Raw genomic sequence first — 115,343 nt, 5'->3', positions numbered from 1 at the left:
CTGGCGAACGGGAGCAGCACATGTTCGGCGATGCGCGCGAACGGATCGTCGGCGCGCGCCAGGAAATCGGCCGGCGACGTACCGTGATGGAAGTACAGGCAGGCGCCGTGGTCGATGAGCCAGAGCCGCCGGTGCCACATCAGCAGATTGGCATTGCGCGCAGTGCGATCGACGTTGCTCGTCAACGCGTCGAACCAGACGATGCGCGAGGCCAGCACCGCGTCGACACGCTCGGCCACCGGATCGAAGGTCACCGATCCCGGCAGGTAGTCGAGCGCGAGGTTGAGCCCCGCGCTCGCGCGAATCAGCTCCTGGATTTCCGGATCCGGCTCGGTGCGCGCGAGGTCGGCGTCGAGTTCGACGAGCACGATCTCGGGCACGGGCAGGCCGATGGCGCGGGCGAGCTCGCCGGCCACGACTTCGGCGACGAGCGCCCGGGCGCCCTGCCCCGCGCCGCGGAACTTCAGGACGTAGAGCCCGTCATCGTCTGCCTCGACGATGGCGGGCAGCGAGCCGCCCTCGCGCAGCGGCGTGACGTACCGCGTGAGGTGGACGGTCCTGAGGGACATGGGAGAGGAAGGACTCGCGTGACGCGTACCGGCGGCACGCGTCACGCTGTGGTGCGGTGTTACTTCGATTCGGCTGATGCGCGATCGTTGAAGAGTACGGCGAAGAGCACGAGCACGACGAGCGCGAAGCCCGCCGGCACCATCCACACGCTCTTCCAGTCGTGCCCGCCCGCCACGACGTTGGCATCGAGCACCGGGCCGAACACGAGCGAGCCGATGAACATGCCGAGGCCGAGCGTCACGAACGCGATGAAACCCTGCGCCGCGCCGCGCAGGTGCGCCGGCGCCTTCTTGTCCACGTAGATCTGGCCCGTGACGAAGAAGAAGTCGTAGCAGATGCCGTGCAGCAGGATGCCGAGGAACAGCATCCAGAAACCGGGGCCGGCATCACCGAGCGCGAACAGGGTGTAGCGCAGCGTCCACGCGATCATGCCCACGATGAGCATCCACTTCACGCCGAGGCGCGCGAAGAGGACGGGCATGAGCAGCATGAAGCCCAGTTCGGACCACTGCCCGAACGGCATGATCGACTCGACGTTGGCCACGCCGATCTCGCTGAGGAACGTGCCCGCCAACCCGTAATAGAACTGTAACGGGATGCAGATCAGGAACGAACCGATCACGAAAATCGCAAACGACCGCTCCTTCAGCAGCGCCAGCGCGTCGAGCCCGAGAATGTCACGCATCGTCACGCTGCCACCGGTGCTGGTGGGCGGCGTGTGCGGTAGCGCCAGGCTGTAGACGCCGAGCACCGCCGACGACACGGCGGCGGTGAGGAACATGCCCGAGCTCTTCCCGAATCCGAGCAGCGTGATCGCGTAGCCGGCGATGATCCAGCCGATCGTCCCGAGCACGCGCACGCTCGGGAACTGCGTGCCGGGGTCGGTCATCTGCCTGAACGACAGCGAGTTGGCCAGCGCCAGCGTCGGCATGTAGCACAGCGTGTAGATGAGCAGGACCGGATAGAACGATCCGAAATCCCCGACCGTCGAGACGAAGAACAGCAGCACGGCGCCCGCCAGGTGCAGCACCGCCATGATCTTCTCGGTGGCGAAGAACCTGTCGGCGATCATGCCGACGAAGAACGGCGAGACGATGGCGGCCAGCGCCGTGGCGCCGTACGCGAGGCCGATCTGCGAGCCGTTGAACTTCAACGTCTCGTTCAGGTACGGCCCCATCGTCACGTACCACGTCCCCCAGATGAAGTACTGGAGGAACATCAGGATGGAGAGCTTGATACGGACGGCAGACGACATCAGTTCAGGTCCTTGATGCGGATGTTGCGGAACTCCACCAGGTCACCGTGATCCTGCAGCACGATGTGCCCGCGCGACGCCTTGCCGTAGATCGGCCACGCCTTGAACTTGCTGTCGGCCACGAGCGCCGTCCACTCCGGGCTGCCGAGCACGTATTCCACGACCTTCGTACCGTTCAGCCAGTGCTCCACGTGGTTGCCGTGGATGGCGATGCGCACGCTGTTCCACTCGCCGGCCGGCTTGCTCACCGCTGCCGACGGCGCGATGAGATCGTAGTTGGCGCCGGCGAGGCGGTCCGGACCGTTCTTCGCGTCGGGGTGCCGCTCGTTGTCGAGGATCTGGTATTCGGGTCCGCTCCAGTACGGCGCGTTCCCCTCGGTGATCACGCGGTACATGATTCCGCTGTTGCCGCCGGGGGCGATCTTGTACTCGAGCTCGAGCTCGAAGCTGCCGAACTCGCGCACGGTCATGATGTCGCCGCCCTTGCCGGTGCGCGAGAGCACGCCGTCGGCCGCGGTCCAGCCGTCAGGCGGCGTCTCGCTCTTGAACGATCGCCATCCCTCGAAACTCTTGCCGTCGAACAGGCTGGTCCACCCCGCGCCCGTTTGTGCAAACGCCGGGGTGGCCGTCGCCACCAGCGCGGCGAGCGCCATGCTTGCCATCCGCTTCATACGCATGAACTCCTTGTCAGTTGGTGCCCTGGCCCGGCATCGGGACGGGCGGCGTGGCAATCGGGCCGAGTTGCAGCGTCGTCGGGACGATGGCCTCGTCGGATGCCAGCGCCTCGTCCCACGTGATGGCCTTGCCCGAATACGCAGACATGCGACCCATGATCGCCGTGAGCGTGGACTCGGCCACCGTCTGCAGTTCGTTGATGCGCTGGCCGGCGCGGATGATCCGGATGAGGTCGATGTGCTCCTGTACGTAGGGACTGATCGGATCCTTCCCGCCCCGCCACGCGGACGCGCCGCTGATCTCGTACTTGTCGGCCTGGCACTGCCCCTTCGTGCCGACGAGCGCTTCGGACACGCTGTTGGCACAGTTGTCGATCTGCCGGCACATGCTCATCATGTGCGACCCGTCGGCGTACTCGTAGTCGATCGCGAAGTGGTCGAAGATGTGCCCGTACGCCTTGTCGGTACGCACCTGCCGTCCGCCCATCCCCGTCGCCTTGACCGGGTGTCCGCGCTTGGCCCAGTTGATCACGTCGATGTTGTGGATGTGTTGCTCCACGATGTGATCGCCGGAGAGCCAGGTGAAGTAGAGCCAGTTACGGAGCTGCCACTCCATGTCGGTCCACGCGGGCTGCCGATCGCGCTTCCAGAGGAAGCCCTGGTTCCAGTACGCGCGCGCCGACACGATGTCGCCGATGGCGCCGTCGTGCACGCGCTTCATCGTCTCCACGTAGCCGTGTTGATGCCGCCGCTGCGTCCCGGCAACGATGTTGAGGCCCCTGGCTTCGGCCTCCTTCGCAAGCGCCATCACCTTGCGGATCCCCGGCGCGTCGACGGCCACCGGCTTCTCCGTGAAGGTGTGCTTCCCTGCCTTGATGGCGGCTTCGAGGTGCGTGGGCCTGAAGCCCGGAGGCGACGCGAGGATGATGTAGTTGACCTCGGGCAGCGCCACCACCTTCTGGTAGCCGTCGAAGCCCGTGAACTGGTGCTCCGGCTTCACCGACACCTTGTCGCCGTGCGCCGTCGCGAGACGCTTGAGGCTCTGCTCCAGGCGATCAGCGAACATGTCGGCCACGGCGACCAGGCGCACGCCGCCTTGCTCGTGCCCCTTGAACACGTCGGCAACCGCGCCGCTGCCGCGCCCGCCGGCACCGATGAGGCCGATGCGGATCTCGTCGCTGCCCTGCGCATGCGCGCCCGGGATCGCCTGCCATCCGACAAGTCCGCTCCCCACGGCAGCCGCCGTCGTCGTCTTCAGGAAATCGCGTCGAGAGGATGGGGTCTGGTCTGACATGGGAACCTCGTGGCTGACGGTGGTGGCGTGTGGCTCAGACGTCAGCGATCAGGACTGTCCTTGATCACCGCGCTCTTGAACCCTCTCAGGTTCTGTTGTTCGTCGACGGCACGGGCCACGCGGAAGCCGACGTGGTCGGCGTCCGTGTGCCAGTAGATGCTTTGCGGGACCTGCGGATCGCGCTGGCTCCAGTCCTCGTGCGACGACTGGCGGTTGGCGTAGCGCAACCTGGCGGCAGGTTCGATGAACGATCCGCCGCGCGTGGCGTGCGGATAGCGCTTGTCTGTCGGCAGTGCGACAGGTTGCGTGGCCTTCGGCGCCCACTCGGCGTAGCGCGCGTCGGCATACATGTCGAACGTCCACTCGGCGACGTTGCCGAGCATGTCGTACAGGCCGAAGGCGTTGGGTGTCTTCGACGCGACCAGGTGCGGCGCCTCGTTGGAGTTGCCCATGTGCCAGGCCTGATCGTCGAGCGTGGCCGGTGCCGCGCCCGTGTCGCCGGCACGCGCCGCGTACTCCCACTCCGCTTCGGTCGGCAGGCGATACGCCTTGCCGGTGACCTGCGAGAGCCAGCGGCAGTACTCCATCGCCGCGTGCTGCGTCATCGCGAGCGCCGGCATCTTCCCCTTGCCGTAGCCCTTGGCCTCGTCGCCGTACGCACGCGACGGCTTGCTCACGGCATCGCTGTCTGCCGCCGCACCGCCGTCACCCGTGCGCGCGCCGGTGTTGCCGACGAACGCGAACTGGTCGTACTCGTCCCAGGTGACCTCGGTCCTGCCGATCCAGAAGGGTTTGATGGTCACTTCGACCTGGGGGCCCTCGTCGGCGTCGCGACCGGGTTCGCTCGCGGGACTGCCGAGCATGAACGTGCCGCCGGGCACCGCCACCATCGCGAACGTCACCTTCGTCCCTGGGATCGTCTCGGTGTAGACCGATGGCGGCTCCGTCTTCAGCGCCGGCTGCGAGATCGCCACGGCGGCGCCGATCGAACACAGCGCGACGGCCGTCAGTGCCCGAGAGCACGGCATGAGCGGACGATGAGGTCGCACGACATCGCGGAGTGTACTGCAAAACATCCGGGCACCGGGCACCGGGCGCCGGACGGCCGGGCACCGGACAGACGGCGACGGGCCGGGCGACCACAAGGGTCGCCCCTACGAGGTGGGGTTGGACGAGCCGCCCACGCGTTGCCCGGCGTTCGAGGAACCGAAGGCCGAGCCCCGTCATTCGTCATTCGTCATTCGTCATTCGGCATTCCACCACCCTGTCGGCCATGCGGGTCACGTCGTCCTGGTCGTGCGTGACCAGGACGATCGGGACGTCGAGGGTGCGGCGCACCTCGGCCAGTTCGGCGTGGAGAGCCAGACGAAGACGACGGTCGAGGGCGGCAAAGGGTTCGTCGAGCAGCAGCACCTGCGGGTTGCGCGCCAGGGCGCGAGCCAGGGCGAGGCGCTGGCGCTCGCCGCCAGACAGATCGGCAGGCCGGCGACCCAGCCTGTGCGACAGGTGTACCTGCTCCAGCACGTCGATCGCACGGGCGCGGCGCTCCGCGCGCGGCAGGTGCAGAAGCGCGATCGTCACGTTGTCGACGACGCCGAGGTGCGGAAACAGGGCCGCGTCCTGCGGCACGAAGCCGAGCCGGCGGAGGTGGACTGGCACATGGACGCCAGCCGTCGTGTCCGACCACACGTCGGTTCCGTAACGCACGAGCGTCGATGCCGGTGTGTACAACCCGGCGATCGACCGCAGGACCGTCGTCTTGCCGCTGCCCGACGGGCCGAACAACGCCAGCACCTCGCCCGGCTCCACGCCGAAGGCGACGTCGAGCGGGATCGGGCTGCGTTGCCGGAGCGCGACGGTGAGCGCGCGATCACCCACGACGGGCCACCCGCCGGCCGAGGAGATACGTCACCGCCAGCGTCACGATGACGAGCGCGAGGAGCGTCGCGGCCATGATGCCCGCGCCGGTGTCGTCGAAGGCCTGGAGGCGATCGTAGATGGCGATGCTGAGCGTGCGCGTCTCGCCCGGCAGGCTGCCGCCCACCATGAGCACGACGCCGAATTCGCCGAGCGTGTGCGCGAAGGCCAGGATCGCGGCGGTGAGGAGACCGGGCCACGCGAGCGGCATCTCCACGCGGAGGAAGCGCTGCCACGGCGAAAGGCCGCAACACGCGGCCACTTCCCTGACGTTGAGCGGGATGGCCTCGAAGGCGCGCTGCGCCGGCTGGACGACAAAGGGGATGTTGGCGATCACCGAGGCGAGCACGAGCCCTTCGAACGAGAACGCGAGCGCGTGGCCCACGAGGCGCTCGAACGCGGCGCCGAGCGGCGATCGCACGCTGAAGGCCTGGAGCAGGTAGTAGCCGAGCACCGTGGGCGGCAGCAGCAGCGGCACGGCGACGAGCGCTTCGACCAAGGCCTTGCCGCGCATCGGCCGCGTGGCCAGACGATGCCCGAGCCATGCGCCGAGGGGCAGCAGGAGCGCGACGGTCCACGCACCGAGCGACAACGAGACGCGAAGCGCAAGCCAGTCCATCGCTGCCGCGTCAGTCAGGGAGCGTGAAGCCGTAGCGCTCGAAGATGCGGCGCGCCGCCGGCGACTGGAGATAGGCGTAGAAGCGCCCTGCGGTCGGTCCTGCCTTCTTCATGAGCACCATGCGCTGACGCAGTGGCGGATGGAGATCGGCGGGGATCAGCGCGGACGTGCCGCGGGCACGCACTCCGGGCGCCAGGGCGATCGCGTGCGCGATGAGGCCGCCCACGGCGTCGCCGGTCGCCGCGAACTGCGCGGCCTGCGCCACGTTCTCGCCAAGGACGAGGCGCGGCTGGATGGCGTCCCAGAGTCGTCGTGCCCGGAGTGCCGCTTCCGCGGCGCGGCCGTACGGCGCATGTGCGGGGTTGGCAATGGCAAAGCGTGTGACACCGCCGTTGGCGAGCAGGCGCGCAAGTCCGTCGAGTCCCTCGTCGGGACGCAGCGGTGAGCCGTTCGGAGCAAACAGCGCAAGTCGTCCCACCGCGTACAGCACACCCTCGTCGCGCGTGAGGCCGCGGTTGGCAAGGTCAGCGACCAACGCCTCGTCGGCCGAGAGGAACAGCTCGAACGGCGCCCCGTCGCGAATCTGCCGCGTCAGCGTACCCGACGCGCCGAACACGAGCGTGACCGATTCGCCTGTATCTCTGGTGAACTGTCCTGCAACGTCTTCGAGCGCCACGCTCAGGTCAGCCGCCGCCGCCACGCGAGGCCCCTGCGCCGCCGCTGGCCACGCCGCGCACATGCACGCCAACGCGACAAGCAGACGGAGGCCGAAGGAAAGCCGCCTTGAGGTTTCCAATCGCCTGGAATGAGAAACGTTCACGGGCTCGGAAGGCGTACGACGTCGAGGCGCTGCAACTGCCTGACGCCGCGAGCGCCGCGGCGATCCTTCGGCGTGACGAGGCGGAAGGGACCCTGTGCTTCGGTGAGCGGCTTGCCGTCGGCCGTGTCGGCCACCAGCACGTCGGCCGCCGACATCGCAGGATCGAGTTCCGCGATCGCGAAGACGACGCGATAGCCGTCGGCCCCTGTGGCGACGACGTAGGTAGCGAGCGCGGCACCGCGCAGGTCGGGGCCGACAGTCGCGCCGGCGCGCTCGAGCAGCGTACCCACGAGCACGCCTTCATACCTGACGGTTCGTTCCTGGCTCGTGACCTCGACGGTCTGACGCGGATACGTCGCCAACTGTCGCGCGTCGATCGTGAGCGGCGTCCGCACGGCGCCGGTGATGGCCAACGAGGTGCCGGCGGGCTGCGCCGCCCCGAGCGCGGGGACGGCAAGACACGCCGCCGCGAGGAGGAAGGACCGGACGCGATTCATCCGGAAAGTGTACACAGGACCGGCAACCGGCAACCGGCAACCGGTATGTCGACCCTGTTCTTCGTAGGGGCCGGGCAAGCCCGGCCCCTTGTCCCCATGTGAGTGAGCCGGTTGCCCGTTGCCGGGTTGCCGGTTGCCGGAGAAGAGACCGGGCCCGAAGGCCCGGCCTCTTTTGCTTCTAGAACTGGAACCGCACGCTCAACTGGATGTCGCGACGGTTGCCGTCCTTGGACGTGATACGGCCGAAGTCGCCGCTGAGGGGGTTACTGTTGATGCCACCGAGGTTCGGGTGATTGAGGAAGTTGAACGCCTCGGCGCGGACCTGGAGGCGGCGGATGCCGCCCAGGTTGAAGTTCTTGAACAGCGCCAGGTCCCACTGCATCTCGCCCGCGTTGTAGTAGGCGTTGCGCGGCGAGTTGCCGAACGTGGAGTTGGCCGGACGTACGAACACGCTCCTGTCGAGCGACACCGATCCGGGCGTGCCGTCGTAGAGCTGGTGGTTGATGCTCGCGTTCCCGGTCTGGCTCCACGGCTGGCCGACGCTGACGTCGCCGATGCCGGCGATGTCCTGCGACGTCTGACCCACGGTGAACGGCGTGCCCGAGCGCATGAACGTCGCGCCCGAGATCTGCCAGCCACCGAGCAGGTTGCCCACGAGCGTGCTCTGGTCCCGGAAGAACGGCAGGTCGTAGATGTAATAGAAGTTGAACACGTGGCGTCTGTCGAAGTTCGACGGCCCGAAGTAGAGCGTGTCGTCGTACGTGTTCCAGAGTACGTTCCGCTTGTCGGAGCCATTGTCGGTCGACTTGCCCAGCGTGTACGCCGCACCCACCTTGAGACCGTTGGTGTACCGACGGTCGGCCGAGATCTGCAGGCTGTTGTACGTCGACGACCCGGCGTTCTCCGACAGACGGATGAGGCCGTAGCCGCGATACGGCCGCAGCGCCGCGATGTTGACGCCCGCGTTGGCCGGGTTGTTCAGCGTCCCGAGCGGCAACTGGTTGATGTTGCGCTCACGTTGCAGGTAGAGACCGCGCCGGCCGACGTAGGTGACGTCCACGATGAAGCCGAACGGCACTTCGCGCTGCACGCCCGTCGACCAGAGGTACGACGTCGGCGACTTGAACACGAGATCCTGCGCCGTGATGCCGATCGGCAGGTCGCCGGGGTTCACGCCGACGCCACCGGGGTTGTCCACGCTGCCGTTGGACACGGTGGCCTGCGGCTGGAACGGCGGGTTGCCGCCGAGCAGGGTCGAGTCGTTGAGCGGCAGGCGATTGTGGAAGACACCCGCCGCGCCACGCAGCACCGTCTTCTCGTTCCACTGGTAGCTGACGCCCAGGCGCGGTTCGAAGACGTTCTTGTGCGTCTGCGACAGGCCGCGCGGGTGACCGCCGAACAGCGCCAGCACCGCCGGGTCGCTGGCGACCACCGAGGAGGCGGCGTCGCCCGTGAAGCCGTCACCGGGAAGGATGACGCCGTTGTAGCGCACGCCGCCGGACAGACGCCCGTTGGCCGGGTTGACCGTCGGCGCGTTGGCCGGGTTGTACGCGGCTTCACTGAACGTGCCGATGTTGTTGGTCGTGGAGTGCCAGGGCGGCCAGTAGACGTAGCGCACGCCACCTTCGACGGTCAGCTTGGCGCTGGGACGCCATGAGTCCTGCACGAAGACGTCGGTCGCGAGCGCGCGCCACTTCGTGAAGTTGCGCTGGCCGAGTTCGGCGTAGTTGGTGAACCGCCCCATCGCCAGGTTCGCCATCGCCGTGCCCGTGCCGCCGGCGCGCGTGTCGGAGAACTCGAAGCGGCCGTTCTGGTTGTTCGTGCTCCCCGGAATCGCGGAGACGTTGATCTGGTCGAAGTCGTCTTCGCCCGAGTACTCGAACGCGACACCGGCCTTGAACGTGTGGCGTCCCTTGACCCATGTGGTCGTGTTGGTCACCGTCTTGATCGGCCCTGATGAGGACGCCGGATACGGCCCGCCATCGATGTCCTGGAAGCCCGTACCGGTGACCGTCGGAATCTTGTCGACGATCTCCTTCTCCGCGAAGATGTACGGATAGTTCACCCCGGTGCGGCTGCGCTGATACAGGCCGCTCTCGGTGTACACGTTGATGAACACGTCGTCACGGCCGGCCGTGAAGGTCAGTTCATTGACGATATTGGACCGCCACGTGCTCGTCCAACTCGCCGTCGTGGTGAAGTTGGGGCGATCCCAGTCGGTCCGCGCGTAGGGCAAGTTGCCGCGGAACGCATCGATCGCCGTGTAGCTGCTCTTCGAGAAGCGGTACGAGAGCTGGTGGTTCGACGAGGGACGCCAGTCGAAACGGATGTTGTCCTTGCGCTGCTGCTGCGGATTGTCGCTGGTGATGATCGCGTTGGCCGAGCCCTGGCGGAAGCCGGGTGTCGGATCCGGGTACAGGTTCATCAGCGCGATCCCGTTGGGCGACAGGCGATCGGCCGGAATGATGTTGCCCGGGAACGGCTGTCCCGTGAGGGGATCGTTGATCACGCGCGCGCCGCTGAAGAACCCGTTGCCGGGGTTCAACAACTCGCTGAAATCGCCGCGGCGCATCGCCGCCGTGGGCACCGTGATGATCGCGGTGGCCGTCGCGTCCTGCTTGGCCCATTCCTGTGCGCCGAAGAAGAACAACCGGTTCTTCAGCAACGGACCGCCAAAGGAGTAGCCGTACTGCTTGAAGTCGAAGGCCGCCGGCCCGCTGTTCTCGGCCGCGTTGGTGCTGCGGTTGCGTCCCCAGGTGTTGGCCTGGAGCTTGTCGTCGCGGTAGTAGTAGCCGGCGCTGCCCGAGAAGCGGTTGCTGCCGCTCTTGGTGATGATGCGCACCTGCCCGCCGCTCGCGCGCCCGTACTCGGGCATGTAGTTGCCGGTGAGGACCTGCACCTCCTGCACGGTGTCCACGTTCTGCACGCCGACGATGGCGCCGTTGGAACGGGTGCGCACGGCCGTCGCGCCGTCGACGGTGATGTTGTTCTCGTCGCCCCGGCTGCCGTTGATGTTCCAACCGCCATTGGACAGGCTGAACGTGCCGTAGTTGTTGAAGGACCCGCCGCTGACGCCGGCCTTGAGGCCCGCCACGCCGATCGGGTTGCGACCGTTGAAGGAGAGCTGCTCGATGTCCTTGGCTTCGACGGTCTTGCGGAGTGCCACGTCCGTCTGGAGCAGCTGGCCTTCGGCGGTGACGGTGACTTCCTCGGAGAGCTCACCGGTCTCGAGCGTGAAGTCCAGCGAAATCGAACCGGCGGCGTCGAGTTGCACCGTCGGACGGACCGCCTTCTTGAAGCCCTGAAGCTCCGCGCTGACCGAGTACTGTCCCGGCATCAGCGTCGCCAGCACATAGAAGCCCGCGTCGTCGGTGATGGTGGTATCCGCGCGGTTGGTGCCCAGGTTGGTGGCCGTCACGGTCACGCCCGGCATCACGCCGCCTTGTTGGTCCCTGACGGTACCGGCCACGCGGCTGCGCTCGAACTGCGCGAACGCCGGCGTTCCGGCGAGCAGCAGCACCGCGCACGCCGTCAGGCATTGCAGGCTCCTCCTCACGTGGAGCTTCCCCATGTCGATCATCCTTCCTCGATCCGTGCCGGAACCCGCGCTCCGACACCAGTCCAACCGGCACAACAGACAGTCGCCCCTGCACCGAAGTGGCGCAGGCCGGAGAGGACGACCGCGCCTGCGACGCTCACCGGGCGCCACAGGAAAGAGTTACGCATTCGCATCACAACCGCGTGACGAGTTGTCTCACCACTTCGACCCGCGAACGCGCCACCTCATCGACGCATGAAGTCACACGCACATGAATGACCGCCCACGAACCGCCGTCAAACGGCATGTATGCGAGCCCTTGCGTCGTTAGAAACCAGCAAGATGTAGCACACGCTCGAAGGTCCGTCAAGTACACGTGGACACCCACTGCATCGCCCTTGCACTGCCCCGTGGTCTGTAGTACTTCTGCGACGCACGACTCACGACCCCGTACGCGCGAAGTGGTTCGACCTCTCGTGCGCCCTCCCCGGAGGTATCAATGCCAGATCGTCGACAATTCCTCCAGGCGGCCGGTGCGACTGCCGCGGCTGCCAGCCTGCCGGCGCGCAGCTATGCCCGCATCGTCGGTGCCAACGACCGCGTCCGCGTCGGTATCGTCGGCTTCTCCGACAGGTGTCGAGGAAGCCTCATCCCCGCCCACCAGAAGCACGCCGCGGAGTTGAACTTCGAGATCGTCGCCGTGTCCGACATCTGGAGCCTCCGGCGCCAGGCCGGTGCAGCAGCGCTCCAGAAACTCGGACAGTCGTCGCCCATCGTCTGTCGCAACAACGACGAGCTTTATGCCCGCAACGACGTGGATGCCGTGCTCGTCGCCACGGCTGACTTCCAGCACGCCCTTCATGGCGTGGAGGCCGTACGCGCCGGGCGCGACGCCTACGTCGAGAAGCCGATGGCCAACACCATGGACGACGCGCGCGCGCTGCGCGCGGCGGTGAAGGACACGGGCAAGATCGTGCAGATCGGCACGCAGCGCCGCAGCGCGAAGAACTACCAGCAGGCGTACGAGTACCTGAAGTCGGGCAAGTTCGGCGACATCGTGGCCGTCGAGATGACGTGGAACGTCAACCAGCCCGGACGCTGGCGGCGCCCCTCCGTCGTCGGCACGCTGCGGGAAGAGGACACCGACTGGAACCGCTACCTGCTCAACCGGCCGAAGGAAGCCTTCGACCCGCGCAAGTATCTCGAGTTCAGACTGTTCTGGCCCTATTCGTCAGGGATCCCTGACCAATGGCTCGTCCACCAGATCGACACGGTGCACTGGTTCACCGGCTGTCCGCGGCCGCGCAGCGTGGTGGCCAACGGCGGCATCTATCTGTGGAAGGACGGCCGCCGCAACTGGGACACCTTCACGGCCGTCTTCGACTACGGTCCGCTGGACGATCCGGGCAAGGGCTTCCAGGTGATCTACAGCTCGCGCATGACCAACGCCGCGGGCGACGTGAAGGAGTACTACTACTCCAACGGCGGCATGCTCGATCTCGACAAGAACACCGTGTCCGACACCGGCGGCCTGCGCGAGAACTACGCCAGGTCGATGGGCATGAAAGCCAACATGCTGCCGTCGATGACGATTGCCGAAGCAGCGTCGCAGCAGACGGGAGCCGACACCGGCGCAGACGACGCGACGTCGGCCAACATGCGCAACTGGATGGAATGCGTGCGCAGCCGCAAGGCGCCGAACGCGAGCGTCGAGGCCGGCTACAGTCACTCGGTGGCCCTGTGCATGACGATTGCCGCCATCCAGACGGGTCAACGCGTCACGTTCAACGACGCCACGCAGGACGTGGTCGTCGGTGGTGAGGGAGTACCAAGTGCAGCACGACGTTAGCAGGAATTCAGCAACTCCAACGCAGGTGACCAGCCGTGTAGGGGCGACGCATGCGTCGCCCCTACGGTCGCGCGCGGCGATCGGTTCTCCTGGTAGGGCCGGCTCTCCGAGCCCGGCCCCACTCGCCGTCACGCTCGCGTGCGTGCTCGGGGGGCTTGTCGTGACGGCGCAGGCACCGAAGGTGGCGATCACCAGCAAGCCGGCGGACAAGGTGGTGGAGGTCACCGTGGACGGCAAGCCGTTCACGTCGTACGCGTGGCCCGACTCGCTCGAGAAGCCCGTGCTCTATCCGATCCGCACCGGCGCGGGTACCGTGATCACGCGCGGGTTCCCGCCGCTGGCCAACGAGCGGCAGGACCATCCGCACCACGTCGGCCTGTGGCTCAACTACGGCGACGTGGACGGCTTCGACTTCTGGAACAACTCCGACGCGATCAAACCGGACCAGAAGGCGAAGATGGGATCGGTCGAGCACCGCGCGATCGTCTCCGCCGAGAGCAAGGGCGACCACGCCGTGCTGAAGGTGACGGCCGACTGGGTGTCCGGCGACGGCAAGACCCGCCTGCAGGAGTCGACGACATACACGTTCAGGGCGTTGCCCAACGGCGTGCGCGCCATCGATCGCGTGACGACGCTTGCGGTCCCCGCCGGCGGGGGCACCGTGAGGCTACCCGACAACAAGGAAGGGATGCTCGGCCTGCGCGTGATCCGCGCGCTCGAGGATCCGGCCGAAAAGGGCGGTGAGTTCAAGGACGCCGCCGGCCGCGTGACGCGGATGGCCAACATGGACACCACGGGCGTCACGGGGAAGTACCTCACGAGCGAAGGCAAGGTCGGCAAGGACGTGTGGGGCACGCGCGGCACGTGGACGGCGCTCGCGGGGACCGTCGACGGCAAGCCGGTGACGGTGGCCATCCTCGACGCGCCCGGCAACCCGGGCTACCCCACCTACTGGCACGCGCGCGGCTACGGCCTGTTTGCCGCCAACCCGCTCGGCCAGGCGGCGCTCAGCGATGGGAAGGACACGCTGAACTTCTCCATCGCCGAAGGCACGCCCGCCACGTTCCGCTATCGCATCCTGCTCGTGGACGGCACGCCGTCCGCCGCGGACATGAACGGCTACGCCAGCGCGTGGGCGAAGGCGGCCAGCCAGGGCTCCTGATCGTCAATCTGGCAGGGACGGCTCACGCGGGCCGTCCCTGCTGTCACCGGGCTTGTCCGGAGCCATCAGCCGCCTGTACCCTGTGGCCCCGACACGCAAGTCGCGAACGAGGATGTACCGACGATGATCACGGGACGGACGATTGGCGCCGGGTTCCTGGCGATGGTGATGATGGCGGGCGCGGGCAGCACGATCACGCTCGCCCAGGCGAAGAAGAAGGCGGCGGCCAAGGCCGCCGCAGGCCCGGTCCCTACCGCGGCGGAGATCGAATCGGCCGAGGAGATCTTCAAGACCAAGTGCGCCGTCTGTCACACGCTGGACGGCAACTCGCCCATCCCGAACATGAACTTCGTCGATGGCGTGTGGCTCCACGGCTCGTCGGTCAAGGAGCTGATGAACACCATCACGAACGGCGTCTCCGGCACCGCGATGATGCCGTTCAAGGGCCAGTTCACCGAGGGCGAAGTGGCCGCCCTCGCCCGAAAAGTCCGAAGCTTCGATACGAAACTGAAGTAGGGCCGCACTCACGCGGCCTCTGCGCGCGGGTCCTGTCGCCGGACAGCCCCACCCGTCCTCCTCGCCAACAGCACTGGTACGGGAGAGGCTCGTCGACCCGGGCGGGGCGGCCCCGTCCGGCGCCACCCGCGCGCACTTCCCGCGCTCAGGCTGTTCCGATGGCCGATGGCCCTGGAACACCATCCCGTCAGACATCGCACAGTGTCACGGCTTCGCGCAGCGACGTCAGGGGATCGCGCGACGGGACGAACTCGTGGGCGAAGTAGCCCGTGTACCCCTTGTCGGCGACGAACTTCGCGATCGAGCGCCACTGCAGCTCCTGCGTGTCGTCGAGTTCGTGCCGGCCGGGCACGCCGCCCGTGTGCAGGTGCGCGATGTACTCCCAGTTGTCGCCCATCGTGCGCATGACATCGCCCTCCATGATCTGCATGTGGTAGATGTCGTAGAGCAGCTTCACGCGCGGTGACCCCACGCGCTTGCACACGTCGACGCCGTACGCCGTGTGGTCGCCGAGATAGTCCTTGTGATCGACCTTGCTGTTCAGCAGCTCGACGATCACCGTCACGCCCTCGGCCTCGGCGATCGGGGCGATGCGCTTCAGGCACGCCACGCTGTTCACCTTCGCCTCTTCGAGATCCTGCCCGCGGCGATTGCCGAAGAACGTGATCACGTTGGGCACGCCCGCCTTCGCGGCCTTCGGGATCATCTCCGTCAGCGACGCGACGATGCCGTCGTGGAACTTCGTGTTGTTGATGCCGTCGGGAATCGATCGCACCGACGGGAAGCCCGTCGAACATGTCAGCCCGAAGTCACGCCTGGCGATCGTCCACTCCTCTTCGGTGAGGAGATCGATCGCCGGCAGTCCCATCTCGGCGCACGCCTTGAAGAAGTCCGTCAACGGAATCTTGCTGTAGCACCAGCGACACACCGATTGCTTCAGCCGCCCGGCAAGAGCCTTGCGCGGCTGCGCGCCCGCCACCGCCGGCATCGCCGCCGCTCCGGCCGCCGTCAAGGCCGCTGCCCCAAGAAGTTCACGACGCGTCATCACGGTCTCCTTCGAATTTCGGAACTGCTCACCGTCGTCGCACGGGCTGAAGCCCGTGCGCTCCATTGCCAGTCGGGCAGCCGCCACCGGACTGGAGGCCAGGGGCTTCACCCCAGGCGCCATGAACGTTCTACCAGTCGTGCACCGTCCCGTCCATCCGCCTGTTGATGGGGAGGTACGCGGGGTCATAGGGATACTGCGCCGCGAGGCCCTCGTCGATGTCGACGCCAAGGCCTGGCGCGTCGCCCGGGTGCATCACGCCATCCTGATAGACGTACTCGTGCGGGAACACCGCATCGGTCTCGGGCGCGTGCGGCATGTGTTCCTGGATGCCGAAGTTGTGGACGCTGATGTCGAAGTGCAGCGCCGCGGCCATGCACACGGGACTCAGGTCGGTAGCGCCATGGCACCCGGTGCGCACGTGGTGCAGTTCGGCGAGCGCCGCGATCTTGCGCAGGTGCGACAGTCCGCCGGCGTGGACGACAGTGGCGCGGATGTAGTCGATGAGCTGCGCCTGGATCAGGTGCTGCGCGTCGAAGATGGCGTTGAACACTTCCCCCACGGCGATCGGCGTCGTCGTGTGCTGGCGGATCACCCGGAAGCCCTCCTGGTTCTCGGCGGGCGTCGGGTCTTCCATCCAGAACAGGTGATACGGCTCGAGCAGCTTCCCCGCCCGGGCGGCTTCGATCGGCGTGAGCCTGTGATGGACGTCGTGCAGGAGATCGATCTCGTCGCCGAACTCGGCGCGGATGCGTTCGAAGAGGCGCGGCAGGAAGTTCAGGTACGCCTCGCTGCTCCAGCGATGCTCCGGTGCGCCGCCCTTCTCCGCTGGTTCGTACCGCGTCCCGGGACGCGCCACGCCGTACGCGCTGTCGAGACCCGGAACCCCCGACTGCACGCGGATGGCCGTGTACCCGAGATCGAGCTGCTGCGCGACGGCCTTGACGGCGTGTTCGACGTCCTGCCCGTTGGCGTGCGCATACACCCGCACGCTCTCGCGCGAGGCACCGCCGAGCAGCTGATAGACGGGCAGGTTCGCCACCTTGCCCTTGATGTCCCACAGCGCCGTGTCGACGGCCGCGATTGCGCTCATCGTCACGGGCCCGCGCCGCCAGTACGCGCCCTTGTACAGGTACTGCCACGTATCCTCGATCGCACGCGCGTCGCGTCCGATCAGCAGCGGGACGACGTGATCGGCGAGATAGCTCGCCACCGCCAGCTCGCGTCCGTTGAGCGTGGCATCGCCAAGCCCGGACACGCCGTCTTCGGTCATGACCTTCAACGTGACGAAGTTGCGTCCCGGACACGTGACGATGACGCGGGCGTCGGAGATCAGCATGACGGTGGAGTGTCGGGGCTTGCGGCATGCCAGGGGCTTCAGCCCCTTCGTCCGCGCGCGTCCTATCGCTGGACGCGGCCGCTGCCGTCGCCTTTCACGAGGCGCTCGACCTCGTGGACGGACACGCGGTTGAAATCGCCCGGGATCGTCTGCTTCAACGCGCTGGCGGCAACGGCGAACCGCAGCGCGTCGATCGGCGAGCGGCCCGTGACGAGGCCGTAGATCAGCCCGCCGGCGAAGCTGTCGCCGCCGCCGATCCGATCCACGAGCCGCACGTCGTAGTGCTGACTCCGCTGGAAGCTGCCCGTGGCCTTCTCGTAGATCACCGCGCTCCAGCCGTTGTCGCTGGCCGAGTGGCTCTCGCGCAGCGTAATCGCGATGAGCGAACAGTCGAACGTGGCGGCGACTTCCGCGGCCGTCGCCTTGTACGCCTCGAGGTCGAGCTCGCCCGTCGTCACGTCGGTCCCGTGCACCTCGAAGCCGAGTACCGACTGGATGTCTTCTTCGTTGGCGATGACGACGTCCACCCACTCCATCAACGGCCGCATCACCGACTGCGCCTTCTTCGAGGACCACAGCTTCTTGCGAAAGTTGAGGTCCATGCTCACCGTCGCGCCGGCGGCCTTGGCGGCCTGCAGCGCTTCCTTCGCGCACGCCGCGCCGTTGTCGCCGAGCGCCGGCGTGATGCCGGTGCAGTGGAACCACTTCGCGCCATCGAACACGGTCTTCCAGTCGACGGTGCCCGGCGTCATCTCGGCGACAGCGGACCGCGCGCGATCGTAGATGACCTGCGACGCGCGCTGGCTCGCCGATGTCTCGGCGTAGTACACGCCGATGCGGTCGCCACTCCGCACGATGTGCCCGGTGTGAACGCCTTCGGCGCGGAGCGCCTTGATGGCCGCTTCGCCGATCGCGTTGTCGGGCAGCGCCGTCACGTAGTGGCTCTCGAGGCCGAACGCGGCAAGGCTGACGGCCACGTTGGCTTCGCCGCCACCGAACGTTGCGACGAACTGCGGGGTCTGGAGGAACCGCTCGAACCCCGGAGGGCTCAGGCGGAGCATGATTTCACCGAAGGAAACGACTTTCATGGCGACTCAGGGGCTCAGGGATTAGATGCGCGCCGATTTCACGCTGGCGACGACGGCGCGGGCGTTCTCGGCGATCTGGGCGAAATCGTTGGCGGCGAGGGCCTTGGCGTCGACCAGGTTACTGCCCACGCCGACGGCGCAGGCGCCGGCCTTGATCCAGTCGCCGGCGTTGGTGAGCGTGACGCCGCCTGTCGGCATCAACTTCACCTGCGGCAGCGGTGCCTTCACGTCCTTGATGTAACCGGGGCCCAGCGTCGTGGCCGGGAAGACCTTGACGATGTCGGCACCTGCCTGCCAGGCGGTGAGGATCTCGGTGGGAGTGTAGCAGCCGGGCATGACGGCCACATCGTACCTGTGCGCCAGTTCGATCGTGCGCAGGTCGAGGATGGGCGACACGAGGTACGACGCGCCGGCGAGGATCACCTGTCGCGCGGTCTCGGGATCGAGCACCGTGCCCGCGCCCAACTGGAAGCCGCCCGGCAGATCCTTCGAGAGCTGTTCGATGAGGCCGACGGCGCCAGGCACCGTCATCGTCACCTCCATCGCCGTGACGCCACCTTCAATCAGCGCGTCGACCACCGAGCGCAGCTTGCCGGCATCCTTGAGACGGATGACGGCAACCACACCACTGGCTTCGACCGCACGGACCACATCGGTCCGACTCATGCCCGTCCTCCCGACGCCACAGCGGACGTCTCGAGATTGGCCGGCGTCATCCTCGGGACCAGCAGGTGGATGACGGCCAGCGCAATGAGATACAGCGTGCCGGCCGCGACGAAGATCGGCACGTAGTTGTTGTTCGATGCGTCGAGCCAGACGCCCACGGCGATCTGCATGATCGCACCCCCGCAGGCCCCCATCATGCCGCCGAAGCCGATCACGCTGCCCACGGCGCGCCGCGGGAACATGTCGCTCACCAGAGTGTAGAGGTTGGCGCTCCACGCCTGGTGTCCCGAGGCGGCGATGCTCACGAGCGCGACGGCCATCCACAGGCTGTCGACCTGCGCCGCGAACACGATCGGCGTCACGCTCACGGCGAACACGCCCATCGTCAGCTTGCGCGCGGCGTTGACGCTGTAGCCGCGGTGCATCAGCTTCGAGCTCACGTACCCGCCGAGCACGCTGCCGACGTCGGCCACGAGGTAGATCGTGGCCAGCGGCAGCATCGCCCCGCGGATGTCCACGTGATGCGCCTTCACGAGGAAATCGGGTAGCCATGTGAGGTAGAGCCACCACACCGGATCGGTGAGGAACTTGCCCACCGCGTACGCCCACACCTGACGACGCGGGTTGAGCACGATCGCGGTGATGAGTCCCGTGGCGAAGAGCACGATGGCCATGAGGCGCGCTGCGAAGAACGTGACGGCCACCGTGCCGCTCACGAAGCACACGGCCGCGACGATGCCCGCCAGGACCAGTCCGGGGACCTTCACCGCCGCCCCATCCGGCGGATCGCTCTCGATCAGCGCGAGCTCGTCGGCGTTGACGTGCGGATGTTCGCGCGGTGTCCGGTACTGCCACCACCACACGACGAGCCACAGGAAACCGATCGCGCCCGTGCCGACGAACGCCCAGTACCAGCCATACCTGATCGCGATGATCGGGACGATGATGGGCGTCGCCAGCGCGCCGACGTTGGTGCCGGCGTTGAAGAGCCCCGTCGCGAGGGCACGCTCGCGCTGCGGGAACCATTCGGCGATCGTGCGCACGGACCCGGGGAAGATCGCCGCTTCGCCGACGCCGAGCAGCACGCGGCAGAGCGCGAAGCCTGCCACCGACGCCGACATCGTGAGCCCGAGCGCACCGAACGCGCCCTGCACGGCGTTACCGATGATGGGCGCTTCGGCGTGGAGCATGGCCGCCACGCTCCACAGGAAGATCGCGATGGCCAGGCCGCGTCGCGTGCCGATCTTGTCGATCAACCAGCCGGACGCCAGCATGCCGCACATGTAGGCGACCTGGAAGAAGAAGTTGATGTAGCCGAACTCCGTGTTCGACCACCCGAACTCTTCGGTCAGCGGCAGCTTGAGGACCGCAAGCACGTTGCGGTCGATGTAGTTGATCGTCGCGGCGAAGAACAGCAACGCACAGACGATCCAGCGCACGTTGGTGGGTTTGCCTGTGGCGGCCGGCCCGGCGGGGCCTCCGAGGGATGCGGCGTCTGCCTGGGCCATGGATTCTCCGGTGGACGACCGCTACTGGTTCACGCCGCTGGCAAGGAACCCGCCGTCGACGACGAGGACTTCGCCGGTGACGAAACTGGCGGCGGGCGACGCGAGGAACACGGCGGCGCCGGCGAGCTCGGCGATGCTGCCGAAACGCTGCATCGGCGTGCGGGTGAGGAACTCCCTGCCGCGCGCCGTGCCGTCGAGGAGCGCGGTGTTCAGGTCCGTCCTGAACACGCCTGGTGCGATGGCATTGACCGTGACGCCGTGCCGCGCCCACTCGATAGCGAGCGACTTGGTGAGCGAGGCGACGGCCGCCTTGCTCGCGGAGTACGCAGCGACTTCATAGAGCGCCACGAACGACGAGAGCGAGGCGATGTTGATGATGCGCCCCCACTGGCGTTCGATCATCGACGGCGCGAACACCTGACAGGCGCGCAGCGTGCCCGTGAGGTTGGTCTCGAGAATCGCTGACCAGTCGGCCTCGTCCACCTCGAGAGTGGGCGATCGCTTCGTGCGGCCGGCGCAGTTGACAAGGATGTCGCACGGCCCGAGTTGCGCCGCGACACCGTCGCGCAGCGCCACGAGCGACGCGCGATCCGCGACGTCGACCGTCAGCCGAGATGTGCGCCTCCCCGACGCCTCGATCTCACCGGCCACCTGGTCGACGAATGCCTGCCGTCGTCCCGTGGCCACGACATCGGCTCCCGCTTCAGCGAGCCCGTGCGCCAGTGCCTTGCCGATACCCGACGTGCCGCCTATCACCACGGCGACGCGACCACTCAGATCGAATCCTTGGAACATGTCGAGGGTGGCAATCCTATATCAGGACGATTTCACGATTTCACGATTCGAGAATCACTTCCCCGCCGCTGCTCTGACGCGGACGACCTCGAAGGTCTGCAATTCTGACATTCCGGCAATTCCCGCCATTCTCCCCGCCTCATCCTGCTGCCGCTCACGCGCGGCTGACAGGTGCGCGTCCATGGCCTGACGGGCTCGGTCGGCGTCGTGGCTGCGCAGGGCGTTGTAGATCGCGCGATGGTGTTCGGCGGCTTCCTTGAGATCGCTCGCCCTGTTGGCGGTACGGCGGCGTTGCTCGTAGAACAATTCCGACACCATCTCGACAAGGGAGGCCAGGATCGGATTGGCGGCAGCCGCGGCCACGGCGCGATGGAAGCGGATGTCGTGCAGGAGGAACTCCTGCGGGTCGTCCATCGACGCGTACATCTCCGTGATCTCTTCCGAGATCGATGCGAGCTGATCGCCCGTGGCACGTTCGGCCGCGAGTCCCGCCACGCCGACCTCGAGGATGCGCCGCGCCTCGAACATCTCGTCGCGCGAAAAACGGTGGAGTGCTGCCAGGAAGCTGAGCGGCTCGCTGCCGAGCGACGGCGGGCCGCCCCGAATGAAGGTGCCGGCACCGTGGCGCGACTGCACCACGCCCATGGCCGCGAGCGCGCGCAGCCCCGCCCGGACGCTCGGGCGGCTCACCCCGACCTGCAACGCCAGTTCACGCTCGGCGGGCAGTCTGTCGCCCGGGCCGATGTCGCCGCGGTCGATGCGATCCCTGACGTGCCGCACCACGAGCTCTGCCGCCGCAATGTCACACGGTTTCTTGGATTGGTCTTCGACGCATTTGGTCATACCAATTCAGTACCTTACTGGCAGGGTTGGATTGGCAGCGACCGTACCACCCGCACGCAGGCGTGTCAAATGTGGCGCGCATGAAGATGGAGATGCTCGGGCGGCGAGACCTTCGGGCCCCGCCGCCAGCGAGCGGCGACTCGTCGCCATCAGAGTCGCAAAATTGGTTTCTCCACTTCCGACGGATCCGACTTATCGGAGTCGTCAAACCAAGAAACCGATGCGGGCTAGACCCACCACGCCTCGGCGGGCTGCTCCTTCAGGATGAGCGGGCGCAGGAAGCGCACGGCGTTGGCCAGGCCTTCGTCGACCGACGCCAGGGCATCCTCATGTTCGATGCTGACGACGTGGTCGTAGCCGACCAGACGCAGCGCCGAGATGATCTCCGCCCAGTCGATGGCGCCGTGTCCCCAGCCCACCGTGCGGAAGAGCCACGACCGCTCGGTCATGCGGGTGTAGGACTTGGCGTCGATCACGCCGTTGATGCGGACGTTGTCGCGGTCGAGTGCAACGTCCTTGGCGTGGAAGTGGAAGATCGCGTCGCCCAGCGCGCGCACGGCGGCAGGGACGTCGACGCCCTGCCAGAACAGGTGGCTCGGATCGAAGTTCACGCCGATCTGCGTGCCGACGGCCGCGCGCAGCTTCTGCGCGGTCTCGACGTTGTAGACCACGAAACCGGGATGCGATTCGAGCGCCACGCGCACGCCGTGGTCCCTGGCGAACTTCGCCGCCTTCGTCCAGTAAGGAATGACCTTCTTTTCCCACTGCCAGTCGAGGACCGCGAGGTAGTCGGGCGGCCACGCGCACGTGACCCAGTTGGGCCCCTTGCTCGCGTCGCTGTCGCCCGGGCAGCCCGAGAACGTGTTCACCACGCCCACGCCGAGCGCCTCGGCCAGGCGAATCGTCTTGCGGAACACCTCGTCGTGCGACCTGGCGAACGCCTTGTCGGGATGCAGCGGGTTCCCGTGGCACGACAACGCCGAGATGACGAGCCCCGCGTCGCTCAGCTTCTGGCGATAGGCCTTCACCTTCGCCTTGCTGGCCAGCAGGCCATCGACGTCGATGTGCGCCGCGCCGGGATACGCCCCGGTGCCGATCTCCACGGCGTCGAGCCCCGCGGCCGTGACCTTCTCGATGACCTGATCCAGCGTCAGCCCCGCAAACAGGGCCGTGAACACACCGAGCTTCATGAGGGAACCTCCGTCCACACATTGCCGTTCCGATGACTGGTCAGCACGGCATCGATGATCGCGTTGGCGCGCCAGCCGTCACGGAAGGTGGCCATCATCGGCGACGCCTCGGACATCGGACGGCCTTCGGCGATGTGCTCGTACGCCGCGGCGAGGATGTTGCGGAACGCGTCGGGCCACGCCTCCTGATGACCGCCGGGCAGCTTCGCCATGCCGGCCACCGACGGATCCATCAGCGACGGATCCTTCTGGAGGATCACGTTGCCGGAACTGCGGTGCCCGATCCAGAGCTCGTTCTGCTGCTCCTGATGCCAGCGCAGCGACGCCGCGGCGCCGTTCACTTCGAGCATGAGGTCGTTCTTGTGGCCCGCGCAGATCTGGCCCACCGAGAACGCGCCTCTCACGCCGCCCTCGAACCGCACGAGCACGGAGCAGAGATCCTCGACCTTGATGTCCACGAGCTCGACCTGATCGTCGGCGCTCCCCCTGGCGAACGCGTTGCGCGATCCGAGCGGACGCTTGCGCACGGGAATCACCGTCGCGAGATCGGCGAGCACGTGCGTGATGCGCAGCCCCGAAACGTGCTGCGCCAGATCGCACCAGTGCGAGCCGATGTCGCCCATGGCCGACGACTCGCCGCCCTTCTCTGGTTCCAGCCGCCAGCTGTAGTCGGTGTCGTAGAGCAGCCAGTCCTGCAGGTAGCGACCGTGGATGAAACGCGGGACGCCGATCTCGCCCTTCTCCACCATCACGCGCGCCTGCTGCACGAGCGGGTTGCCGCGGTAGTTGAACGTCACCGCGTGCACCACGCCCGCCGCGGTCGCCGCGTCGAGCAGCTCGCGCGCCTGCGCCGAGGTCATCGCCAGCGGCTTGTCCGACACCACGTGCTTGCCCGCCTTGATGGCAGCCATCGTCACCGGATAGTGCAGCGCGTTGGGCGTCGTGTTGTGCACGACATGGATGTCAGGGTCGGCGACGAGCGCCTCATAGCTCGCGTACGCCTTCGGCACGCCGAGCGCATCGGCCTTCCTGCGCGCCGACGCCTCGCTCGAGTCGGCCACGCCCACCACGTCGACGAACCCCAGTCGTCGCACCGCTTCGAGGTGATGGGGTCCGATGAACCCCACCCCGACCAATCCCATCCCGATTCTCTTCACGAAGACTCCTGATGCTCGTGGCTTACAGATTCCCGGCCCGCATCTGTTCCTTCACGTAGTCCATCGTGCGCCAGCACATGGCGAGGATGGTCCACGTGGTGTTCTGCGTACCGCCCGAGACGTACGGCGCGGCGTCGGCGAGGAACACGTTGTCGATGCCGTGCGGACGGCACCAGGCGTCCGAGTACGAGGTCTTCGGGTCGGTGCCCATGCGCGCCGTGCCGATCTCGTGGATCGACCACCCGGTCGGCAGCGGCTCGCGACCGATGCGGATGTCCTCCGCGCCCGCGGCGCGGAACATCTCCTCGATCGAGTCGGCCATGTCGGCCACCATCTTCATCTCGTTGTCGCCGAAGCGGTAGTCGAACTTCAGGACGGGGATGCCCCACGCGTCGACCACCGTGTCGTCGAGCAGCACGCGATTCTCGTGGCGCGGCAGCACTTCGCCGAACCCGCCGAACGAGATGGGCGCCGGATAATACTTGCGCACCGCGCTCTTGAACGCCGACCCGAAACCCGGCGTGCCCTGCGCGTTGCTCGGATACTCGCCCGATCCGCCGCCGCCCTGGAAGTGATAGCCGCGGATGAAGTCCTTCCGCTTGTCGTCGCCGATGTTGCGGAAGCGTGGCACGTACGGGCCCACCGCGCGCGCATCGTCGATCGTGGGCGCCTTGCCGACGCGCTGCGGGATGATGCCGCTGCCCCGCACGCCCATGATGTGCTCGCTCAGATAGCGTCCGAGGATGTCGTTCGTGTTGGCCAGGCCGTTCGGATAGCGTCCGGTCTTCGAGTTGAGCAGGATGCGCGTGCTGTCGAGCGTGCCCGCGCCGAGCACCACCACGCGCGCGGTGAAGTCCATCACTTCCTTGGTCTGCGCGTCGATCACGCGGACACCGCGAGCCCTGTTCGTGGCCTCGTCGAGCAGCACTTCACGCACCACCGAATACGGGCGCAGCGTCATGTTGCCCGTGTCGCGTGCGGGGGCGATGAGGGCGGCCGGCGAGTGGAACGCCGCGTTGATCTCGCAGCCGCGCCCGCACCGCCCGCGGCGCATGCAGCGCAGGCGGTACTTGTTGTTGAGCAGACCGTCGGTGGTCACGCCGGCCCGGCCTGGAATCAGCTTGCGTCCGAGCTTCGCGATGCCGTTACGGAACACCGTCTCGGTGCAATTGAGCTTCGACGGCGTCTGGAACACACCGTCGGGCACCTGATCGAGGCCTTCGATGCTCCCCGAGCACCCGAGCAGTTCGTCGACCTTGTCATAGTACGGCTTGACGTCCTCGTAGCCGATCGGCCAGTCCACGTCGTAGCCGTCGAGGCTGGCGGCCTTGAACTCGTACGGCCCGTAGCGCAGCGCGCCGCGGCCCCAGAAGTTCGTCTTCCCGCCGAGGATGCGTGCGCGCACCCACGCGTACGGCGTCCCTGTGATCGGGTTGTCCTTCTCGTCGACCACCCAGTTGCGCGTGAAGGTGTTGCCCGCGTAGCTCGTGAGCTTGCGGTACTTCTCGAACTGCGGATGGTTGCCGTACGGACGATCGACGAAGTTGTATTCCGCAACGTTCAGGCCGTGCATGTCCGGCGGCATCCGATGACGACGGAGTGACTGATACGGCCACTCCATCGTGCGGTACTCCTTCTGGTAGTCGAGCATGCGGCCCGCTTCGAGCACGAGCACCTTGATGCCCGCCGTGGCCAGCTGGAACGCCGCCATGCCGCCTGCCGCACCCGATCCGACGACGATCACGTCCCACGGACCGGCGTCCGGCGTGATCTTCGTCGACAGATCGCGTGACTCGGCGAGCACCGCCGAGAGATCGATGTCGAGGGAGAGGTCGGGCTGCTGTGGGCGGGCGTTGGCTGACTGGCGTTGCATGAGTGTCCTGGTCTGTCGGATTGCTAGAGGTTGCCGCGCTTCATCTCGTCCTTCACGTAGTCCATGGCGCGCCAGCAGAGCGCCATGATCATCCACGTGGGATTCTGACAACTGGCCGAGACGAAGATGCTGCCGTCGACGACGAAGAGGTTCTTCACGTCGTGTGTCTGTCCGAACGTGTTGGTGACCGACGTCTTGGGATCCGCGCCCATCCGCGCCGTGCCCATCTCGTGGATGGACCAGCCTTCGGTGAGCACGTCGCGACGCACGCTGATGTCCGTGGCGCCGGCGGCCTTCAGCATCTCCTCGGCCGTATCCGCCATGTCGGCCGCCATCTTCCGTTCGTTGTCGCTGAAGGTGTAATCGAACTTCAGGACCGGCACGCCCCACGCGTCCCTGACCTCCGGGTCGAGGAAGACGCGGTTCTCACGGCGCGCGAGCACTTCACCGAAGCCCGTGTAGTTGATCGTGGCGGGATAGCTCCGGCGGACGGCCTGCTTGAATGACGCCCCGAAGCCAGGTGTCCCCGGCGCCAGCGCGGGGAACTCGGCCGAGCCGCTCGCGCCCTGGAACCCGTAGCCGCGAATGAAGTCGGGGTGCCGATCGGTGACGTTGCGGAAGCGCACGATGTACGTGCTCTGCGGACGTCCATCGTCGTTGGTCGCCGCGGTGTTCACGCGCGACGGCAGGATGCCGCTCGCACCGGGTCCCATCACGTGCTCGCAGAAGTAGCGGCCGACAACGCCCGAGGAATTCGCCGCGCCATCGGGCCGGCTCGCCGATCGGCTGTTGAGCAGCAGGCGCGTGGACTCGAGGCAGGATGCGGCAAGAATCACCAGTCGCGCCGAGAAGTCCATCGTGTCGTGCGTGCGCTGGTCGATCACGCGCACGCCCGTCGCCTTGCCGGTGCTGTCGTCGATCAACACCTCGGACACGACCGAGTCGGCGCGCACCGTGAGGTTGCCGCTGTCGCGCGCCGGGAAGATCAGCGACGCCGGTGAGTGGAACGCCGCGTTCAGGTCGCACCCGCGACCGCAGCGCCCACGGCCCATGCACCGCTGGCGATACTTGTTGTTCAGCACGCCATCGGTGGTGACACCCGCACGGCCGGGAATGAGGCGGCGTCCCATCTTCGCGATCGCGCGCTGCAACTGCACCTCACCGCAGTTCAACTTGAGCGGACGCTGGAAGATGCCATCCGGCAGGTGCGGAATGCCCTCCTTCGTCCCGGAGATCCCGAGCAGCGTGTCGACCTTGTCGTAGTACGGCGCGATATCGGCATAGCCGATCGGCCAGTCTTCGCCGAAGCCGTCGTGCGTCTTCGCCTTGAGATCGAGATCCGAGAAACGCAGCGAGACGCGGCCCCACAGGTTCGTCTTCCCCCCGAGCACACGCGCACGCACCCACGCGTACGGCGTGCCGGTGATCGGGTTCTCCTTCTCGTCGACAATCCAGTCGCGCGTGAAGCGATTACCCGAATAGGCCATCACCTTCTTGTAGCGCTGCATCTCCGGCGTGAGGCCGTACGGACGATCGAGCGTGCGGTATTCGGCGGCCGACAACGCGAACTCGCCGACAGGCAGACGATGGCGGCGCATGTCGACGTACGGCCACTCCATCGTCTTGTAGTCCTTCTGCGGGTCGAGCATGCGCCCGGCCTCGAGCAGGAGCACCTTCACGCCCGCCATCGCGAGCTGGAACGCCGCCATGCCTCCGGCCGCACCCGACCCGACGACGATGACGTCCCAGGGACCGGAGGCTGGTGTGATCGGAGGCGTGGGCTGGGCGTCCATCAGTCCGCAGCCTTGACCGGGGCCTTCTGTCCGCAGTGCGGGCAGTCCTTGCCGTCTTCGGTGAGGCAGCCCACGAACTCGGGCAGGAACTGGTTGCCCTTGTACTGCAGATCCTTGTGGATGCCGATCTCCGACGTGTAGTAGCCGCGAACCGTGGCGTCCTTGGCCGTACGGAAGAACTGCTCGACGGGCGTGGTCGGCTTGGCCTCGTTCGCGCTGATCTCGGTGAGCAGCGCCGTCGCCTGCGTGGCGCTGAGCTTGACGAAGGGCACCTTGAACTTCGCGACGGACGCCTCGTCGAGCGCGGCGACGCCAGCCACCCACCGCTCGCGCACCTGCGGATTGGCCTCCGAGAGCAGCAGGTCGATGTAGTCGGCCACGCGGGCGGCACGGGCCCCGGGCGAGTGCGCGTCGGTCGGGATGATCGCTTCGGCGATCGCGTCGACGGTGGCGTATTGCGCCTTGGTCAACGCCTTCAGCGCGGGTGCGGCGTTGGCGCGCTGCAGCGCCTCGTACGCCATGGCCCCTTCTTCGGAGATCAACGGCAGCAGCGCGATGGATCCGACGCTCGCGCCAAAGGCCTTGAGGGCGGTGCGCCGATTGATGCCGGCAGGTTCGACGTGTGACGTGTCGCTCATCTCTTCGTCTCCGGACCGCGGTGGCGCGTCTGCCGCCGGCGGCCCCAGGTTTCAGGCTGTCGCCACCTTCGTGGCAAGCCCCGTGCGGGCCGATTCGTAGAGCGCCTCGGCCAGGGCCACGCTGCGCCGCCCTTCGCGCCCGTCGCAGGCCGGCCGCTGGTGCGCGGCCAGCGCCGCCAGGAAATCCTCGACCACGCGCCGATGCGGTGTCGCATCAGAGACTACGGCAGTCGAGGCGCTCTTCGTTGCACTCGTGAGCGACGGCCCCGCTTCGGCGCCGCTCTTCAGGTCCCAGCTGAGGATGCGATCGTGCTCGATGATCAGCGTGCCTTCGGTGCCCGTCACTTCCACACGCCGCGGATACCCCGGATAGGCGGCGGTGGTCGCCTGGAGGGAACCGAGCGCCCCTGAGGCGAATGACAGCGACGCCACGAGCGTGTCTTCGACGGCGATGTCGTGCAGGAGCGCCGCGGCGCGCGCGTGGACCTCGGTGACGTCGCCGAGCAGGAACAGCAGGAGATCGACCGTGTGAATCCCCTGGTTCATGAGCGCGCCGCCGCCGTCGAGCGATGGCGTGCCGCGCCACGCGGCGGTCGTGTAGTACTCGGGCGCGCGATACCAGCGCACCCGCGCGTCGACGAGCAGGATCGGTCCGAGCCTGCCCGCCGCGATGCCGTCGCGCGCGGCGCGCAGCGCGGGCGTACAGCGATCCTGGAAGAAGATGCCGAGCGACACGCCGGCGCGCTCGACGGCCTCGATGGCTGTGTCCACGCGCTCGAGCGTGACATCGAGCGGCTTTTCCGCGAGGACGTGACAGCCGCGCGAGGCCGCCAGTGCGATCTCGTCGGCGTGCACGCCAGACGGCGACCCGATGCAGACCAGATCGAGCGACGTCGCGTCGAGCAGCTCGGCCAGCGACGCGGCCGCGACCAGGCCGTTGCGCGCCGCCAGCGCACCCACCTTGGCCGCGTTGGGCCCGCACACGCCGACAGGCTGCAGGCCCTCGACGCCCGTGACGGCCCTGATGTGCGTGTCGGTGATGTTGCCGCCCCCGGTGAACCCCACTCGCATGGTCACCGGCGGCCTCGTTCCTGTGTCGTCACTGTCCCGGCGAGCATATGACAGGGTGTCGATCACCGGCAACCGGCAACCGGCAGTGGGCAACCGGCCACCGGTCAGCACGCCAGGACACTGTGGGCTATCGATGAAGGCGGTCAGTCGACGGGCGGACGGTCGAACACGGCGCCTTGTCGCTTCAGCTTTGCCGACAGGGCGGCCGTGTCGATGGCCTGGACGGCGACGCCGGCGTCGATGACCATCTTCGCTGCCACGCCGGCCGCCTGGCCGATGCCTGACGCCATCCCGCCGATGTGATCGCGCGGTTCGAGCAGCGCCACGCGGGCGCCCTCGCGCGCGGCGGCGATGGCCGTGACCACGCCACCGGCGATGCCGCCGTATACCACCACGTCGAAGGCCCGCGGCGCGGTCTGTGCGGCAGCCATCGCCGGCAGCGTCGTCAGGAGCAGTGCGAGAAAGAGGCGTGCGCGCATGATGTCGCTACTTCACAGACACAGTGGTTTCGCGCGCGAAGCCGTGCTTGTGCAGCCACAGCCCGCCAAGAATCGGCCACGTGCCGATGGGGCCATCCTTGACCTCTCCGAGACCGAAGCCATGACGGCCGCCTTCGTAGAGGTGCAGTTCGAGTTCGACGCCGGCCTTCCGCATTGCCTCGACGAACAGGAGGCTGTTCTCGGGCGGCACGCCGGTATCGCCTGTCGTGTGGACGAGGAACACGGGAGGCGTGCGCGAAGTGACGCGGCGCTCGGACGACATCGCGGCCATCTGCTCCGGCGTGGCGGTTTCCCCGAGCAGGTTCGTGCGCGATCCCTTGTGGACGTACGCGTCCTCCGTAAAGGTGATCACGGGGTAGATCAGGATGGCGAGATCGGGACGGCTGCTCACGCGTTGGACGGGATCGGTGGCGCTCGCATCACCGTCGGTGAACTGCGTGGCGGCAGTGCTCGCGAGGTGGCCGCCCGCGGAGAACCCGAGGATGCCGACGCGACCGTCGAGGCCCCAGTCCGTCGCGTGTGCCCGCACGTACCTGATCGCCCGCAGCGCGTCTGAGAGCGGCGCGGGATGGCGGTAGGGCGACACGCGATAGCGCGCGACGAACGCCGTCACGCCGATCGAATTGAGCCAGCGCGCGATCGGCTCGCCTTCGTGCGCCGCGCGTCCGCGATACCCGCCTCCCGGCAGCACCACGAACGCCGCCCCCGTCGCCGTCCCCGGCGCGGGCTGATACACGGTGAGCGCCGGCGTGTCCTCGGCCCCGGTCCCGGTCGCCAACGGCGCATCACCCGACCACAGCCGGGTCTCGGTCCCCGTCGGTGGACGTTGCGCCGCAGCCGATGACGTCATGCCCAGGACTGTGAACAGAAACACGCACGAACGAAATGACATCGTGATCTCTCCGCGAAGATGGAGATGGAGATGGAGATGGAGCTGTCGCCTTCCGGCCGGGCCAGTGGCCGGTCGCCGACCTTCGATCCGGTTGCCCGTTGCCCGTTGCCGGTTGCCGGCCGTGGTTATAGCATGCGGCCCGGCGCCATGACCTATCTCCTCGGCATCGACGTGGGTACGGGCGGGACGCGCGCGCTGATTCTCGACGAGTCCGGAACGGTGATCGCGTCGGCGACGGCCGATCACGCGCCGTTCGCGGCGCCGCAGACGGGGTGGGCCGAGCAGGATCCCGACGACTGGTGGCGCGCATGCCGGCAGGCGGTGCCGCGCGCGCTCGAAGCCGCGGGCCTCGACCCGTCGGCCATCGCGGCCATCGGCCTCACGGGACAGATGCACGGCGCGACGCTGCTCGACGGGGCGGGCGCGGTGGTGCGTCCGGCGTTGATCTGGTGCGACCAGCGCACGCACGAGGAGTGCGCGCTGCTGACCGAGCGCATCGGCGCGGCTCGCCTCATCGAATGGACGAGTAACCCGGCGCTGACGGGTTTCACGCTGCCCAAGCTGCTGTGGGTGCGCCGTACCGAGCCCGACGCGTGGGCGCGCGTGCGCCACGTGCTGCTGCCGAAGGACTACATCCGCTATCGCCTCACGGGACGCTTCGCCACAGACGTGGCCGACGCATCCGGCACGCTGCTGTTCGACGTGGCGCGGCGCCGCTGGTCGCGAGAGATGTTCGGCGCCACGGGCATCGAAGCGACGATGATGCCGGAGGCGTTCGAGGGCCCCCAGATCACGGGATCGCTCACGACAGACGGCGCAACAGCCGTCGGCCTCCGTCCCGGCATCCCCGTCGTGGCCGGCGGCGGCGATCAGGCGGCAGGTGCGGTTGGCATGGGCATCGTGACACCCGGGGCCGTGTGCGCGACGATCGGCACCTCCGGCGTCGTCTTCGCGGCAACGGACAGACCGGCGCTCGATCCGCGGGGCCGCGTCCACACGTTCTGCCACGCCGTGCCTGGACGCTGGCATGTGATGGGCGTCACGCAGGCCGCCGGGCTGTCGCTGCGCTGGTTCCGCGACAGATTCGGATCGGGGCCGAGTGACGACCGCGACCCCTACGAGCGTCTCGCAGACGAGGCGCTCGCCGTGCCGCCCGGCGCCGACGGCGTGCTGTGGGCACCGTACCTGATGGGTGAGCGCACGCCGCACCTCGACGCGCATGCCCGCGCCGCGCTGGTCGGCCTTGCCGCGTCGCACACCCGAGCGCACGTGATTCGCGCCATCCTCGAGGGCGTCGCGTTCAGCCTGCAGGACAGCTTCACGATCCTTCGGGAGATGCAGGTGCCGGTCGAGGCCATCCGACTCGGTGGCGGCGGCGCCCGCGCCGCGCTGTGGCGGCAGATCCAGGCCGACGTGTACGGACACGACGTGCAGACTGTTGCGGCCGAGGAAGGCGCGGCCTACGGTGCGGGCATCCTCGCCGGCGTCGGCGTGGGCGTGTGGCCCGACGTCGACACGGCGTGCGATCGCGTGGTCCGCGTCACGGGCGAGGTTGCGCCGGGTGAAGGACGGGCCGTGCTCGCGCGTCAGTACCGGGCCTATCAGGCTCTCTACCCCGCGCTGCGTCAGGTGCGGGACGCGCTCGCATGAATCGCGCGCGTCGCCCCGTCAGGCGCATCGCTCGCGGTCTGGCCGATGCCGTTGCGTTCCTCCGGACTGCCATGACCAATACGCTCACGCCGCTACGCGAGACCGACGGATCGCTCTACGCCCTCACGGCGGACGCGCTCGACGGGTCGCCCGTTCCACTCTCCACGTTCGACGGTCGCGTCACGCTCGTGGTCAACACCGCCAGCGCATGCGGATTCACGCCGCAGTATGCGGGCTTGCAGCGCCTGCACGACACACTGGCCGATCGCGGCTTCGCCGTGCTCGGGTTCCCGAGCAACGACTTCGGCGCACAGGAACCCGGCACCGCCGACGAGATCGCCACGTTCTGCTCGGGGACGTACGACGTGCGCTTCCCGCTGTTTGCCAAGGTCGTGACGCGCGACGGGCCGGCGCAGTCATCCGTCTATCGCTTCCTTGGCTCCTGCGGCCGTTTGCCGAGCTGGAACTTCGGCAAGTACGTGGTCGGCCGCGACGGCAGGGTCAAGGCGTACTTCTCCAGTCGCGTCGCACCCGATGACGAGACGGTGCGCAACGCGATCGACGCCGCACTCGACGAGCCGCCGCCGCAACGGCAGCCCTGACGTACACTCCCCCGCGAGTCCCCTTCTTCGGAGATCGTTCCGTGCCAGACCCGTACAGCCCTGCCCCGTCGCACAAGTTCTCGTTCGGTCTCTGGACCGTCGGCAATCGCGGCCGCGATCCTTTCGGGGAACCCGTGCGGGAGGCGCTGCCTCCGGACGAGGCTGTCGCGATGCTCGCTGAGGTCGGTGCGTGGGGCGTCAACCTCCACGACAACGACCTCGTGCCCATCGACACCACGCCCACCGAGCGCGACGCCATCGTGCGCGCGTTCAAGGCCGCGATGCAGGCGCACGGCATCGTGTGCCCGATGGCCACCGTGAGCCTGTTCACCGATCCGATCTTCAAGGACGGCGCCTTCACCGCCAACGATCCGCAGGTGCGCGCCTACGCCATCCAGAAGACGATGGCGGCGATGGACATCGGCGCGGAACTCGGCGCGACAACGTTCGTCCTGTGGGGCGGACGCGAAGGCACCGAGACCGACGCGTGCCGGCGCCCCGACGAGGCCGTCAAGCGGCTCAGGGAAGCCGTCGATTACCTGTGCGCGTACAGCCTGTCGCAGCGTTACGGCTATCGGTTCGCGCTCGAAGCCAAGCCGAACGAACCGCGCGGCGACATCTACATGGCCACGACGGGCAACTATCTCGGCTTCATCCCTACGCTCGCGCATCCGGAGATGGTGGGTGTCAATCCCGAGGTCGCCCACGAGACGATGGCCGGGCTGAACGTGACGCACGCCGTGGCGCAGGCGTGGGAAGCCGGCAAGCTGTTCCACATCGACCTGAACGACCAGAATCCGGGCCGCTACGATCAGGACTACCGCTTCGGCGCCGCCAATCCGCGCGCGGCGTTTTTCCTCGTGAAGTTCCTGGAGGACGTCGGCTACGACGGGCCGCGCCACTTCGACGCGCACGCCTATCGCACCGAGGATCGCGAAGGCGTGAAGGCGTTCGCGCGCGGGTGCATGCGCACGTACCTGATCCTGAAGGAGAAGGCCGCGCAGTGGAATGCCGACGCGGAGATCCAGGCGATCCTGCGCGACGCGCACGGCGACGGCAGCAGCGTCGGGGCGTTCACGGCCGACGGCGCGCGCGCACTCGCCGGCCGCACGTTCGACAGGCACGCGATCGCCGCGCGAGGCCTCGCCTACGAGCGCCTCGACCAGCTCACGACGGACATCCTGCTGGGAGTTCGCTGACTTACAAGCCGTACGTAAGTCCACCCACGACGACGAACGTGGGACCGCGCTCTTCGGCGAGGCGGATTCCGCCGCGGAGCCAGACGAGGCGCGCGTCGCCGCGAAGGGCGAGACGGCTGGTCCATCCGCGAGGCGCACGCGACAGCCGCACACGCACGCCGCCACCCGCATACACCACGGAGCCGGTCTCGGCCGTCGTGCGGGGTTGGTCGAGCTGGCGCAGGTAGCCGCCGCCGGCCACCACGAACGGCGACACACGCCGGCCCGTCCATCGATGCTGCAGCGCGCCATCCGCCACCACCTGCGTGAGGCGCGACGTGGCCGTCACGTCAGGTGCCCCTTCCGTATCTGCGGACAGGCGCACGGCGAAGTCCGGCCGGGCGTACGAGAATCCACCCTCGGCCCACCATCCTCCGGCGATGCGCACGCCCACGCGCCCGTCCACGACTGGCGCATCGGAGATCGACGTCTTCGTGGTGAAGAGCGCCGCCTGTCCGCTCGACGGCACGTCGTTGGTCGACATGTTCGCCGGCACGCCACCGAGATCCGCGCCGCCGAACACGCCGCCGAGCACCGCCAGTTCGAACCGTCGCTCACCCGCCTGTCGCGACGATGCCGTCTGCTGCGCGAACGCCGGCGCAGCCGACAGCACGACGCCGACCAGCACCCACCATCCAGCCGCGCGCACGTTCACTTGGCCACGACCGTGATCACGACGTCGGGAATGTTGCCCGCGCGGGGCACGAACACCGCACGCGGGGAGAACGCCACCCGAAAGTTCACGTCCACGCGCGGCGAGTCGATGAAGCTCCTCACGTCGCCATCGTCAAGCGGCTCCACCCGCAGCACGACTGGGCCGGGCTCGAGGCCAGCAAGGATGAAGTTGCCTGCATCGTCCAGCGTCACGCCGCCCACGAGCTTCCCCGAGCGCAGGTGCATCGCCGCGACGTGCGCACCGAAGACGCCGATACCATCCTTGGTCACGCGGCCGGAGATGCTGCCGGTCTCACGACGGAACGTGCCGTCGGGATAGATGTCGGAGACGCCGGCGATGTCGTCGGCCTCGAGCACACGCCCGCTGACGTTGCCCGGTGAGAACGCGATCGGGAACATCACGGCCCCTGCCGACAGCACGCGACGGCCGGACCCGAGAACCTCGGTTTCGCCAAGCGCCGAATGCCCGAGACCGAGCAGGTGTCCGATCTCGTGCGTCGCGATCGACTCCAGATCGTAGCGACCGGGTTGCCCACTGCCTGCCACCGACCACGGGAACGCCGCGTTGAACAAGACGTCGGCTTCGAGCAGCGTCCCGCTGAGGAGATCGATCGTGTAGCTCGTGGCACCGAGCGTGCGATCGAGTTCGGGACGACTGTCGAATGCCAGCAGCGTGACGCCGTCGTTGTCGGACGGCACACGATCGGTCACACCGTCCTGCTGGAAGCGGATCGATGCGGTCGGCACCGATTCCCACGTCTGGAACGCGCGGGCGATGGCCTCGCGGAAGTCAGTCGCCGAGACACCGGCGACACCGCGCGATCCCACCGCGTAGCGAACGGGCTGCCCATCGGGCCACTTGAGCACGACGGACCGCCCGTCGATGGCGTAGCCGAACTTCAGATACGCCGACGTCGGCATCGTCGCCAGCAGCGCGAGCACGGCCACGAGCGCGAAATGTCGGGCATGCTTGCCGCGCCGTAGCGCCGCGGGCGCGAAGGCGGGCTGCGATGCCGGGAATGTCCTGCCGACAAGGCTCCGAGCCGAAGGTCGCGTCATCGCGCGGCTCCGGCAGCGGCAAGGGTGCGGACGTCGCGTGCGAGATCGGTCATCGTGCGCGGAAGCCGCGACACGGCGCCTCGTGCGTCGGCCGACGTCGACGGCGCCAGTACGCGCGCGACGCCGTCTGGCCCCATGGTCGCGCGCATCGCGCCCTGGTGGAGTCCGACCACGCTGTAGCCACCGCGCGGATGTGACGCGAGAAACCACACGCCCCTGTCTCCCGCGGCGACATCCGGTACGCCAGGCACGCGTGTTTCCGTGCGGCCGATGCGCCCACCCGCCAGGCGCACGTACACGACCGCGTCAGGCTCGCCCTTCCACGCCGACGCGACCCGTACGCGCACGATTCGCTCGATGCGTCCGCTGACCTCGACGTGCTGCACGTCTTGGACCGTGCCGTCGACGATGACATCCGCGGCACCCACCAGTTCGCTCAGCGCCAGCGGCACGACGGTGGAGGCTCGCGCGTCGGACGTCGGCCCGGCGCAGAGCCACGCCAGCACCACCACGCCCATCCATGCTCGTCTCGACCGTCGTTCGTGCACCGTCACGCCTCGACTTCCTCCAAGGTGTAGCTGCCGCCCCCCACTACTCAGATGAGCTGCCGGACTTTGTCCGGCAGTCAGCGATCTCCGTCCGCCGGATGAAATCCGGCGGCTACACCTCAGCTCCCGCAACATCCAGTACCGCCGCCGCTGCCCGATCCGACGCACCAGGACCGCCAAGAGCCCGCACGACCTCCCCCAACTGCCTGCGTACCTCATCGGCATACGCGGGGTCGGTCAGGAATCGGCGCGCTTCGGCGTGGAGACGCTCGGCGGTGAAATCGTCCTGGATCAACTCCGGCACGATGCGCGTCCCCGCGATCAGGTTGACCATGCCGAACGTGTCGACCTTCACGAACGGCCGGCCGAGTCTGTAGGTCAGCGGCGACAGCCGGTACACGATCACCATCGGCCTGCCGTGGAGAGCCGTCTGGACCGTGGCCGTCCCCGACGCCGTGAGCACGAGATCGCTCGCGGCCAGGACGGCGTCGGTATCGCCCTGATGGATCGCCAGAGGCAACCCGGCCGACTGCGCCACGGCCAAGTCGGCGTCAGCCAGACCCGGCGCACGCGCCACGACGAACTGCAAGTCCGGCGCGTCGTCACGCAGCCGCCGACACGCCTCGATCATCGTCGGCAGCGTACTGACCACCTCGTTGTGACGGCTGCCTGGAAGCAGCGCGATCGTGCGCGCGCCAGCCGACAAGCCATGACTCGCAAGGAGATCCTCACGTGAGATCCGGGCGTCGATCAGGTCGATGAGCGGGTGCCCGACGAACGTGACGGGGACGCCGGCCCGTTCGTAGAGCTCGCGCTCGAACGGGAAGATGACGAGCACGCGCGACGCGAACCGCTCGATCACCTTCATGCGCCCGGGGCGCCACGCCCAGAGTTGCGGGCCGATGTAGTACACGACGGGGATCCCGCGTGCGTGAAGAGCCTGACCCAGTCTGAAGTTGAAATCCGCGAAGTCGATCGCGACGAACACGTCGGGGCGACGACGCTCGGCTTCCGCGACGAGGTGCTTGTACATCCGCCACGTGCGCGGCAGCGTGCGCAACACTTCGGACAGACCCGTAACGGCCAGCCCCTCATAGGAGCCAAGCAACTCAGCACCGGCAGCGGCCAGGCGCGGCCCGCCGAAGCCGAACACCTCGACATCGGGCGCCTGGCGGCGCAGCGCCGAGGCAAGCGCGCCGGCGTACAGGTCGCCCGACGGCTCGCCGCACGAGATCATCACGCGCGACATGCGCGCCTCAGCGGCCTGGCACCAGCGACGGCAGGGGTCCCTTGCGGCGCAGCGACGGACTGGTCAGGTCGAGTTCCGAAAGCGGCAGCACCTCGACGTTGTCCACGCCCACCGCCTCGAGCTGCGGCAGCACGCGCGATGCGTCGCCGACCAGCACGATCGACAGCCGGTTCGGCTTGACGAACTGTTGCGCCACGCGCTGGATGTCGGCGCTCGTGACGGCGTTCACGCGATCGCGATACGTCTCCAGATCCTTCACGTCGAGGTCGAAGAACAGGAGGTTGAGCACCTGCAGCGCGATGTCGTCGGCCGTCTCGATGCTGAGCGGGAAGCTGCCGGAGAGATAGGCCTGGGCGCCCATCAGCTCCCGCTCGCCAACAGGCTCGCGCACGAGCCGCTGGAACTCGCCGATGGTCAGGCGCAGCGCTTCGCCGGTGGTGGACGTCTGCGTATCGGTCTCGGCGATGATCGAACCCGCGAGCTTGAACGCGTCCATGTCCGCCGAGGCCCCGTACGTGAGGCCCTTCTCCGATCGCAGGACGTTCTGCAGGCGATTGGCACCCTCGCCGCCGAGGATCTTCGTGGCGAGGTTCAGCGTCATGAAGTCGGGGTGCTTGCGGGCGATGGCGACGTGTCCGGCGCGGATCTCCGTCTGGACGGCGTTGGGCCGATCCACCAGCACGACACGGCGCGTCGGTTCCGGCAGTTCGGCATCGAGCGCCGCAGGGACGTCGTGCGGTTGCCAGGACCCGAACACCTGTGTCACCGCCGCGAACGCCGCCTCGACGTCCACGTCGCCGACCACGGCGAGAATGGCGTTGTTGGGCGCGAACCACGTGGAGTGAAACGTCACGAGGTCGTCGCGCGTGATCTCGGGCAGCGACTCCGGCGTGCCGTTGCGCGGCAGGCCGTACGGATGGAAGCCGTAGACGAGCCGGCCGATCACGGCGTCTGCCACGAAGTCGGGGTCCTGCATGTTGACGCTCATGGCCGAGAGCGCCTGATCGCGAACGCGATCGAGCTCGTCCTGCGGGAACGAGGGCGTACGCACGACCTCGGACATCAGGTCCAGCCCGAAGTCGAAGCTGTCCTTCAGGATGAGGATGTTGACAAACGACAGATCGGTAGCCGCGCCCGTGCCGAGCGCGCCGCCGATGTAGTCGATGGCATCCGAGATCGCCTCCGACGATCGCTTCGCCGTCCCCTGATCGAGCAGGGCGCCAACCATGCCCGCCAGGCCCGGCTTGTTCATCGGATCCTGCGCGGCGCCCGCCTTCACGATCAGCCGCAGGCTCACCGCCGGCTGCTCGTGCTGGGCGACCACCACGACGCGCAATCCGTTCTGCAGCGTCCGGATCTCGTAGGGCGGAATCTTGAGGTCTGGCGCGTCGAGCGGCCGCGGCGGGCGGTCCTGCGCGCACAGCGGCGACGAGGCGGCCACCAGGGCCGCGATGAGGAGCATCAAGGTGGCGCGCACGGGCAACCGCATCACTCGTCTCCCACCGGGCGCTGACCGCGCGGCATCACCGTCAGCACCATGAGGGTCTGCGGCGTGAAATAGGTCCGGGCCACCCGCTGCACGTCCTCGACCGTCATCTTCTGGAAGATGTCGAACTCGCCGTCGGCCGTGCCGACGTCGCCCTTGTGCAGCACGACCGCGTGCGCGAGCATCGACGCCTTTCCCTGCACGGTCTGTCGTCCGATCACGTAATCGCGCGCGAACTGGTTCTTGGCGCGCTGCAACTCCCGTGCGGTGATGGGGGCCGTTACCAGGCGATCCATCTCCTCGATCAACGCGTCGGCCGCCTTGGCCGGCGACTGTCCTGGCGCGACGACCGCGACGGCGTAGAACAGGTTCGGATCCTCGATCAGGTTCGCCTGCCCGAACGCCGAGAGCGCGAGGCGCTCCTTGTACACGAGGCGCTGATGGATGCGCGAACTGGCGCCGTCCGACAGCACCTTGGCGGCGACGTGAAGCGGGTACGAGTCGGGATTGCCGTCGTAGGTGATCGGATAGGCCACGACCACCGCCGGCAGCGGCCAGTCCTCCTCGATGGTCACGCGCAGCTCGGAGGTGCGCTTCGGCTCCTGCGGGATGTTGCGCGGCACGGTGCCCGTCGGCCTGGGCACCTTCGAGAACTCGCGCTCGACGAGCGAGCGCGCCACAGTCGGCTCGAAATCGCCCACGATCACGAGCGTGGCGTTGTCGGGCCTGTAGTACGTCCTGTGGAACTCGCGCACGTCCTCGATGCTCGCCGCTTCGAGATCCTGCATGCTGCCGATGACGGGATGCTTGTAAGGATGCGTGGTGAACGCCGTGTCGTAGATGATCTCCGACAGACGGCCGTAGGGCTGGTTCTCCACACGCTGGCGCCGCTCTTCCTTGACGACCTCGCGCTCCATCTTGAACGTCGAGTCCTCGACGCGCAGCGACGCCATCCTGTCGGCTTCGAGCCAGAGCGTGAGCGGCAGGTACTGCGCGGGCACCGTCTGCCAGAACACCGTCGTGTCCTCGTTGGTGTAGGCATTGCTCTGCCCGCCCACCGACGCGATGTAGGACGTGTGCGCCTCGGGCGCCACGTTGCGGCTGCCCTTGAACATCATGTGCTCGAAGAGGTGCGCGAAGCCGGTGCGTCCGCGCTTCTCGTCCTTCGAACCCACGTGGTCCCAGAGGGTCACGTGAACGATGGGCGTCGAGTGGTCCTCGAGCAACACCACGCGGAGGCCGTTGGGCAGCGTGAAGTCCTCGAACTTGAACGCCGGCGGTCTGACGCTCGTGGCCGACGCAGGCTGTTGGAGCCCGACGGCCACGATGCAGCCAGCCAGCGCGGCGGCCGCGGCGGGCCGAGCGAGCATGCGGATCATCGAGACCGATTATGGCAGGGCACCCGGCCTGCTCCAACGAAATGGGACGACGGGACGGCGATCGACGGGGTCGGCCCTACGCACCGCCGCGTTCGGCAGGGTCGCCCCTCCCGGCCCGGCCGTCCGGATCGGGCTCATCTGCCCCTGACGACTGCAGCGCCTCGAGGCGGCGTTCGAGCGCGGCCACGCGCTGGCGCAGCGCCGGGAGGGTCCGGAAGACCGCCGACGCCTTGAGCCAGTCGCGGTTGTCGATGGCCGGGTATCCGGAGACGAACGCCTTGTCGGGGAGCGAATTGGGGATGCCCGTCTGCGCCGTCGCGCGCACGCCCCTGCCGATCGTGAGGTGCCCGGCCACGCCCACCTGCCCGGCCAGCACGGTGCCCGCGCCGACGGTCGTGCTGCCGGCGATGCCCACCTGCGACACGAGGATCACCCGCTCGCCCAGTTCGACGCCGTGCGCGATCTGGACCAGGTTGTCGATCTTGGTGCCGGCGCCGATCACCGTTGCACCGATCGGCGGGCGGTCGATCGCCGTCAACGCGCCGACCTCCACATCGTCGCCCACCACGACGGTCCCCACCTGCGGGATCTTGAGCATCGCGCCTGTCGCGTCGGCCGCGAACCCGAACCCGTCGCTGCCGATCACGGCGTGATCCTGGACCACCACGCGGTGGCCGAGCGTGACCCGCTCACGGATGCTGACGTGCGGATGCAGGAGACAGTCGTCGCCGATCACCGCCCCGTCGCCGATGAACACGTGCGCGCGGACGGCGGTCCGGGCACCGATGACGGCGCGCGCGCCGACACACGCGTAAGGCCCCACCGATACATCGACGCCGAGCACCGCTGTCGCATCGACCACGGCCGTGGCGTGAACGCCCACAGGTGGAGCCGGCTGCGGGTGCAGGAGCGCCAGCGCGCGCGCGAACGCGACATACGGCTGTGTCGTGCGCAGCGCCGCGACGGGCACGGCCACGTCATCACTGGCAATCACCGCCGTCGCGCGCGTGGCGGCCAGCGCCCTGGCGTACTTCGGGTTCGAGAAGAAGGAGACGTCGCCGGGGCCCGCGCCCTCGAGCGCGGCCACGCGGGTGACGGTCTGGGCGCCGTCGCCCTCGAGGCGACAGTCGAGCAGGTCGGCCAGTTCACGGAGCGTCACGGCCTGCGGAGTGTACTCCGGCGCGGCGTTCTCCGCCACGCGCGAGACGTGCGTCAGGGCGTGGCGAGCCTGTCTGGCACCATGCGCGCCACAAACCGCGGCAGGTCCTCGAGGCGGAGCCGCAGGGCGATGTCATCGATGGCAGGACCACGGACGTCGCGCGAGAGCGCGAGCGCGTCGCGCAGTTCCGCCAGCGGCGGACTGGCCACCATCGTCCAGGCGATGGCCGTGAGTCCATGCCGGGCACCGCGCCACGAGAGGTAGCGGGCCACGACGAAGAAGCCGAGGAAGTACGCGACGACGTTCGGCCCCGGGACCAGGGCGAGCGCGCCCGACACGACGAACAGGACGGTCGTGACGACCAGCCACAGGAGGTGGCGATCGTTGTCGCGGCGCAGCGACGTCCGCATCGCTTTCAGCGCCGACTCCGGAGCGACATCGTCGGGATGGTGCAGCGTGGCGCGCCTGTGCCGGCGCAGGTGCCAGAGCAGGCGCTGTTCGTTGATGTGCTCCGCGATACGGCGCAGCGTGCGCTGCTGGAGACGGCCGAGCCATGTCGCCGCGTCGGGTGCTGCTTCGCCGCGCGCGCGACGCCGACGCTCGTCTTCCGCGTCGGCCAGCATCTGCTTGAAGCGATCCACGAGCCGCCGGAACATGCCGCGCGGCTGCTGCGCGTCGACGGCGTCGTGGTCGTCGGCGGGCTCGCAGTATGGCTCGAGCCGACCGTCGCCGATGGGAATGAGATAGACGTCGAACATCGCGAAACGTACCGGAATCTACGATAGCACCGGGCCTGCGAGGTACACGCCAGGACGGGCCGCAAGAATCAGTACGTTCTGACGTAGGTGAGGTTCGCGCGGACTTCGACGTCGGTCAGCCGCACGGGCGCGGCACCGGCGGACGGCTCGATCACGACGTCGTACGTGCCTGCCGGCGCGACGAGCACCTGATACGCCTCGCCAGGCACGCCGCGCGCGACTTCCGAACCGTCCTTGCGCACGAGTCGCGCGTTCCATGCCGGCGCGCCAGCAGCGGCTGGGCCGGCGCGGCGGATCTGCAGCGCCCCGAACGTCTTGTCGAAGTTCAGCACTTCGAGGTGACGTCCGCGTTCACCCGGGTAGTCGACGAGCAACCGCAGCGTCGTCCATGCGATGCCGCTGACCTTCCCCTCGTGGTGCTGCACGAGTTGCAGGTCGTACTGCCCCGCAGCCAGCGACACCTGCCGTTCGCCGCTGCTCACCAACGGCGCGGCCTGCCCGTTGGTGCGCGTGCCGGCAGGGAACACGGTGACGTGCGTGTCTCGCGTGACCTCGACGGCACCACGGAACACACGCACGTCGAGCGAGAGTGGCGACGACTGCACGCCAATGCCGAGCGTCAGGAGCAGCAGCGCTGGAAGTAGTGACATGGACATGATTCTCTCCGCCTTCCCGTCATCGCGACATCGCGGCATTCTCAGGGAGTCGGCGGTCTCGACGCGCGGCGGCGCTGCGGGGTGCGGGGACCGCGGGGCTGCGAAAGGTCGGGCTTTCCGGCAGCTTCCCAGGCGCCGATGATGTGGGCGGCGACAGACGCGATCGCGTCGTTGATGCGCTGCTCCAGGACGCGACCCGCCCCAGCCTCGGCAAAGCGCGTGAAGTATCCGTCGTCGTACAGGTCGCCTGTGCCGATCGCCTGACGATCCGCCTCGAGCACCGTCGTGGTGAGCGCGGCGCTCGCGATGAGCGTGGCGAACGCGGCGTCGCGCGCGTTGGTGACGGGCACGATGGCCGTCGGGTTGACCGTGAGCGTGGGCGCGAGGCGCGAGAACAGCTCCGACTCGAACCGGCTGTGGATGCCGAGCTGTCCCGTCGCCTGCCCGTCGTAGTTGACGATCGCGTGGAACGGCACGTGCGCGTCGCCGATGTAGTGGCCCATGATGGACGCGAAGAACACGGCGTTGTCCTGCGCGTAGCCCGGCGCGTCAGGCCGCGCGAGTTGCTCGAAGGTGCGCCGCAGACGTCCGTGCACTTCGGCGACACGCCACGGCAGCGTGCCTTCCTTGTTGACCTTCTCGGGTCCGAACTTGGCCACTGCCTCGTCGTAGCTGCGCGGAAGCGCGTCGAACGGCGCGGCGCCGTACGCGTCGAGGTCGAGGAAATGCCGCGACGGCTCCTCCTCGAAGCCCACGTTGCGCCACAGATCGGGATCGATGGCGTGCTCGATGAACGTCGTGCGCTGCCGCTCGAACATCTCGCGCAGGCCAGACGGCAGGCGCGCGATGACCCGCTCGGCTATGAACTTGTGGGCGTCGAACCCCCACGCGGCGACAGGGGCTGGCACCATCAGGGCCAGGGCGAGCGGCAGTGCGCACGCCGCGAAACGGAGACCACGTCGATTCGGCACGGGCGTCATTGTAGGTCGAATGTCCGCGGTACCATGACGCCCGATGGCCCGATTCGACCCCGACGACATCGACCGCGTCGCCGCGCTGGCACACCTGCGTCTCACCGACGAATCGCGCGCACGCCTCGCGTCCGATCTCACGCAGATCCTCGACTACGTGGATCGCCTCCAGGCCGTGGCGACCGACGGCGTGCCACTCACCGCGCACGTCGTCGAGGGCGAGCGCGACCTCCGTCCGGACGCCCCCGTATCGTCGCTCGGTGTGCAGGACGCCCTCGCCAACGCCACCGATGCCGACACGCGCGCGGGGCTCTTCCGCGTGCCCCGGGTGATTGGCGCATGAACCGCATCGACTTGCGCGTGACGGGCCCCACGGTATCCGCGGCCTGCGCAACGGCGCTCGCGGCCATCGCGAGGGCCGAGAGCCTGAACGCCGTGCTCACGGTGACCGACGCGCGTGCGCGCGAACGCGCCGACGCCCTCGACGCCATGGACGAGGCCGAGCGCGCGCGCCTGCCGCTCGCCGGTGTGCCCATCGCGATCAAGGACAACATCTGCGCGCGTGGCACACGCACGACGGCCGGGTCGCGCATGCTCGATCGGTTCATCGCGCCGTACGACGCCACTGTCGTCGAGCGCCTCGACGCGGCAGGTGCCGTCATCGTCGCCAAGACCAATTGCGACGAGTTCGCGATGGGATCGTCGAACGAGAACTCCGCGTACGGGCCTGTGCGCAATCCGTGGGCGCACGATCGCACGCCGGGCGGGTCGAGCGGCGGGTCCGCGGCCATCGTGGCGGCGGGGGCCGTCGCCGTGTCGCTGGGATCGGATACGGGCGGATCGATCCGTCAGCCCGCGTCGTTCTGCGGCGTGGTGGGTCTCAAGCCGACATACGGTCGCGTGTCGCGATACGGCCTCATCGCGTACGGGTCGTCGCTGGATCAGGTGGGCCCGATCGCGCAGACGGTGCGGCAGGCCGCCCATGTGCTGGCAGCCATCGCGGGACCTGATCCACGCGACGCGACGACAGTGGATGCCCCACCGTTCGACGTCCCCGCCGCCAGTGCGTCGCTGCGCGGCCTGCGCGTGGGGGTGCCGCGCGCGCTGATCGAGCAGGGTGTCGATCCCGACGTTCGCGCCTCGGTGGAAGCCGCGCTGCAGGTGATGGTGACCGGCGGTGCCACACTGCACGACATCGAGTTGCCGCACGCCGAGTACGCGATCCCGACCTACTACCTCGTGGCGACGGCGGAGGCGAGCGCGAATCTCGCACGCTTCGATGGCGTGCGCTATGGACATCGCGCGGATCCGGGCGAGTACGACGATCTCGCGTCGATGTACGCCGCGTCGCGCAGCGAAGGGTTCGGCGCCGAGGTCGTGCGCCGCATCATGCTCGGCACGTACGTGCTCAGCGCCGGGTACTACGACGCGTACTACAGGAAGGCGCAGCAGGTGCGCACGCTGATCGCGCGCGACTACGAACGCGCGTTCGCGAGCGTCGACGTGGTGGCCACGCCCACGGCACCGACAACGGCGTTTCGCCTGGGTGAGAAGGTGGAAGACCCGCTGCAGATGTACCTGGCCGACGTCTTCACCGTCAGCGCCAACCTGTCGGGCCTTCCCGCCATCAGCGTGCCGTGCGGACTCGATGGACAGGGACTGCCGGTGGGCCTGCACCTCACGGCGCCGGCGTTTGCCGAGTCTGCGCTCCTGCGGGCGGCAGCGGCGTATGAGGATGCCCGCGGCGCATTCGTGACGCCGGCCTGACGGCCGGCGTCCGTGAAGCAGGGTGTCAGGCGGCGGCGAGGGCCGCGGTGCCCTTCCAGGCGAGCCAGACCAAGCCGGCCACGAGCAGGAACGGCAGGAGCGGAATCGCGAGGACCGCCAGCACCGCGACCATCGCCACGCCCACGCCGACCACCGTCGCGATCAGGCCCGCGGCGATCCCGAACGCGCCGAAGATCAGCCCGAACACGATGCCCAGAAGCCCTTTCAGCAACATGAGGGGCAGGAAGACGAGCCAGAGCACGGCTCGCACGGCGGTCCAGGCCATCGCCAACCCGGCCACCACCAGCATCGCCACCATCGCGCACCCCATCACGAACAGCGTCGTCATAACGGATCTTCCCCCTGCGCGAATCTGACGAACACAGGGCCGGACGGGTTCAGCCGGCAACCGGCAACCGCTGAACCAGTCCGGCCCTCCTGCAATCTGGCTAGCTGACGGCAACGTCGATCTGGCGCGGCTTGGCCTCGGCCTTCACCGGCAGCGTGATCGACAGCACGCCGTCCTTGAACTCCGCCTTCACCTTTTCGGTGTCGATGCGCGACGGCAGCGAGAACGAACGGGTGAACGCACCGTAGGAACGCTCCACGCGGTGGTACTGCTCCTGCGTCACCTCGCTCTCCCGCTTGCGCTCGCCGCGCAGCGTCAGCGTGTTGTTCTCCACGCGCACGTCGCTGTCCTCGCGCGCGATGCCAGGCAGTTCGGCCTTCAGCACGATCTCCTGGTTGGCGTTCTCGAAGATGTCCACCACCGGGAGCCACTCACCCCGCTGCGTCAGCCCGCCGTCGTCCAGTCGCCGCGTGTACGCGTCGCCGAAGATCCGGTTGATGCGGTCCTGCATCGTGGCCAGCTCGTTGAACGGGTCGAATCGCACCATGCTCATGTCTCTCTCCTTCGACACCCAGGCGGCTCTGCAGGCCACCTGTTGCCCATGTCCATATGTCTTCCCCGCCCCGCCGACCATCCGGCGAAGCGGCACGAGAGACAGCATAGCAGCCATAGTGAGCGAAATCAAAGCATTTAATATGAGTGCGATTGAATCATATTTAACGAACTCAAACGGAGGTCAGGGGCTTTCAACCCCTTGCGTGACGAACGGGTTGAAACCCGTTCGCTCCATCTGCCCCCCGGTGGCCTGCCGCGCCGTAGCGCGTCAGCGCGGAGGCTGGCCGGTTGCCGGTTGCCCATTGCCGGTTGCCGGTCTCTTTGTGCGATCATCGCGGGATGCTGTCGTTTCCGGAGGCCGCCGAGCTCGCTGACGAGGTGCGCCGTCTCTTCGAGGACCTGCAGCACGCGCACGATGCCGCGCCAGGCGGGCTGTACGCCCCACCGATGGACGTCGTCGAACGCGGGGATGCCGTCGAGGTCGTGATGGATCTGGCAGGTGTGGCGCCCGACGATGTCAGGGTCCTGTTCAAGAACAACACGCTGGTGATCGCCGGATGCAAATGGCCGGCGGCCGGCCCCTCTGCACGGACCACGTCGTTCCACCTGGTGGAGCGCAGCTTCGGACGCTTCGCCCGCGCGGTCCGGATCTCGGCCACGCTCGACCTGGGCAAGGCCCGCGCGACGATGGCCGAAGGGGAACTGCGAGTGCGGCTTCCGCTGCTCAACAACGGGCACGAATTCGTGATCCCGATCGAGAAAGTCGTCTAGGCGCGCATGCGCATCCTGTTCATCGGCGACATCTTCGCCAAGGTCGGGCGCGATCTCGTCAAGCGCGGCGTGCCTGCGCTCGTGCGGGCGCGCGACATCGACGTGGTGATCGCCAACGGCGAGAACAGTGCCGGCGGTTTCGGCATCACGCGGGAGATTTCGAAGGAGCTCTTCGACGCCGGGATCGCCGTCCTCACGTCCGGCAACCACGTGTGGGACAAGCGCGAAATCCTCGCGTTCATCGACGATGAGCCGCGGCTTCTGCGTCCGTTCAACTATCCGGCGGGTACGCCTGGACGCGGGTCGACGGTCGTCACCACACCGGCGGGCCTGCGCGTGGGCGTGCTGAACCTGATGGGCCGCGTGTTCATGACGGCCATCGACGATCCGTTCACGAACGGCCGCGCGGAAGTCGAGCGCCTCAAGGCCCACACCGACGTCGTGTTCGTGGACTTCCACGCGGAAGCGACGTCCGAGAAGGTGGCGATGGGCTGGCATCTCGACGGCCTCGCCACGGCGGTGGTCGGCACGCACACACACGTGCAGACGGCAGACGCGCAGGTGCTGCCGGGCGGCACCGCGTACTGCACGGATGTCGGCATGACCGGGCCACACGACGGCGTGATAGGTGTCGAACGCGGTCCCGTCATCAGTCGGTTCCTCACGGGCCTGCCGTCGAAGTTCGATACGGCGAGCGGCATGCCGCGCCTGCACGGCGTGATCGTCACCGCCGACGCCAGCGGGCGCGCGACAGCCATCGAGCGCCTCAGTCTCACCCCCACAGACATCGAGGACCTGGGGTGAGTTCGCTCTTCGACCTCCCGTTCGAGGACGAGCCAGCACCAGACAATCGTCCGACGGATGCAGGGGCACCCGACGGTCGTCAGGCAGATGCAGGGGCACCCCTTGTGGGTGCCCGAAACGAACGAACGACCACGCGACCTGCCGAACGCCCTCGTGAATCGGGCACCGGGCACCGGGCACCGGGCACCGGATTCGTCGAGCGCGAGAGCGAGCGACAGGAGCCGCGCCGGCCGCGCACGTACACCGTCAGCGAGCTCACGCATGCCGTACGGCAGTCGCTCGAAGGCACCTTCGGACGCGTCTGGGTGGAGGGCGAGATCGCCGACTGCACCCCATCGCAGGGCAACGTCTACTTCACGCTGAAGGACGGTGGCGCGCAGGTGTCGGCAGTGCTGTGGCGGACGGACGCCGCGCGCCTGCGCTTCAAGCTGACCACCGGCCTGCACGTGCTCGTGAAGGGGCGCCTCTCGGTCTACGTCCCCCGCGGCCGCTATCAACTCATCGTCGACAGCATCGAGCCGAAGGGGGCGGGCGCACGTCAGCTCGCGCTCGATCAACTCAAGAAGCGCCTGCAGGCGGAAGGTCTGTTCGACCCGGCACGCAAGAGAGCTCTGCCGATGCTGCCGCGCCGCATCGGCGTGGTGACATCGCTCGACGGCGCTGCCGTACGCGACATCCTGCGCGTGCTGCGCACCCGCCGCGCGCCCGCCGACATCGTCATCGCGCCGACCCGTGTGCAGGGCGAGGGCGCGAGCGTCGACATCGCGAGGGCGATCGCGCGCGTGGCGCGCGTACCCGACGTCGACGTGATCATCGTGGGCCGCGGCGGTGGATCGACCGAGGACCTCTGGGCGTTCAACGAGGAAACCGTCGCGCGCGCCGTCGCGGCGGCACCCGTGCCGGTGATTGCCGCGGTCGGTCATGAAGTCGACACGACGCTGGCCGACTACGTGGCCGACGTGCGAGCGGCCACGCCATCACAGGCCGCCGAGATCGTCGTGCGCCAGGCCAGTGACTTCCGCGACCGTCTCGCGGGCGCGCAACGCCAGATGGCGCTGCTCCTCGGCAGCCGGCTCGACAGGCAGCGCACGCGCCTCCTGCGCATCGAAGGCCGTCCCGGCTTCGCGCACTACCGCGACGAGATCCGCCACCGCGATCGCCTGCGCGTGGAGCTCACCGATCGCCTCGCGCACGCGTGGCGTGAGCGCACCGCGCGCCGCACGCGTCGACTCGCGGACCTTGCCGCGCGGCTCGACGAGCAGCATCCGCAGCGTCAGCTCGTGACGCGCGTCAGGCGACTCACCCAGATCGACGATCGTCTGCGCAGCGCGATGACCACGCGACGTGCGGCCGCGCACGCACGGCTGCAGGCCAGCCGCGAGCGCCTGGCCCGCGTGGGCCTCGATGCTCGCGTTGCGCAGTCTGGCCGTCGCGTCGATCACCTGATCGGCCGCGGCCTGGCCGCGCTCACGCGCACGCTGCACACGGGCGACCGCCGGGTGTCGTCGCTCTCGGGTCAGCTCGATGCGCTGAGTCCGCTCCGTACGCTCGCACGCGGCTACGCCATCTGCTGGGACACACCGGGCCAGACCGTCGTGCGCAGCGTGGCTGGCGTGTCGACCGGCGATCGCGTTCATGTGCAAGTGAGCGACGGCATGCTGCAATGCGACGTCGCCGCCACCAGTCCCGATTCCCCGCCACGCCCATGACCGATCCCACAGATTTCGAGCAGGCCATCACCGAGCTCGACTCCATCGTCCGTACGCTCGAACAGGGTGACCTGCCGCTCGAGCAGTCGCTCGCGTTGTTCGAGCGCGGCGTCACGCTCTCGCGCTTCTGCCACGATCGGCTCGCTGACGCGGAGCGCCGCATCACCGTGCTCACGCAGAACGGTTCGCTGCGCGACGAGACGGCGGCGTTCGACAAGGCCCTCGCATCGCGTACCAACGACGGCGAATGAGCACACCATTCGACGAGTTCGCCGAGGGCTGTCGCCGCGACGTCGCGCGCGCGCTCCTCGCGTGGCTGCCGGCCCCGCCCGACTGTCCACCGCGCCTGCACGAGGCGATGCAGTACAGCCTGCTCGCTGGCGGCAAGCGCATGCGTCCGGTGCTGACGCTCGCCGCGGCAGACGCCGTCGGCCTCGGACATCCCGACGCGCGCGCGCTGGCGCTGCCTGCCGCCTGCGCCCTGGAGATGATCCACACCTACTCGCTCGTCCACGACGACCTGCCCGCGATGGACAACGACACGCTGCGACGTGGACGTCCGACGGCGCACGTCGTGTACGGCGACGCGCTCGCGATCCTCTCCGGCGACGGCCTCCTCACCGAAGCGTTCACACTCATCGCGCGTGAACCGGCCATCGACGGTCCGGCCATCGCCACACGCAAGCTCCAGACGATCGCGCTCATCGCGCGCGGCGCCGGGGCGTGGGGCATGGTGGGCGGACAGGTGCTCGACCTGCAGTGGGAAGGCGCGCCGCGGCAGGAGCGGCTCGATGACGATCTGCAGCGGCTGCAGGACATCCACGCGCGCAAGACAGGCGCCCTCATCCGCGCCGCGACGGGCGCTGGCGCGATCATGGCCGGCGGTACACCCGATCAGGTGGCAGCCGTCGACGCGTACGCCATCGAACTCGGGCTCTGCTTCCAGATCGTGGACGATGTGCTGGACGTGGAGGGAGATGCGGCATCGCTCGGCAAGAGCGCCGGCAAGGACGAGGCCTCGGGCAAGCTCACCTATCCCGCGCTCTTCGGCGTCGAGGGCAGCCGGCAGCGTGCGCGCGAATGCGCCGAACGCGGTCACGCCGCGCTGACCCGCGCGGACCTCTCGGGCCACCTGCCCGCCATCCTCGACTGGACGCTCACCCGCCGCCAGTGACCGACGCACGCCTTCCCCGCGTGCGCCTCGATGCGCTGCTCGTGCAGCGCGGCGTCGCGCCATCACGCGAACGCGCGCGGGCGCTGATCCTCGCCGGACACGTCTCCCTGCCCGGCACGTCAGCACCGCCCAAGCCGGGGCACCTCGTGCGCCAGGACGCCGACGTCCAGGTGCGGCAGGCCGATCATCCGTACGTCGGCCGTGGCGCGCTCAAGCTGGTACACGCCCTCGATACGTTCGGCATCGCGTGCGAGGGGCGCGACGCCCTCGACATCGGCGCGTCGACGGGCGGATTCACAGACGTCCTGCTGCGGCGCGGCGCCGCGCACGTGGTGGCGATCGACGTCGGGCACAACCAGATGGACTGGCGGCTGCGGTCCGATCCACGCGTCACGTGTCTCGAACGCATCAACGCGCGCTACCTCACGGCCGACGCGCTGCCGCCGGGCCGTCGCGCGTTCGACATCGTGACGGCCGACGTCTCGTTCATCTCCCTGCGGTACATTCTCCCGGTCGTGCCGCCGCTGTTGCGGCCGGGTGCCGACGTGGTGACGCTCGTGAAGCCGCAGTTCGAGGCCGGGCGTGACGAAGTCGGGCAGGGCGTGGTGCGCGACGAGGGCGTGCGCCAGCGCGTGCTCGCCGAGATCATCGGTGCGGCCGAGGACCTGGGGCTGACGGCGGTCGGGCATGTGCCGTCGCCGATCGAAGGCATGGAAGGCAATCGCGAGTGGCTCGTCCACTTCAGGAGTCGTGCATGACGTCCCCCATCCGCCGCGCCGGCATCGTCGCCAAACCCGGCCTGACCCAGGCGTCGTCGCTCCTCGGCGAGATCGGCACGTGGCTGGTCGCTCGCGGCGTCACGCCGTGTTACGAGGCATCGACGGCAGCGCTGGCCGGCCAGGCCCTGCCTGGTGAGGTGTGTGACGCGGCCGTCCTCGGACGCGATGAACAGTTGATGGTGGTGCTCGGCGGCGATGGCACGCTGCTTGGCACCGCCGGCCGTCTCGGCACGGGCGGCTACGACGTGCCCGTCGTGGCGGTGAACTTCGGCAGCCTCGGCTTCCTCACCGAAGTGCGCATGACCGAGACGTTCGAGGCGCTCACGCAGGCGCTCGACGGCACGGCACGCGAAGAGCGGCGCATGATGCTCGAGGCGACGGTGCGGCGCGCCGACGGCACCCGCGTGCGGCACCTCGCACTCAACGACGTGGTGATCACCAAGGGCGCGCTGTCGCGCATCATCGATCTCGTCGCGTCTGCCGATGGACAGTTGATCGCGCGCTTCAAGGCCGACGGCCTCATCGTCGCGTCGCCGACCGGATCGACCGCGTACAACCTGTCGGCAGGAGGGCCGATCGTGCACCCGGGCGTCGACGCTCTCGTGCTCACGCCCATCGCGCCGCACACGCTCACCAACCGTCCCGTGGTGCTGCCCGCGTCGGTCGCGCTGGAGATCGTGGTGGCGGGAGAGACGGCGCGATCGTCACGCGAAGAGACGTTTGTCACCTTCGACGGCCAGATTGGCGACATGCTCGGCCCCGACGACAGCGTCGCCATCGGCCGCGCCCCGTACGCCCTCCGCCTCCTCAAGCCCGCCGCCCACACCTATTTCCAGGTCCTCAGACAGAAGTTGCGTTGGGCCGAACGGTGAACGGCCGGGTTCGGAGAGCCGGCCTACCCACTGCGGCGATAGGTAGGGTCGGCCCTCCGGGCCCGACCGCACTCCTATCGCTTCCGCCTGAAGTACGCGATCTGCCACGTCTGGACGTTGCGGTTGTGGGCGGCGAGGCTGCTGGCGAATTCGTGGGAGCCGTCGTTGCGGCTGACAAAGTAGAGATAGTCGACGTCCGCCGGCGCGATGGTGGCTTCGATCGACGCACGACCCGGTGAGGCGATCGGGCCTGGAGGCAAGCCCGGATAGCGGTACGTGTTGTACGGCGAGTCGAACTGGAGGTCGGCCTTGCGGATGTTGCCGTTCCAGCGGCCGGCGCGCTTGAGCGCGTAGATGACCGTCGGATCGGCCTGCATCGGCATGCCGATGCGGAAGCGGTTGCGGTACACCGCCGCCACCAGTCCGCGCTCGTCGCCGCGCGCCGTCTCCTTCTCCACCAGCGCCGCGATGGACATGATCTGCCGCACCGTCAGTCCGGTGGCCTTCGCGCGTGCGCGCATGTCCTGGTCGAACACCGACGTGAAGCGGCGCACCATCCGGTCGACGACAGCCGCCGCATCCACCTGACGCGGCAGGCTGTACGTATCCGGGAACAGATACCCTTCGAGCGTGTCGGCCTCGGGATCGATGGCCGCGATCGGCGCGGGGTTCCTGGCGGCCGCGACGAACGCCTCGGCCGATCCGAGTCCGCTCTGCCCGAAGAGCTGCGCCATCTCCTCGACCGTGAGTCCTTCCGGGAACGTGAGCGGCACGAGATAGACGTCGCCGCGCGCAAGGCGATCGATCACGGCAGCGGGCGTGACGGGCTCGGTGAACCGGTACTCCCCCGCCTTGAGTGAGCGGCCCGCGCCATACCAGCGCAGGGCGAGCCTGAACGTCAGGTCGTCGCGGATGACACCCGCCGCGATGAGCCGACGGCCGATCCCTCGCGTGCTCTCGCCCGAGGGAATCTCCACGAACTGCTCACCGGCGAACGCGCCGTGGGGCTCGGCCGCGCGTCGCACCACCACGTACGCCACGACAGCCACGGCCGCGACGGCCAGCAGCAACAGACATGTCAGAACGAGGAGCGCACGCTTCACGCGGTGGGGGTCCTTTGACGGGAATCGAGATAGTCCTGCAGCAGCACGGCAGCGGCCGCGGCATCCAGCACGGCCTTTCGACGTCGCCAGTCGCGCTCGCGTTCCGCGAGCCGCGCTTCGGCCTCAACGCTGGTGAGCCGCTCGTCGAACGGAATCACGGGAATCGTGAGATGGCGCGACAGGCGGGCGATGACGTCGAGCGTCGCCGGCGTGAAGTCGGTGTCCGACCCGTCGAGGCGTCGCGGCACGCCCACGACGATCGCCTCGATCGGATCGTCTTCCGACTGCGCGCGGGCGATGACCTCGAGCAGCAACGCCCACTGCGCCTTCAGCGACGTGCCGCGCACGATCTCCAGCGGACGGGCCAGCGTCCCTGACGCGTCGCTGATGGCCACGCCGGTCCGCCGGGCACCGAGGTCGAAGGCCAGCACGCGCACGTGGCAAGGGTAATACGGCGCCCGGTTCCGGCCGATACTGCCGTCGTGGGTGCGTTCTGGCTCGCGGCGCTGCTGACCGCACAACTGCAGTCGCTGCAACAGCCGTCGCCGACGACGCCGGCCGAGGGCACGTCGGGACCGTCGGCGCTCGTGCAGGCGGCCGAAGCCGCCAGGGCCAGGCAGGCCACGCGGGAACGCATCGCCGCGCTCGCCCGCGAGGCCGAAGGGCTGAAGCAACAGTCGGCATCGGTCCTCGACGAGTTGCGCCGCCTCGACGTCGAACGCGACCTCCAGCGCGCGAGGGAGGCGGAAGCCCGTCAGAGTCTGGCGCAGATCGAAGCCGAACTCTCGGTCCTCGTCGCGCGCGAGGCGACCCTCCAGCAGACGCTCGACGAGGAACGTCCGGCGGTGGCCGCGCGGCTGCGCAGGCTGCAGCGCCTTGGTCGCGTCGGCTACGCCCGCATCGCGTGGAACGCGTCGAGCGCACGTGACGTGTCACGCGCGGCGCGCCTCATGAACTACCTTGCCAAAGACGATGGGCGACGGCTCGACGCGTACGCGCGTACGGCCAAGGCACTGGCCGACACGCGCAGCCAACTCGCCACTCGACGCGACGAGTCGCGCGCGCTCCAGGCCGAAGCCCGCGCCCGCGCGATGGCCGCGCAGATCGCGTATGCGCGCAAGCAGGAATTGCTCTCGTCGCTCGAGATGGAAACAGGCCAGCGCGAGCGCTGGCTCGCCGAACTCGTGGCCGCACGGGCGAAGCTCGACGCATCGATGGCTGGTCGCACGCCGGTGGCGGCGCCGACTCCCGTCCAGCAGGTCCCGTTGACCACACGGCGACGCCAGTTGCCCTGGCCGCTCGCCGGCGGGTCGATCGCCGGACGCTTCGGTCGCCAGCGCGACCCGCGGTTCGGCACGAGCATCGTCAACAACGGGGTCACCATCGGTTCGCCGTCGGGCACACCCGTGCGTGCGATCCATCCGGGCACCGTCGTGTTCGCGGGGCCGTTCACCGGGTTCGGGCAGCTGGTCATCCTCGATCACGGCCAGCAATCGTTCTCGCTGTACGGCTACCTGTCGTCGATACACGTCCAACGGGGAGCCACACTCGACGCCGGCGTCATCGTCGGCGACGTGGGGGACGCGCCAGACGGCGTGTCGGCGCTGTACCTCGAGGTGCGCGTCGACGGTCGTCCCGTCGATCCCCTACAATGGCTCGCACCGGCTCCACGATGACCACGCGCACGCGACTTCTCGTCCTGACGCTCACGACACCGCTGGTCGTGTTCACTCTCGTTGGCGGCCTGCTCGGCCAGCAGCGCTCAGCGCCGGGTGCATACCCGCACCTGCGCGTGTTCGACGATGTCGTGTCGCTCATCTTCGGCAGCTATGTCGAGGAACCGAACCCGGAGACGGTGCTCGACGGCGCGATGCTCGGGCTGGCCGAAGGGCTCGACCCCGACAGCTCCTATCTCGACGCCGCGCAGGTGAAGCTGCTCGACGCCCCCGCATCCGCTGCACCCGGCGTGACGGGGATCGCGCTCACGCGCCAGTACTACCTGCGCGTGGTGGCGGCGCGCGACGGTTCGCCCGCGGCCAAGGCCGGCCTGCACACGGGCGACTACATCAGGGCGATCGACGGCAAGTCCACGCGCCACATGTCGGTCCACGAAGGCGAGCGCCTGCTGCGGGGGGCTGTCGGATCCAGCGTGGCGCTCACCGTGCTGCGCGGCAGCCAGACGGACGTGCACGAAGTTCCCCTCACGCGCGCGGCGCCGCTCGACCCGGCCGTCACCACCCGCATCGTGGCACCCGGGGTGGGGCTGGTACGGGTACCGGCGTTCAGCACGCAGACGGCGGCCCGCGTGAAGCAGGCGGTGACCGACGTCACCAAGCAGGGTGCCACGCAGGTGCTCATCGACCTGCGCCACACCACCGACGGCGAGCCGGCGCTCGGCGTGGACACCGCGCGCCTGTTCGTGAAGTCGGGCACGCTGGCGATCCTCGAAGCCCGCGGGCAGGGGCAGCAGAAGACCGAGGCGCAGACCGGCGACGGTGCCATCACGATGCCTGTCACCCTGCTGACCACCAACGGCACGTCGCAAGCGGCCGAGGTGTTCGCGGCGGCGCTGGTGGACAACGACAGGGCGAAGACCGTCGGCGAGCGGACGCTCGGCAGGGCCGCGGCGCAGAAACTGGTCAAGCTGCCAGACGGCAGCGCGCTCTGGCTGACCCACGCCCGCTGGCTGACGCCGAAAGGCACGGCCATCCACGGCACGGGGTTGGTGCCGGCCGTGCCGGTCGCCGAGCCGGACGTCGAGTTCGGCGCGCCGCCGCCCACCGAGGATCCCATCCTCGACAAGGCCATCGAAACGGCCACGGGCCAGGCTCCTGCCAGGGCCGCGGCATAGAAGACGCCACATGGACGAGATCGGGTCGTCGCACACGTGAAATCTTGCGTGTTCCAACGGCTCCGCTGTACCATGGGCGTTCGCACATGGACGTGTGCGAACGGCTATAGGCGCGTAGCTCAGGGGTTAGAGCGCCTGCTTGACACGCAGGAGGTCGGCGGTTCGATTCCGCCCGTGCCTACCAATTTCAGCCATCCGCCCACCGGTTGCAGGCCCAGCCGGCTCCGGCTGTGGAGACCAGTGTTCGCGGCATGATGTCCGTCGTTGTCACGCTTCCGGATGGATCCACGCGATCCGTTCCTGTCGACACGCCCGTTCGGGACGTGGCGGGGGGCGTGTCTCCGCGCCTCGCGAAGGTGGCCCTTGCCGCACAGGTGGACGATGAGATCGTGGACCTGTCGTACCCGCTGACGCGCGACGCACGGGTCCGGATCCTCACGGCCGACGGCCCAGACGCCCTGAAGGTCTACCGGCACAGCACGGCGCACCTGCTGGCCGCGGCCGTCACCAGGCTGTTCCCGGGCACGCAGTGCGGCATCGGGCCGGTCATCGACGAGCCGCCCGGCTTCTACTACGACTTCGTGGTCGAGCGGCCGTTCGTCCCTGAGGATCTCGAGAAGATCGAGGCCGAAATGCGTCGGCTGGCGCAGGCCGACGAGGTGTTCGAGCGACAGATGTGGCCGCGCGAGGAGGCTCTGCGCTTCTTCGCCGATCGTGGCGAGCCGCTCAAGGTGCAGCTCATCGAGGAGAACACGCAGGGGCAGGCGGAGGTGTCGGTCTACACGATCAAGGACCGAGAAACCTTCGTCGACTTCTGTCGCGGACCGCACGTGCCGTCGACGGGCCGCCTCAAGGCCTTCACGCTGACGACGACGTCGAGTGCGTACTGGAAGGGCGACGCGAAGAACCAGCCGATGCAGCGCATCTACGGCACGGCGTTCTTCTCCGACAAGGAGCTCCAGGCGTATCTGGCGCGGCTCGAAGAGGCCAAGAAGCGCGACCACCGCAAGGTGGGCCGCGAAACGGGCCTGTTCATGTTCCATCCGTGGGCGCCGGGTGCGGCGTTCTGGCTGCACAAGGGCACGGTGCTCTACAACGGCCTTGCCGAGTACATGCGCGCGGTGCTGTATCCGGCCGGCTACGACGAAGTGAAGACCCCGCTGCTCTTCAACAAGGCGCTGTGGGAAACGTCGGGGCACTGGTACCACTACCGCGACAACATGTTCACGCTCGAGGCCGCCGAGGGCGAGGAGATGGCCCTCAAGGCGATGAACTGCCCCGGGCACATGCTCGTCTTCGCCAGCCAGATGCGGAGCTATCGCGACCTGCCGCTGCGGTTGCACGAGCAGACGGCCCTGCACCGCAACGAGGCGTCGGGCGTGCTCGGCGGACTCACGCGCGTGCGGCAGTTCTCGCAGGACGATGCGCACTGTTTCGTGACGCAGGAGCAGATCGGCGAGGAAGTCCACCGGCTGCTCGGCTTGGTCCAGCGCGTGTACGGCGACCTCGGGCTGACCTATGAGGTGAAGCTCTCGACGCGGCCGGACCAATACCTCGGGCAGCGCGAGACGTGGGATCACGCCGAAGCGCAGTTGAAGCAGGCGCTCGAATCGGCGAGGCTTGCCTACACGATCAACGAAGGCGACGGCGCGTTCTACGGGCCGAAGGTCGACTTCGACGTCACCGACGCGATCGGCCGCAAGTGGCAGTGCGCCACGATTCAGCTCGACTATCAGCTCCCCGAGCGCTTCGACCTGAAGTACGTGGGGGCCGACAACGCCGAGCATCGGCCCGTGGTGATCCACAGGGCGATCTTCGGCAGTTTCGAGCGGTTCATCGCGCTGTTGATCGAGCATTTCGCCGGAGCGTTCCCGCTGTGGCTGGCGCCGGTGCAGGCCGTCGTGCTGCCCATCGCGGATCGCCACGCGGCGTATGCCGCGCAAGTGCGGGCCACGCTCACGGCCGCGGGCCTGCGCGCGGGGCTTGATGACCGGCAGGAGAAGATCGGGTACAAGATCCGGGAAGCCCAGTTGCAGAAGGTGCCGTACATGCTGGTGGTCGGCGACAAGGAAGTGGCCGACGGCGCGGTCGCGGTACGGAGCCGGCAGGGCGGCGATCTGGGGAGCCGGTCGGTGAGCGAGTTCCTCGCCGACGCGGCGGCCGAGATCGAGAACAAGGGCAGGCAGGCGGAACAGCCGGTCGGAGTGTAGGAAGCGTTTCGCGCCGCCGATCGTGGATCGGGGCACGGGGCGCGTTCAAGGAGGTCGTTATCGCGTTCGACAATCGCATGCGGGGTCCCCGACGGGACGACAGGGTCCGGATCAACGAGCGCATTCGCGTGCGCGAGGTCCGGGTGATCGACGAGACAGGGGCGCAGCTAGGCATCATGGCACCGGCGCAGGCCGTGGCCCTGGCCCGGTCGAAGGGCCTGGATCTCGTCGAAGTCGCCGCTACGGCCGTGCCGCCGGTCTGCCGTATCACCGATTACGGCAAGTACCAGTACAACGAGCAGAAGAAGCAGCGGCAGGCCCGCAAGCACCAGAAGACCATCGAGGTGAAGGAGGTCAAGTTCCGCCCGAAGGTCGATCTGCACGACTACGACTTCAAGAAGCGCAACATCCAGCGCTTCCTGCACGAAGGCGACAAGGTCAAGGCGGTGGTGTTCTTCCGCGGGCGCGAGATCGCGCACCCGGAGATCGGGCGCCGGATCCTGGAGCGGCTGATCGGCGAGTTGAACGACATCGCCGTGGCCGAGAACATCCCGCGGATGGAAGGCAACACGATGCACACCATCCTGTCGGGCCGTCCGGGGATCAAGAAGCTGGAGAAGCCGTCCAAGCCGGAGCGCGAGCCGCGCCCCGAGGCCGACGACGACGACACCGAGATGACGCCGGAGGAACTCGCAGCCGCCGCGCAGGCAGCGGCAACGGAGCTCGAGCCGGACTAGGGGTTCGGGGACACGAGGTCCCTGACACGCGGGCTCACGCGGCCCGCGGCAACACGTAACGAAGACGAGTCAGATCATGCCGAAACTCAAGACCCACAAGGGCGCCTCGAAGCGGTTCAAGCGGACCGCCTCTGGCAAATTCCTGCGCGGCAGCGCGTTCAAGCGGCACATCCTGACGAGCAAGACCACCAAGCGCAAGCGCGCGCTGCGTGGCACGGTGCTCGTCTCCGCGCAGGATCAGGGCAAGCTGGAGTTGATGCTGCCGTACAAGTAATGTCGAATGCAGGATGACGAATGAATGAATGCCGGGAATGCCGCGATGCCGGGAATGGGCCTTCCATCCTTCGGACAGCGACATCGGGCTTGTCATTCAGCATTCGACATTCGTAGAGCGGTCCGGGATTCAAGTCGGTTGAGCGCCGCCCCGAGGCTGCGGAGAAGACGATGCCAAGAGTGAAGCGTGGCACGGTGCGCCGTGCGAAGCGCGAAAAGTTGTTGACCCTTGCCAAGGGGTACTACGCCAACAAGAGCAAGCTGTACCGCTTTGCCAAGGAGGCGGTGGACCGCGCACTCAAGAGCGCGTTTGTCGGCCGTCGCCGCAAGAAGCGCGATTTCCGCCGGCTGTGGATCATCCGCATCAACGCCGCGGCGCGCCAGCAGGGGATCAGCTACTCGCAGTTCATCGCCGGCCTCACGCGTGCAGGCGTGGCGGTGGACCGCAAGATGCTCGCCACGCTCGCCGTGAGCGAGCCCGCGGCGTTTGCGGCGCTGACCACCCGCGCCAAGGACGCCCTCAAGCAGCAGAACGCTTAGCAATTGCAAACGTTCTGAAATTCCACGGGGGCCGCCTTCGCGGGCGCGCCCCCGTTTTTCGTGTGGACCCCATGTCCGATCTCTCCGTTTCCGTGGCTGCGCTGCGGGCCGAGTTCGACACCGCACTGGCGGCGGTGGCGACGGCTGCCGACCTTCAGGCCCTTCGCGATCGCTTCCTGAGCCGCAAGCACGGGCTCGTCACGGCCTTGTACGGCGAGATCGCCAGGGCGCCCGTCGACCAGAAGCGCGAGATCGGCAGGCTGGCCAACGAACTGAAGCAGGCCGTGGAAGCCGGCCTCGAGGCGCGCCGCGAGACAGTGGCCAGCGGCACGCGGACGCCGGGCCTCGATCTCACGCTGGCCGCACGGCCACTGCCCGCCGGCTCGCGTCATCCGCTCAACGCGATGCGCGAACGCATCGAGCGCATCTTCACGCGCATGGGCTACGAGATCGTCGACGGCCCCGAGACCGAAGACGACTGGCACACCTTCGAGGCGCTGAACATGCCCGCGGACCATCCGGCCCGCGATGCGCAGGACACGCTGTATCTGGAAAGGGCGTTCAGCCGGCAACCGGCAACCGGCAACCGGCAACCGGACAGCACGGGCGGACGGCAACCGGCAACCGGCAACGGGCACCCCGGGGGACAGCCGCGGCCGGCGACGTTGCTGCGGACGCATACGTCGGCGGTGCAGGTGCGGTACATGGAGGCGCATGGGGCACCCGTGCGCATCATCGCGCCGGGGCGGGTGTATCGGCGCGACAGCCTCGATCTCACGCACACGCCGATGTTCCAGCAGGTCGAGGGTCTCGTCGTCGGTGAGCACGTGACGATGGCCGACCTCAAGGGCACGCTGCTCGGGTTCGCGCGCGAGTTCTTCGATCCGAAGACGCCCATCATGTTCAAGCCGAGCTTCTTCCCGTACACGGAGCCGAGCGCGGAAGTCTTCGTCGGCTGTCAGTCGTGCTTCGGCTCCGGCTGTCCGATGTGCAAGCGCACGGGCTGGATCGAGATCGGCGGCAGCGGGATGGTGCACCCGTCGGTGTTCGAGGCCGTGGGCATCGATCCGGAGCGCTACACGGGCTTCGCGTTCGGCATGGGCATCGAGCGTCTCGCGCTGCTCGCCCATCGCGTTGACGACATCAGGGCGTTCTACGAGAACGACCTGCGCTTCCTGGAGCAGTTCGCGTCGTGAGAATCCTCGTCTCGTGGTTGCGTGACTACGTCGACGTGCCGGTCACCATCGACCAGCTCGCAAACGATCTCTCCATGCGCGGGTTCGAGGTCGCCGCCGTCGATTCCGTCGAGGGGCGGCCAGACGATGCCGTGATCGACTTCGAGATCACCGCGAACAGGCCCGACTGCCTGAGCGTGCTCGGCATGGCGCGCGAAGTGGCGGTGCGCTACGGCGTGCCGCTGCGCGTGCCCGTGCCGGCGGTTGCCGAGGCACGCGTCGCGCAGAACGACGGCGCCGCGCTGCGTGTGTCTGTCGAACGCGCGGATCTGTGCCCGCTCTATTGCGCGGCGATGATGGACGTCACGGTGGGCCCCTCCCCCACCTGGCTCGTCGAGCGACTCACGCTCGCCGGCGTCCGCTCGATCAACAACATCGTCGACGTCACCAACTACGTGCTGCTCGAGCTGAACCAGCCGCTGCACGCGTTCGACTACGACACGATCGCCGGACATCAGCTGACCGTGCGCACCGCGCACGCGGGCGAACGCCTGACCACGCTCGACGGCGTGGCGCGCACGCTCGCCGACGACATGCTGGTGATCGCCGACGATGCCGGCGCGCAGGCGGTGGCGGGCGTGATGGGCGGTGACGCGACCGAGATCGGCGCGACAACGAAAACCATCGCACTCGAAAGTGCGTACTTCGAGCCTGCGCAGGTGCGCCGCACCCGACGCCGGCTCCAGCTCTCGACCGAGGCCTCGTATCGCTTCGAGCGCGGTACCGATCCCTCGATGCCGCTGCGTGCCCTGCACCGCGCCGTGGAGGTACTGACGCAGATCGGCGCCGGTCGCGTGCGTGGCGGCGACGTGGTCGCGGGGACGCCGGCACTTGCGCTGCGCACCGTGCGCCTGCGATGGCCACGCATCGCGCGCGTGCTCGGCATGGAGGTGCCCGTTGCGGAAGTCGAGTCGATCCTGACGTCGCTCGGCTTCGGCCTCGCGCACGACGATGACGCGAACGGACCTGCGTGGATCGCGACCATCCCCGGATGGCGCGGGGACGTAACGCGCGAAGAAGACCTCATCGAGGAAGTCGCGCGGTGTGCTGGCTACGACCGCCTGCCCGTGACGTTCCCGCCGCTCGCTGCTCCGCCCGCCCGGACGGCGCCGCGTCTGGTGCGCGACGCGCGCGTACGCGACATGCTCGTGGGCGCCGGCTTCGCGGAGGCCGTGACGTTCACGTTCATCGAGCGGGCCGCGGCGGCGCCGTTCGACGCGGCACCGATCGCCATCGCGAATCCGCTGTCGGAGCTCTTCGCCGTCCTGCGGCCCTGGGTGCTGCCGGGCGTGATCGACAGTCTCTCGCACAATCGCCGGCGCGAACATCGCGACATCCGGCTGTTCGAACTCGGCACGCGCTTCACCGACGCGCATGGCGAGACGCATGGCGTGGCAGTCGCGTGGACGGGCGCCGCCGCGCCTGAACACTGGAGCCGCAGTGGCCGTCCCGTGGACGTGTACGACGTCATCGGCGTCGTCGCACGCATCGGCGACGTCCTTCGCACGCCCCTCACGCTCGAGCCGGCCGATCACGCCGCGTTCATGCCGGGCCGCGCAGCGCGCGTCGTCAGGGCGGATGCCGGCGGGCGCGTGGACGTGGGGTGGGTGGGTCAACTGGCTCCCGCGCTTGCCGAAGCGCGCGGGCTGCCGGGTGCGGATCCCGTGTTCGTGGCCGAGGTGGATCTCGACCTCGCGGCTCCCGACCATGCGCCAGACTGGCAGGCCGTGATGGCGCCTCTCCCGCGGCACCCATCGGTGGTGCGCGACCTGTCGATCGTCGTGCCGGCCGACTTGCCCGCGGTGAGGGTTCGTGACACGATTCACACCGCTGCGCCGTCCACGCTGGTGGAGGTGCGCGAGTTCGATCGCTATCAGGGATCGTCGCTGCCCGCGGGCACCGTGAGCCTCTCGCTGAGACTCACGTTCCGCGCGGCCGAGCGCACGCTGACGGATGTGGAGGTGCAGTCGGCCGTCGACGGCATCCTCGCGGCGCTGGCGGCCGGGCACGGCGCGACCCTGCGTTGACTGGATCGGCGGACCGCCGATCAGGGAGTTCGCACATGAGCACCACCGTGACGGCCGCCGACCTCGGCGTGGTCGAGCGCCTCGACGAGAAGATCCGCCAGCTCATCGCGCTGGTCGAGAAGAGCCGCGCGGAAGCCAGCCGCCTCCGCACGGACAACGATCGGCTCACGCGTGAAGTGGATGCCCTCCAGGCGCAGCTCGCCGATGCCGAAGGCGTGGCCGTGGAACTGCAGTCCCTGCGTGATGAACGCGATCAGGTGCGGGCACGCGTCGCCGACATGCTCGCGCAACTCGACGCACTCCAGATGTAGACGTGAGGGTCAACGCCGCCTCCCCCGTGGACGATGACACGCCGCTCGCCGAGCAGGCGGGGCCCACGCACGTCGTCATGGTGGACATCCAGGGCCTGCGCTATCCGGTGCGCAGCGCGCTCGATCCGTCGTACGTCCACACGCTGGCGCGCTATGTGGACGGCACGATGGAAGCCGCGTCGAGCGCCGTGCCGATCGGCGAATCGACCAAGCTCGCGGTGCTCGCGGCGCTCAACATCGCCGACGAGTGCCTTCGCGGCCGCGACGAGGACACGCGCGTGGCCGCCGAACTCGTGGACCGCGCGGCCGCACTCGAGCACCTCATCGACGCCGTCCTGGCACGGCATGGCGGCTGACACCACACGGAGGCCCCGTGCTACCATCGGGGTTGCCTGCGTTGTGCGTGATGGGTAGAGGATCGCTTGAGCCGATGTTCTTCACCCCAAGCGAATCGCGAGGGCCGCGTGGTGTGCATGCCTCCGCAGAGAGGAAGCCTGAAGCGCGGCTTTTACAGTGGTTCCACCTGCTTCTGCAGGTTCAACGACCTCCCCACACGGCAACGCGGGGTTGATCGCCTGCGGCGCTCCCCAGCCAGCCGCACACGCCCCCGTCAGGGCGACTGCGACACGCTCCCGTTCTCCTCGCGCTTGCCTCGGCGAGGGTGTTCGGGTGACAGTCGACAGGATTCATCTTGGCCCAGTTGAACTCGCTCGAAGTGCTCGGTCTGGTACTGGACGGCGCGGCGGCTCTCGCCGTGCTCGTGTGGCTGAACATCGCGCGCAAGCGCCTGTCTGCCGACGCGGCACACGCGCGCGAGGAAGCCGCCCGCATCATTGCCACCGCCGAACGCGACGCCGAGTCGCAGCGCAAGGAAGCGGAACTGGCCGCCAGGGAGCGGGCGCACGCCGTGTTCGTCGATGCCGAGCGCGCCGCACGCGATGTCGAGCGCGAGGCGCAGACCACCGCGCAACGGGCTGAGGAGCAGGCCCGTGCGTCAGTGGAGCGTGCGGCGGCGCTGCTGCACCTCGAACAGGACCTTGCGCGGACACGCGACGACCTGACCAGGCAACGCGCGGAGGTCGACGCCACGGCGCAGGCCATCGCGGCCCGGCACGCCGAAACCATCGGGGAACTGCAACGCGTGGCCGGACTCACCGCCGACGCGGCCCGCGCCGAATTGCTGCGTCACATCGAACACGACGCGCGGCGTGACGCGGCACACCTCCTGAAGCGGCTCGAAGCGGAGGCGCGCGAGCAGGCCGCCGCACGCGCGCGACAGATCGTCACCGACGCCATCCAGCGCAGCGCCGCCGAACACGCCATCGAGACCACCGTCTCGGTCGTCGATCTCCCCAGCGACGACATGAAGGGCCGCATCATCGGACGTGAAGGCCGCAACATCCGCGCGCTCGAACAGGCGACAGGCGTCGAGCTCATCATCGATGACACGCCGGGCGCGATCATCCTGTCGAGTTTCGATCCCTTCCGCCGGGAGATCGCCAGGCAGGCCATCGAGCGCCTGCTCGCCGACGGACGCATCCACCCCGCGCGCATCGAGGAAGTCGTCGAGAAGGTGAAGTCCGAGCTCGACGACACGGTGCGGCGTGAGGGTGAGACGGCGGCCTTCGAACTCGGCCTGCACGACGTCCACCCCGAGTTGCTCACGCTGATGGGCCGACTGAAGTTCAGGACGAGTTACGGACAGAACGTCCTGAACCACAGTCGCGAGGTCGCCTGGCTCGCCGGCATCATGGCGAAAGAACTCGGCCTCGACCAGCACGTCTCCGTACGCGCGGCGTTCCTGCACGACATCGGCAAGGCGATCGATCGCGAGATGTCGGGCACGCATCTCGAGCTCGGACTCGACGTGCTGCGCAAGCATGGCGAACGGCAGCCCGTACTCGACGCCGTCGCCGCGCACCACATGGACATCGACTGGCCGTCGCTCGAGGCGATGATCGTCCAGGCCGCCGATGCCATCTCCGCGGCTCGCCCCGGTGCTCGCCGGGACATCCTCGAGTCGTACGTGAAGCGTCTGGAGAAGCTCGAGAGCATCGCGAGCAGCTTCAAGGGCGTCTCGCGTTCGTTCGCGCTGCAGGCCGGTCGCGAGATCCGGATCATGGTGCAGAGCGACGAGGTGTCCGACGAGGATTCCGTGTGGCTGTCCAAGGACATCGCACGACGCATCGAGAACGAGCTCGAATACCCCGGCCAGATCAAGGTCACCGTGATCCGTGAGACGCGTGCCGTGGAGATCGCGCGCTGACCATGGAGCCGCGGATTCCTCAGGGTTGGCGACACGATCCGTCCGCCACCTGTGACATGGTGGGCGAACACGCGCTCATCGAGTGGATCGCGACGCGGGGTCAGCCGACGTCTGACGAAGTGCGCGTCGGCATCGGGGATGACGCGGCAGTGCTCGTCCCGCGGCGCAACCACGTCGATGTGCTGACGACAGACGTGCAGGTGGACGGCGTGCACTTCACGCGCGCGCTCAGCCGCGCGGCCGACGTCGGCCATCGCGCCTTGCACGTGAACTTGAGCGACATCGCGGCCATGGGCGCCGTGCCGCGCATCGCCCTGCTCTCACTCGGTCTGCCCCCTCATCTCGACGCCCTGTGGGTTGCGCAGATGGTGGAGGGCCTGGTCGAGGCCGCGCATGCCACGCAGGTACAACTCGTGGGCGGCAACGTCTCGCGATCGCCGGTGTTGTTCGTCGACGTCACGGTGAGCGGTGCCGCCAAACCGAGGCAAGTGCTGCGTCGAGCCGGTGCGCGAGCCGGCGACCAACTGTACGTGAGTGGCACGACGGGTGCGGCGGCCGCTGGACTGGCGTGGCTCACGCACGTGCGCGCCGGCGCCGCACGCAACGCCGACCATGAGCCGGCCGTGTCGCAGGCACTGGCCGACGCCATCGCCAGGTACCGTCGTCCGGAGGCGAGGGTCGCGCTCGGCCTGCAGGTGGCCCGCAACAGGGCCGCGTCGGCCTGCATGGACACCAGCGATGGCCTGGCCGACGCGCTGCGCCAGTTGGCCGCGGCCAGCGGCGTGGGCGTGCGCGTCGAGGCCGCGAGCGTGCCTGTCTCTCCCGCCGTGGCGGATGTCGCCGCGACGACGGGCACCGCGGCAGACGCCCTGGTCTGGTCCGGCGGCGAGGACTACGAGCTGGTGTTCGCGGTTCCGCGACGCATGCGGCGGCGGTTCCTGCATGCCACGAGCCGGAAGGGCCTGCCGCCCGTCACCAGGATTGGCGTGTGCACGAAGGAGGCCGACCTCCTGATCGTGCACGCGGATCAGTCGGAGACACCGCTCCCGGGCGGGTACGTCCACTTCGCCGACGCCGCGCAGGAGTCCGAGTCGTGCTCCTGACCCGTTCGCTCAAGCGGCGCATCGTCGTGGCGGCAGGGGCGGCACTCGGCTTCGTCCTGTTGTACGAGAGTCCGATCTTCGACTCGCAGTACCTGCCCAAGGCCCTCCGTCGTGCCAGCCGGGCCGACACGCCATTGATGCCACCGGGACTGCCCGACCCGCTCGACGTCGCATCGCCGGCGCCGGGCCTGCGCCTGCGCTACCGCTCCACGGCCTATTGCAAGGGCACGACGACGGCGTCAGGCGCCGGTATCCAGACGGGCATCGCGGCCGCCGACCCGGACCTGCTGCCCGTGGGGTCGGTGATCCGCGTGGAAGGGCTCAGCGCGCGCTACAACGGCATCTACACGATTCTCGACACGGGCCCGCGTGTGAAGGGTCGCCAGATCGACATCTACATGTGGAACTGCAACGAGGCGCTCGCGTTCGGCCGCCGGACGATGCAGATCCAGGTGATGCGGCTCGGGTGGAATCCGCGTCAGAGCACGCCCGAGCGCGTGGGGCCGGAGTTCAGACGACGCGAGGCCGAGTTGAACACGTTGCCGCCTGCGCCAGCGGACGCCCCATCCAGGACCCCATCGTCTCCGGCACCGGACGCCACACCGGTGCCGTCGCGCCCAGATTCGTAGCCAACATGGATCTTCTGCTCGAAGCCACACGCCGCGCCGAACGCGAGCACTTCTGGTTCAAGGGATTTCGCGCGTTCGTCGCTCCTGTCGTCGCACGGGCCGCCGCAGCGCATCCGCCCGTCAGGCTGCTCGACTGCGGCTGCGGTACCGGCGTGAATCTGCCGATGCTGGCCGCGCACGGCAAGGCGTACGGGTTCGACCTCACGTGGACGGGTTTGAAATTCGCCAAGGATCACGGCGAACAGCGCCTGGCACAGGCCAGCGTGGTCGCGGTGCCGTTCCGTGATGGTGCGTTCGATCTCGTGACCTGCTTCGACGTGCTGCAGTGCCTCGCACCCGACGCAGGACGCATGGTGCTGCGCGAGTTCAACCGCATCCTCGCGCCTGGTGGTCAGCTGGTGATGAATGTGGCGGCGCTCGAGTTGCTCCGCGGCGATCACGCGGTGCTGGCCGAAGAGGTTCACCGTTACGAGCGCGGCGAGTTGCACGCCATGGTCGAGGCCGCAGGCTTCCACGTGGCGCGCATGACGTTCACCAACGCGTCACTCTTCCCCGTCATGTTCGGCACGCGCTGGTGGCAGCGGCGCCGTGGCCTGAAGCCTGCCGACCAGGCGCAGGACGAGATCACCATCCCCGCCGCGCCAGTCAATCACGCGCTGACAGCACTCCTGGCCTGCGAAGCCGCGCTCGTCCGCCGCCTCGACATGCCGATCGGCAGTTCGCTGCTGGTCCTCGCGCAGAAGCGTTGATTCGCCACGGGGTGACACCCGTGGCCTCCATGCGGCACACACCGTTCGGCACGCGGAGCCGCCGGATTGCGTCCGGCGGTCAGACGGCTTCGTCGCCGAGGTGGCGGTCTCGCACCAGATAGTCGCGGACGTACTCGGTGACGGCGGTAGCCAGCGGCGTTGGCGTCTTCGCATATCCACTCGCGCGCAGGCGCGCGATGTCGGCCTGCGTGTGGTACTGGTACGTGCCGCGCAGTACCTCCGGCATGTCGACGAACTCGATGCGCTCCGGTACGTTCAGCGCGGCGAAGATCGGCCTCACCAGATCGAGCCACGTGTGGGCCTGTCCCGATCCCAGGTTGAACAACCCGCTCGCGCCGGTCGCGGCCACGTGGAGCGTCATGTCCACGATGTCCTTCACGTAGACGAAGTCGCGCTGCTGCTCGCCGTCGCGATAGTCGGGGCGATGACTCCTGAACAACCGCACCGTCCCGTTCGCCCTGATCTCCGCGCACGCCTTGTCGACCACCGAGCGCATGTCGCCCTTGTGGCTCTCGTTCGGCCCGAAGACGTTGAAGAACCGGAGGCCGGCCATCCGCTGCAGGAGACCGTTGTCTCGCGCCCAGCGATCGTGGATCAGCTTCGAATACCCGTACATGTTGAGCGGACGCAGCGTCTCGATGCGCGCCGCATCATCGTCCATGCCGGCCGTGCCATCGCCGTACGTCGCGGCAGACGACGCGTACACCACGCGGGCACCATGACGATCGGCCCACAGGCACAGGTCCTTGCTGAACTCGTAATTGTTGCGCACCAGGTACGACGCGTCCTGCTCGGTGGTCGCCGAACACGCGCCCATGTGGAGCACGAGATCGAAGTCTCCGAGCGTGCCGGCGTCGAGCCGCGGCAGCAGGTCGTCGGCTTCGACGTAGTCCTCGAACCGCAGCGCGCGAAGGTTCCGCCACTTCGCGTCCGTCCCGAGACGATCGGCGATGACGATGCGCGACGACCCGCGCTCGTTGAGGCCCCACACCAGCGCGGATCCGATGAAGCCGGCGCCGCCGGTCACGAGAACGCGTGCACGTTCGAGATCGATCACGTCATGCTTCTCCGGGAACGGGACGCAGCGGCGGCACGTCTGCCGCGTGCGTCTGGTACTGCAATTGGTACAGCCTGTGGTAGATACCACGCATCGCGAGCAGTTCCTGGTGCGTGCCCGCTTCCCGCAACTCGCCGCGGTGCAGGACGAGGATGCGGTCCATGTCCTGGATCGTGGAGAGCCGGTGCGCGATGGCGATCGTCGTCCGGCCCTCCATCAGGACGCGGAGGGCGTCGCGGATCAGCGCCTCGGTCTCCGTGTCCACGCTCGACGTTGCCTCGTCGAGCACGAGGACCCGCGGATTGAACGCCAGGGCACGCGCGAACGAGAGCAGTTGCTTCTGTCCGACCGACAACGTCGCGCCACGTTCGGCGACAGGCGTATCGTACCCGAGCGGCAGCGCCGCGATGAACGCATCGGCATGAACGGCCTCCGCCGCGCGGCGCACGTCGACATCGCTGATGTCCTCGCGTCCGAGACGGATGTTGCCGGCGACGGTCCCGGAGAACAGGTAGACGTCCTGCAGCACGAGCGCGAACTGCGAGCGGAGATCGCGCAGATCCATCTCGCGAATGTCGGTGCCGCCGATGGTGATCCGCCCGCACCTGACGTCGTAGAACCGGAGAAGCAGGTTGATGAGCGTCGACTTGCCCGAGCCCGTCGCGCCGACGATCCCTATGCGCTGCCCTGGCTCGACGACGAATGACACGTGCTTGATGACGTCCACGCCGGCCGTGTACGCGAACGACACGTCGTCCACGACGATGCGGTCGGAGCGCGCGGGAGTCCCCTTGCCTGACGTGATTTCGACAGGCGCATCCAGCAGTGCGAACAGTCGCTCGGACGAGGCCATCGCGGCCTGCAGCAGGTTGAACTTCTCCGACATGTCGGAGATGGGTTTGAAGAAGCGCTGGGTGTACTGCGTGAACGCGACGAGCGTGCCGATGGACAGCGCGCCGGTCACGACCCAGATACCGCCGAACCACACGATGAGCGCCGTCGACATCGCGCCGATGAACTCGATGGCCGGGTAGAACACCGCGTAGTAGTAGATCGATCGCAGGTTGGCGTTGCGGTGCTCGGCATTGAGGCGATCGAAGTCCGCGAAGTTGCGCGCCTCACGCCGGAACAACTGCACCGTGGCCATGCCGGTGAGGTTCTCCTGGAGGAAGGCGTTGAGACGCGACACCCACGTGCGCACTTCACGGTACGACTCGCGGACGTTGCGGCGGAACCACTGCGTGACGAGCAGGATCAGCGGCAGGACGCAGAACGTGAGGAGCGCGAGTCGCCAGTCCAGCGTCATCAACACCACGATGATGCCCAGCAGCGCGAGCACGTCGCCGAACACCGACACGACGCCCGAGGTGAAGAGGTCGTTGATGGCGTCGACGTCGCTCGTCACACGCGTCATCAGACGGCCGACGGGATTGCGATCGTAGAAGGCCACATCGAGCCGCTGCAGGTGGTCGTACACCTGCCGGCGGAGGTCGTGCATGATCCGCTGCCCGATCATCTGCAGCGTCACGGTCTGGATGAACTCGGCGGCGAACACGCAGACGAGCGTCCCGAGGTACAGCAACGCCACCCGGCCGACACCGGCGAGGTCGCCGTGCGTCATGTACGCGTCGATGGCGAGGCGCACGAGGATCGGCTGCGCCAACTGGAAGCCGACGCTCGTCACGATCGCACAGAGCGCGACACACGCGCGCCAGCGGTACGGACGCATGTAGCCGAGCAGACGTCGCATGAGGCGGCCGTCGTACGCCCTGCCGAGGATCTCGTCGTCGTGCATCGACGTCACGAGACCGCCAGTTCGGCTTCGAGCTGCTGCTGCCGCACCAGTTCGCCGTAGAGTCCGCCCGCCGCCGCGAGCGTGTCGTGCGTGCCGCGCTCGACGATGCGTCCCTCGTCGAGCACGATGATCCGGTCGGCGTGCCTGACGGCGGAGATGCGATGCGCCACGATGATGGTCGTGCGATTCGCGGTGACCTGCCGCAGGCGGACCAGGATCTCTTCTTCCGTGTACGTATCGACGGCCGACAGCGCATCGTCGAACACGAGGACGGGGGCGTCGGCCATCAGCGCGCGCGCAATCGCCGTACGCTGCTTCTGTCCGCCGGACAACGTGAGTCCGCGCTCGCCCACGCGCGTCATGTAGCCGTCGGCGAACTGCCGCACGTCCTTGTCGAGTCGGGAGAGCGCCGCCGCCTCGCTCACGCGGCGGGTCCGCTCGTCGTCGGACAGATCCCCCGCGCCGAACGCGATGTTCTCCTCGATCGACGAACTGAAGAGGAACGTCTCCTGCGGCACGAACGCCATCGCCCGGCGAAGGTCGGCGAGCGGCACGTCGCGTACGTCGCGGCCGTCGAGAAAGATGGTGCCGCGCGGCGGCTCGTACAGGCGGACGAGCAGGTGGACGAGCGTGGACTTGCCGCTGCCCGTCGCCCCGACGATGGCGAGCGTCTCTCCGGCTGGCAGGTGCAGATCGATGTCGCGAAGGACCGCCGGTCCGTCGCCGTACGCGAACGTGAGGTTCGCCACGCGCAGGTCGCCGTGGACGGGCTGCGCCAGCGGTACGAGTCCGGGAGCGTCGACGATCGACGGCGACGTATCCATCACCTCGAGCATGCGTCGCCACGACGCGAGCCCGCGCTGGAACATGTTGGTGACCCAGCCGAACGCGATGAGCGGCCACGCGAGGTGGCCGAGATAGCCGTTGAACGCCACGAACTCGCCGAGCGTGAGGGATCCGCGCACCACTTCACGGCCGCCGAGGTAGAGGAAGGCGGCGATGCCGACTCCGAAGCCAAGGGTCATGCCGGGATAGAAGAAGGCCTGCAGGATGATGAGCGAGCGGTTGCGTGCGACGTACTCGTCGTTGGCCGCGAGAAACTTGCGCCGCTCGGCGTCTTCCTGGCCGTAGGCCCGGACCACGCGCACGCCCGCGAGCGCTTCCTGCGCGATCGCGCTGATCTCCGACAGTTGCGCCTGGATGCGCTCGAAGCGATCGTGGATGGCCTGGCCGAAGTACTTGACCATGATCGACACCAGGGGCAGCCCGGTGACGACCAGCAGCGTGAGCCGCGCGTGGATGAGCGCCATCATCGTGACGCCCGCGACGGCGAAGACAACGGTGGACGAGGTGTACATTGCCGCCGGACCGACCATCATGCGCACCGCGCCGAGGTCCGACGACGCCCGCGACATGAGGTCGCCGGTGCGTGCGCCGTCGAAATATTCGCGTGGAAACCGCTGGAGGTGCGCGAAGAAGTCCGCGCGCATGTCGTACTCGATCTCCCGCGACGCGCCGATCAGCTGCCGCCGCATCGCATAGCGGAACACGCCGCCGCAGGCCGCGATCGCGAGCAGCGCGAATGCGTAGAGACCCAGCTCCTGCCTGGAGATGCCGGCGGTGATGTCGTCCACGGCATACTTCAGCACCCACGGCGTGAGGAGCGAGAAGAGGTTGGAGGCGACGGCACAGCCCAGCCCGATGATGATGGGACGGCGGCGCCGCCGCAGGTACGGCCACAGCCGGCGCAACGCGGCAAGCACGGAGTCATTATAGAAAACCGGCAACGGGCAACCGGCAACCGGACAGCACGGGCGGACGGCAACGGGCAACCGGGCATCGGGCACCGGGCACCGGGCATCGGGCATCGGGCATCGGCATTCAGCATTCCCGGTATTCCCCTACAGTCCCGTGCGGGACCGACCGATAGGGGTCCGTATGAAGGTACTTCGCCCGCTCCGGAGCCTCGTCACGGCCCTGCTCGTCCTCGCGGCCAGCCCGGCCACCGCGCAGTACACGGCACTCCAGAACCGGTCGTCCGGTCAGGCGGCTGTTGGTGAGGACTACAACGTCGAGGTGGCGGTCGGCTTGTGGAAGCCGACGCCCGCGATCATCTTCTCGAGCGAACAGTTCGGCATTCCGGGCTCGACCATCGGCCTGCAGGACGACCTCGACACGGAGAACAAGACATTCCGCGACTTCAGGCTCGTGCTGCGGCCGGCGCGCAAGCACAAGCTGCGCGTGGAGTACATCCCGATCGTCTTCGACGTCGACACGACGCTGCGGCGCTCGCTGGTCTTCAACGGCAACCTCTACTCGGTGGGCCTGCCGGTGACGGGCGAGTTCAAGTGGGACGCGTGGCGCTTCGGGTACGAGTACGACTTCATCCACCGCGATCGCGGGTACCTGGGGCTGCTTCTCGAAGCCAAGTACACGCACGTGCGCGCCGAACTCACGTCGCAACTGGCGAGCGAGTTCGCCGAGGCGAAGGCGCCGATTCCCGCCGTGGGGCTCACCGGCCGCGGCTACGTGACGCGCAACGTGGCGGTGGGCGGCGAGGTCTCGCTGTTCCGCCTGCCATCGGGCGAGGATCGCGATTACACCGGCAAGTACTACGACTACGATTTCTACGGCACGATCAACTTCACGAACAATTTCGGCGTGACGGGCGGCTATCGCAAGCTGCACCTCAGCTATCAGGTGGACAGCGACTTCGGCGAGTTCCGCATGAATGGCATGTACGTGATGGGCGTCGCGCGCTTCTGACCCTTCATTCCTGCCAGGTGTAGCCGCCGGATTTCATCGGGCGGACAGCGTCAGGGCAGTCTCGATTCGCTGATCCACGCGGCGAGATAGCGCGCGTCGCTGCTGCCTGGCGTGGACAGCGACGGCCTGAATCCGCCGCGTGTGCGCCACGTCAGGCGTCCGCGATCGGCCTCGACCGTCACGACGCGCGTCTCTCCGGCCTTCAATCGCACCTCGCCACGACGGCTCCCCACCCAGGACACGACGACGTCGGCATCTCCCGCGCGCACGGTCAGTTCGCGCGGTCCCGGTGCACTGGTGCCAACTGTCACGGCCCCGTCTCCGCCCAGCCAGACGCCGCCAGGCTCCGGATGGACCCCCTCGTCTGGCAACAGCCACACATCCGGGCCCATCTCGTGCACGCGAGTGACAGCGGGCACACCGGGCGTCTCCCGGACGTCGTCCACCGTGATCCACGTACGCGAGTCGGCAGCCAACGCGTCAGCATTCCCCTTCACGACAACGTCGTTGGCGGGCAGTGGTAGCACGAACGACACGGAGGGCGTCGCGTCAGACTGTGCAAGCTCGGCAACGAACCGCGATACTCGCTCTTCGCCGAGCGTGAGCCCGAGCCGAGCCTGCGGCACGCGGCTCGACGAGAACAGCCTGTAGCGTCCCGCGGGCAGTCCATCGAGCCGCAGGGCGACGTACGCGCCCTTCGTGCGCGCGGGAGGCGACGCGATCTCGACATCGAACCAGTTGCGCGTGTTCCCCACGTCCGGTGGGGCGATGGCGACGAGCGTGCGCGATGGCCGGGCGCGCTGCTCGACGAAACGGACCTGCGACGCCGCCGGTGCGAGCCCGCTCACGCCGTGCGCCCACCAGACCGTGGCCATCGCCGACGGCACCAGCACCGCGACGGTCAGCATCGCCACGAGCGGCGTGCAGCGCGCGTACGCCTCGAGCCATCGCCAGACGCCCCACGCTGCGGCAACGGTGGCCAGCCAGACGACGGCGTCACGGAGGACGATGGCTGGCGGGTCCCTGTGCGCCGCCGGCAGCGCCGACACCAGGTCCACGAGCGGGCTCACCCACTCGGCCCACTCCGCCTGGCCGTCGCGCACGTTGTACGCCAGCGCCCCGCGATCGACGGCCACCAGCATCACCGTCATCGCGAGCGACACGACGAGAAGCGTTAGCGCCAGATGACGCGATGCGCGCGTGGAGAGTGAGTGCCAGCCGAGCGCGACCAGCGGCGCGAGTGGCAGCACGATCGGGACGAGGAAGCGCGCAGGGGCCGACAACCCGCCCCACCACATGCGATAGGCGCCGACAACAGCGGTGTACAGGCCCGCGAGCAGCAGCACCGCGAGGGCACGATTCCAGTTGGCCGTCGACGCGTGGCGCACGCGTGGCCGGATCGCCACGGCGGCCAGGCCGAGGATCGGCGCGGCGGCGAGCAACCCGAACTGCTGATCGAACAGCAATCCCGGGAGTCCGGGCTTCAGGTGCGCGAACGCCATCTGCGTGTACGCCCCGTAGGGTGCCGATGGACTCGGCGTGCCGTAGATGACGAGGAAGAAGCCGAACCACGCGAGTGCGCTCAGGAGGCCAATCGAGCCGAAGGCGAGGACACGCCGCCCGGCGCGCTGGGTGCGCGCGGGATCCGGCGCAGGGCGCTCCACGAACAGTCGCGCGAGGACGAACACACCGAGACCGACCGACAGGATGGCGTACCGCGTGTGCAGCCACGGCAGGACACCGAGCGCCAGGGCCGCGACCGCCGGCCGGATTGGCGCGTCGCGCACGAGCATCCAGACCACCAGCAGCGCGAGGACCGAGGCCGGCGCGTCGGGAAACACCGCGGCGCCATGCAGGAAGAATGGCGCCGCGCCGACAGTGGCCGCCGTGCCGATCCAGCTCGCTCGCGCGTCGTGCGTCACGTCCCAGCCAGCGCGCCAGGCGAGCCACGCGCCCGCCATCGCCATCAGGATCAATGTCGCGATGGCACCTCGATAGCCTCCGACCGCGAACGCGGGTACCAGCGCCGCCGGTAGTCCGGGTGCGTGGACCGAGTAGATGGCGCCATCAGTGCCGCGCTGCAGATAGCTCGGCGGGAGCACGCCCGGGTGGTACACGGCGTAGTCCGCTCGAGCGTGGTTGTTCTCGATCCGGATGTCCCGGTCGAGCAGGAGGCTCTGCGTGATGACGAGGTAGTCGGGCTCGTCGCCCTTCGGGTGCTGTGGCGCCGTGTGCCACGCCGTGATGGTCAACGCCACGCCCGTCGCAAGCGCGGCGATGAATGGCGCACGCGCGCGGCACGCGAACGCGCGGGACAGTACCGGCGGGACGATCGCACCCCAGAGGCGCCGGCATGCGTCAGCAGACACGTACGCGACGCACGTGACCCACCAGAAGACGGCCAGCGGCCCCGTCCACACCAGCGACGCGACAGGGACGTCGACCGGCAGCCAGGGCATCACGACAGGCACGAGAACGATCGCGACGTGCGCGACGCTGGACCACCGGCGCTCGCGCAACGCGAACGCGCTCACGACAAACAGGCAGGCGAGGACAGCGAGAAACGCGGCAGGAAGGCCGATCAGCCCGATGCGGTCAGGTGTCTCGATGGACCTGGCCGTGACGATGCCGGTGGCGAACCACCCCGCGACGAGCAGCGCCGTGGCGACGGCCGTCGGCACCAGAACGCGCATCGGCGGGCATGCTACCATACGCCCGCATGCCGCTCGGACGCACCGCGACATGGAGCGTCCGCGTGGCGCTGGGCGTGCTCCTTGCCGTCGCCATGACATGGCCGATGGCCGCGAGATTCGGCAGCGCCGCGCGCCTGAATTTCGGAGACGGCGAGTGGAGCCTGTGGAGCGTCACGTGGGTCGCGCACGCGCTCACCACCGAGCCGACGGCCCTCTTCCAGGCCAACATCTTCCATCCCGACCGCGACACGCTCGCCTACTCGGAAGCCAACGTCGTCACGGGCGCGCTCGGCGTGCCGTTCCACCTCGCGACGGGTGGCAACCCCTACGCCACGCACAACGGCGCGATCATGACGGGACTCGTCCTGTCCTTCGTGCTGGCGTGGGCGTTCGCCGAGTCACTCGGCGCCACGGCCGCCGCCTCCGCGGCGTTCGCCATCGCGTTCACGTACTGTCCGTACCTCTTCGCTCGCACCGCGCACATCCAGTTGATGATGACGTTCGGGATGCCGCTGGCACTGCAGGCCTTCCATCGCATCGTCGAGCGGCCCACCGCGCGCGGCGGAGCGTGGCTCGGCGTGGCGCTGGCCATCCAGGCGCTGGCGTGCGCGTACTTCGGCATCTTCGCGGGCCTCACCGTCGGCCTCGGTACCGTGTTCTACGGCGTGTCGCGCGGACTCTGGCGCGTCAGGTCCTACTGGACCGCGATCGCGACAGGCGCCGTCACGAGTCTGGCGATCGTCGGCCCGTTCTTCGTGCCATATGTCCGCGTCAAGCAGGACTTCGGCTTCACGCGATTGCTCGAAGACGCGGCGATGTACTCGGCGGACTGGCAGGCCTGGCTCGCCTCGTCGGCGTGGGCGCATCGGTGGATGCTGCCGTGGCTCGGCCAGTGGAACGAAGTGTTGTTCCCGGGCTTCCTGCTGACGGCGCTGGCTGTCGTCGGACTCGTCGTCGGACTACGGCGGCAGAGGCTCGGGCTCGGAGAGCCGACCCTGCCCTCGTCCTCCGACGTCGAGGCAGAGTCGGCTCTCCGGGCCCGACCCGACTTGCTGCTCGGCCCCGTACGTCGGCGTGAGACGACGCTGTTCTACGGGCTCGTGGCGGCCATCGCGTTCTGGGCGAGTTTCGGACCGAAGGCCGGCCTCTACACCGTCCTCTACCACGCCATCCCCGTCTTCACGTTCCTGCGCGCCCCGGGACGCTTCGGCATCCTCGTCGTGCTTGCGCTCGGTGTCCTGGCCCTCGTGGCGCTGCAGACGCTGCTCGAACGGCGCACCCCGCGCACGCGCACGATCGCGAGCGTGCTGGTCGCCGCGCTGTTCTGCGCCGAATACGCGACGGCACCCATCCGTCTGGAGAACGGTCCCACCGTCCCGGACGTCTACCGTCGGCTCGCCACGCTGCCGCGTGGGGCCGTGGTGGAATTGCCGTTCTGGTACATCCGCAGCGACTTCCCGCGCCACGCGCGCTACATGCTGTACTCCACGTACCACTGGCAGCCGATGGTGAACGGGTACAGCGATCACATTCCGCAGTGGTTCCGCGACGAGGTCGTGCGCATCAGCAGTTTCCCCACGGCCGATTCGCTGCAGGTACTCGTCGATCGTCATCAGGCGCGATACGCCATCTTCCACGCGCGCCTGTACGACAGCGTCAGCCGCCAGCGACTCCGCGAGCGACTGGAGCAGTACGCGGCGTACGTGCGTCCCGTTTCCATCGAAAGCGACGTGTGGCTCTACGAGATCATCGGAGTGCCGCGGTAGCACACGACGACGCGCCGTCGCGTCGCGCCATCGCGCTGACGGGCGTGCTGTTCGTGGCGCTCGCGCTCCTGCACACGTGGCCGCTCGTCACGGCGCCATCCACACTCTCGCGCACCGACAGCGCGGACGGACTCCTCAACCAGTGGATCCTCGGATGGGTCGCGCACGCGCTCGTCACGCACCCGTTGTCGCTGTTTGACGCCAACATCTTCTACCCCGAGCCGCGGACGCTCGCGTTCTCCGAACATCTCGTCGTCCCCGCGCTCTTCTCTGCACCGGTGGTCTGGGTCGGAGGGTCGCCGGTGCTGGCCTACAACGTCACGCTCTGGTGCGGACTCGCCCTCACGGGCCTGGCGATGGCGCTCGTCGTACGCCGCTGGACGGGCGACTGGTATGCGGCCATCGCTGCCGGAAGCCTCGCGGCGTTCAACACCGACACACTCACGCGCATGGCGCACATCCAGGCGATGCACCTGGAGTTCCTGCCGCTCGCGCTGCTCGCACTCGACGATGTGGTGAGGCGGGGGTCGCGACGTGACGCGGTGCGGCTGGGCCTGTGGAGCGCGCTCCAGATGCTGTGCTCCGGCTACCTGCTCGTGATGACGGCCATCGCCCTCATCGCCGGTGCCATCGCGCGGATCGGCGAGTGGACGGGCCAGCAGTGGCGTACGCGCATGCCACTGCTGGCCGGCGCGGCGCTGGGCGCGGTGCTGCTCGTGTCGCCGTTCCTGTACCAGTACTACGAAGTGCGACAGGACCAGGGGCTGACGCGATCGGTCGACGAGGTGCAGCGCTACGCGGGAACGTGGCTGAACTTCGTGGCCACCGGCGCACGTGTCCACTACGAGACGTGGAACGCGCCGCTCTATCGCGACGCGAACTCCGCCGCGTTCCCTGGCGCGGTGCCGTGGGGGCTGGCACTGCTCGCGATCGGCTCCGGCCTTGCGTGGCGCGACGCTCGCGCACGGATGTGGCTCGCCATCGGCATCGCCGGCGCCGCGCTCAGCTTCGGTCCGTCACTGCCCGGTTACACGTTCCTCTACGACACGATTCCGGTGCTCCAGGGTATCCGTGCCGTCGCACGCTTTGCCCTGCTCCCGCTCCTCGCCGTGGGCGTCGTCGGTGCGTTCGGACTGGCGGGATGGCGCGCGCACCTCATGGCGTCGCGCCGCGTACGCGCCGCACACATCGTCGGCGCCCTGGTTGTCGTGGCGGTCAACGTGGAGAACGCCCGCGTCCCGATGGCGTTCGTGCCGTTCGAGGGAATCCCGGCCGTCTACAAGGCGCTCGCGGACGTCCCGCACGCCGTCGTGGCGGAATTGCCCTTTCCCGAGCCGGAACGTGTTGCCGTGAATGCTACCGCCGTTCACGCCTCGGTCGCGCACTGGAAGCCGCTGCTCAACGGCTACTCCGGCTACACGCCGCGAAGCTACGTGGAGCACTATCTGGCCTTCGAGTCGTTCCCCGCTCCATCAGCCATCGACACCCTCCGCCGCGCCGGCGTCACCCACATCGTCATCGACGCCATCAGCCATCCCGACGTCGTCGCCGCCCTGAGCCGCATCGACGGCGTGACCCTGTTCGCCTCCGACACCCGCAGGCGGGTGTACGTGATCGACAACGCCGGCAACCGGACACACTGACCCTCGGCCGCTCAGAGGTGGCCACCAACGCCAGTGTCACGTGCCGGGGGCATTCAACCGGTTGCCCGTTGCCCGTTGCCGGCATTCGTCATTACCCTGTCCCCGTGTACGTATCAGAGAAGGCGTCCCGCTTCACCGAATCGGTCATCCGCGAGATGACGCGCGTCGCGCTCGCGCATGGCGCCGTCAATCTCTCGCAGGGTTTCCCTGACTTTCCCGCACCCGAGGAAGTCAAGGCTGCCGCGATGCGCGCGGTGGCCGACGATATGAACCAGTACGCGGTGACGTGGGGTGCGGCACCGTTGCGAGCCGCGATCGGCGAACACATGCGGCGGCACTACGACGTTGCGATCGATCCCGACCGCCAGGTGACGGTGTGCTGCGGATCCACCGAAGCCATGATCGCGACGCTCCTCGCCACCGTGGATCCCGGCGACGAGGTGATCGTCTTCGAGCCGTTCTACGAGAACTACGGCCCCGACGCGATCCTGTCGGGCGCCACGCCACGCTACGTGCGGCTGCACGAACCCGACTGGTCGATCGACCCCGACCAACTGCGCGCGGCCGTCACGACGCGCACGCGCGCCATCATCCTCAACTCGCCGCACAATCCCACGGGGAAGGTCTTCTCGCGCGACGAACTCGCGCTCGTGGCCGCGCTCTGCCACGAGCACGACCTGCTCGCCATCACCGACGAGATCTACGAGTTCATCGTGTACGGAGACGCACGGCACATCCCGCTGTGCACGCTGCCAGGCATGGCCGATCGAACCGTGACGATCAGCAGTCTCTCGAAGTCGTTCAGCGTGACGGGATGGCGCGTGGGCTGGGCGATTGCGCCGCCGGCGCTGGCCGGCGCGATCCGCAAGGTGCACGATTTCCTCACCGTGGGCGCGCCGGCGCCGCTGCAGGAGGCCGCGGCGTTCGCGCTGCGGCTGCCCGACACGTACTTCGGGTCGCTGGCCGCACACTACGATGCCCGCCGGCAGCGATGCGTGTCCATGCTCGACCGATGCGGCTTCGCGCCACACGTGCCGGACGGCGCGTACTACGTGATGACGGACTTGCGCGAGCCCGTGGCCCGGGCGCGCGCCCGCGGCAAGGGGCCCGACGCAGACGACGATGTCAGCGTGGCGCGCTGGCTGGCCGCCGACGTCGGCGTGGCGGCCGTGCCTGGCAGCAGTTTCCATCGCCCCGGCACCGGCGGACGCCACAGCCTGCGGTTCTGCTTCTGCAAGAAGGAGGAGACGCTCGCCGCCGCCGAAGCGCGCCTCCTGGTCCGCTTTGCCTGACGGACTCGCACGTCGCCCCTAGGCTCGCTGTTCGCGCTTCACCCAGTAGTTGGCCAGCAGCGGCAGAAGCACGACCTGGGCCGCCGCCGCGGCGAGGCCGGGAACCATCGCGGCTGTCAGGTACGTCGCAAACGGCGTGGCGATCGCGCCGGTGCCGAGCATGACGGCGAGGAACACGAGCCGGCCGCCGACAACCGAGGCCAGCGTCGCCAGGAAGCGGCCACGACCGAGTCCTTCCACCATGAACCCCGCGATCGCGCCGTACGCGGCGAGCTCGAAGGTCATCGACGGCAGCACCTCGGGACGCGGCATGCCCGCGATCAGGTAGCTCACGATCGGCGATGCCGCGCCAATCACCGCGCCGGACCGCCACCCGTACACGAGACCGGCGAGGATCGCGGGCCAGTGCATCGGAAGGAGTTGCCGGACGGGCAGGCCGAGCGCGTGGATGGCCGCGGGCAGCAGCCAGGCCGCGCAGAGCACGAGGCCGAACTGGATGGTCAGAGCGCGTGGCTGCCGGGCCGGCAGCGTCCACGCCGGGGCGTTCGCTGAGAATGTATGGGCCACGCCCAGATTCTACTCTGCCAACACCTTCGCGTAGAGGCGACGGTAGTCCACGGCGGTCCCGAGGATCTTCTTCACGTAGATCTGCGTCTCCGGGAACGGGATGTCGTCGATGAACTCGGCCTGTTCGACGCCAGGACGTTCGGCCTTCCACCGGATCACGCGCGCCGGGCCGGCATTGTATGCGGCGAGCGCGTACGGGACGCCGCCATGGTTCCGGATCAGCCCGGCGAGGTGGCGCGTGCCGAGGCGCACGTTCGTCTCGGGATCGGTCAGCATCTGCGTCCGGAACACCGCCACGCCTTCGGTGCGGGCAATCTGCCGGCCCGTAGACGGCAGGATCTGCATCAGTCCCCAGGCGTTGGCCGGCGACTTCACATCGGCCACGTACGAGGACTCCTGGCCGATGAGCGCCGCCACCAGGAAGGGATCGACCTGATTCTGCGTGGCGTAACGCTTAATGAGCGGCACGTAGTCGAGCGGGAAGATGACTTCCTGAATCTCGCGCGGGAGTGCGTCGCCGTCCACCGACAGATACTGCGGATACGCCTGGCGCATCGTGTTGATCGCCGGCCGGATCTCGCCCTGCTGCCGGTAGACCCACGCGAGCGTGGCATCGAGCTTCGGCGAACGGCCATGCGCGCGCTGCGCGTACGCCATCTCCTGGATCGCCTCGTCGAACATGCCGGCCGACACGAGCCACGAAATCATCTCCGCCGTCGGCGGCTCATCGTCGGTGGCCAGCGTGCCGATGGAGCCCGTCGCATCGCGTGACGCGGCGACGGTCGCGTCCTCGTTCGTGGCGGCACCATCGTCGGCAGTCGAAGGACCCGACAGGGTTCCGCCGATCGTCGCGACGTGCACGCTGGCCACGAGGCTACGGTCGGAGGGCACCGGCGCACCGAGTCGCGTGAGCGCGTCGGCGGCGAGGCGCCCGTAGTAGGACTGCAGGTAGTCGACGGCGGCGATGGTCAGACGCTGGCGCGCCCCGTCGGTGTCGCCGCTGCGTTCACGCGCGCGACCCGCCCAATAGAGCCATGCCGGGCGCGTGTTCGCGCGCGGGATTGTCGCTGCCGCAAGTTCGAAGACGCGAGCCGTCTCATCGAAGCGCCCCGTGCGGTAGCACCACCAGCCGTACTTCCACGCGGCGCGCTCGGCGAATCGCCCGGATGGATTGCGGTCGAACAGCTGGCGGAACGTGGCGGCGGCGTCCGCGTCGGCGTCCGCCCTGATGAGAGCGGTCCCCTGCTCGTTGAGCGCGCGTTCCACCCACACGTCGGCGGCAGTACCCGGTGCCAGGGCCACGAGCGCGTCGAACGCCTGGCGTGATTCCGCGGCGTTGCCGAGTTCGCGACGCGCCACCATCAGCAGGTACTGCGTCTCGCCTGGCGCCACGCCACGGCTCGCCAACTCCGTCAGCGCCCCGGCCATCGTCGCGCACCGCTTCTGCGCACAGACGGCCTCCGCGAGACGCAGCCGCACGCGGTCCAGACGCGCCTGTCGCTCGCCGGCCTCGGCCGTGGCTGGCGCGATGGCCTCGAGACGTCGAAGGGCGCCCTCGGCGTCGGCACGCCTGCCTGCCGCAAGCAGCGCCTCGGCGCGCGTGAAATCGCGCGGGAATGCGTCCGGTGTGCCGACCGTGGTGCCCTGCAGCGTGAGATCGGCCTGCCGGCGGGCCGGCTCGGCGAGGTTGCTCGTAGGGAATTCGTAATAAAGACGCAGCCACAGGCGCGCGGCCTCGTCCGGACGTCCCGCCGCACGCAGGGCGGTGGCCCACTGATCGAGCACGACGTCCCTGTTGCTCGTGAGCCCCGGGTACAGGTCTTCGAGCACCAACGCGGCGCCAGCCGGATCGCCCAGACTCAGGGCGGCTTCGGCTTCGGCGCTCAGAGCCAGTTGTCGCAGGCGCCCCGCACTGAGCGAGCGACGCAAGCTCTCGAGTCGCGCACGTGCAGGGGCAGACTTGCGCAGGCGCAGATCGGCGAGGGCGCGATAATACTCGGCGTAGGGTTCGAGGGGTGTGCCACCGAGATCCGCAGTGGCAAGTGTCGACGCGGCCGCGTCGAAGCGATTCGCGCGCGTGGCCTCCGATGCCGTGCGGAGCGCGCGAACGCCGGCGCGCTGCGCAATGCGCTGACGGGCGTCGGTGTCTGGGACGAGCCACGCGTCTTCGATCCGCGCGGGCACAGGAAGATGTGCCGTCGGCGCGACCTGCTGCGCGGCCTGTGTCGTGTAGGACACGCGCGGCTGCCACGCGCTGCCGATCCAGCCTGCCGAGATGAGCGCCGCCATCCCGATGGTGGCCGGTACCAGCACACGTCCCGTCACTCGCTCACGCTTCACCATGCCCGATGCCCGTTACCCGATGGCCGATTGGCTTCACTCGACGAAGCCCATCATCACACATCCGTCCCGACTACGCGCTTCGCGCTTGGTCGAGACAGGCTCTCGTCATTCGCCATCCGGTAGTCGGCCCGCCGTCGCGTCTTCGTCGCTGCGGCGCGGCAGGCATATTCCTACGAGCCTGTCTTCAGCAGCTCGGCGTCGCCGTTGGCCAGGGTGCGGATGATCTCTTCGTCAAACAGTGCGTCGCGTCCAGGCAGCGCGTCAGCCACGCGCTGCAGGTACTGACGACGAGCGCGATCGATGTCGTCGCCAAGCCGTGTGCCGAGATCGCCCTGTGCGCGACCTTCCATCACGTCGGCTTCCTTGTTCAGACGAATCTCCGAGACGAGCAGTCGCGCCACGCGGCGAGCCTGCTCGATGGCGTCGCCGACGGGCGTGTCGAGCGTGGGGCGCTGCACCACGCGCAGGTGCGGCGGCATCGGCACGACAACGGCGGGACGCTGTGAACGCGCGTAGCCGGCGGCGCGCATGGCCGTGAGCGTTTCGAGGCAACGCGCCGCGTGACGCGCGAGGATCTCCACGCCGTCGGTCCACCCGGGCGTGAGGCCCGCGCCATCCGCCCCACCATCGGCGTAGGCGAGCGCCGCCACCTGTCCGCCGATCGCCACGGGCACGGCCAACCCCTGCTGCCCTGCCGGAAGCACGGCAAGACCGAGCACAGTGCGCTCGTCCGATGCCGCTTCGACGACGGCCGGCGCGGCAGTATCGAGGATCGCCTTGAGATCGTCGTGCTCCGAGAGACGCAGATCGGCGCCAATCGCGGGCGCATCCTGCGCAAGGCCGTTGCGGCGCCACACGCGGGCCGTGTCGTCCTGCACCACGAGCACCGCACTGCGCGGCGCCTGCGCCGTGAGGCCGTCACTCAACACGTCGAGCACCTCACTCAACGTCGCCGCATCGTCCATGCGCGTGAGTGTCTGGGCGAGCGACTGCATGCCGGCCGCGGTATCCCGCGCTGCGGATGATGCGTCGGCCCGCGCGACAGCCTGCCCATCGCGCGACTGCGCCTGGCGAATGACGTCGGTGAGGGCCTGCTCGGCCTCGCCGAGGGCGCCATCGGCGTCCTGGCGGAGCTGTGCGAGCGCCGCCGTGTGTGCCTCGGCGGCGCTGGCGAGCTGACGCTCGAGTTGCTCGAGGGCCGATGCGTGCGCCTCGCGATCGGAGACGACCTGCGCCTCCAGGTCGGCGAGCCGGCGGTCGCGGTCGTCGATGTCCGCGCGCGCCTGGGTCACCTGCTCCTCGAGGGACCTGGCGGTCTCCTCGAGCGCGCGCGTCGCGTCTGCGTACGCAGCGTCCGACTCGGCCGCCGCGGCGACGGTTTCGGCGCGAAGTTCGTCGGTGATGGTGGCGATCCGGGCGCGGACGTCCTCGTCCAGGCGGCGAACGGCCGTGCTGACGGCCTCGGTGATGCGGGTCTCGATCGACATGGTCGTCCTGGATGGCGAGCGTCTGCTCCCACGCGCGACTGGCTGGCCGTGCGGGGATTATGCGAAGCGCATACCACCTCGTCAAGGCGCGCAAATCACCGGGATTTCCGCGCGAATTCGCGTTGACCCCGACGTTCTCGCGACGTACACTTGCAATATCGTCAGCAAGGGCCCTTGCCTCCAATCGCAGTTTCTGCGCAGGGGTCGGCTGACCGACAGCGGGTCGCGGTGAGATCGTGGCGTCAGTGCTGGCACGGGAGTGTTCAGAACTGGCGGCAGGCCGCTGCGGCATCTCTTGTGGGGGCGTCACGGCTTCGACGGAGGTGTGGACCCGTGGAATGCGTGCCGAGGACTCCGAGCTTCCTCGTAAAACCGTTCGGAAACCAAATGTAACTGCGGAACCGCAGCTTGCACTCGCCGCTTAATTGACGGCGACGCGTCGCTCCAGAGCGCCCTCGACCGGGGATGACGCGCCATTCAGAGGGCTGGCCCCCGCCGGGTGTTCCGGCAAGCGGGGGTGAGATCCACCGGGACTGGCTGCCAGCTTTTTCTCGTCGCTCTTCGAGGCTGGTGGTGAGATTGCAAGAGCGGACACGCACGTAGAGTTCTGCGGCGATGCGCCCTCGGACGCGGGTTCGACTCCCGCCGCCTCCACCAACCTTCGCTCGCGATTCAGGCGAAGGTTGCCCACCGTAGCCTTCGGCGAAGGTGGGCCTGCTCAGTCACTTGCGAGCTTCGGCTGGCAAGCCAACCTTTGCTTCGACTGAGCCTCTGACCTGCCCCGTTCCCGCCGCCTCCTCTATTTCTCCACGGCGGCGGCCACCTCCGTTCCTGTCTCCAGCAACCTGATGGTCGCGTCGATCGCAGCCGGGCTCAGGTGCATGTAGCGCTGCGTGGTCGAGAGGTCCTGATGTCCGGCGAGCTCCTGAATCGCCCTCGCCGGCGCCCCACGCATCGCCAGGTGCGAACAGAACGTGTGTCGCAGGATGTGAATCCCCGGCTTCACGTTCGCCCGCCTGGCAGCCCGCCGCACGGTCACCTGGACGACCTTCTGCGTGACCGACTTGCCGTCCCGGTCGCACAGCACCCGCTGGCTCCGCAGGTGCCGCGCGCCGTTCAGCGCCTCGGCCAGTCGCCGAGTCAACGGCACGTATCGCAGCCGTCCACCCTTCGGCGCAGTCACGTGCCCTTTCCATTCGGATTGGGCGGCGCACAACTGCCGCTTCTTCTGATCGACGTTGGACCACTCGAGCGCCATGATCTCGCCGCACCGGAGGCCCGCTTCGCCGCCCAGCAACACGATCAGGTACGCCAGGTCGTCCTTCCGCGCGGCTTCGACCAGCCGCTCGTACGCCTCGAAGTCGTGAAACGCGGCCGTCGCCTTCGGCGTCTTCAGCAGCTTGATCGTGCAGGGGACGCGTTCGATCACGTCCCATTCGACGGCAGTCCGTAGCATCACGCTCAGCGCCGTCAACACGTTGTTGACGGTCTTCGGTGACCGGGCCACCATCGCCGACTTCAGGTGCTGCAGGTCTTCGGTCGTGATCGTGTCCAGGCGCCGGTCTCCAAAGAGCGGAAACAGATGCACCCGAATCGCCACTTCCTTCGACGACACGCCGCTCGGCTGAGCAGCTCGTGCTGCTCATCGAGGGCGACGACGCGACGGGCCTCTTCGACCTCACCCGACCGGAGTGCTCGGAGACCGCGCGCCGCAACACGAACATCTTCCAGAGCGTCATCCGCGCCGCCGACGACTCAGTGCCCTTCGCCGAGCACCTGATCCACCGCACCGAGAAGGGCCATCTGGTGCGCAGCAAGTCGGAGCTGGTGATCGCAAACATGCTGTTCCAGCTCGGCATCCCCTACGAGTACGAGCGCGTGCTGGACGGGACGATCGCGGCGGGCCGTCTGCGCCCCGACTTCTCGTTCGTCACCGCCGATGGCGACCTGCTGGTTTGGGAACACCTCGGGATGCTCAGCCGCCCCAACTACAAGCGCGGCTGGGAGTGGAAGCGAACCTGGTACGGGAAGAACGGGTTCGCCGAGGGCAAGACGCTCTTCACGTCAGCGGAGGAGGACGGCAAGGGCCTCGACTCGGCCGAGCTGAAGAAGACCGCCCTGACGATTAGGGGGTGCCTCGAATGATGGAGGACGAATTCCAGTGCGGTGGACGGCCTCCAACGATCGGCAGGGGGTCTTATTGGCGGAACAATGGGCAATAGTTGCGACAGCTGTGCCCATCTCGTGCGACAATGAAGGCTCCCATGTCCGAACGTATCAACGCCCGCCTGTCCCAGCCCTTGGCCGAGTTCGTCGAGCGGATGGTCGGCGAAGATGGCCTCTATGAGACTCCCAGCGAATACGTGCGTGATCTGATCCGCCGCGACATGGAGCGGCGCGAGGGAGCGATCGTGCAGGACGCCATCCTGAGCGGCTACCGCGACGTGGCGGCCGGCCGCGTCTTTGCGTCGAGCGGCGACTTCAAGACTGATATGAAGACGCTCGACCGCAAGGAAGCCGATGGCTGGAAATGACGGGCCACCGGCCGCGACTTTCCTGCTGACTCGCACGGCGGCGCGCGACCTGCGCCGCATCCACGCGCGGTCCCGCCGTGAATGGGGCAAGGACGTGGCCGACCGCTACCTCGCCGACCTGTACGCAGCGTTGCGCGATGCAGCGGTCAGCCCGGACCAGGGGCGCCTTCGGCAGCACCGCTCGGCTCCTTTCCTGATGATCCCTGCGCGGCAGCACTTCGTGATCTACGACCTCATGCCGCAGGGCATCGTCGTGCTGACGGTGCAGCACCAGGTGCGCGACATCGAGACGCTGATCGCCGAGTTGCCCCCTGCCTTCCATGCCGAAGTTGAACGGCTGAAGCGGAAAGGTTGATCGTGCCGTGTTGGAGGCGGCGGGCACGGTGTCCCGCCGCCTCCTCTATCTCTCCAGGAACACGGACGAAATCGGGTGAATCGAGGGGATGCGAGTGGAATCGGCAGCAGTCGATAACCTACTGACCTCACGCGACTTGGCCCAGAAGCCGGCCACCATCAAAGACTTATGAAAACCCGCCAAGTCGCGTTCGACTCCCGCCGCCTCCACCATTGACCGGTCGAAGGACAACTCCGGTTACCACCTGGCCTGAGTGCGATCGCGCATTTCACGCCTTCACCTCGATGGCGCCAATCTCGCAATCGCGGCGGTGTGCCCTTCTTCGTCTACATCCTCCGCTGCTCCGACGACTCCCTCTACGTCGGCTTCACCACGAACCTCGCCGCCCGTCTCGACAGGCACCAGACAGGTGATGGTTCGACATGGACTCGTCTCCGGCGTCCCGTCGAGATGGTCTACGCGGAAGAACATTCGACGCTGCGCCGAGCCGAAACTCGCGAGACCCAGCTCAAAGGCTGGACCCACGCGAGGCAGTACGAGATGAAAGCCTGGGACTGGAAGGATGACCCCAGGCCGCACATCCGCTCGCTCTTCGAGACGCTGGGCCTGCGTCCATCGCTGAAGGACCTTGACGTGTCCCATCCGGAGCAGTTGATCGGAGCGATCGCCAGCACGCCCGCACGGCCCGTGCACACAGCAGGGAGCGGGAAGAACACCAGTTGGCAGCCGCGGCGCGAGACGCCGCTGTAATCGGCCGATGGCGATCTGGGTGCGCAAGTGCGCGTCCTTGGAGGAAGAGCGCGTCGCGGACCGGGCTTTCGCGGGGCCGCGAGGGCTCGGACGGGCTGCCGCCGGTCAGACGGACATGCCGGCCCGGAAGCCAGCGCGAATGGCTGCGGCGATCGTGCCTGGGCTGTCGTCGGCACAGTCGCCGACGACGTGGCACTCCAGGCCCAGAGCCGTCAGTTCGTCACGGAAGCTGGCGTTGCGGCGGATTCCGACGGCCATCACGACCTGGTCGGCCTTGACACAGCGCGCGCCGCCGTCGTTGGCGGCCAGATGCACGCCAGCGTCGTCGATCCCGAGCAGACGGTGCCCGGTGAGCACGCGCATGCCGTAGCGGGCGATCTCGCGGTGAATGAACGGCAGGACGGTGGGCGACTCGCCGGTGGCGATCGTGTCGGTCATCTCCACGACCGTGATGCGCGAGCCATGCGCGGCAAGATGCAGCGCCGTCTCCACACCCACCGATCCGCCGCCGACGACGACCACCTCGCGGCGGTTCGGCGCCGCCTCGGCCATGGCCTGCCACGCCGACATCACCTCCGGCCGCTCGATGCCCGGTACCACGGGCATGGCGGGGGAACTGCCCGTGGCCACGACCACCGCATCGGCGGGGTGCCGGTCAAGCACGGCCGACAGGTGCTCCGTTACACCGAGCCGTACCTGCACGCCCTGCTTGTGCACCTGGGTGATGAGGTAGCGCGCGAGTTTGGCCATCTCGTGCTTGTGCACCGGCGTGGCGCAGAGAGCGAGCTGGCCGCCGAGTTCGTCCCGCTGCTCCACCAGGGTTACGCGGTGCCCACGCCGGGCGGCCGTGTGCGCAGCTTCCATGCCGGCAGGGCCGCCTCCGAGTACCAGGACTCGACGTGGGGTCGAGACCTGCACCGGGACCTCCTCGGCTTCCTCGCCGATCGTGGCATTGATCGCGCACCTCATGGCCGTGCCCGACATCAGACTGCTGGCGCAGTGGTTGCACATGATGCACGGGCGCAGGTCCTCGCGTGCCTCGGGCTGGAGACCACGCGGCCAGTCGGGCTCGGCGATGAGGCCGCGGCAGATGCCGACCAGATCGGCCTTGCCGGCTGCGAGAAGCTCTTCGGCGAAATCCGGGTCGACGATGCGGCCGACGGCGGTGACAGGGACGCGGGCGACGCGCTTGACGACCTCGGCCAGGTCCACGAAGCAGCCGAACGGCTGCGTGCCCATGGGCGGGATGGTGTCCCCGATGGCCCCGTGATTGGCCAGCGCGACGTGCAGACTGGCCACGCCGGCCTCCTCCAGCCAGGGCACCATGATCTCGGCTTCCGCCAGCGTCGGACCGCCCTTGCCCAGAGGCGGGTCGGTGCGGATGATCGGGAGCTTGTACTCGATAGGCAACTCGGGCGCCGCGTCTCGAATCGTACGCACCACCTCGAGCGCGAAGCGGGCCCGGTTCCGCAAGGGTCCGCCGTAGTCGTCGGTGCGCCGATTGAGGATGCCGGAGGTGAACATGCCCAGCAGCCGATCGCCATGCACCTGGATCATGTCGAATCCGGCCGCGTGCACGCGTCGAGCCGCGTCGCGAAAGCGTTCGAGAATCGCGGCGATGTCGTCGTGGGTCAACTCGCCGCAGTAGTGCTCCATGTCATGGTGGAGGCGCTGCATGGCCGCAGCCCGACCGTCGCTGCGGGCGATGCGTCCGAGCGCCGCGGCGTCGTACTCCTGATGGAAGAGCTGCGCGGCGATGCAGGCGCCTTCGGCGTGCACGTCGTCGGCCAGCGCGCGCAGGCCGGGAACGAAGCTGTCGTCGTACACGCAGGGCGTGGGCGTGAAGCTCGGTTGAATCGACACGTCGCCGATCACGATGAGCCCGGCGCCGCCACGGGCGATGGTGCGATAGAAGTGCCGGCTGCGCGGCGTGACGTGCCCTTCGTGTTCGTAGCCGGTGGTGACCGGCGGGAACACGATGCGATTCCGCAGCGTCAGTGTGCGGATGGTGATGGGTTGGAGCAGGCGCGGGGCGGCAGCCGTCCGACGGTCTGGCACGGGGAATTCTTGCACAGTCGCACGCCAGGTCCTGACCGGACGGGCGCGAACGGCACAACGCGGCGCGTGCCGAGGTGCCCAGGTCGTGAACAGGCGGCGGCCACGCGCTCACAACAACGGAGAACACAGGCGCAACGTCGAATCGACGAGGCGCGCACGGCGGGTACGGGCTTGGTACTCGGCTGTCGTGAACGGAACACAGCGCTCGAGGTCCCTCTGGAAGTCCGCTTCCAACTGTCGCGTGATGCGTCTGTCGTAGATGACGAGGTTCGTTTCGTAGTTGATGGAGAAGCTGCGGATATCCATGTTGGCCGACCCGATCGAGCACAGGATCGAATCCACGCACGCGGTCTTCGAGTGAAAGTACGCGCCTTGATACAGAACGACACGGACCCCGGCGCGTGCCATGTCGGCGGCATAGGTCAAGCCCGCGCGGTACGCCGGCGACCACTCCGCACCGGCTGGCGCGATCATCACCTGGACGTCCAGGCCCGCCAGCGCGGCCGTCTTCAAGGCCTCGGCCACGCTCGTGTCCAGAACGAGGAACGGCGACTGCAGGTACACATGGTGTCTGGCCAGGGCGATCATCGCCAGGTAGGACTGTCGGATGGCCTCCCACCGTGAGTCGGGACCTGCGCTGACCACCTGAATCGCGACGCCGTCGGACGTGCGGGGCGCATCCGGAAAGAACGCCTCATCGAACAGGCTCTCTCCCGTCGTGTTGTGCCACATGGTCGCAAACACCGACTGGAGAATCGGGACGGCTTCGCCCGAGACGCGCGCGTGCGTGTCGCGCCAGCCCGTGAAGCCCTTGGGGCCCGTCAGGTGCTTCTCGGTCATGTTCAGACCACCCGAGTAGCCGATCCGGCCGTCGAGGACGGCCACCTTCCGATGATTCCGGTAGCTGAGGGTGTGCAACTGCCGCAGCGGGGCGAACGGATGCATCCGGATGCCCTTCTCGCGCAACTCGCGCACGTACCGGCGCGTGAGCATGGTCAAGCTGCCAACCGGGTCGTACAGGATGCGAACCTGTACGCCCTCCTTCACCTTGTCTGCGAGCAACCGGCCGACGTCCTCGGTAAAGGGATCCGACGCCCATTCGTAGTAGAGCAGATGAATCGAGTGCGAGGCGTTCCGCATGTCCGAGAGCAGACGCGGGTACTTCTCGCGGGCGTCCTGAAGAATCTCCAGGCGGTTGCCGAGTGTGAGCGGCGATCGCGCCGACCTCCAGAGCATGCTGGCCAATTGCCCGTACTCGGGCTGCTCGTCGGCGAGCGTGGCCAGCGTGGTCGGCTGCTCAGCGACCACGCGGGCAGCACGATCGGCCAGCGTGGTCCCGTCGAGTTGCGTGGTCAGACGACGCTCTCGACTGAACGCGTGCCGCCCTCGACCGAACAGGACGTAGATGACCACGCCGCCGAGCGGGACGATCAGGAGGAGGAACAACCAGGCAAAAGTCGACTGCGGGCTGCGGTTCTCCAGGATCAGGAAAACGGCGACGCTCAGCGCGTAACCGCCGATCAGAACGGCCAGCACCGTCATCCACGACGTGTCGGCGATCATCGGTCCAACGTCCATGGGCCTCCCTCGGCTCGTTCACACAGCGCAACACTACCGCGCACCCACGATCCCACGCCGCAGCGATACGCGACGCGGAGGGTCGCGTCGTCTCGAGGTCGTACACATCCTGCGATGCCGGAGATCGCTCACCACGCGCGGGCGACTGTGCCACCGACACGGCGCCCCTGCCACGGCATGCTGGTCCGCCTGCCAACCCGAGCGTCGGAACCAGGCAAGGGAGAACACCCAGCGCGGGCGTGGACGAGCGGTGTCCACGGACGGCTCACCAGCGTCTCGTCAACACCGCGGGATGACTCCAGCGGCCACGCCACGCGGCACGAGAGCCCCTGGACACGGGTCGGCAATCGCGTGCCGTTGCTGCCGACAGGCACCTGTGGTGCGACAATCGCGAGTATGGCAGATCACGACTGGAACGAACGCTACAGACTCGGTGATACGCCCTGGGACACGGGCTCGCCCGAGGAGGCGTTGGTTGCCTTCGTCGAGCAGGCGGGGCTTGCCGACGCACGCGTGCTCGAAGTGGGATGCGGTACCGGCACGAATGCCCTGTGGCTCGCCTCGCGCGGTTTCGACGTCGTCGGCATCGACGTATCGGATCGCGCCATCGACCTCGCACGCGCCAAGGCTGCACAGGCACCGGGTCCCGGCACCGGGCGCTTCGAGATCGTGGACTTCCTCGCCACGCAACCCGACGGCGGGCCTTTCGATCTGGTGTTCGATCGCGGCGTGTTCCACGGCTTCGACGCGGCCGACGCGCGTGCGCGCTTCGCGTCGCAGGTCGCCGCATCGCTCGTGCCAGGCGGACGGTGGTTGAGCCTCATCGGCAGCACGGAAGGCGCACCGCGCGAAGAAGGCCCACCGCGCCGGTCCGCCCGAGACATCGTCAACGCGATCGAGCCCGTACTGGAGATCGTCGACCTGCGGACGGCGGCTTTCGACACGACGCGGTCTGACGCGCCACGCGCGTGGCGGTGCCTGTCTCGCTTGCGTCTCGTGCCCGCGCAACCGTCGACCGTCAGGACGTAAGCGGGCGGGCAGGAGCGCAGCAGGTCACGCGACCGCGCACTTCCGGACCGTGTCCCACGTGCGGGTCGTCACCTGCTTGCCGAACGTCTTCTCGATGAGGGTCATGAACACCGGGCCTTTGTCCCCCGGCACATACGCCGTGAACACCTCACGGCCGCGCATCGCCAGGATGCTGGCGCCGTCGAGGGCAATCGGGAGTGCCAGCGGTCCGGCGTGCGGTGCGCTCAGGAATGTCACGACGCGTTTGGCCGCTGGCGCAACGTCGAACGCGGCGTACGGGTCGGTCTCGAGCAACGACTGCAGGTGGCTCGCGGTGCGCACGATCGCCGGAAAGCTCCGAGGGAGGTGCATTCCCATGCCGTCCTCGATGGTGTTCGCCAGGCTCGCTTCGGACATCCGCGCCGTCGTGAAGACGACGTTGCCGCTCGACAGCACCGTCCTGACGTCCGTGAAGCCCAGCTTCTCGAAACACGCCGCGAGATCGGCCATCCTCGCGTTCGAGGGGCTCACGCCGCGAAGCAGGGCGACGTAGCGGGTCTGCGGCCGGGCCGCGGCAGGCGTCATGACGGCGATCCTACTCCGGCAGATGCCCGCTCGCGCGCGCCGTCGCGATGCTCACACGGCCACTGTCAACATCGCCACCAACCCCGACTCGACGCTCCCCGTGACGGTGGCCAGCTCGAGGTTCACGCCGTCGCTGAAGACCATATCTGTCGCCAGCGTGATGCGCGAGAGGTTGGTCACGCTCGTCGCATACCCGGTTGTCGCGTACACGAGATCTGACGTGTCCTTCGGGAGTGCGATCTGTGATGTCGCGCTCTTGTTGGCCACGCTCGACGCCGCCGCGAGACTCGGGTACACCTCGAAGTGGATGTGCGGCCACCGGCCCGAGTAGCACCCCGGATAGATCGACGTGAACGTGACGCGCCCGTTGGCGTCTGCCTGCTGCACGCCGCGCAGGTAGTTCTGGTTTGTCACGCCTGCGTTGTAGAGCGAGTATCGTCCCTCGCGATCGCACTGCCACAGGTAGACGGCCCGCCCCGCCGCGGGCTCGCACGTACTGGCCGACACGATGGTCAGCACGATCTGCAGCCCCACGCCTTCGGCCCTGCCGCTCAGGCCGCCGAAGCTCGATCGGATGTCGTTCCTGACGACATCGGCGAGGCCGAGGACGTTCGGCCCGTTCGAGCCGTCGCCGGGGAACGGCCCCGCCGTCTCCTCCGGGATCCGGCTGCACATGCCCGATGTGGGCGTGGGGGTCGTTGTCGTTGTCGTGGTGGTCGTCGGCGCCGTCGGGCTCTGCTCGTCGCAGCCGAGAACCTGTAGGCCGCTCACGCCAAGACCGAGACCGGTGACCACGCGCAGCAGGCGCCGGCGATCGAGGTTGGCCCGGGTGGCCGCGACGTCGCGCTGCAGGCCGCCGAAGTCGTCGTGGTCGTCGTGATGGTTCCGCATCGTGCGCTTCCCTCCCTGCGACGCCGGTGCATCGATACGCGGCGCTGCTGCTTGTCTGCTTCTGACGCGACGCGGGTGGCCGCACCATGGCGGGATTGCGACAGTCCGACGGGCTAATGTGGCAGTTGTGTGACCATGATGCGATGCGGAGTCAGTCGTGACGGGGCCTTCCAGACGCGCGCTGGTCGTGGAGGACGACCTGAGCATCAGGGAGTTGCTGCACCTGCACCTGGGTCTGGCCGGTTTCGACGTCGAAGAGGTCGCCAACGGACGCGAGGCGCTCGACGTCGTGCGCCAGCGGGCGTTCGATTTCATCGTGCTCGACGTGATGCTGCCCGGCCTCGACGGCGTCTCGCTCTGCCGCGCGCTTCGCGCCGCGGAGGCCAACGCCACGACGCCCGTCCTGATGCTCACCGCGCGCGACGGCGAAGCCGACATCGTCATCGGGCTCGACGCGGGCGCCGACGACGACCTCACGAAGCCGTTCAGGACCGGCGAGTTCCAGGCCCGTGTCAGCGCCCTCACGCGCCGCCACGAGCGGCGCACGACAGGGCTGCACCAGGCAGACGACTCCCGGGAACCGATCGCGCTGGCACCGGGCATCGTCATGGACGTCGACAGGCGCGTTGTGCGGCGACAGGACCGCGTGGTGAACCTGACGCGCCAGGAGTTCGACCTCCTGCACCACCTCGCGGCGCGGCGTGGCATCGTGTTCACGAGAGCACGGCTCCTGCAGACGGTGTGGGCCGACGACACCTTCGTGGATGAGCGGACGGTGGATACCGTCATCAGCCGCTTACGCAAGAAGCTCGAGGCGGATCCACGCCAGCCCGCCCTGATCGTCACGGCACGCGGCGTCGGATACAGATTCGCCGACGCGGACTAGGTAGGGTCGGCCTCCGGGCCCGACCGCAGCTACGGGCTGACAGCGCACGTGTGCTGGATCGCGTCGGCGAAGCGAGTGGCGGCGTCTGGCGCGTGTGAGAGGAACAGGTACGGCTCGTTGATCTCCAGCTCCATGAGGACGAACCTATCCTCCTCCAGGACGCCATCCACACGCGCATGGAGGAGCGGTGCCGCGACCTCGCGCAACACGGCCGCTGCCTGCTCGACGATCGCGTCGGTCGGATGCCACGCGTCGGCCACGCCGCCGTGCTGCGTCTGCACGCGGAAGTCGTCCGCCCGCGGACGTTTCACGACCGCGTGACTGTACCGGCCCTCGATGAACACCAGAGACACCTCGCCCCGGGTGGCAATGGACGGCATGAAGGGCTGCACGAGCGTATCGGCGTCGGCCGCCTGCGCGGCGAATCGCGCCTGGTCGCCCGTCGCAGCCTCGATCGACGTCCGCCACGTGAGGTGCGCACCCGCGGAGATGGCGGGCTTGATCACGGCGGACGTCCATCCGTTGTCCGCGAGCACGCGCCGGAGATCGCGATCGCTGCCGCGCGGCACGCACACCGTCGGCACGACGGGTAAGCCACGCGCCGCGAAGTCCACGAGGTATCGCTTGTGGACGTTGTCGAGCACGGTACGCGGCCGATTCCACAGGTTGGCGCCCGCCACATCGAGCGACGTCAGCCACGCGCAGAACGCGTCGGCCTTCGTGTAGTAGTCCCAGGGCGATCGAATCACCACCGATGCAAACGCCGTCCAGTCGACGCTGGCGTCGTCCCAGACGGTGTGCACCACGTCGATGCCGCGTGGCGTGAGGATGGCCGACACGAGCTCATCCTCGTCCGATCCCTCTGGCAACCGACTCTCTGTGACGAACGCAACACGCGACATCGCGTAAGAATACGATCGGGCACCGGGCACCGGGCACCAGCAGGAACTCGAGGGCCCGGAAATCAGGAGTCAGAGATTCAGAACCTGATCCCCACCCCCGCCGAGGCGACGAGGTTCGTCGAGGTGCAACCGCCGGAGGCGCACGGTGGCGCGCTGCTCCGGTGACGGATGCGCAGGGCACCGACGTCCGTACGCATCACCCATCGCGTCGAGGGATAGACCTCCACCACACCTCCGAGGTCGAGGGCGAACTCCCGTCGATACTCGGGCACGGCCAGCAGCATCAGCGCACACACCTCGCCGAGGCAGTCCACGCCGCGATGGGTGAGCGTCGTGAATCCGGGGCGGGCCCTGGCAAAGACGCCAACGCGCTCGCCGCGATAACCCGCCTTCACGCCGAACAGTGCGGTCGACCGACGGCGCTCGTAACGAATGCCCGCCACGCTCCCTTCCGCCAACACACTCGACTGCTCGAACTCATCGTTGGGCACGAACTGGTACTCGCTCTCGACACCGAGCCATCGCGTGAGATTGATCGTCACGCGACCGCCGACACCGACATTCGTGCCCGACGAGTCCGGCAACCGCAGTACACCTATCTGTCCGCCTATGTCCACGCGCGTGGTCTCACTCTGCGCGCACGCCTCCCTTCCAGCCATCATCGACGCCAGTCCCACAGCCGCGACGACTGCGATCGATCTCACCCACTTGCTACGACGCATCCCCACTCCTGCGCTTGCACCGGCATCACGCGCGCTGGACGTGCAAGGACAGTGCCGCGCGCGCGTTCATCACGCACGCGGCTCGGATGCGTTGCGCAGGCATTGGTGTCCTGGATCTTGAACAGCCCGTCCGAACGCCTGTATGCGTCGCAAACCCGGCCGCTATTCACCGACACGCACGAACGCGCCGCGCATCTCGAGATACGCGGGACGACGGCCGCCCGGCATGTCGCCGGGACGCACGGTACGTGCCCCGGCGCCGCCCGGCGGCAGCGACTTCGTCGTCGCCAGTCGCAGCGCATCGTCGAAGACCAGTTGGACCGCCTGCAGCCCGAACGCCACGGGCACGTCGCCCTCGAACCTGACGCTGCTGCTGACGGCACCTTCGAACTCCGTCTTCACGCTGCCCCCAACGGTGCCCTTGATCACCGGCACGTCCAGCTCGACGCTGTTGCCGGCTTCACCCTGCGCGCTCACGATGATGCTGCGCGTCTTCAGCACCGACGTGACCACGTACACCTCGTCGTCGATCAACTTGTCGATGGTGCCAGGCGGGAGCGACGCCAGGACCTGTCCGGCGTTGATGCAGCTCTCGAGCGCCAGCACGTCCACGCGGTCTTCCATCACGCCGGCGTACCTGAAGGTCACCGTCCTGGCCTTCTTGAATCCGACGGCGAGGCCGAGATTGCCCCCACCGAGCGCGCCGATGAAGGCGCCGAGGATGTTGACGCCGATAGCGACGTTGACCTTGCTCGTCTCGGTGCCGTCGATGTCGATACCTGGTGCTTCGTCGCGTGCGATGGCGGGCAGGGGCTGGGCGCCGATGGAGATGAGTTGCGGCAGGGTGCCGAGACGCGACAGGTCCTTGCCGTCGCGGTGCATGACCTCCAGCGGCTGCGCGCTCGCACGCGGATACCGGAACACGCTGTAGCCGTACTGCCGAAGGAACGTGATCGATTGATCGGGACGGGACATCGCGGCGCCTCCTGCCCGCGCGCGGCGGGTCACTCGAAGAACGCTCGTCGAGGCGTCAGCGCACAGACGTGGCCTGCCATCGCCGCCGGCGGCCGATGCGCCAGCGGACGGCAGCCCAGAACCCGACGCCGTATCCGATGAGCAACGCGCCGGCGCCAAGGGACCCGGCGATGCCCGCGTGCGCGGCCCAGTCGGCAACGCCCCATGTCCGCCACGCCGTCCACGCACGCCAGATGCCGTATCCGAGCCGTGTCACGACGACCAGCGCGAGCAGCGCGACGAGCCAGCGATTCGGCGTGAAGTGCCAGCCCGCGCCGTCGTGCTCCCAGCGGCTCAACGCGAGCCCGACGCCGCCCAGCGCCACACCGAGAACCCATCCCACGAGCGCCGCGCGAAGCGCTCCGGCCACCCAGAACTCCGACACCATCGCGCCCGCGAACACCATCCCCGTCGAGAACGCGAAGGCCACGACGTTGACCATCGCCACCCAGCCGCGCGCCGGCCGCCGCGCCACACCGGCCCGATAGCGCTGCAGGATCGACCACGGCACGAGCACGACAGGCAGCACCACCAGCACGCCGACGAGCACCACGATCAGCAGAGGCACGCCACGAGCCTACGTCATGTGTCACGATCTCCGCCGTGTCCTCATGGTCCACAGGGGATCAGCTCACCCATCGCTTCAATCAGGAACTCGGCATCGGGCAGGTGATGGCCGTCGAGGGCCGCGTGCTCGTCGTCCACTTTCCGGCGACGGACACCACGCTGCGCCTGGCAGCCGGCAGCGATGCGCTCGTGCCGACGACGGCCACGCCGGACCGCCGCGACAGACCACTATTCGAGCGCCTGGCAGCCGGCGACGTCGACAGCCCTGAGGCGTTCCTGGCGCGGCTCGACGCACTGCGCCTGCTCGCGTCGCGAGAGGCAGGCGGGCTCGGTTCGATGCTCGGCGGCCGCGTGCGGCTCTTCCCGCACCAACTCCACGTCGCCGAGCGGGCAACGGCAACCTTACCCGTCCGCTGGCTGCTGGCCGACGAAGTTGGCCTCGGCAAGACGATCGAGGCCGCGCTCATCATGAACCGGCTGCTGCACACGCAGCGCATCGAGCGGTGTCTCGTCGTCGCACCCGACGTGCTGACCGTCCAGTGGCTCGGAGAGCTGTGGCGCAAGTACCACCAGGTGTTCACGCTCCTCGACGCCCCGCGTCTGACAGACGTCGCACGCGATTTCGGCGAGTCGTTCAATCCCTTCGACGTCCATCGCCGCGCGGTGATCGCGCTCGAGACGCTCATCGAACGGCCCGATCTCACGTCGAAGGCCGTCCACGCGGGCATCGATCTGCTCGTCGTCGACGAGGCGCAGCGGCTGCGATGGCCGCAGGGCCGCGCCGCCGGACCGGCGTTTCGCGCCGTCGCCCCGATCGCCGCGCTCGGCCGGCACGTGGTGCTGCTCAGCGCCACACCGCTCGAAGACGATGCGCACGGGTTCTTCCGGTTGCTGCAGCTGCTGCGGCCGGAGGAATTCCCGGCCGACATGGACGTCGAGGCCCGGCTCGCATCGGGCGAGCCGTTCCCGCCGTGTACCAGCGCCACACGGCGCGTCGACATCGGTGGACTCCCGCCACGCCAGCCACGGCCCATCGACATCGCACCGACGCCCGACGCCGTGATCGCGCAGGCCGCGACAGTGCCCGTCGCGAACGCGCGTCGCTTCGGTGGCACCGATCCCGTGTCCCCATCGACGACACCCGCACCGCCATCACCACTCGTTGCCAAGCGAGCCGTCGATCGCGTGCGCCGTGCACTCGCGTCAGGTGCGGCGCTGAAGGCCGTGCTGGCCCCCGACGAACACGCGTTGCGCCAGCAGGCCGACGAGATGGACCGCACGGATCCGCGCCTCGCGTGGCTGCTGGAGCGGGCACCGCGGTGGCGCGCGGCCGGCGAGAAGACCCTGATCTTCGTGGCGCATCGCGACACGCTGGAGATGCTGCGGGAGGCGCTCAGCGCACGCGGTGCGCTGGCCACCGGTGTCTTCCACGAGGAACTCTCCGCCGCGCGACGCGACACCGAAGTCGCACGCTTCCGCGCCGAGGACGGACCGAGCCTGCTCGTGTCCACCGAAGCGGGCGGCGAGGGACGCAACTTCGAGTTCTGTACCCGCCTCGTGTTGTACGACATGCCGTGGAAGCCGGCAGCCGTCGAGCAGCGCATCGGGCGGCTCGATCGCATCGGCCGCCGCATCCCCGTCGAGATCGTCTACTTCCGGCCGTCTGGCGGCATCGGTGCCGACGTGGTGCGCCTCTTCGAGCGCATCGGCCTGTTCCACGAACCGATTGCGGGCCTCGAGCCACAACTGGCATCTGTCGAACACGTGCTCGACGCGATCGCCGTCGATGCGTCGCTGTCGCCGCTGACCGATGCGCGGATTGACGAGATCCTCGCGGAGGCACGAGCCGCCCGTGCGCGCATCCACGACGCGGCCTATCAACAGTTGCATCGCGATCCGTATCGGGCGGCGCTCGGACCGTCGATTCTGGCGAAGGTGCCGACCGACCTCGACGATGCGATGGAGCGCGTGATCACGCACACGGCGGCGCGGCTCGGGTTCCGCGTCGACGAGGTGCGCGGCCGCCGCGCGCATGCGATCGAGTTCGGCAGCGGTGCGCTGGTCGACAGCCTGCCGGGCGTGTCTGCCGGCGCTTCGTTCGTCGGGTCGTTCGATCGCGAGTACGCCGTCGAGGACGAGACGCACGACTTCTTTGCGTCGGGCCACCCGCTGGTGGAGGGGCTCCTCGCCCACGTCGAGGAAGCGCCGGAGGGACGCGTGGCCCGGCTCGCGCTCCGGCGGGCCGGCGCTCAGGGGCATGGCGTGGTCGCCATCTATCGGGATGGGCCGGCGCTGGAGGTGCGGGCCCTCGACAGCGAGGGGCGCGACCGTCCGGAGTGGGCCCGGGCCATCCGTGAGCCCGGAGCCCAACTGACCGGCATAACGACCGGCATGTCGCCGGCCGATCAGGCGCGCCACGACTGGCCGGCCCTGGTCCCCCGGCTGGCCGCGGCGCTGGGCCCACGGCGCCCGCACGCCGTCGCGGCGATCGTGGTTCAGGGATAGGAAAAGCTTGCCCGGGGAAATGACGAATGCCGGATGACGAATGACGGAAGGGCCTTCCGGGCAGAACGAAGAGGGGGAACGGAGCCGAGTTCGCCCGAAGATCGACCGGTTGCCTGTTGCCGATTGCCGGTTGCCGGCGGAGTTCCCCGTTCACATTGACGGAACCCTCCGTCCGGGCTACACTCTCTCGGATCGTGTGAGTCCAGCTCACACTCGCGGGGGCCAGTGCAGCCACAGTGTTCGCGTGACCCCACTGGCACAGCAGAAGCATTTCGGAGACTACATGTCACGGTTTAGAGGTCCGCGGTTGCGCGTGATGCGCGCACTTGGCATGAACCTGCCCGGCCTGTCGGCCAAGAGCATCGACAAGCGCCCGCATCCCCCCGGCCAGCACGGCCCGCGGATGAAGCGGAAGATCTCGCTCTACGGCACGCGTCTCCGTGAGAAGCAGAAGCTGCGGTACCACTACGGCGTCAGTGAGCGTCAGCTTCGCGCCGTGGCCGCCGTGGCCGCCCGCTCGAAGGGTCCCGCGGGCGCCATGATCGCCCAGTTGCTCGAGCGTCGCCTCGACAACGTGGTGTTCCGTGCCGGCTTCGCCCGCACGATTCCCGCGGCCCGTCAGCTCGTCAACCACGGTCACGTGCTCGTCAACGGCCGCCCTGTCGACATCGCGTCGGTGCGCCTGAAGCGCGGCGACGTGGTCTCGGTCCGCGAGCGCGCCAAGAAGGCCGTCGAACTGCAGCAGCAGGCCGGTCAGGCGCTCAGCCGTCCGGACTGGCTCGATGTCGATGCCGCCGCCCTCTCGGCGCGCGTGTCGACGCTGCCCGACGACACGGCCATCCCCTTCCCCATCGAACTGCGCCTGGTCGTCGAGTTCTACTCCTGACGCACGGCTGAAGTCGGAACGACGCCCGCGTGGTGCCTCACGGCGCACGCGGGCGTTGTCATTTTCACGGCCGGCAATCGGCAACGGGCAACCGGCAACCGGGCGGCACGTAGGGGCGACGCATGCGTCGCCCCTACAGATGAATCCCCGAGACGTCGCCGCACGACGGGCGACCACAAGGGTCGCCCCTACAACGGATCCGCGAAATGTCGTCCGTACACATCGACGCACCTGAAACCCCGTAAGGGCGGCCCTTGTGGTCGCCCGTTACACCGCGGTGGTGCGGAGGGCTTCGGCGCGCTTCAGGGCTGCCGTGATGTGGGGGACGATGTTCTCGGCGCCGACGTGCCTGACGAACCGGGCCTGGTGCAGCAGGGCCGCGGGCTGCTGACGGGCGCCGCAGAGGATCAGCGACCGGCCCGACGCCTGCAGGCGATCGTTGAGCTGTTCGAACGCGTGCAGCCCCGTGGCATCGATGGCCGTCATGTTCCGTAAGCGAAGGATGACGATGGCCGGCAGCGCCGAGATGTCTGCCGTCGCGTCGGCGAGCTTGTCGGTCATGCCGAACAGGAACGGCCCCTGGATGCGCAGAATCGCCACGTCATCCGGCACGTCGTGGTCCTGCAGCGTGTGCACCCGCCCATCGTCGATGTAGTCCTGCGTGACGGGCAGGACCACTGTCGTATCCGTCACGCGATGGATGTAGAGCAGGGCGGCCAGCGCCATGCCGACTTCGACGGCGACCGTCAGGTCTGCCATCACCGTCAGCCCGAAGGTCAGCGCCCACACGGAGATCTCGGCCCAGTCGAGGCGCAGGATCGCCGGAATCTCAGGCCACTCGCCCATGTTGTACGCCACCACGAACAGCACGGCTGCCAACGTGGCAAGCGGGACGTACGTGGCCAGCGGCGCGAGGAGCAGGATGATCAACAGCAGCGTGAGCGCGTGCACGATCCCCGAGACCGGCGTGCGCGCCCCTGACTTGAAGTTGGTGGCCGTGCGCGCGATCGCGCCCGTCACGGGAATGCCGCCAACGAGCGGCGACACCAGGTTGGCCACGCCCTGCCCCATGAGTTCCGCACTCGAGTTGTGACGGTCGCCTGTCATCGAATCGGCCACGACGGCCGAGAGCAGGCTTTCGACGGCGGCGAGTAGCGCGACGGTGAACGCCGACGGCAGCAGCGGCAACAGCAGGTCGGCGCGGAACGCCGGCATCTCGACGTGCGGCAATCCGCTCGGAATCCCGCCGAACTTCGATCCGATCGTGTCGACGGGCAGATCGAACACGAACACGGCAACGGTGGCCAGCACCAGCGCCACGATGGAACCTGGTACGCGCGGGTAGTAGCGCGGGACGAGCAGCACGAGCGCGAGCGACACCATGCCGAGCGCGACCGCCGCCGGATTCCACGCAGGCAGACCTGCCACGAGCGCTTCCATGCGCGCGAAGAACTCGCTCGGCGGATCGGGAATGGCAAGCCCGAGGAAGTCCTTGACCTGCGTCGACGCGATGAGCAGCGCAATGCCGTTCGTGAAGCCGATCACCACGGGTCTGGGAATGAACTTCACCGCGCGCCCGAGCCCCGTTGCGGCCAGGAACACGAGGATCGCCCCCGCCATCATCGTCACCATCAACAGCCCGGAGAGGCCGTGCGCGGCGATGATGCCGCTGACGATGACCACGAACGCGCCCGTCGGGCCGCTCACCTGGATACTCGATCCCCCCAGCAACGACACGATCAGCCCGCCGACGATGGCGGTATAGATGCCGGCTTGCGGCGAGGCACCGGAGGCAATGCCGAACGCCATCGCGAGCGGTAGCGCGACAACGCCGACGGTGATGCCGGCGATCGCGTCCGCGGAGAACGTGCGCCGGTCGTAGCCGGCCAGCATCTCGACGAGTTTGGGACGCCAGGTGGACCAGGGGATGGATGACGCGGGGATCTTCATTGCTGGCACCTCTCACAATCTTCGACAGACCGGCACCGTCGCAAGGTCCCGATGGCCATGACCGGGAACGATCGTCCGGCGCAGGCCGCTCGCGACGCCGTTCCGTGTCTCTCCACGCGACGTGGAACTGCAGCAGAGGAGCCGCATGAACAGGCCACTCGGGGCCCCGCCATCATGTGCATCGGGGAGACCCGCCTTGTGCGGGTCGGGCTCGCCCTACCTGGTTGCCACTGTGAGTAGGGCCGGCTCTCCGAGCCCGGCGCCGGCGTGGCACGCATGCCCGACATTCCCGGCCTCGTGGCATTTCTATCTGCGTGTGCGCACCTCGTCGGGTGTCACTCCCGACGCCGCGGTCCCCCATGCCTGACGCACGTACGTGAGAATCGCCGCGAGCTGATCGTCGGGCAGTGCTGCCAGCGGCGGCATGCTCGGATACGCGGGATCCAGGTCGCGTCCACCGAGCACGACGTCGATCAACGCCGCCGGCGGCCCCGTCACGATGGACGAGCCTGCCAGAGGCGGCGCGAGCGACGGCAGCCCCCTGCCATTGGCTTGATGACAGGCCGCACACACGGCGAACGCCGTGCGCCCCTGCTCGATGACCGCAGCCGACGCGCCGGCCACGGCAGACGAAGGCGCGGTGGGTGTGGTGGTCCGGCTCGATGCCGCCATCCCATCGAGGATGGCCGACTGCCGCCATGCCGGCGCACCGGCTGACGCGCTCGATGCACGACGCAGGATCGCCAGTCCCTCCGGCCGTCCTTCATTGGCCACTGCCGTGGCCAGCGCGGTCACGAGCGCGCGATGCTCCGCTCGATCCTCGGTCCACCACGGAGATCCGAGTATGGTCTCCAGCGTCATCAGTTCGCGGCCCGACAGCCCGCTCATGAACGCGTCGATCGCGAAGGGCACGGCGATGTCGCGCCGCAGCAGCCGGATGCGCGCCTCCTCTGCGTCTCCTGCCGCCGTGGCGCCCAGCGTGTACATCACCTGACGCCGCACCGCGACGTCCGTATCGTCCACCAGAACGAGGACAGCCCGCCGCAACGAGACATCGGTCAGTCGCGATTCCGACACTCGCAGCGCCGCCATGCGCACGAAGGGCGACGCGTCGGCGAGTGCCGCGCGAATCACCGTGTCGTCGGCCGCACCGATGCCGTCGAGCGTCCATACGGCCTGCAGGCGCACGCGTGCGTCGGCATGCGTCGTCGCGAGCGTACGAAGCGCGCGCACGACATTGCGCTCGTGCGGCGATGCGTCAGTCGACGCCAGCATGTCGCGCGATTCGACGATCCGCCGCTGCGCCATGTCGCGCCAGTGGCCGTTGGGATGTGCGAGGAGCCGGACCCACCCGTCGAGATCGTCGTGCGCCACGCGCTCGGGTCTCTCGAGCGGACGCCCCTCGTGCACGATGCGGTAGATCCGCCCCATCCCTCCGAACGGCTTGTGCAGATCGCGCGCGAGAATCTGATTGCGCAGGAACGTCGTGAGGAACAGGTGCCCCTCGATCACGCCGCGATACATGTCCGCCACGTACAACGCGCCGTCAGGACCCGTCGCGGTGAACACCGGCCTGAACCGCTCGTCGTTCGAGAAGAGGAACTCGCGCTCGGCGTAGGCGTTGCGCCCCGTGACGATGCCGTCGCGTTCGGTGAGCACGGAGCGACGGATCAGGCGGCCTGCCGATTCGCCAACGAACACGTTGCCACGACAGTCGTCGGGAAACTGATCGCCCCGATACACCGTGGGCGCGGCGTTGGCCGTGAACACGCGCAGCCGGCCATCCTCACGCAGCTGCGCGCGCCGGTTCACGCCCGGCGTGATGGCGTGTGGCCATACCTCGTTGTCGAGGCCCACGCGCACGTCGATCCCGGCCGTCGCCGTGTAGTGCGGGTTGCGCGTGGCGTACGCCGTGGGCACGAGACTCGCGCGGATGTGGTCCTGGTTGTAACTGAAGAACAGCCGGCCCACATCGTCGTGCGACATGCCCCACTGCCCCGCGAGACGGCCCGAACGCGCGAGTTGCCCCGCGCCGCGGGAGATTCGTAACCGATCGTCGACCTGAAGCGCGTACGTCCAGTTGTCGAGCGTCCACGACGGACTGCTCGGCGCCAGGTGCGGATTGACGGGAATGGGCAGGCCACTGGCGACGACCTCGCGCGTGTCCGCCTCGTCGTCGCCGTCCGTGTCCTTCAGGAAGACCACCTCGGGCAACGCGAACACCAGCACGCCCCCGTCGACGAGCTGGATCCCGCGCGGCCAGTCCATCTCCGCGAAGACCGTGCGCGTGTCCATGCGCCCATCGTTGCCGGTGTCGCGAAGCACGACGAGGCGGCTCTTCGGCGTCGGCGCGGCGTCGAGTCCCGGCAGCACGCCGTGCAGTTGCCAGTTGTACGACGGCCACTCCAGTACCCACAGGGCGTTGCGCTCGTCGAACGCGAAGGCGATGGGGTCCTGAACGAGCGGCTCTGCGGCGACGAGCTCGACCCTGAATCCCGGCTGCAACTCCATGAGCGCCATCGACGCTTCAGGCGTGCGCACAGGCGCCGGAGGAATCTGCCAGTGCGCGGGTGGAGGCGCCGTGTCGATCGCCGCCCGATCCCCCACCTGCGCCATCGGAGCCGCCACGATGCCGAGCGTGATCGACGCCACGATGGCGAGAGCGCCGCGCGCGAGTGTCATCGGCCGACAGTCACCGCGATCGCGTCGATCGTCACGACGGCGCCCGTGCGCCCGACGCCCTGCACCGAGATCTTCGACGCCGACGGTGGACGCGCTGCGTCGTAGATCGACGGCCGGATCGCGTTGATTTCCTCGTCGGCGCCCTTGTCAGACACGTAATATGTCGCTTTCGCGATGTGCCGCATGTCGCTGCCGGCAGCAGACACCACGCCACCGAGTTCGGCAAAGATCGCCCGTACCTGCTCCTTCGGATCCGGCGAGGCGCCCGTGAGCCCCGACACGAAGACGGGATTGCCCGCGAATACGCGCGCGATGCGGCTGTATCGCGCCGAGATCGGCTCGACGAACGTCACGCGCTCCGATCCACGCGCGCCAGGTGCCGCGGCCACGAGTTCGATCTCCACTGCCGCGGACCCGCCACGCCATTCGGTCACGACGATCGGCGGAGGCGTGCCCGTGAACGTCGCGGCCATCACCGCTTCAAGCTGCGCCGCACGCGACATGTCGGTCAGGAAGGCTTTCACCTGCACGACGTCCGCGAACCCGAGCCCTGCTGTCTCGAGATCGCCTTTCAACTGCGCCATCGTGCCCGTGGCGGCGGCATCACCCTCGCCGGGCGCCGCACGTCCGGAGACGATGACGAAAGGGCCCTCCGGCTGAATGGCGATGTGCGCGCCAGCCGTGGATGGGAGACCGTCGACACGCAGCCGCTCAGGTCGTCCAGACGCGGGATGTCGCGCCGTCGCTGCGATGGCGTCCATCGCCACGAGCACACCGTCGTGCCGCATCCGCGACTCGACGCGCGTCAGCGCGGGCCGCGACGATGCGGCGAATCGCCGGGCAATCATCTCGTCGACAGCCGCGCCGGCAGCCGCGTCGGCCACGTACACGTGCAGGCGTGCGACGCGATCGAGTCCCGTGCCGGCGGCTCGCAGCGCTGTCTCGAACTGGTCGAGGACGGCCGTGGCCTGTGCGCGCACGTCATTGCCACCCTGCACTCGCCCGTCACGATCGAGGGGATACAGCATGGCCGTGTGAACGAGCGAGCCTCGCTCCACGACCACGGCGGACGCGGGCGCGGTCCGGGAACCGGCATCGATGCGGCGCAGGCGTACGCCATCATCGGCCGCTGGTGTCTGCGCCGACACGACACGAGCCTCGCCGACAGCCAGGATGAAACAGGCCGTCAGGAGGCTCGTGGTGAACATGACTGCTGCGGGCATGCGCATGGCTGCCCGCAGTCTACCGCGCGCGGGGGTTACAGGGCCTTCATCACTTCCTTCATGAGGTGCTGCGCACCCTCGACGCCGTTCCACGAGCCGGCCTCGTACTCGAGCGCGATCACGCCCCTGAAGCCATGGTTGTTGAGGATGCGCACGCAGCGCTGGAGGTCGACGTCCTTCCAGCGGTCCCAGTACTTGGCGTGCACCGTGTGGTGGGTGTACGGCATCAGGGCGTCGAGGCCGTGGTAGAGCATGTACTCGTGCTCCCAGTTGCAGAAGTCGGGAGACGCTTCACAGAACGGGTGGTTGACCTCGTCGAGGATGATCCGGACGTTGGTCGGATCCGCGCTGAGGCCCCAGTGGTTCTCGATCGTCACGATCACGCCGACCTTGGCGCCGTAGTCGGCCATCTCCTTGAACGACTCCACCGCGTTGGCGATGTACTTGACCACCTCGTCGTTGCGTGGGTAGCCCGCCGTGGCCGACGCGCCGGGGACGATGCGGGGACCGCCCGTGTTCACGCGCATCGTCCTGGCACCGATGGTCTTGCACGCGTCGAGCCACACCTTGGCGACAGCGATGCCTTCGCGGCGCAGGTTGGCGTCCAGGTCGCACATGTTGCGCGGCGCGTTGTTGGAGACGTGGTGGCAACTCACACCCAGCCTGGCCTGCTGCGCCGCCAGACGGTCCAGCCACTGCTTGCCGGAAGCCGTCGCCGGATCGAACTCGTACGTGGTGAACGACTGACCGTCTCGCGTGACCGTCGACGCCTTGTACATCGAGGTGTCGTTCACGTCGCCGAAGAGCGACGACCAGAGATCCATCTTCCGCACACCCGGGAAGTTGTCGATGGTGAACTGGGGCATGTCCAGCATCGTGATCTCGCCGTACTTCTTCTTCATCGCCGCAACATCGGCCGCGCCCGGGCCACCCATCGTCGGCGCGTCGGCGCGACGCTTGAACAACGTGCGGAGCGGATAGGTGTTGGAGGCGAGGCGCAGCGCCTTCTCCGCTTCGGTCAGCGGACGAAGGTCGGCACCGGCAGCGGCAGCCGTGGCGGGTGCCGCGCCAACGCCGGGCAGCAGACCGGCACCCACCGTCAGGGCGGCACCGTGAAGAAACGCGCGACGGCCGGCGGAAGCCTGGCCGGAGGGGGCGGACGCGTGGTTATCGTTCATGCTCACACCGTACGACGACGTGGAGGCGAACGTTGCCCGGGCGACCACGAGGGACTCCCGTCATCGCGCTGTTGGCCGGTGCCCGAAGGTGAGGCGTGGACGCCAGGGGTCTCACCCCCTGGCACTCCCCTCCCACGAATAGAACGCGGCGACAACGGTGATGTTGTCGCGACCGCCGGCGGCGAGGGCCCGCCGGAGGAGGGCACGGCAGGCGGCTTCTGCCGTGGCCGCCGACAGCAGTTCCGTGCCAATCGCCTCGTCACCCACCATGTCGTTCAGCCCGTCGCTGCAGAGCAGCAGGCGATCGCCGTTGGCGAGTCCGACGTGATCGATGTCCACGCGCACGCTGTCGTTGACGCCGCCGACGGCGTTGACGAGCACGTGCCGCGACGTCGACTGCTCGGCCTCCTCGCGCGTCATGCGACCCCTGTCGACGAGCATCTGCACCAGGCTGTGATCGCGCGTGAGGCGCGAGAGCTGCTCGCCGCGCAACAGGTACGCCCGCGAGTCGCCGACGTGGACCACCTGCAGCAGCCGACCGAGGTTGCGCACGGCCGTCACGGTAGTGCCCATGCCCTGCAGGTCGGGATCGCGCTTGCCCGCATCGATCAAGCGCTGATGCGCCGATGCCATCTGGGTCTCCGATCGCCGCACGACCTCGTCGATCGTGTCCTCGTCAACGCGCGAGATCCAGTCTGGCAGTTCGAGCGACAGGCGCACCAGTTCCCTGATGGTCAGGCGGCTGGCGACTTCACCCGCGACGTGTCCACCCATGCCGTCGGCCACCACGAGCGCATAGCCATCGTCCGACGCGCGCGATGGAAGCTCGCCTTCGGGAAGGCTCGTCGACACCGTCTCGTAGTACCGGCCCGCACGCGCGATGAGGAAGTGGTCCTCGTTGGCGGGCCGGACGTTCCCGGGATCCGAGATGCCGAACGCGTCGACAGTCACCGCCGACGCAAACGCAAGCGTGTCGCGGTCACGACCCGCGTACGCGCCACGACGATGTTCATGAGGACTCGTAGCCATCGGCCGTCCTTGGTGCAAGGTACCCGACGATGATAGCCCGCGGCGCCGAAGCCCCGACGAAGCGCGGAGCGCGCACTCGGGCGAAGGCGGGCCGGTTGCCGGTTGCCGGCCCCCTGTTGCATCCTTGCAGGCGCACCGTGGCGCTCACCGTCTTCGTCCGCAACGTCCAGGACCTGTCCGACGATGGCGGGTTCAAGTTCAAGTTCTGTTGCGACCGCTGCGGAAGCGGCGTGGAGAGTCAGTACGTCTCCTCGAAGGCGAACCTCCTGAAGACCGCGGTGCAGGCCTTTGCCCTCTTCCGGTTCACGGGCTGGCACGCGGAGCGCGCGGCGGAAGGCCTCGATCGCGGCTTGCGCGGCAAGGAACGCGACGCCGCGTACGAAGCGGCGGTGCACCAGGCGATGGTGCACTTCCGCAAGTGTGCCGGATGCGGACAGTGGGTGTGTCCCGACCACTGCTGGAACGAATCCTTCGGCATGTGCGAGGCCTGCGCGCCGAGCGCCGAGGAAGCCGCCGCACGCCGGGCCGCCGAGCATGCACGCGATCGCGCGGTTGCGGCCGTGAACGAGGCGCCGCCACCTCTGCCATCGCCCATCACCTGTCCCGCCTGCGGGGTGCAGGTCCAAGGTGGCAAGTTCTGTCAGGCGTGCGGCACGCCGCTCACGGCGCGCGCCTGCGCGAGTTGCGGCAGCGCGCTCACGCCGTCCGCGCGATTCTGCGCCGAGTGCGGAGCGAAGGCATGAAGTGCCTGGTGTGCACGGCGACGTGGGACGACGCGCAGGGGGCGCGATGCCCGCAGTGCCGCTTCGACATGGCCGCGCCTGACGCGCTCGATCCCACGGTGCTGGAACGCGCGCGGCGAGCGTTTCGCGAGACGACCACCGCGTATGCGCCACAGACGCGCGTCGGCCGCTGGGATGTCATCCGTCCGTGGGTCGGCCTCGGTCTGGGCTTCCTGCTCTTCGTGCTGTGGCTGCGGGCCTGCGCCACGAGCGGCTTCCTGCGTTAGCGACGTCATCTCGCTCGACAGCAGGGCCTGGCCCACACCGCGCGTCTCTCAGAGACGACGGACCTGGATGTGTTTGTATTCGGTCCACTTCCCCGGCCCGTGGGCCTGCAGGGCGATCGGTCCTGGTGTTGGCAGTTCGAGTCCGTCGTACTCCAGCACCGTGTCGCCATTCACGCGAACCAGGCAACTCCGGTCCTTTACACGCAACTGGAACAGGAACCACCGCTCCGGCTCGATGCGCGGATAGATCGCCCGCTTGTGTCCGTACAGCGATCCCGTCGGATAGTGCGCGCCTTCGACGTCGTGCAACTGCACCTCGTACCGGGGCCCCGGGACGTCGCCGCCAGGTCCGCCGAAGACGACACCGCCGTTGTGATGCCGCGCATGGCGGACGTACATCTGCAGTTCGAAATCGCGGAACGTCTCGAGCGTCGCCAGATGCCCGTCGTCATCGGCGTGCAGCACGTCGCCGAGGGGCTCGAACCGCGGTTTGCCACTCATCACCCGCCACCCGGCGAAGTCGGCCGCGGACTCGTACAAGTTCGTCCACGACACCTGTGACGGCAGTTCGCGAATCCGGAGACCACGGAAGCGGATCGGATACGAGAGCGACTCGAACCCCACGTAGCCGCGACGCAGGCGATGCCGCAGTTCCGGTACCGACTCGACGTCGACGTCCTGCACCAGCGCGTCGTTGGTCCACACCTGGAGCCGTGGCCAGTCCATGAGGATCCGGAACGTGTTCCATTCCCCCTTGTTCCTGACGTTGACCAGTCGCGGCGGCACCAGCGGAAAGATCGATCCCATCGACTCGGGCGCCGGTCTGGCATCCACCTGGTGGAAGATGTTGATCTTCATGCCGCACCAGGTCGGCCGGCCGTGCTCGGGCGCGTGCATGTAGATCCCCGAGTTCATCCAGCCCTGCACGAAGAACTCGCCGCAGAAGTCGAAGTTCTCGTACTGCCCCGCCGACCGAAGCCATGCCGGAAACCCGTCGCTCGGATGGACGGCGATGGCACCGTCGTGCACATGGAAGGCCGTGTCCCGTCCGTCGACCACCGACCAGCCCGCCAGTGACGTGCCGTCGAAGAGGGAGATGAAACCGTCATCGGCAGCCGGCGGTTGGAGGGTGAACGCCGACGGCGCCAGCGCCGCACTTGCCAGAAATTCCCGTCGCTTCATCGACCCGACGCTATCACGAGGGCCGGAAAGGGGTAGCATGCTGGCGAATTCGCTGGATTGTCCGACAGAGGAGATTCGATGACACCGACCGCCACTCGCGCGCTGGCGCGCCTGACCGCGCTGGCGCTGGCGGCACTGCTCACGCCAGCCGTCACCGCCCAGACACGCAAGGCAGCCCCGCAGCCCGTCGACGCGGAGTACACCGCGAAGATCAAGGAATACCTGCAGGATCCGCGCATCACCACGGAACTCGTCGATCACCTGCCGGCGTCTGCCACCGTCCCTACGCCCCTGAAGTTCCACGGCCGCATCGTCGGCACGCCGGGTGAGCTGACGTACGCCAGAGACATCCATCGCTACTTCGAGGCGCTCGACAAGGCGTCCGATCGCGCCACGATGTGGACGATCGGCAAGAGCGAGGAAGGCCGCGACATGGTGGTGCTGGCGATCGCCGACGAGGCGACGATCAAGCAGCTCTCCGCCTATCGCGACAAGCTCGTGAAGCTGACAGACCCGCGCACGACCACCGAAGCCGAAGCGCAGGCGCTGCTGAAGACGGCCAGGCCGATCTACTGGCTCACGAGCGGCATGCATTCGCCCGAGAACGGCGGTCCCGAGATGCTGCAGGAACTCGCCTACCGCCTCATCGTGCAGGAGACGCCGTTCATCCAGCAGATCCGCCAGAACGTGATCACCTTCATCACGCCCGTCATCGAAGTGGACGGCCGCGAGAAGCAGGTGGACACGTACTACTTCAACAAGGCGCGCGCCGAAGCCGATGCCCGCCTGCCGCTGATGTACTGGGGCAAGTACGTCGCCCACGACAACAATCGCGACGGCATGGGCCAGTTCCTCGCGCTCACGCGCCACGTGACGAAGGTGCAGAACGAGTGGAAGCCCACCGTGATGCACGACCTGCACGAACAGCAGACGTACCTGTACGCGTCGACGGGCACCGGCCCCTACAACGAGGCGCTCGATCCGATCGTCATCGACGAGTGGTGGCTGCTCGCCAAGACCGAAGTGATGGAGATGACCAAGCGCGGGGTGCCGGGCGTGTGGACCT

105 protein-coding genes, 1 tRNA gene and 2 other RNA genes (1 of these 108 running past the window's edge) are annotated in these 115,343 nt (G+C 68.3%); 47 read left to right on the top strand and 61 right to left on the bottom strand.

Going from position 1 to position 115,343, the window contains the following annotated elements; genetic code table 11:
• The 10 genes from IT182_07910 to IT182_07865 all read right to left on the bottom strand — a co-directional run.
• The coding region annotated (locus IT182_07910; GenBank protein ID MCC6163259.1) for an aminotransferase class I and II crosses the window boundary (this coding region is incomplete at its 3' end): on the bottom strand, nucleotides 1-569 show 569 of its 646 nt. Its footprint begins 77 nt before the window's first position.
• A gap of 59 nt (nucleotides 570-628) precedes the next feature.
• Nucleotides 629-1,825 (bottom strand): nucleoside permease, encoded by a 1,197-nt coding sequence (locus tag IT182_07905; protein ID MCC6163258.1) that lies wholly within the window; start codon nucleotides 1,823-1,825, stop codon nucleotides 629-631.
• Entirely contained in the window at nucleotides 1,825-2,496 is a 672-nt protein-coding gene (locus tag IT182_07900) for a DUF1080 domain-containing protein (protein MCC6163257.1), read from the bottom strand. The genes IT182_07905 and IT182_07900 overlap by 1 nt, the downstream gene beginning before the upstream one ends.
• Before the next feature lie 16 nt (nucleotides 2,497-2,512).
• Complete coding sequence (locus IT182_07895; GenBank protein ID MCC6163256.1) at nucleotides 2,513-3,793, bottom strand: Gfo/Idh/MocA family oxidoreductase; 1,281 nt, start codon at nucleotides 3,791-3,793, stop codon at nucleotides 2,513-2,515.
• A 41-nt stretch (nucleotides 3,794-3,834) separates the two neighbouring features.
• Complete coding sequence (locus IT182_07890) at nucleotides 3,835-4,821, bottom strand: SUMF1/EgtB/PvdO family nonheme iron enzyme (protein ID MCC6163255.1); 987 nt, start codon at nucleotides 4,819-4,821, stop codon at nucleotides 3,835-3,837.
• A gap of 202 nt (nucleotides 4,822-5,023) precedes the next feature.
• Nucleotides 5,024-5,671: an ATP-binding cassette domain-containing protein gene (locus tag IT182_07885; protein MCC6163254.1), complete on the bottom strand. Its 648-nt coding sequence runs from the start codon at nucleotides 5,669-5,671 to the stop codon at nucleotides 5,024-5,026.
• Entirely contained in the window at nucleotides 5,664-6,329 is a 666-nt protein-coding gene (gene modB / locus IT182_07880) for a molybdate ABC transporter permease subunit (protein MCC6163253.1), read from the bottom strand. Before modB ends, IT182_07885 begins: the two co-directional genes overlap by 8 nt.
• Before the next feature lie 10 nt (nucleotides 6,330-6,339).
• Nucleotides 6,340-7,068: a molybdate ABC transporter substrate-binding protein gene (gene modA / locus IT182_07875; protein ID MCC6163252.1), complete on the bottom strand. Its 729-nt coding sequence runs from the start codon at nucleotides 7,066-7,068 to the stop codon at nucleotides 6,340-6,342.
• Nucleotides 7,069-7,145: 77 nt separating this feature from the next.
• On the bottom strand, nucleotides 7,146-7,646 hold the full coding sequence (locus tag IT182_07870) for a molybdopterin-dependent oxidoreductase (GenBank protein ID MCC6163251.1): 501 nt from the start codon (nucleotides 7,644-7,646) through the stop codon (nucleotides 7,146-7,148).
• A 178-nt stretch (nucleotides 7,647-7,824) separates the two neighbouring features.
• Nucleotides 7,825-11,217: a carboxypeptidase regulatory-like domain-containing protein gene (locus tag IT182_07865; GenBank protein ID MCC6163250.1), complete on the bottom strand. Its 3,393-nt coding sequence runs from the start codon at nucleotides 11,215-11,217 to the stop codon at nucleotides 7,825-7,827.
• A 466-nt stretch (nucleotides 11,218-11,683) separates the two neighbouring features.
• Here IT182_07865 and IT182_07860 point away from each other — a divergent pair, with 466 nt between their 5' ends.
• From IT182_07860 to IT182_07850, 3 genes are all read left to right on the top strand, one after another.
• Nucleotides 11,684-13,033, top strand: coding sequence for a Gfo/Idh/MocA family oxidoreductase (locus tag IT182_07860; GenBank protein ID MCC6163249.1), 1,350 nt, complete (start codon nucleotides 11,684-11,686; stop codon nucleotides 13,031-13,033).
• A gap of 79 nt (nucleotides 13,034-13,112) precedes the next feature.
• The gene (locus IT182_07855; GenBank protein MCC6163248.1) at nucleotides 13,113-14,195 is read left to right on the top strand and encodes a PmoA family protein; all 1,083 of its coding nucleotides are present in this window, start codon (nucleotides 13,113-13,115) and stop codon (nucleotides 14,193-14,195) included.
• 123 nt (nucleotides 14,196-14,318) lie between these two features.
• Nucleotides 14,319-14,711 carry a c-type cytochrome gene (locus tag IT182_07850; GenBank protein MCC6163247.1) on the top strand — a complete coding sequence of 131 codons (393 nt, stop codon included), beginning with the start codon at nucleotides 14,319-14,321 and terminating at the stop codon, nucleotides 14,709-14,711.
• Between the two features lie 187 nt (nucleotides 14,712-14,898).
• Here IT182_07850 and IT182_07845 read toward each other — a convergent pair whose 3' ends face one another.
• The 15 genes from IT182_07845 to IT182_07775 form a co-directional block, all read right to left on the bottom strand.
• Nucleotides 14,899-15,822, bottom strand: coding sequence for a TIM barrel protein (locus IT182_07845; protein ID MCC6163246.1), 924 nt, complete (start codon nucleotides 15,820-15,822; stop codon nucleotides 14,899-14,901).
• Between the two features lie 64 nt (nucleotides 15,823-15,886).
• Nucleotides 15,887-17,095 carry a D-galactonate dehydratase family protein gene (locus tag IT182_07840; protein ID MCC6163245.1) on the bottom strand — a complete coding sequence of 403 codons (1,209 nt, stop codon included), beginning with the start codon at nucleotides 17,093-17,095 and terminating at the stop codon, nucleotides 15,887-15,889.
• Nucleotides 17,096-17,157: 62 nt separating this feature from the next.
• Entirely contained in the window at nucleotides 17,158-18,183 is a 1,026-nt protein-coding gene (locus IT182_07835; protein MCC6163244.1) for a sugar kinase, read from the bottom strand.
• 21 nt (nucleotides 18,184-18,204) lie between these two features.
• Complete coding sequence (eda, locus tag IT182_07830; protein MCC6163243.1) at nucleotides 18,205-18,849, bottom strand: bifunctional 4-hydroxy-2-oxoglutarate aldolase/2-dehydro-3-deoxy-phosphogluconate aldolase; 645 nt, start codon at nucleotides 18,847-18,849, stop codon at nucleotides 18,205-18,207.
• Nucleotides 18,846-20,357 (bottom strand): MFS transporter, encoded by a 1,512-nt coding sequence (locus IT182_07825; GenBank protein MCC6163242.1) that lies wholly within the window; start codon nucleotides 20,355-20,357, stop codon nucleotides 18,846-18,848. Before IT182_07825 ends, eda begins: the two co-directional genes overlap by 4 nt.
• Nucleotides 20,358-20,378: 21 nt before the next feature.
• Nucleotides 20,379-21,152, bottom strand: a complete 774-nt coding sequence (locus IT182_07820) for a glucose 1-dehydrogenase (GenBank protein MCC6163241.1) — start codon at nucleotides 21,150-21,152, stop codon at nucleotides 20,379-20,381.
• Nucleotides 21,153-21,206: 54 nt separating this feature from the next.
• Entirely contained in the window at nucleotides 21,207-21,995 is a 789-nt protein-coding gene (locus IT182_07815) for a FadR family transcriptional regulator (GenBank protein ID MCC6163240.1), read from the bottom strand.
• 227 nt (nucleotides 21,996-22,222) lie between these two features.
• Nucleotides 22,223-23,185, bottom strand: coding sequence for a sugar phosphate isomerase/epimerase (locus tag IT182_07810; GenBank protein MCC6163239.1), 963 nt, complete (start codon nucleotides 23,183-23,185; stop codon nucleotides 22,223-22,225).
• Nucleotides 23,182-24,327 (bottom strand): Gfo/Idh/MocA family oxidoreductase, encoded by a 1,146-nt coding sequence (locus IT182_07805; protein MCC6163238.1) that lies wholly within the window; start codon nucleotides 24,325-24,327, stop codon nucleotides 23,182-23,184. Before IT182_07805 ends, IT182_07810 begins: the two co-directional genes overlap by 4 nt.
• Nucleotides 24,328-24,364: 37 nt before the next feature.
• Entirely contained in the window at nucleotides 24,365-26,215 is a 1,851-nt protein-coding gene (locus tag IT182_07800; GenBank protein ID MCC6163237.1) for a GMC family oxidoreductase, read from the bottom strand.
• A 23-nt stretch (nucleotides 26,216-26,238) separates the two neighbouring features.
• Nucleotides 26,239-28,008 (bottom strand): GMC family oxidoreductase, encoded by a 1,770-nt coding sequence (locus tag IT182_07795; GenBank protein MCC6163236.1) that lies wholly within the window; start codon nucleotides 28,006-28,008, stop codon nucleotides 26,239-26,241.
• Nucleotides 28,008-28,646 carry a gluconate 2-dehydrogenase subunit 3 family protein gene (locus IT182_07790; protein ID MCC6163235.1) on the bottom strand — a complete coding sequence of 213 codons (639 nt, stop codon included), beginning with the start codon at nucleotides 28,644-28,646 and terminating at the stop codon, nucleotides 28,008-28,010. The genes IT182_07795 and IT182_07790 overlap by 1 nt, the downstream gene beginning before the upstream one ends.
• A 51-nt stretch (nucleotides 28,647-28,697) precedes the next feature.
• The gene (locus IT182_07785; GenBank protein MCC6163234.1) at nucleotides 28,698-29,723 is read right to left on the bottom strand and encodes a Gfo/Idh/MocA family oxidoreductase; all 1,026 of its coding nucleotides are present in this window, start codon (nucleotides 29,721-29,723) and stop codon (nucleotides 28,698-28,700) included.
• A gap of 137 nt (nucleotides 29,724-29,860) precedes the next feature.
• Nucleotides 29,861-30,196 carry an FAD-dependent oxidoreductase gene (locus IT182_07780; GenBank protein ID MCC6163233.1) on the bottom strand — a complete coding sequence of 112 codons (336 nt, stop codon included), beginning with the start codon at nucleotides 30,194-30,196 and terminating at the stop codon, nucleotides 29,861-29,863.
• 7 nt (nucleotides 30,197-30,203) lie between these two features.
• A complete protein-coding gene (locus IT182_07775) occupies nucleotides 30,204-31,067 on the bottom strand; it encodes an alpha/beta hydrolase (GenBank protein MCC6163232.1) in 864 nt (287 codons plus the stop codon).
• Nucleotides 31,068-31,256: 189 nt separating this feature from the next.
• On the opposite strand from IT182_07775, the gene xylB reads away from it, so the two are divergent.
• The 3 genes from xylB (at nucleotide 31,257) to IT182_07760 (ending at nucleotide 34,560) form a co-directional block, all read left to right on the top strand.
• Nucleotides 31,257-32,759: a xylulokinase gene (gene xylB, locus IT182_07770; protein MCC6163231.1), complete on the top strand. Its 1,503-nt coding sequence runs from the start codon at nucleotides 31,257-31,259 to the stop codon at nucleotides 32,757-32,759.
• A 71-nt stretch (nucleotides 32,760-32,830) separates the two neighbouring features.
• On the top strand, nucleotides 32,831-33,361 hold the full coding sequence (locus tag IT182_07765) for a glutathione peroxidase (protein ID MCC6163230.1): 531 nt from the start codon (nucleotides 32,831-32,833) through the stop codon (nucleotides 33,359-33,361).
• Between the two features lie 41 nt (nucleotides 33,362-33,402).
• Nucleotides 33,403-34,560 carry a xylose isomerase gene (locus tag IT182_07760; protein ID MCC6163229.1) on the top strand — a complete coding sequence of 386 codons (1,158 nt, stop codon included), beginning with the start codon at nucleotides 33,403-33,405 and terminating at the stop codon, nucleotides 34,558-34,560.
• Between the two features lies 1 nt (nucleotide 34,561).
• Here the strand turns inward: IT182_07760 and IT182_07755 are convergent, their stop codons facing one another.
• From IT182_07755 to IT182_07710, 10 genes are all read right to left on the bottom strand, one after another.
• A complete protein-coding gene (locus IT182_07755) occupies nucleotides 34,562-35,248 on the bottom strand; it encodes a hypothetical protein (GenBank protein MCC6163228.1) in 687 nt (228 codons plus the stop codon).
• A gap of 2 nt (nucleotides 35,249-35,250) precedes the next feature.
• The gene (locus IT182_07750; GenBank protein MCC6163227.1) at nucleotides 35,251-36,333 is read right to left on the bottom strand and encodes a matrixin family metalloprotease; all 1,083 of its coding nucleotides are present in this window, start codon (nucleotides 36,331-36,333) and stop codon (nucleotides 35,251-35,253) included.
• Entirely contained in the window at nucleotides 36,330-36,887 is a 558-nt protein-coding gene (locus tag IT182_07745; protein ID MCC6163226.1) for a hypothetical protein, read from the bottom strand. Before IT182_07745 ends, IT182_07750 begins: the two co-directional genes overlap by 4 nt.
• Before the next feature lie 106 nt (nucleotides 36,888-36,993).
• Entirely contained in the window at nucleotides 36,994-38,130 is a 1,137-nt protein-coding gene (gene lpxB / locus IT182_07740) for a lipid-A-disaccharide synthase (protein MCC6163225.1), read from the bottom strand.
• Nucleotides 38,131-38,137: 7 nt separating this feature from the next.
• A complete protein-coding gene (locus IT182_07735) occupies nucleotides 38,138-39,619 on the bottom strand; it encodes an insulinase family protein (protein ID MCC6163224.1) in 1,482 nt (493 codons plus the stop codon).
• Nucleotides 39,619-40,995 (bottom strand): insulinase family protein, encoded by a 1,377-nt coding sequence (locus IT182_07730; protein MCC6163223.1) that lies wholly within the window; start codon nucleotides 40,993-40,995, stop codon nucleotides 39,619-39,621. The genes IT182_07735 and IT182_07730 overlap by 1 nt, the downstream gene beginning before the upstream one ends.
• A gap of 76 nt (nucleotides 40,996-41,071) precedes the next feature.
• Nucleotides 41,072-42,193, bottom strand: coding sequence for a UDP-3-O-(3-hydroxymyristoyl)glucosamine N-acyltransferase (gene lpxD, locus IT182_07725; GenBank protein MCC6163222.1), 1,122 nt, complete (start codon nucleotides 42,191-42,193; stop codon nucleotides 41,072-41,074).
• A gap of 14 nt (nucleotides 42,194-42,207) precedes the next feature.
• Nucleotides 42,208-42,912 carry a hypothetical protein gene (locus IT182_07720; protein ID MCC6163221.1) on the bottom strand — a complete coding sequence of 235 codons (705 nt, stop codon included), beginning with the start codon at nucleotides 42,910-42,912 and terminating at the stop codon, nucleotides 42,208-42,210.
• A 68-nt stretch (nucleotides 42,913-42,980) separates the two neighbouring features.
• Nucleotides 42,981-43,562 (bottom strand): hypothetical protein, encoded by a 582-nt coding sequence (locus IT182_07715; protein MCC6163220.1) that lies wholly within the window; start codon nucleotides 43,560-43,562, stop codon nucleotides 42,981-42,983.
• A 47-nt stretch (nucleotides 43,563-43,609) separates the two neighbouring features.
• Complete coding sequence (locus tag IT182_07710; GenBank protein MCC6163219.1) at nucleotides 43,610-44,539, bottom strand: hypothetical protein; 930 nt, start codon at nucleotides 44,537-44,539, stop codon at nucleotides 43,610-43,612.
• Between the two features lie 43 nt (nucleotides 44,540-44,582).
• Here IT182_07710 and gatC point away from each other — a divergent pair, with 43 nt between their 5' ends.
• Nucleotides 44,583-44,882, top strand: coding sequence for an Asp-tRNA(Asn)/Glu-tRNA(Gln) amidotransferase subunit GatC (gene gatC / locus IT182_07705; protein ID MCC6163218.1), 300 nt, complete (start codon nucleotides 44,583-44,585; stop codon nucleotides 44,880-44,882).
• Nucleotides 44,879-46,306: an Asp-tRNA(Asn)/Glu-tRNA(Gln) amidotransferase subunit GatA gene (gene gatA / locus IT182_07700; protein ID MCC6163217.1), complete on the top strand. Its 1,428-nt coding sequence runs from the start codon at nucleotides 44,879-44,881 to the stop codon at nucleotides 46,304-46,306. Before gatC ends, gatA begins: the two co-directional genes overlap by 4 nt.
• A gap of 25 nt (nucleotides 46,307-46,331) precedes the next feature.
• On the opposite strand, the gene IT182_07695 is transcribed toward gatA, so the two are convergent.
• Entirely contained in the window at nucleotides 46,332-46,541 is a 210-nt protein-coding gene (locus IT182_07695; GenBank protein MCC6163216.1) for a hypothetical protein, read from the bottom strand.
• A gap of 214 nt (nucleotides 46,542-46,755) precedes the next feature.
• Complete coding sequence (locus IT182_07690) at nucleotides 46,756-47,208, bottom strand: Hsp20/alpha crystallin family protein (GenBank protein ID MCC6163215.1); 453 nt, start codon at nucleotides 47,206-47,208, stop codon at nucleotides 46,756-46,758.
• A 341-nt stretch (nucleotides 47,209-47,549) separates the two neighbouring features.
• Between IT182_07690 and IT182_07685 the strand changes: the two genes are divergently transcribed.
• Genes IT182_07685 through IT182_07655 form a run of 7 tightly spaced genes read left to right on the top strand, consistent with a single transcriptional unit; the run spans nucleotide 47,550 to nucleotide 53,319 of the window.
• Nucleotides 47,550-47,981, top strand: coding sequence for an Hsp20/alpha crystallin family protein (locus tag IT182_07685; GenBank protein ID MCC6163214.1), 432 nt, complete (start codon nucleotides 47,550-47,552; stop codon nucleotides 47,979-47,981).
• Between the two features lie 6 nt (nucleotides 47,982-47,987).
• Nucleotides 47,988-48,785, top strand: a complete 798-nt coding sequence (locus IT182_07680) for a TIGR00282 family metallophosphoesterase (GenBank protein ID MCC6163213.1) — start codon at nucleotides 47,988-47,990, stop codon at nucleotides 48,783-48,785.
• Nucleotides 48,782-50,494 (top strand): exodeoxyribonuclease VII large subunit, encoded by a 1,713-nt coding sequence (xseA, locus tag IT182_07675; GenBank protein ID MCC6163212.1) that lies wholly within the window; start codon nucleotides 48,782-48,784, stop codon nucleotides 50,492-50,494. The genes IT182_07680 and xseA overlap by 4 nt, the downstream gene beginning before the upstream one ends.
• Entirely contained in the window at nucleotides 50,491-50,745 is a 255-nt protein-coding gene (gene xseB / locus IT182_07670; GenBank protein MCC6163211.1) for an exodeoxyribonuclease VII small subunit, read from the top strand. The genes xseA and xseB overlap by 4 nt, the downstream gene beginning before the upstream one ends.
• Complete coding sequence (locus tag IT182_07665) at nucleotides 50,742-51,668, top strand: polyprenyl synthetase family protein (protein ID MCC6163210.1); 927 nt, start codon at nucleotides 50,742-50,744, stop codon at nucleotides 51,666-51,668. The genes xseB and IT182_07665 overlap by 4 nt, the downstream gene beginning before the upstream one ends.
• The gene (locus tag IT182_07660) at nucleotides 51,575-52,426 is read left to right on the top strand and encodes a TlyA family RNA methyltransferase (GenBank protein MCC6163209.1); all 852 of its coding nucleotides are present in this window, start codon (nucleotides 51,575-51,577) and stop codon (nucleotides 52,424-52,426) included. The genes IT182_07665 and IT182_07660 overlap by 94 nt, the downstream gene beginning before the upstream one ends.
• 8 nt (nucleotides 52,427-52,434) lie before the next feature.
• Nucleotides 52,435-53,319 carry an NAD(+)/NADH kinase gene (locus IT182_07655; GenBank protein MCC6163208.1) on the top strand — a complete coding sequence of 295 codons (885 nt, stop codon included), beginning with the start codon at nucleotides 52,435-52,437 and terminating at the stop codon, nucleotides 53,317-53,319.
• 74 nt (nucleotides 53,320-53,393) lie between these two features.
• Here IT182_07655 and mltG read toward each other — a convergent pair whose 3' ends face one another.
• Together mltG and ruvX are read right to left on the bottom strand one after the other, a co-directional pair.
• The gene (mltG, locus tag IT182_07650) at nucleotides 53,394-54,422 is read right to left on the bottom strand and encodes an endolytic transglycosylase MltG (GenBank protein MCC6163207.1); all 1,029 of its coding nucleotides are present in this window, start codon (nucleotides 54,420-54,422) and stop codon (nucleotides 53,394-53,396) included.
• Nucleotides 54,419-54,859 carry a Holliday junction resolvase RuvX gene (gene ruvX, locus IT182_07645; GenBank protein MCC6163206.1) on the bottom strand — a complete coding sequence of 147 codons (441 nt, stop codon included), beginning with the start codon at nucleotides 54,857-54,859 and terminating at the stop codon, nucleotides 54,419-54,421. Before ruvX ends, mltG begins: the two co-directional genes overlap by 4 nt.
• Before the next feature lie 45 nt (nucleotides 54,860-54,904).
• On the opposite strand from ruvX, the gene IT182_07640 reads away from it, so the two are divergent.
• The 16 genes from IT182_07640 (at nucleotide 54,905) to IT182_07565 (ending at nucleotide 69,353) form a co-directional block, all read left to right on the top strand.
• Nucleotides 54,905-56,098 (top strand): peptidoglycan DD-metalloendopeptidase family protein, encoded by a 1,194-nt coding sequence (locus IT182_07640; GenBank protein MCC6163205.1) that lies wholly within the window; start codon nucleotides 54,905-54,907, stop codon nucleotides 56,096-56,098.
• On the top strand, nucleotides 56,074-57,273 hold the full coding sequence (locus IT182_07635) for a PDZ domain-containing protein (GenBank protein MCC6163204.1): 1,200 nt from the start codon (nucleotides 56,074-56,076) through the stop codon (nucleotides 57,271-57,273). The genes IT182_07640 and IT182_07635 overlap by 25 nt, the downstream gene beginning before the upstream one ends.
• 108 nt (nucleotides 57,274-57,381) lie before the next feature.
• Nucleotides 57,382-57,457 (top strand) — tRNA-Val (locus IT182_07630).
• Between the two features lie 70 nt (nucleotides 57,458-57,527).
• On the top strand, nucleotides 57,528-59,483 hold the full coding sequence (gene thrS, locus IT182_07625; protein ID MCC6163203.1) for a threonine--tRNA ligase: 1,956 nt from the start codon (nucleotides 57,528-57,530) through the stop codon (nucleotides 59,481-59,483).
• A gap of 77 nt (nucleotides 59,484-59,560) precedes the next feature.
• On the top strand, nucleotides 59,561-60,220 hold the full coding sequence (locus tag IT182_07620) for a translation initiation factor IF-3 (protein MCC6163202.1): 660 nt from the start codon (nucleotides 59,561-59,563) through the stop codon (nucleotides 60,218-60,220).
• A 76-nt stretch (nucleotides 60,221-60,296) separates the two neighbouring features.
• Nucleotides 60,297-60,494 carry a 50S ribosomal protein L35 gene (gene rpmI, locus IT182_07615; protein MCC6163201.1) on the top strand — a complete coding sequence of 66 codons (198 nt, stop codon included), beginning with the start codon at nucleotides 60,297-60,299 and terminating at the stop codon, nucleotides 60,492-60,494.
• 170 nt (nucleotides 60,495-60,664) lie between these two features.
• Nucleotides 60,665-61,033, top strand: coding sequence for a 50S ribosomal protein L20 (gene rplT, locus IT182_07610; protein ID MCC6163200.1), 369 nt, complete (start codon nucleotides 60,665-60,667; stop codon nucleotides 61,031-61,033).
• Nucleotides 61,034-61,104: 71 nt separating this feature from the next.
• Entirely contained in the window at nucleotides 61,105-62,229 is a 1,125-nt protein-coding gene (pheS, locus tag IT182_07605) for a phenylalanine--tRNA ligase subunit alpha (GenBank protein MCC6163199.1), read from the top strand.
• Nucleotides 62,226-64,295 carry a phenylalanine--tRNA ligase subunit beta gene (gene pheT, locus IT182_07600; protein MCC6163198.1) on the top strand — a complete coding sequence of 690 codons (2,070 nt, stop codon included), beginning with the start codon at nucleotides 62,226-62,228 and terminating at the stop codon, nucleotides 64,293-64,295. Before pheS ends, pheT begins: the two co-directional genes overlap by 4 nt.
• Nucleotides 64,296-64,330: 35 nt before the next feature.
• Nucleotides 64,331-64,606, top strand: a complete 276-nt coding sequence (gene zapB, locus IT182_07595; protein ID MCC6163197.1) for a cell division protein ZapB — start codon at nucleotides 64,331-64,333, stop codon at nucleotides 64,604-64,606.
• Nucleotides 64,607-64,608: 2 nt separating this feature from the next.
• Nucleotides 64,609-64,962, top strand: coding sequence for a cell division protein ZapA (locus IT182_07590; protein MCC6163196.1), 354 nt, complete (start codon nucleotides 64,609-64,611; stop codon nucleotides 64,960-64,962).
• Between the two features lie 30 nt (nucleotides 64,963-64,992).
• Nucleotides 64,993-65,178: non-coding RNA, 6S RNA (ssrS, locus tag IT182_07585), on the top strand.
• Between the two features lie 119 nt (nucleotides 65,179-65,297).
• Nucleotides 65,298-66,872 (top strand): ribonuclease Y, encoded by a 1,575-nt coding sequence (gene rny, locus IT182_07580; protein ID MCC6163195.1) that lies wholly within the window; start codon nucleotides 65,298-65,300, stop codon nucleotides 66,870-66,872.
• A gap of 56 nt (nucleotides 66,873-66,928) precedes the next feature.
• Complete coding sequence (gene thiL, locus IT182_07575; GenBank protein ID MCC6163194.1) at nucleotides 66,929-67,975, top strand: thiamine-phosphate kinase; 1,047 nt, start codon at nucleotides 66,929-66,931, stop codon at nucleotides 67,973-67,975.
• Complete coding sequence (locus IT182_07570) at nucleotides 67,966-68,604, top strand: 3D domain-containing protein (GenBank protein MCC6163193.1); 639 nt, start codon at nucleotides 67,966-67,968, stop codon at nucleotides 68,602-68,604. The genes thiL and IT182_07570 overlap by 10 nt, the downstream gene beginning before the upstream one ends.
• Before the next feature lie 5 nt (nucleotides 68,605-68,609).
• Nucleotides 68,610-69,353, top strand: a complete 744-nt coding sequence (locus tag IT182_07565; GenBank protein ID MCC6163192.1) for a class I SAM-dependent methyltransferase — start codon at nucleotides 68,610-68,612, stop codon at nucleotides 69,351-69,353.
• Between the two features lie 79 nt (nucleotides 69,354-69,432).
• Here the strand turns inward: IT182_07565 and rfaD are convergent, their stop codons facing one another.
• From rfaD to IT182_07550, 3 genes are read right to left on the bottom strand one after another with little or no spacing between them, the layout of a single operon-like run.
• On the bottom strand, nucleotides 69,433-70,431 hold the full coding sequence (gene rfaD, locus IT182_07560; GenBank protein MCC6163191.1) for an ADP-glyceromanno-heptose 6-epimerase: 999 nt from the start codon (nucleotides 70,429-70,431) through the stop codon (nucleotides 69,433-69,435).
• Between the two features lies 1 nt (nucleotide 70,432).
• On the bottom strand, nucleotides 70,433-72,226 hold the full coding sequence (locus tag IT182_07555; protein MCC6163190.1) for an ABC transporter ATP-binding protein: 1,794 nt from the start codon (nucleotides 72,224-72,226) through the stop codon (nucleotides 70,433-70,435).
• Between the two features lie 5 nt (nucleotides 72,227-72,231).
• Nucleotides 72,232-73,989, bottom strand: coding sequence for an ABC transporter ATP-binding protein (locus tag IT182_07550; protein ID MCC6163189.1), 1,758 nt, complete (start codon nucleotides 73,987-73,989; stop codon nucleotides 72,232-72,234).
• Between the two features lie 175 nt (nucleotides 73,990-74,164).
• On the opposite strand from IT182_07550, the gene IT182_07545 reads away from it, so the two are divergent.
• Nucleotides 74,165-74,992: a hypothetical protein gene (locus IT182_07545; protein MCC6163188.1), complete on the top strand. Its 828-nt coding sequence runs from the start codon at nucleotides 74,165-74,167 to the stop codon at nucleotides 74,990-74,992.
• Between the two features lie 50 nt (nucleotides 74,993-75,042).
• Here the strand turns inward: IT182_07545 and IT182_07540 are convergent, their stop codons facing one another.
• Nucleotides 75,043-77,685 (bottom strand): hypothetical protein, encoded by a 2,643-nt coding sequence (locus tag IT182_07540; protein MCC6163187.1) that lies wholly within the window; start codon nucleotides 77,683-77,685, stop codon nucleotides 75,043-75,045.
• Between the two features lie 26 nt (nucleotides 77,686-77,711).
• Here IT182_07540 and IT182_07535 point away from each other — a divergent pair, with 26 nt between their 5' ends.
• The 3 genes from IT182_07535 to IT182_07525 all read left to right on the top strand — a co-directional run bounded on the left by IT182_07535 (nucleotide 77,712) and on the right by IT182_07525 (nucleotide 82,386).
• A complete protein-coding gene (locus IT182_07535) occupies nucleotides 77,712-79,451 on the top strand; it encodes a hypothetical protein (GenBank protein ID MCC6163186.1) in 1,740 nt (579 codons plus the stop codon).
• A complete protein-coding gene (locus IT182_07530; GenBank protein MCC6163185.1) occupies nucleotides 79,418-81,094 on the top strand; it encodes a hypothetical protein in 1,677 nt (558 codons plus the stop codon). Before IT182_07535 ends, IT182_07530 begins: the two co-directional genes overlap by 34 nt.
• A 155-nt stretch (nucleotides 81,095-81,249) precedes the next feature.
• Nucleotides 81,250-82,386 (top strand): aminotransferase class I/II-fold pyridoxal phosphate-dependent enzyme, encoded by a 1,137-nt coding sequence (locus tag IT182_07525; protein MCC6163184.1) that lies wholly within the window; start codon nucleotides 81,250-81,252, stop codon nucleotides 82,384-82,386.
• Nucleotides 82,387-82,404: 18 nt separating this feature from the next.
• Here the strand turns inward: IT182_07525 and IT182_07520 are convergent, their stop codons facing one another.
• The 3 genes from IT182_07520 to IT182_07510 all read right to left on the bottom strand — a co-directional run bounded on the left by IT182_07520 (nucleotide 82,405) and on the right by IT182_07510 (nucleotide 86,783).
• Nucleotides 82,405-82,953 carry an ECF transporter S component gene (locus tag IT182_07520; GenBank protein MCC6163183.1) on the bottom strand — a complete coding sequence of 183 codons (549 nt, stop codon included), beginning with the start codon at nucleotides 82,951-82,953 and terminating at the stop codon, nucleotides 82,405-82,407.
• A gap of 9 nt (nucleotides 82,954-82,962) precedes the next feature.
• On the bottom strand, nucleotides 82,963-85,296 hold the full coding sequence (locus tag IT182_07515; protein ID MCC6163182.1) for a transglycosylase SLT domain-containing protein: 2,334 nt from the start codon (nucleotides 85,294-85,296) through the stop codon (nucleotides 82,963-82,965).
• Nucleotides 85,297-85,466: 170 nt separating this feature from the next.
• Entirely contained in the window at nucleotides 85,467-86,783 is a 1,317-nt protein-coding gene (locus IT182_07510) for a hypothetical protein (protein ID MCC6163181.1), read from the bottom strand.
• 299 nt (nucleotides 86,784-87,082) lie between these two features.
• On the opposite strand from IT182_07510, the gene ssrA reads away from it, so the two are divergent.
• Nucleotides 87,083-87,440: a transfer-messenger RNA gene (ssrA, locus tag IT182_07505) on the top strand.
• 142 nt (nucleotides 87,441-87,582) lie between these two features.
• Here ssrA and IT182_07500 read toward each other — a convergent pair.
• Nucleotides 87,583-88,398: a site-specific integrase gene (locus IT182_07500; protein MCC6163180.1), complete on the bottom strand. Its 816-nt coding sequence runs from the start codon at nucleotides 88,396-88,398 to the stop codon at nucleotides 87,583-87,585.
• Between the two features lie 20 nt (nucleotides 88,399-88,418).
• Between IT182_07500 and IT182_07495 the strand changes: the two genes are divergently transcribed.
• The 4 genes from IT182_07495 to IT182_07480 all read left to right on the top strand — a co-directional run bounded on the left by IT182_07495 (nucleotide 88,419) and on the right by IT182_07480 (nucleotide 90,422).
• Entirely contained in the window at nucleotides 88,419-88,928 is a 510-nt protein-coding gene (locus tag IT182_07495; protein MCC6163179.1) for a hypothetical protein, read from the top strand.
• A 119-nt stretch (nucleotides 88,929-89,047) separates the two neighbouring features.
• Nucleotides 89,048-89,317, top strand: a complete 270-nt coding sequence (locus tag IT182_07490; protein ID MCC6163178.1) for a CopG family transcriptional regulator — start codon at nucleotides 89,048-89,050, stop codon at nucleotides 89,315-89,317.
• On the top strand, nucleotides 89,304-89,672 hold the full coding sequence (locus tag IT182_07485) for a type II toxin-antitoxin system RelE/ParE family toxin (GenBank protein MCC6163177.1): 369 nt from the start codon (nucleotides 89,304-89,306) through the stop codon (nucleotides 89,670-89,672). Before IT182_07490 ends, IT182_07485 begins: the two co-directional genes overlap by 14 nt.
• Before the next feature lie 312 nt (nucleotides 89,673-89,984).
• Nucleotides 89,985-90,422 (top strand): GIY-YIG nuclease family protein, encoded by a 438-nt coding sequence (locus IT182_07480; GenBank protein ID MCC6163176.1) that lies wholly within the window; start codon nucleotides 89,985-89,987, stop codon nucleotides 90,420-90,422.
• Between the two features lie 105 nt (nucleotides 90,423-90,527).
• Here the strand turns inward: IT182_07480 and IT182_07475 are convergent, their stop codons facing one another.
• On the bottom strand, nucleotides 90,528-92,480 hold the full coding sequence (locus IT182_07475) for an FAD-dependent oxidoreductase (protein ID MCC6163175.1): 1,953 nt from the start codon (nucleotides 92,478-92,480) through the stop codon (nucleotides 90,528-90,530).
• A gap of 108 nt (nucleotides 92,481-92,588) precedes the next feature.
• Nucleotides 92,589-94,058: a cardiolipin synthase gene (cls, locus tag IT182_07470; protein ID MCC6163174.1), complete on the bottom strand. Its 1,470-nt coding sequence runs from the start codon at nucleotides 94,056-94,058 to the stop codon at nucleotides 92,589-92,591.
• A 396-nt stretch (nucleotides 94,059-94,454) separates the two neighbouring features.
• Here cls and IT182_07465 point away from each other — a divergent pair, with 396 nt between their 5' ends.
• Nucleotides 94,455-95,087, top strand: a complete 633-nt coding sequence (locus tag IT182_07465) for a class I SAM-dependent methyltransferase (protein MCC6163173.1) — start codon at nucleotides 94,455-94,457, stop codon at nucleotides 95,085-95,087.
• A 24-nt stretch (nucleotides 95,088-95,111) separates the two neighbouring features.
• Here the strand turns inward: IT182_07465 and IT182_07460 are convergent, their stop codons facing one another.
• Together IT182_07460 and IT182_07455 are read right to left on the bottom strand one after the other, a co-directional pair.
• Complete coding sequence (locus IT182_07460) at nucleotides 95,112-95,651, bottom strand: DUF1697 domain-containing protein (protein ID MCC6163172.1); 540 nt, start codon at nucleotides 95,649-95,651, stop codon at nucleotides 95,112-95,114.
• Between the two features lie 51 nt (nucleotides 95,652-95,702).
• Nucleotides 95,703-96,542: an intradiol ring-cleavage dioxygenase gene (locus tag IT182_07455; GenBank protein ID MCC6163171.1), complete on the bottom strand. Its 840-nt coding sequence runs from the start codon at nucleotides 96,540-96,542 to the stop codon at nucleotides 95,703-95,705.
• A 157-nt stretch (nucleotides 96,543-96,699) separates the two neighbouring features.
• Here IT182_07455 and IT182_07450 point away from each other — a divergent pair, with 157 nt between their 5' ends.
• Nucleotides 96,700-97,428 (top strand): response regulator transcription factor, encoded by a 729-nt coding sequence (locus tag IT182_07450; GenBank protein ID MCC6163170.1) that lies wholly within the window; start codon nucleotides 96,700-96,702, stop codon nucleotides 97,426-97,428.
• Nucleotides 97,429-97,457: 29 nt separating this feature from the next.
• On the opposite strand, the gene IT182_07445 is transcribed toward IT182_07450, so the two are convergent.
• The 4 genes from IT182_07445 to IT182_07430 form a co-directional block, all read right to left on the bottom strand.
• Nucleotides 97,458-98,330: a hypothetical protein gene (locus IT182_07445; protein MCC6163169.1), complete on the bottom strand. Its 873-nt coding sequence runs from the start codon at nucleotides 98,328-98,330 to the stop codon at nucleotides 97,458-97,460.
• Nucleotides 98,331-98,407: 77 nt separating this feature from the next.
• Nucleotides 98,408-99,052, bottom strand: a complete 645-nt coding sequence (locus IT182_07440) for an outer membrane beta-barrel protein (protein ID MCC6163168.1) — start codon at nucleotides 99,050-99,052, stop codon at nucleotides 98,408-98,410.
• A gap of 162 nt (nucleotides 99,053-99,214) precedes the next feature.
• A complete protein-coding gene (locus IT182_07435; protein MCC6163167.1) occupies nucleotides 99,215-100,027 on the bottom strand; it encodes a hypothetical protein in 813 nt (270 codons plus the stop codon).
• 55 nt (nucleotides 100,028-100,082) lie between these two features.
• Nucleotides 100,083-100,634, bottom strand: a complete 552-nt coding sequence (locus tag IT182_07430; protein ID MCC6163166.1) for a hypothetical protein — start codon at nucleotides 100,632-100,634, stop codon at nucleotides 100,083-100,085.
• A gap of 35 nt (nucleotides 100,635-100,669) precedes the next feature.
• Here IT182_07430 and IT182_07425 point away from each other — a divergent pair, with 35 nt between their 5' ends.
• Both IT182_07425 and rpsD read left to right on the top strand, forming a co-directional pair.
• Nucleotides 100,670-103,138, top strand: coding sequence for a hypothetical protein (locus IT182_07425; GenBank protein MCC6163165.1), 2,469 nt, complete (start codon nucleotides 100,670-100,672; stop codon nucleotides 103,136-103,138).
• 283 nt (nucleotides 103,139-103,421) lie between these two features.
• The gene (rpsD, locus tag IT182_07420) at nucleotides 103,422-104,024 is read left to right on the top strand and encodes a 30S ribosomal protein S4 (protein MCC6163164.1); all 603 of its coding nucleotides are present in this window, start codon (nucleotides 103,422-103,424) and stop codon (nucleotides 104,022-104,024) included.
• Nucleotides 104,025-104,291: 267 nt separating this feature from the next.
• Here rpsD and IT182_07415 read toward each other — a convergent pair whose 3' ends face one another.
• The 5 genes from IT182_07415 to IT182_07395 all read right to left on the bottom strand — a co-directional run bounded on the left by IT182_07415 (nucleotide 104,292) and on the right by IT182_07395 (nucleotide 112,086).
• Nucleotides 104,292-105,974 carry an STAS domain-containing protein gene (locus IT182_07415; GenBank protein MCC6163163.1) on the bottom strand — a complete coding sequence of 561 codons (1,683 nt, stop codon included), beginning with the start codon at nucleotides 105,972-105,974 and terminating at the stop codon, nucleotides 104,292-104,294.
• 306 nt (nucleotides 105,975-106,280) lie between these two features.
• Entirely contained in the window at nucleotides 106,281-108,656 is a 2,376-nt protein-coding gene (locus tag IT182_07410) for a c-type cytochrome (GenBank protein MCC6163162.1), read from the bottom strand.
• Nucleotides 108,653-109,864, bottom strand: coding sequence for a RidA family protein (locus IT182_07405; protein ID MCC6163161.1), 1,212 nt, complete (start codon nucleotides 109,862-109,864; stop codon nucleotides 108,653-108,655). Before IT182_07405 ends, IT182_07410 begins: the two co-directional genes overlap by 4 nt.
• Nucleotides 109,865-109,914: 50 nt before the next feature.
• On the bottom strand, nucleotides 109,915-111,057 hold the full coding sequence (locus IT182_07400) for a TIM barrel protein (protein ID MCC6163160.1): 1,143 nt from the start codon (nucleotides 111,055-111,057) through the stop codon (nucleotides 109,915-109,917).
• A 111-nt stretch (nucleotides 111,058-111,168) separates the two neighbouring features.
• Entirely contained in the window at nucleotides 111,169-112,086 is a 918-nt protein-coding gene (locus tag IT182_07395) for a serine/threonine-protein phosphatase (GenBank protein MCC6163159.1), read from the bottom strand.
• 137 nt (nucleotides 112,087-112,223) lie between these two features.
• Between IT182_07395 and IT182_07390 the strand changes: the two genes are divergently transcribed.
• The gene (locus tag IT182_07390) at nucleotides 112,224-112,829 is read left to right on the top strand and encodes a zinc ribbon domain-containing protein (protein ID MCC6163158.1); all 606 of its coding nucleotides are present in this window, start codon (nucleotides 112,224-112,226) and stop codon (nucleotides 112,827-112,829) included.
• On the top strand, nucleotides 112,826-113,095 hold the full coding sequence (locus IT182_07385) for a hypothetical protein (protein MCC6163157.1): 270 nt from the start codon (nucleotides 112,826-112,828) through the stop codon (nucleotides 113,093-113,095). Before IT182_07390 ends, IT182_07385 begins: the two co-directional genes overlap by 4 nt.
• Nucleotides 113,096-113,143: 48 nt before the next feature.
• On the opposite strand, the gene IT182_07380 is transcribed toward IT182_07385, so the two are convergent.
• The gene (locus IT182_07380) at nucleotides 113,144-114,277 is read right to left on the bottom strand and encodes a DUF1080 domain-containing protein (protein MCC6163156.1); all 1,134 of its coding nucleotides are present in this window, start codon (nucleotides 114,275-114,277) and stop codon (nucleotides 113,144-113,146) included.
• A 78-nt stretch (nucleotides 114,278-114,355) separates the two neighbouring features.
• On the opposite strand from IT182_07380, the gene IT182_07375 reads away from it, so the two are divergent.
• A partial coding sequence (locus tag IT182_07375) for a hypothetical protein (protein ID MCC6163155.1) occupies nucleotides 114,356-115,343 on the top strand: 988 nt, incomplete at its 3' end.

The organism is Acidobacteriota bacterium (genome assembly GCA_020845575.1).
In the GTDB taxonomy this organism is placed as follows: domain Bacteria; phylum Acidobacteriota; class Vicinamibacteria; order Vicinamibacterales; family Vicinamibacteraceae; genus Luteitalea.
This window is presented reverse-complemented; position numbering and strand designations above follow the sequence as displayed.

What these genes read in the sequence shown, in the direction of transcription:
- IT182_07905 (MCC6163258.1), bottom strand. Translation starts at nt 1,825, where the DNA reads ATGTCGTCTGCCGTCCGTATCAAGCTCTCCATCCTGATGTTCCTCCAG.
- IT182_07900 (MCC6163257.1), bottom strand. Translation starts at nt 2,496, where the DNA reads ATGAAGCGGATGGCAAGCATGGCGCTCGCCGCGCTGGTGGCGACGGCC.
- IT182_07895 (MCC6163256.1), bottom strand. Translation starts at nt 3,793, where the DNA reads ATGTCAGACCAGACCCCATCCTCTCGACGCGATTTCCTGAAGACGACG.
- IT182_07890 (MCC6163255.1), bottom strand. Translation starts at nt 4,821, where the DNA reads ATGCCGTGCTCTCGGGCACTGACGGCCGTCGCGCTGTGTTCGATCGGC.
- modB (MCC6163253.1), bottom strand. Translation starts at nt 6,329, where the DNA reads ATGGACTGGCTTGCGCTTCGCGTCTCGTTGTCGCTCGGTGCGTGGACC.
- modA (MCC6163252.1), bottom strand. Translation starts at nt 7,068, where the DNA reads ATGTGCGCGGCGTGGCCAGCGGCGGCGCAGGGGCCTCGCGTGGCGGCG.
- IT182_07870 (MCC6163251.1), bottom strand. Translation starts at nt 7,646, where the DNA reads ATGAATCGCGTCCGGTCCTTCCTCCTCGCGGCGGCGTGTCTTGCCGTC.
- IT182_07865 (MCC6163250.1), bottom strand. Translation starts at nt 11,217, where the DNA reads ATGGGGAAGCTCCACGTGAGGAGGAGCCTGCAATGCCTGACGGCGTGC.
- IT182_07860 (MCC6163249.1), top strand. Translation starts at nt 11,684, where the DNA reads ATGCCAGATCGTCGACAATTCCTCCAGGCGGCCGGTGCGACTGCCGCG.
- IT182_07850 (MCC6163247.1), top strand. Translation starts at nt 14,319, where the DNA reads ATGATCACGGGACGGACGATTGGCGCCGGGTTCCTGGCGATGGTGATG.
- IT182_07845 (MCC6163246.1), bottom strand. Translation starts at nt 15,822, where the DNA reads ATGGAGCGCACGGGCTTCAGCCCGTGCGACGACGGTGAGCAGTTCCGA.
- IT182_07840 (MCC6163245.1), bottom strand. Translation starts at nt 17,095, where the DNA reads ATGCTGATCTCCGACGCCCGCGTCATCGTCACGTGTCCGGGACGCAAC.
- IT182_07835 (MCC6163244.1), bottom strand. Translation starts at nt 18,183, where the DNA reads ATGAAAGTCGTTTCCTTCGGTGAAATCATGCTCCGCCTGAGCCCTCCG.
- eda (MCC6163243.1), bottom strand. Translation starts at nt 18,849, where the DNA reads ATGAGTCGGACCGATGTGGTCCGTGCGGTCGAAGCCAGTGGTGTGGTT.
- IT182_07825 (MCC6163242.1), bottom strand. Translation starts at nt 20,357, where the DNA reads ATGGCCCAGGCAGACGCCGCATCCCTCGGAGGCCCCGCCGGGCCGGCC.
- IT182_07820 (MCC6163241.1), bottom strand. Translation starts at nt 21,152, where the DNA reads ATGTTCCAAGGATTCGATCTGAGTGGTCGCGTCGCCGTGGTGATAGGC.
- IT182_07815 (MCC6163240.1), bottom strand. Translation starts at nt 21,995, where the DNA reads ATGACCAAATGCGTCGAAGACCAATCCAAGAAACCGTGTGACATTGCG.
- IT182_07810 (MCC6163239.1), bottom strand. Translation starts at nt 23,185, where the DNA reads ATGAAGCTCGGTGTGTTCACGGCCCTGTTTGCGGGGCTGACGCTGGAT.
- IT182_07805 (MCC6163238.1), bottom strand. Translation starts at nt 24,327, where the DNA reads ATGGGATTGGTCGGGGTGGGGTTCATCGGACCCCATCACCTCGAAGCG.
- IT182_07800 (MCC6163237.1), bottom strand. Translation starts at nt 26,215, where the DNA reads ATGCAACGCCAGTCAGCCAACGCCCGCCCACAGCAGCCCGACCTCTCC.
- IT182_07795 (MCC6163236.1), bottom strand. Translation starts at nt 28,008, where the DNA reads ATGGACGCCCAGCCCACGCCTCCGATCACACCAGCCTCCGGTCCCTGG.
- IT182_07790 (MCC6163235.1), bottom strand. Translation starts at nt 28,646, where the DNA reads ATGAGCGACACGTCACACGTCGAACCTGCCGGCATCAATCGGCGCACC.
- IT182_07780 (MCC6163233.1), bottom strand. Translation starts at nt 30,196, where the DNA reads ATGCGCGCACGCCTCTTTCTCGCACTGCTCCTGACGACGCTGCCGGCG.
- IT182_07775 (MCC6163232.1), bottom strand. Translation starts at nt 31,067, where the DNA reads ATGACGTCATCGGCTGCGGCGCAACGTCCACCGACGGGGACCGAGACC.
- xylB (MCC6163231.1), top strand. Translation starts at nt 31,257, where the DNA reads ATGACCTATCTCCTCGGCATCGACGTGGGTACGGGCGGGACGCGCGCG.
- IT182_07765 (MCC6163230.1), top strand. Translation starts at nt 32,831, where the DNA reads ATGACCAATACGCTCACGCCGCTACGCGAGACCGACGGATCGCTCTAC.
- IT182_07750 (MCC6163227.1), bottom strand. Translation starts at nt 36,333, where the DNA reads ATGACGCGACCTTCGGCTCGGAGCCTTGTCGGCAGGACATTCCCGGCA.
- lpxB (MCC6163225.1), bottom strand. Translation starts at nt 38,130, where the DNA reads ATGTCGCGCGTGATGATCTCGTGCGGCGAGCCGTCGGGCGACCTGTAC.
- IT182_07735 (MCC6163224.1), bottom strand. Translation starts at nt 39,619, where the DNA reads ATGCGGTTGCCCGTGCGCGCCACCTTGATGCTCCTCATCGCGGCCCTG.
- IT182_07730 (MCC6163223.1), bottom strand. Translation starts at nt 40,995, where the DNA reads ATGATCCGCATGCTCGCTCGGCCCGCCGCGGCCGCCGCGCTGGCTGGC.
- IT182_07720 (MCC6163221.1), bottom strand. Translation starts at nt 42,912, where the DNA reads ATGTTCGACGTCTATCTCATTCCCATCGGCGACGGTCGGCTCGAGCCA.
- IT182_07715 (MCC6163220.1), bottom strand. Translation starts at nt 43,562, where the DNA reads ATGTCACTACTTCCAGCGCTGCTGCTCCTGACGCTCGGCATTGGCGTG.
- gatC (MCC6163218.1), top strand. Translation starts at nt 44,583, where the DNA reads ATGGCCCGATTCGACCCCGACGACATCGACCGCGTCGCCGCGCTGGCA.
- gatA (MCC6163217.1), top strand. Translation starts at nt 44,879, where the DNA reads ATGAACCGCATCGACTTGCGCGTGACGGGCCCCACGGTATCCGCGGCC.
- IT182_07695 (MCC6163216.1), bottom strand. Translation starts at nt 46,541, where the DNA reads ATGTTGCTGAAAGGGCTTCTGGGCATCGTGTTCGGGCTGATCTTCGGC.
- IT182_07690 (MCC6163215.1), bottom strand. Translation starts at nt 47,208, where the DNA reads ATGAGCATGGTGCGATTCGACCCGTTCAACGAGCTGGCCACGATGCAG.
- IT182_07685 (MCC6163214.1), top strand. Translation starts at nt 47,550, where the DNA reads ATGCTGTCGTTTCCGGAGGCCGCCGAGCTCGCTGACGAGGTGCGCCGT.
- IT182_07680 (MCC6163213.1), top strand. Translation starts at nt 47,988, where the DNA reads ATGCGCATCCTGTTCATCGGCGACATCTTCGCCAAGGTCGGGCGCGAT.
- xseB (MCC6163211.1), top strand. Translation starts at nt 50,491, where the DNA reads ATGACCGATCCCACAGATTTCGAGCAGGCCATCACCGAGCTCGACTCC.
- IT182_07665 (MCC6163210.1), top strand. Translation starts at nt 50,742, where the DNA reads ATGAGCACACCATTCGACGAGTTCGCCGAGGGCTGTCGCCGCGACGTC.
- IT182_07660 (MCC6163209.1), top strand. Translation starts at nt 51,575, where the DNA reads ATGCGCCGAACGCGGTCACGCCGCGCTGACCCGCGCGGACCTCTCGGG.
- IT182_07635 (MCC6163204.1), top strand. Translation starts at nt 56,074, where the DNA reads ATGGCTCGCACCGGCTCCACGATGACCACGCGCACGCGACTTCTCGTC.
- thrS (MCC6163203.1), top strand. Translation starts at nt 57,528, where the DNA reads ATGTCCGTCGTTGTCACGCTTCCGGATGGATCCACGCGATCCGTTCCT.
- IT182_07620 (MCC6163202.1), top strand. Translation starts at nt 59,561, where the DNA reads ATGCGGGGTCCCCGACGGGACGACAGGGTCCGGATCAACGAGCGCATT.
- rpmI (MCC6163201.1), top strand. Translation starts at nt 60,297, where the DNA reads ATGCCGAAACTCAAGACCCACAAGGGCGCCTCGAAGCGGTTCAAGCGG.
- rplT (MCC6163200.1), top strand. Translation starts at nt 60,665, where the DNA reads ATGCCAAGAGTGAAGCGTGGCACGGTGCGCCGTGCGAAGCGCGAAAAG.
- pheS (MCC6163199.1), top strand. Translation starts at nt 61,105, where the DNA reads ATGTCCGATCTCTCCGTTTCCGTGGCTGCGCTGCGGGCCGAGTTCGAC.
- zapB (MCC6163197.1), top strand. Translation starts at nt 64,331, where the DNA reads ATGAGCACCACCGTGACGGCCGCCGACCTCGGCGTGGTCGAGCGCCTC.
- thiL (MCC6163194.1), top strand. Translation starts at nt 66,929, where the DNA reads ATGGTGGGCGAACACGCGCTCATCGAGTGGATCGCGACGCGGGGTCAG.
- IT182_07565 (MCC6163192.1), top strand. Translation starts at nt 68,610, where the DNA reads ATGGATCTTCTGCTCGAAGCCACACGCCGCGCCGAACGCGAGCACTTC.
- IT182_07555 (MCC6163190.1), bottom strand. Translation starts at nt 72,226, where the DNA reads ATGCACGACGACGAGATCCTCGGCAGGGCGTACGACGGCCGCCTCATG.
- IT182_07545 (MCC6163188.1), top strand. Translation starts at nt 74,165, where the DNA reads ATGAAGGTACTTCGCCCGCTCCGGAGCCTCGTCACGGCCCTGCTCGTC.
- IT182_07540 (MCC6163187.1), bottom strand. Translation starts at nt 77,685, where the DNA reads ATGCGCGTTCTGGTGCCGACGGCCGTCGCCACGGCGCTGCTCGTCGCG.
- IT182_07535 (MCC6163186.1), top strand. Translation starts at nt 77,712, where the DNA reads ATGCCGCTCGGACGCACCGCGACATGGAGCGTCCGCGTGGCGCTGGGC.
- IT182_07525 (MCC6163184.1), top strand. Translation starts at nt 81,250, where the DNA reads ATGACGCGCGTCGCGCTCGCGCATGGCGCCGTCAATCTCTCGCAGGGT.
- IT182_07515 (MCC6163182.1), bottom strand. Translation starts at nt 85,296, where the DNA reads ATGGTGAAGCGTGAGCGAGTGACGGGACGTGTGCTGGTACCGGCCACC.
- IT182_07510 (MCC6163181.1), bottom strand. Translation starts at nt 86,783, where the DNA reads ATGTCGATCGAGACCCGCATCACCGAGGCCGTCAGCACGGCCGTTCGC.
- IT182_07490 (MCC6163178.1), top strand. Translation starts at nt 89,048, where the DNA reads ATGTCCGAACGTATCAACGCCCGCCTGTCCCAGCCCTTGGCCGAGTTC.
- IT182_07485 (MCC6163177.1), top strand. Translation starts at nt 89,304, where the DNA reads ATGGCTGGAAATGACGGGCCACCGGCCGCGACTTTCCTGCTGACTCGC.
- cls (MCC6163174.1), bottom strand. Translation starts at nt 94,058, where the DNA reads ATGGACGTTGGACCGATGATCGCCGACACGTCGTGGATGACGGTGCTG.
- IT182_07465 (MCC6163173.1), top strand. Translation starts at nt 94,455, where the DNA reads ATGGCAGATCACGACTGGAACGAACGCTACAGACTCGGTGATACGCCC.
- IT182_07460 (MCC6163172.1), bottom strand. Translation starts at nt 95,651, where the DNA reads ATGACGCCTGCCGCGGCCCGGCCGCAGACCCGCTACGTCGCCCTGCTT.
- IT182_07455 (MCC6163171.1), bottom strand. Translation starts at nt 96,542, where the DNA reads ATGCGGAACCATCACGACGACCACGACGACTTCGGCGGCCTGCAGCGC.
- IT182_07445 (MCC6163169.1), bottom strand. Translation starts at nt 98,330, where the DNA reads ATGTCGCGTGTTGCGTTCGTCACAGAGAGTCGGTTGCCAGAGGGATCG.
- IT182_07440 (MCC6163168.1), bottom strand. Translation starts at nt 99,052, where the DNA reads ATGCGTCGTAGCAAGTGGGTGAGATCGATCGCAGTCGTCGCGGCTGTG.
- IT182_07435 (MCC6163167.1), bottom strand. Translation starts at nt 100,027, where the DNA reads ATGTCCCGTCCCGATCAATCGATCACGTTCCTTCGGCAGTACGGCTAC.
- rpsD (MCC6163164.1), top strand. Translation starts at nt 103,422, where the DNA reads ATGTCACGGTTTAGAGGTCCGCGGTTGCGCGTGATGCGCGCACTTGGC.
- IT182_07415 (MCC6163163.1), bottom strand. Translation starts at nt 105,974, where the DNA reads ATGAAGATCCCCGCGTCATCCATCCCCTGGTCCACCTGGCGTCCCAAA.
- IT182_07410 (MCC6163162.1), bottom strand. Translation starts at nt 108,656, where the DNA reads ATGACACTCGCGCGCGGCGCTCTCGCCATCGTGGCGTCGATCACGCTC.
- IT182_07405 (MCC6163161.1), bottom strand. Translation starts at nt 109,864, where the DNA reads ATGTTCACCACGAGCCTCCTGACGGCCTGTTTCATCCTGGCTGTCGGC.
- IT182_07400 (MCC6163160.1), bottom strand. Translation starts at nt 111,057, where the DNA reads ATGAACGATAACCACGCGTCCGCCCCCTCCGGCCAGGCTTCCGCCGGC.
- IT182_07395 (MCC6163159.1), bottom strand. Translation starts at nt 112,086, where the DNA reads ATGGCTACGAGTCCTCATGAACATCGTCGTGGCGCGTACGCGGGTCGT.
- IT182_07385 (MCC6163157.1), top strand. Translation starts at nt 112,826, where the DNA reads ATGAAGTGCCTGGTGTGCACGGCGACGTGGGACGACGCGCAGGGGGCG.
- IT182_07380 (MCC6163156.1), bottom strand. Translation starts at nt 114,277, where the DNA reads ATGAAGCGACGGGAATTTCTGGCAAGTGCGGCGCTGGCGCCGTCGGCG.